This is a genomic window from Bacteroides caecigallinarum (assembly GCF_021531075.1).
Classification (GTDB): Bacteria; Bacteroidota; Bacteroidia; order Bacteroidales; family Bacteroidaceae; genus Phocaeicola; species Phocaeicola caecigallinarum_B.
Genome location: NZ_JADYTJ010000008.1, coordinates 1 through 93142, shown reverse-complemented (window position 1 = coordinate 93142; position 93142 = coordinate 1). Strand labels below are relative to the sequence as shown.

78 protein-coding genes, 5 tRNA genes, 1 other RNA gene and 1 pseudogene are annotated in these 93142 nt (G+C 40.2%); 33 read left to right on the top strand and 52 right to left on the bottom strand.

Translation table 11 applies throughout. The annotated features are described in order from the left end of the window. The 3 genes from I6E11_RS04100 to I6E11_RS04090 all read right to left on the bottom strand — a co-directional run. A partial coding sequence (locus tag I6E11_RS04100) for a hypothetical protein (RefSeq protein ID WP_235336545.1) occupies window positions 1-687 on the bottom strand: 687 nt, incomplete at its 3' end. Window positions 688-709: 22 nt separating this feature from the next. Then, a complete protein-coding gene (locus tag I6E11_RS04095) occupies window positions 710-1666 on the bottom strand; it encodes a hypothetical protein (protein ID WP_235336543.1) in 957 nt (318 codons plus the stop codon). A gap of 6 nt (window positions 1667-1672) precedes the next feature. Continuing rightward, window positions 1673-2617 (bottom strand): DUF6175 family protein, encoded by a 945-nt coding sequence (locus I6E11_RS04090; RefSeq protein ID WP_235336541.1) that lies wholly within the window; start codon window positions 2615-2617, stop codon window positions 1673-1675. 521 nt (window positions 2618-3138) lie between these two features. Here I6E11_RS04090 and corA point away from each other — a divergent pair. Genes corA through I6E11_RS04075 form a run of 3 tightly spaced genes read left to right on the top strand, consistent with a single transcriptional unit; the run spans window position 3139 to window position 6053 of the window. Then, window positions 3139-4176 carry a magnesium/cobalt transporter CorA gene (gene corA / locus I6E11_RS04085; protein WP_235336540.1) on the top strand — a complete coding sequence of 346 codons (1038 nt, stop codon included), beginning with the start codon at window positions 3139-3141 and terminating at the stop codon, window positions 4174-4176. Between the two features lie 6 nt (window positions 4177-4182). After that, on the top strand, window positions 4183-4830 hold the full coding sequence (gene nth / locus I6E11_RS04080; RefSeq protein ID WP_204507673.1) for an endonuclease III: 648 nt from the start codon (window positions 4183-4185) through the stop codon (window positions 4828-4830). 29 nt (window positions 4831-4859) lie between these two features. Then, on the top strand, window positions 4860-6053 hold the full coding sequence (locus I6E11_RS04075; protein ID WP_235336539.1) for an esterase: 1194 nt from the start codon (window positions 4860-4862) through the stop codon (window positions 6051-6053). A gap of 83 nt (window positions 6054-6136) precedes the next feature. Here I6E11_RS04075 and I6E11_RS04070 read toward each other — a convergent pair whose 3' ends face one another. The 6 genes and pseudogenes from I6E11_RS04070 to I6E11_RS04045 form a co-directional block, all read right to left on the bottom strand. After that, on the bottom strand, window positions 6137-7066 hold the full coding sequence (locus tag I6E11_RS04070; protein WP_235336538.1) for a 5-methylcytosine restriction system specificity protein McrC: 930 nt from the start codon (window positions 7064-7066) through the stop codon (window positions 6137-6139). 366 nt (window positions 7067-7432) lie between these two features. Next, on the bottom strand, window positions 7433-9646 hold the full coding sequence (locus tag I6E11_RS04065) for a DUF8426 domain-containing protein (RefSeq protein ID WP_235336537.1): 2214 nt from the start codon (window positions 9644-9646) through the stop codon (window positions 7433-7435). A gap of 21 nt (window positions 9647-9667) precedes the next feature. Next, on the bottom strand, window positions 9668-10123 hold the full coding sequence (locus I6E11_RS04060) for a hypothetical protein (RefSeq protein ID WP_235336536.1): 456 nt from the start codon (window positions 10121-10123) through the stop codon (window positions 9668-9670). A gap of 168 nt (window positions 10124-10291) precedes the next feature. Then, entirely contained in the window at window positions 10292-10666 is a 375-nt protein-coding gene (locus I6E11_RS04055) for a NifB/NifX family molybdenum-iron cluster-binding protein (protein WP_235336535.1), read from the bottom strand. 24 nt (window positions 10667-10690) lie between these two features. After that, window positions 10691-11068, bottom strand: a pseudogene (locus I6E11_RS04050) (MarR family winged helix-turn-helix transcriptional regulator). 3 nt (window positions 11069-11071) lie between these two features. Continuing rightward, the gene (locus I6E11_RS04045) at window positions 11072-13531 is read right to left on the bottom strand and encodes a DsrE/DsrF/DrsH-like family protein (RefSeq protein ID WP_235336534.1); all 2460 of its coding nucleotides are present in this window, start codon (window positions 13529-13531) and stop codon (window positions 11072-11074) included. A gap of 414 nt (window positions 13532-13945) precedes the next feature. On the opposite strand from I6E11_RS04045, the gene I6E11_RS04040 reads away from it, so the two are divergent. Beyond that, window positions 13946-15316, top strand: a complete 1371-nt coding sequence (locus I6E11_RS04040) for an ATP-binding protein (RefSeq protein ID WP_235336533.1) — start codon at window positions 13946-13948, stop codon at window positions 15314-15316. Between the two features lie 97 nt (window positions 15317-15413). Here the strand turns inward: I6E11_RS04040 and ettA are convergent, their stop codons facing one another. The 8 genes from ettA to I6E11_RS04000 form a co-directional block, all read right to left on the bottom strand. Then, on the bottom strand, window positions 15414-17102 hold the full coding sequence (ettA, locus tag I6E11_RS04035; protein WP_204404804.1) for an energy-dependent translational throttle protein EttA: 1689 nt from the start codon (window positions 17100-17102) through the stop codon (window positions 15414-15416). Between the two features lie 12 nt (window positions 17103-17114). Then, a complete protein-coding gene (locus I6E11_RS04030; protein ID WP_235336532.1) occupies window positions 17115-18287 on the bottom strand; it encodes an MFS transporter in 1173 nt (390 codons plus the stop codon). A gap of 112 nt (window positions 18288-18399) precedes the next feature. Next, window positions 18400-19221 carry a 3-methyl-2-oxobutanoate hydroxymethyltransferase gene (gene panB, locus I6E11_RS04025; protein ID WP_235336530.1) on the bottom strand — a complete coding sequence of 274 codons (822 nt, stop codon included), beginning with the start codon at window positions 19219-19221 and terminating at the stop codon, window positions 18400-18402. A 92-nt stretch (window positions 19222-19313) separates the two neighbouring features. Then, window positions 19314-19967, bottom strand: coding sequence for an HAD family hydrolase (locus tag I6E11_RS04020; RefSeq protein WP_235336528.1), 654 nt, complete (start codon window positions 19965-19967; stop codon window positions 19314-19316). 19 nt (window positions 19968-19986) lie between these two features. Further along, a complete protein-coding gene (locus I6E11_RS04015; RefSeq protein ID WP_235336527.1) occupies window positions 19987-21237 on the bottom strand; it encodes a clostripain-related cysteine peptidase in 1251 nt (416 codons plus the stop codon). A 77-nt stretch (window positions 21238-21314) separates the two neighbouring features. Then, the gene (locus I6E11_RS04010) at window positions 21315-21722 is read right to left on the bottom strand and encodes a hypothetical protein (protein ID WP_235336526.1); all 408 of its coding nucleotides are present in this window, start codon (window positions 21720-21722) and stop codon (window positions 21315-21317) included. 146 nt (window positions 21723-21868) lie between these two features. Continuing rightward, window positions 21869-22729 (bottom strand): sigma-70 family RNA polymerase sigma factor, encoded by an 861-nt coding sequence (locus tag I6E11_RS04005; protein ID WP_235336524.1) that lies wholly within the window; start codon window positions 22727-22729, stop codon window positions 21869-21871. A 185-nt stretch (window positions 22730-22914) separates the two neighbouring features. Beyond that, window positions 22915-24423 (bottom strand): Do family serine endopeptidase, encoded by a 1509-nt coding sequence (locus I6E11_RS04000; protein ID WP_235336523.1) that lies wholly within the window; start codon window positions 24421-24423, stop codon window positions 22915-22917. A 260-nt stretch (window positions 24424-24683) separates the two neighbouring features. Here I6E11_RS04000 and rnpB point away from each other — a divergent pair. Both rnpB and I6E11_RS03990 read left to right on the top strand, forming a co-directional pair. Next, window positions 24684-25037: RNase P RNA component class A (gene rnpB, locus I6E11_RS03995), an RNA gene on the top strand. Between the two features lie 32 nt (window positions 25038-25069). Continuing rightward, window positions 25070-26386, top strand: coding sequence for a YihY/virulence factor BrkB family protein (locus I6E11_RS03990; RefSeq protein ID WP_235336522.1), 1317 nt, complete (start codon window positions 25070-25072; stop codon window positions 26384-26386). A gap of 73 nt (window positions 26387-26459) precedes the next feature. Here the strand turns inward: I6E11_RS03990 and I6E11_RS03985 are convergent, their stop codons facing one another. From I6E11_RS03985 to I6E11_RS03920, 14 genes are all read right to left on the bottom strand, one after another. After that, on the bottom strand, window positions 26460-27068 hold the full coding sequence (locus I6E11_RS03985; protein WP_235336521.1) for a riboflavin synthase: 609 nt from the start codon (window positions 27066-27068) through the stop codon (window positions 26460-26462). Between the two features lie 44 nt (window positions 27069-27112). Then, window positions 27113-27316, bottom strand: a complete 204-nt coding sequence (locus I6E11_RS03980) for a hypothetical protein (RefSeq protein ID WP_154044557.1) — start codon at window positions 27314-27316, stop codon at window positions 27113-27115. A 162-nt stretch (window positions 27317-27478) separates the two neighbouring features. Continuing rightward, window positions 27479-27551 (bottom strand) — tRNA-Gly (locus tag I6E11_RS03975). Between the two features lie 7 nt (window positions 27552-27558). Next, a tRNA-Leu gene (locus tag I6E11_RS03970) sits at window positions 27559-27642 on the bottom strand. Between the two features lie 18 nt (window positions 27643-27660). Further along, window positions 27661-27741, bottom strand: a tRNA-Leu gene (locus I6E11_RS03965). Between the two features lie 30 nt (window positions 27742-27771). Further along, a tRNA-Gly gene (locus I6E11_RS03960) sits at window positions 27772-27844 on the bottom strand. Window positions 27845-27877: 33 nt separating this feature from the next. Next, window positions 27878-27950, bottom strand: a tRNA-Gly gene (locus I6E11_RS03955). A 190-nt stretch (window positions 27951-28140) separates the two neighbouring features. Beyond that, window positions 28141-29301: a carboxynorspermidine decarboxylase gene (gene nspC, locus I6E11_RS03950; RefSeq protein WP_262911653.1), complete on the bottom strand. Its 1161-nt coding sequence runs from the start codon at window positions 29299-29301 to the stop codon at window positions 28141-28143. A gap of 8 nt (window positions 29302-29309) precedes the next feature. Further along, entirely contained in the window at window positions 29310-31703 is a 2394-nt protein-coding gene (locus I6E11_RS03945) for an ATP-dependent helicase (RefSeq protein WP_235336520.1), read from the bottom strand. Between the two features lie 271 nt (window positions 31704-31974). Further along, the gene (locus I6E11_RS03940) at window positions 31975-33339 is read right to left on the bottom strand and encodes a PFL family protein (RefSeq protein WP_235336519.1); all 1365 of its coding nucleotides are present in this window, start codon (window positions 33337-33339) and stop codon (window positions 31975-31977) included. 133 nt (window positions 33340-33472) lie between these two features. Next, complete coding sequence (locus I6E11_RS03935) at window positions 33473-33745, bottom strand: ACT domain-containing protein (protein ID WP_235336518.1); 273 nt, start codon at window positions 33743-33745, stop codon at window positions 33473-33475. A gap of 90 nt (window positions 33746-33835) precedes the next feature. Next, entirely contained in the window at window positions 33836-34624 is a 789-nt protein-coding gene (gene mazG / locus I6E11_RS03930; protein WP_235336549.1) for a nucleoside triphosphate pyrophosphohydrolase, read from the bottom strand. Window positions 34625-34713: 89 nt separating this feature from the next. Further along, window positions 34714-35619 (bottom strand): LysR substrate-binding domain-containing protein, encoded by a 906-nt coding sequence (locus I6E11_RS03925; protein ID WP_235336547.1) that lies wholly within the window; start codon window positions 35617-35619, stop codon window positions 34714-34716. Between the two features lie 171 nt (window positions 35620-35790). Beyond that, window positions 35791-36372, bottom strand: a complete 582-nt coding sequence (locus I6E11_RS03920; protein ID WP_235336517.1) for a DUF6621 family protein — start codon at window positions 36370-36372, stop codon at window positions 35791-35793. 257 nt (window positions 36373-36629) lie between these two features. On the opposite strand from I6E11_RS03920, the gene clpB reads away from it, so the two are divergent. Next, entirely contained in the window at window positions 36630-39218 is a 2589-nt protein-coding gene (clpB, locus tag I6E11_RS03915; RefSeq protein WP_235336516.1) for an ATP-dependent chaperone ClpB, read from the top strand. Window positions 39219-39250: 32 nt separating this feature from the next. Here the strand turns inward: clpB and I6E11_RS03910 are convergent, their stop codons facing one another. The 5 genes from I6E11_RS03910 to I6E11_RS03890 are packed head-to-tail and all read right to left on the bottom strand — an operon-like array spanning window position 39251 to window position 44113. Then, a complete protein-coding gene (locus tag I6E11_RS03910; RefSeq protein ID WP_235336515.1) occupies window positions 39251-40897 on the bottom strand; it encodes a C69 family dipeptidase in 1647 nt (548 codons plus the stop codon). A gap of 24 nt (window positions 40898-40921) precedes the next feature. After that, a complete protein-coding gene (locus I6E11_RS03905) occupies window positions 40922-42586 on the bottom strand; it encodes a M23 family metallopeptidase (RefSeq protein ID WP_235336513.1) in 1665 nt (554 codons plus the stop codon). Next, complete coding sequence (gene tatC / locus I6E11_RS03900; RefSeq protein ID WP_235336512.1) at window positions 42579-43358, bottom strand: twin-arginine translocase subunit TatC; 780 nt, start codon at window positions 43356-43358, stop codon at window positions 42579-42581. Before tatC ends, I6E11_RS03905 begins: the two co-directional genes overlap by 8 nt. 23 nt (window positions 43359-43381) lie before the next feature. Beyond that, entirely contained in the window at window positions 43382-43588 is a 207-nt protein-coding gene (tatA, locus tag I6E11_RS03895) for a twin-arginine translocase TatA/TatE family subunit (protein ID WP_235336511.1), read from the bottom strand. A 15-nt stretch (window positions 43589-43603) separates the two neighbouring features. Then, window positions 43604-44113 (bottom strand): ECF transporter S component, encoded by a 510-nt coding sequence (locus tag I6E11_RS03890; protein ID WP_235336510.1) that lies wholly within the window; start codon window positions 44111-44113, stop codon window positions 43604-43606. 378 nt (window positions 44114-44491) lie between these two features. On the opposite strand from I6E11_RS03890, the gene I6E11_RS03885 reads away from it, so the two are divergent. The 7 genes from I6E11_RS03885 to I6E11_RS03855 all read left to right on the top strand — a co-directional run bounded on the left by I6E11_RS03885 (window position 44492) and on the right by I6E11_RS03855 (window position 50033). Then, on the top strand, window positions 44492-44776 hold the full coding sequence (locus I6E11_RS03885; protein ID WP_235336509.1) for a LysO family transporter: 285 nt from the start codon (window positions 44492-44494) through the stop codon (window positions 44774-44776). Further along, window positions 44766-45392, top strand: a complete 627-nt coding sequence (locus tag I6E11_RS03880; RefSeq protein WP_235336508.1) for a LysO family transporter — start codon at window positions 44766-44768, stop codon at window positions 45390-45392. Before I6E11_RS03885 ends, I6E11_RS03880 begins: the two co-directional genes overlap by 11 nt. A 103-nt stretch (window positions 45393-45495) precedes the next feature. Beyond that, window positions 45496-46518: a PhoH family protein gene (locus tag I6E11_RS03875; protein ID WP_235336507.1), complete on the top strand. Its 1023-nt coding sequence runs from the start codon at window positions 45496-45498 to the stop codon at window positions 46516-46518. Between the two features lie 39 nt (window positions 46519-46557). Beyond that, window positions 46558-47502: a phosphoribosylaminoimidazolesuccinocarboxamide synthase gene (locus I6E11_RS03870; RefSeq protein WP_154043013.1), complete on the top strand. Its 945-nt coding sequence runs from the start codon at window positions 46558-46560 to the stop codon at window positions 47500-47502. A gap of 68 nt (window positions 47503-47570) precedes the next feature. Further along, complete coding sequence (gene ubiE / locus I6E11_RS03865) at window positions 47571-48311, top strand: bifunctional demethylmenaquinone methyltransferase/2-methoxy-6-polyprenyl-1,4-benzoquinol methylase UbiE (RefSeq protein WP_235325251.1); 741 nt, start codon at window positions 47571-47573, stop codon at window positions 48309-48311. An 18-nt stretch (window positions 48312-48329) separates the two neighbouring features. After that, on the top strand, window positions 48330-49073 hold the full coding sequence (locus tag I6E11_RS03860) for a shikimate dehydrogenase family protein (RefSeq protein ID WP_235336506.1): 744 nt from the start codon (window positions 48330-48332) through the stop codon (window positions 49071-49073). 9 nt (window positions 49074-49082) lie between these two features. Further along, window positions 49083-50033 (top strand): alpha/beta hydrolase, encoded by a 951-nt coding sequence (locus I6E11_RS03855; RefSeq protein ID WP_235336505.1) that lies wholly within the window; start codon window positions 49083-49085, stop codon window positions 50031-50033. A 143-nt stretch (window positions 50034-50176) separates the two neighbouring features. Here the strand turns inward: I6E11_RS03855 and I6E11_RS03850 are convergent, their stop codons facing one another. Next, on the bottom strand, window positions 50177-52114 hold the full coding sequence (locus I6E11_RS03850) for an NAD(+) synthase (protein WP_235336504.1): 1938 nt from the start codon (window positions 52112-52114) through the stop codon (window positions 50177-50179). Between the two features lie 174 nt (window positions 52115-52288). Here I6E11_RS03850 and I6E11_RS03845 point away from each other — a divergent pair, with 174 nt between their 5' ends. Next, complete coding sequence (locus tag I6E11_RS03845) at window positions 52289-52711, top strand: Fur family transcriptional regulator (protein WP_235336503.1); 423 nt, start codon at window positions 52289-52291, stop codon at window positions 52709-52711. A gap of 49 nt (window positions 52712-52760) precedes the next feature. Continuing rightward, window positions 52761-53312: an NADH peroxidase gene (locus I6E11_RS03840; RefSeq protein WP_154043018.1), complete on the top strand. Its 552-nt coding sequence runs from the start codon at window positions 52761-52763 to the stop codon at window positions 53310-53312. Window positions 53313-53453: 141 nt separating this feature from the next. Here I6E11_RS03840 and lepA read toward each other — a convergent pair whose 3' ends face one another. Then, complete coding sequence (gene lepA / locus I6E11_RS03835) at window positions 53454-55235, bottom strand: translation elongation factor 4 (protein ID WP_235336502.1); 1782 nt, start codon at window positions 55233-55235, stop codon at window positions 53454-53456. A gap of 214 nt (window positions 55236-55449) precedes the next feature. On the opposite strand from lepA, the gene rhuM reads away from it, so the two are divergent. The 3 genes from rhuM to I6E11_RS03820 are packed head-to-tail and all read left to right on the top strand — an operon-like array spanning window position 55450 to window position 57959. Then, the gene (rhuM, locus tag I6E11_RS03830) at window positions 55450-56508 is read left to right on the top strand and encodes a virulence RhuM family protein/type II toxin-antitoxin system death-on-curing family toxin (protein WP_235336501.1); all 1059 of its coding nucleotides are present in this window, start codon (window positions 55450-55452) and stop codon (window positions 56506-56508) included. Window positions 56509-56512: 4 nt separating this feature from the next. After that, window positions 56513-56971, top strand: a complete 459-nt coding sequence (locus I6E11_RS03825) for an alanyl-tRNA editing protein (RefSeq protein WP_235325268.1) — start codon at window positions 56513-56515, stop codon at window positions 56969-56971. 1 nt (window position 56972) lies between these two features. Then, window positions 56973-57959 carry a DNA/RNA non-specific endonuclease gene (locus tag I6E11_RS03820; RefSeq protein WP_235336500.1) on the top strand — a complete coding sequence of 329 codons (987 nt, stop codon included), beginning with the start codon at window positions 56973-56975 and terminating at the stop codon, window positions 57957-57959. A 68-nt stretch (window positions 57960-58027) separates the two neighbouring features. Here I6E11_RS03820 and I6E11_RS03815 read toward each other — a convergent pair whose 3' ends face one another. Continuing rightward, window positions 58028-60079 carry a hypothetical protein gene (locus I6E11_RS03815; protein WP_235336499.1) on the bottom strand — a complete coding sequence of 684 codons (2052 nt, stop codon included), beginning with the start codon at window positions 60077-60079 and terminating at the stop codon, window positions 58028-58030. Between the two features lie 433 nt (window positions 60080-60512). Here I6E11_RS03815 and hisH point away from each other — a divergent pair, with 433 nt between their 5' ends. From hisH to I6E11_RS03775, 8 genes are all read left to right on the top strand, one after another. Then, window positions 60513-61103, top strand: coding sequence for an imidazole glycerol phosphate synthase subunit HisH (hisH, locus tag I6E11_RS03810; protein WP_235336497.1), 591 nt, complete (start codon window positions 60513-60515; stop codon window positions 61101-61103). Window positions 61104-61123: 20 nt separating this feature from the next. Continuing rightward, window positions 61124-61861 (top strand): 1-(5-phosphoribosyl)-5-[(5-phosphoribosylamino)methylideneamino]imidazole-4-carboxamide isomerase, encoded by a 738-nt coding sequence (gene hisA, locus I6E11_RS03805; RefSeq protein WP_235336496.1) that lies wholly within the window; start codon window positions 61124-61126, stop codon window positions 61859-61861. 2 nt (window positions 61862-61863) lie between these two features. Then, complete coding sequence (hisF, locus tag I6E11_RS03800) at window positions 61864-62619, top strand: imidazole glycerol phosphate synthase subunit HisF (protein WP_235336495.1); 756 nt, start codon at window positions 61864-61866, stop codon at window positions 62617-62619. Between the two features lie 39 nt (window positions 62620-62658). Further along, window positions 62659-63270 (top strand): bifunctional phosphoribosyl-AMP cyclohydrolase/phosphoribosyl-ATP diphosphatase HisIE, encoded by a 612-nt coding sequence (gene hisIE, locus I6E11_RS03795; protein ID WP_235336494.1) that lies wholly within the window; start codon window positions 62659-62661, stop codon window positions 63268-63270. A 3-nt stretch (window positions 63271-63273) separates the two neighbouring features. Continuing rightward, window positions 63274-63954: a cell division ATP-binding protein FtsE gene (locus I6E11_RS03790; RefSeq protein WP_235336493.1), complete on the top strand. Its 681-nt coding sequence runs from the start codon at window positions 63274-63276 to the stop codon at window positions 63952-63954. Between the two features lie 115 nt (window positions 63955-64069). Continuing rightward, window positions 64070-65389, top strand: coding sequence for an aspartate kinase (locus I6E11_RS03785; RefSeq protein ID WP_235336492.1), 1320 nt, complete (start codon window positions 64070-64072; stop codon window positions 65387-65389). Between the two features lie 106 nt (window positions 65390-65495). Continuing rightward, window positions 65496-66656, top strand: coding sequence for a diaminopimelate decarboxylase (gene lysA / locus I6E11_RS03780; protein WP_235336491.1), 1161 nt, complete (start codon window positions 65496-65498; stop codon window positions 66654-66656). A gap of 115 nt (window positions 66657-66771) precedes the next feature. Further along, window positions 66772-67932 carry a glycosyltransferase gene (locus I6E11_RS03775; RefSeq protein WP_235336490.1) on the top strand — a complete coding sequence of 387 codons (1161 nt, stop codon included), beginning with the start codon at window positions 66772-66774 and terminating at the stop codon, window positions 67930-67932. A gap of 12 nt (window positions 67933-67944) precedes the next feature. On the opposite strand, the gene I6E11_RS03770 is transcribed toward I6E11_RS03775, so the two are convergent. Next, a complete protein-coding gene (locus tag I6E11_RS03770; protein ID WP_235336489.1) occupies window positions 67945-70080 on the bottom strand; it encodes a DUF5686 family protein in 2136 nt (711 codons plus the stop codon). A gap of 178 nt (window positions 70081-70258) precedes the next feature. Between I6E11_RS03770 and I6E11_RS03765 the strand changes: the two genes are divergently transcribed. Next, window positions 70259-70960 (top strand): Crp/Fnr family transcriptional regulator, encoded by a 702-nt coding sequence (locus I6E11_RS03765; protein WP_235336488.1) that lies wholly within the window; start codon window positions 70259-70261, stop codon window positions 70958-70960. 200 nt (window positions 70961-71160) lie between these two features. Here I6E11_RS03765 and I6E11_RS03760 read toward each other — a convergent pair whose 3' ends face one another. Beyond that, the gene (locus I6E11_RS03760) at window positions 71161-72405 is read right to left on the bottom strand and encodes an ABC transporter permease (RefSeq protein ID WP_235336487.1); all 1245 of its coding nucleotides are present in this window, start codon (window positions 72403-72405) and stop codon (window positions 71161-71163) included. 6 nt (window positions 72406-72411) lie between these two features. Further along, the gene (locus tag I6E11_RS03755) at window positions 72412-73614 is read right to left on the bottom strand and encodes a pyridoxal phosphate-dependent aminotransferase (RefSeq protein WP_235336486.1); all 1203 of its coding nucleotides are present in this window, start codon (window positions 73612-73614) and stop codon (window positions 72412-72414) included. Between the two features lie 168 nt (window positions 73615-73782). On the opposite strand from I6E11_RS03755, the gene I6E11_RS03750 reads away from it, so the two are divergent. The 5 genes from I6E11_RS03750 (at window position 73783) to I6E11_RS03730 (ending at window position 79034) form a co-directional block, all read left to right on the top strand. Further along, entirely contained in the window at window positions 73783-74262 is a 480-nt protein-coding gene (locus I6E11_RS03750; RefSeq protein ID WP_235336485.1) for a DUF4494 domain-containing protein, read from the top strand. Window positions 74263-74274: 12 nt separating this feature from the next. Next, a complete protein-coding gene (locus I6E11_RS03745) occupies window positions 74275-74943 on the top strand; it encodes a YggS family pyridoxal phosphate-dependent enzyme (protein ID WP_235336484.1) in 669 nt (222 codons plus the stop codon). A gap of 13 nt (window positions 74944-74956) precedes the next feature. Beyond that, window positions 74957-75931 (top strand): dihydroorotate dehydrogenase-like protein, encoded by a 975-nt coding sequence (locus I6E11_RS03740; RefSeq protein ID WP_235336482.1) that lies wholly within the window; start codon window positions 74957-74959, stop codon window positions 75929-75931. A gap of 190 nt (window positions 75932-76121) precedes the next feature. Continuing rightward, complete coding sequence (locus tag I6E11_RS03735) at window positions 76122-77780, top strand: long-chain fatty acid--CoA ligase (RefSeq protein ID WP_235336481.1); 1659 nt, start codon at window positions 76122-76124, stop codon at window positions 77778-77780. Window positions 77781-77783: 3 nt separating this feature from the next. Beyond that, window positions 77784-79034 (top strand): hypothetical protein, encoded by a 1251-nt coding sequence (locus I6E11_RS03730; RefSeq protein WP_235336480.1) that lies wholly within the window; start codon window positions 77784-77786, stop codon window positions 79032-79034. A gap of 98 nt (window positions 79035-79132) precedes the next feature. On the opposite strand, the gene bglX is transcribed toward I6E11_RS03730, so the two are convergent. The 10 genes from bglX to I6E11_RS03680 form a co-directional block, all read right to left on the bottom strand. Then, complete coding sequence (gene bglX / locus I6E11_RS03725) at window positions 79133-81376, bottom strand: beta-glucosidase BglX (protein WP_235336479.1); 2244 nt, start codon at window positions 81374-81376, stop codon at window positions 79133-79135. A 15-nt stretch (window positions 81377-81391) separates the two neighbouring features. Further along, window positions 81392-82843, bottom strand: a complete 1452-nt coding sequence (locus tag I6E11_RS03720) for a fimbrillin family protein (protein ID WP_235336478.1) — start codon at window positions 82841-82843, stop codon at window positions 81392-81394. Between the two features lie 10 nt (window positions 82844-82853). Further along, window positions 82854-84599, bottom strand: coding sequence for a fimbrillin family protein (locus I6E11_RS03715; protein ID WP_235336477.1), 1746 nt, complete (start codon window positions 84597-84599; stop codon window positions 82854-82856). 30 nt (window positions 84600-84629) lie between these two features. Further along, window positions 84630-85646 (bottom strand): fimbrillin family protein, encoded by a 1017-nt coding sequence (locus I6E11_RS03710; RefSeq protein WP_235336476.1) that lies wholly within the window; start codon window positions 85644-85646, stop codon window positions 84630-84632. Between the two features lie 43 nt (window positions 85647-85689). Further along, entirely contained in the window at window positions 85690-85860 is a 171-nt protein-coding gene (locus I6E11_RS03705) for a hypothetical protein (RefSeq protein WP_235336475.1), read from the bottom strand. Between the two features lie 147 nt (window positions 85861-86007). Then, the gene (locus I6E11_RS03700; protein ID WP_235336474.1) at window positions 86008-87510 is read right to left on the bottom strand and encodes a fimbrillin family protein; all 1503 of its coding nucleotides are present in this window, start codon (window positions 87508-87510) and stop codon (window positions 86008-86010) included. A 19-nt stretch (window positions 87511-87529) separates the two neighbouring features. Continuing rightward, window positions 87530-89263, bottom strand: a complete 1734-nt coding sequence (locus tag I6E11_RS03695) for a fimbrillin family protein (RefSeq protein ID WP_235336473.1) — start codon at window positions 89261-89263, stop codon at window positions 87530-87532. A gap of 29 nt (window positions 89264-89292) precedes the next feature. Beyond that, a complete protein-coding gene (locus I6E11_RS03690; protein WP_235336472.1) occupies window positions 89293-90243 on the bottom strand; it encodes a glycoside hydrolase family 16 protein in 951 nt (316 codons plus the stop codon). A gap of 12 nt (window positions 90244-90255) precedes the next feature. Beyond that, window positions 90256-91569: a CIA30 family protein gene (locus tag I6E11_RS03685; protein WP_235336471.1), complete on the bottom strand. Its 1314-nt coding sequence runs from the start codon at window positions 91567-91569 to the stop codon at window positions 90256-90258. Between the two features lie 29 nt (window positions 91570-91598). Continuing rightward, window positions 91599-92981: a hypothetical protein gene (locus tag I6E11_RS03680; RefSeq protein WP_235336470.1), complete on the bottom strand. Its 1383-nt coding sequence runs from the start codon at window positions 92979-92981 to the stop codon at window positions 91599-91601. Window positions 92982-93142 lie beyond the last annotated feature (161 nt).

Below are 93142 nucleotides of genomic sequence, written 5' to 3'. Positions count from 1 at the left end.
CGGTAATTGGAACTCATAATAATCAATATTCATTTGTTCGTATTCTTCACGTTCATTTTGAGATAGGGTAAGTGAATATAGTGTTTTAAATAATATATCATTATAAAGTTGTGTATTTTCATTATATAACAACCATATCATCCCTTCAACTATACATTCATTACCATGTGCCTTAGGATTAAATAGTTCTATCTTATAATCGAACAAATTAGACAAAGATTCAAGCTGAGTAATCATATTATCAATTACTTTCTTCTCATTTTGCTTGTTCAATTCTTTCATCTTCATATTCATTCCGAACGTAGCCCCGGCAAATTCTGTCTCAGCCCCTTTGCTCTGTGCATAGCTTACAAGTTTTGAGATACTTACAGTAGCTTTTAATGTTACGAAGAACTTACCATCTGGCATAGCATTAGATGATACCTCGGAATAGTTTTTGATATTTCCACTTGAAATGGTTACAATTTCATCCTTTACCAACTCATCGTTCAGAATAGTTGTATTTGCAGAAACAAATGTACCATACGCCTGTTCTATAGCACTACGAAGGGCTGTCTTTGTTGCTTCATCTTTTGTTGGTCCATCGGCTGAAACCACTAATGTCACTTCATCTGTTTGTTGTGCATACACTACGTTGCAAATAATACATGCAACAAATACTAATAAAAATAATTTTAAATGTTTCATATTATTCCAATGATTTAAATTATTACCATCTGCTTACAATGTTCCTTGTTACATTTTTCGGTTGTCCGTTACCGAAAGCTACTCCAATAGCTTTGCAGGCATCTACAATACTGCGTTTGAAAGCCTGATTGTCTTCATACTGTTTCATCTGAAAATCCCATTCCTTTTTGGCGTCCGCCTCCAGCTTAGAAGAGACTTCTTGACGAAAAGCCACTACCTCATCATAGTTCTTTGCCTGATGGCTTATTTGCCCGATAATACTTGCAACTGCCTGTACTCCGTCTGCATTGGGATGGCTCATCCACTCAGTTTTAGCCTGATTCAGCAATGCGACAGCCTCGCTGTCTATTTTACGGGAATAAATAGCAGAAGCAACGCTTTGACATTTTTGGAAACATTCAGCACAGACGTTTGGCACAGACATCAGACGAAAGATAGCTTCATCGTACTTTTGCATATCTGCTAATGTTTGAGCATTACGCACTATTTCATCGCAATGGTCAGTATAAAATGTAACAATTTTATGACGTGCTTCCACCAGCATGGCCTGCAGCTCCTTATGATTGGGATTAACTTTCGAGAAAGCGGAAATGAACGCCTTGGTTTCATTTGTACCGATACCCGCTAATGATACGGTGCAGGTAGAATATACCTTATTCTCTATAATATCGCCAACCATAAAAGTAACGTCCAGCTTTTGGGAAATACGGGCTGGTGTAGACGGCACCACGTCTTTTGACAGAATATCCACTTTGGCTGTCAGCACAAAGCGGTCGCTGTAACCGTTGTCGGCATAGCCATTGGCGGCAATGGCACGTGTGAGCTTGTTTTCCAGGTTTTTGCACGCCTCTGCTGTTATATCTTCATCGGCAACTACAGCATTCAGCGAAATGCGGCTTTCATCAGATAAGGTTTGCGAGAATAGAGCAACGGAACAGCAGAATGCCATTATCCACAATAATAATATGCGTGCTTTCATAACTTTCTATTTTTCTCCTAATACAATAATGGCTTCTCCTAATCCTCGCATCATTACTTTAGATGTAATGTTATATGGTGGTTTCTGTAGATATTTTCTCAGTTCTGTAGCAAAAGCACGGGCATCCATTGCCCTGCCACGTTCATCAAGTAACGGAATACGTACCTGTTCGAATTGAGCAAAAGTTTCCGTTCCATCGCTATAATTATAAGAAGAATTTACCGTATGTTCAGCCAACCAATCCTGTATGCAATCTGTCAACTCATTACCATCATATTCCGTTTCCAAATCATTTTCCCAATTATCCCAACAACGCACGGTCAAGACTATCTCACGACCTTTCTTCTTTTGTTCGTCATACCAACGCGACATTTGTTCGTCAAATGGCTTGATATTTTCTTTCACAGCTTGTTCCAAAAGTACTGGAATGCCCTCTTTAGATGACTTGGTTGTCCCAGTAGATGTAGCAATACGCTTATTGGTATAAGTATCAAAGGCCTCGAGAGTAAAGGATGCAGAATGCCCTTTAGAATCTCTATTCAGTTTCCACCATATTTGAATTATAATGTCAGACTTTACACGACGTTTGAGTACATCCAATGGAGTTTCATTGAGTGTGGCACCACTTGTCTTACTGAAAGTCACATTGTCCTCTGCTGTTTTTGTAGCTATGCTCTTTATTTCCTGTTCAGCATCCTTCAAGCTATAACCCAACCCCGTAAGTACACCTCCTACTTTACTGATAACTTGTGGCAACTCCGTATCTTCCATAAAGGCTTGTTGGTAATTTGGAACTTTAACCGTACTTCCCTGATTGGAAAATGATGACATGAAATAACGCTGATTACACCAGTTGTCGCTGGGAAGAATCATAATGGTAGGCTTTTTCTGGGCAAACGCACAAAACGAAAATAATAATACAAAGCCAATGAGCCAGGATTTCGCTCTCATAGTATGATATTATGATGCCCCACGGCTCCAATGAAGCGTGTTGATAACAGTGTTTTCATAGACATAAAAAACGTGGAGCCAGTCTGTTACCCGTTCCACGTGTTAAGGCCTTCGCATTGCCCGGTAAGTCGAAACGAGCAACGCTGAAAGCCCCACGTCAGTGTATGTATATAACATTCCCTCTCGTCCCCACGCTACAGGCATGGATACAATGAGGGTATATATAGTACACCCCATAAGGCGTTCCCGTTGCTTTGTTCTTGACTTACCGTTGAAGTTGCGAAGTTCTAACACGTCAAAACCAAAGCGTACAGATACGCATTTTATGTATATGTGTCATACCCACCTATGCCCTTAAGGGGCTTTCAGCAAATATAGACTTTGCAAATATATACATTTTTATCAATTAGATATCAGAAAATGTTTAAATTTTAACAGGAATAGTCAATTTGTAAACCGTAAATATCAATAATCTCACATATTATTTTTACTTTTGAACGTATATTTAAATGAATTTCATAATGACCAAAAACAACCTACTTACAGAACAACTTAGGTACACGGGCGAAAACAAGTATCCCACCAAAATAAACCTGTGTTCATATAAGAAAGAATCCATAACGTTTCACAAAGACATAGAATTCGAGCACCTGCGGGAGCTGATGAACGATGACGAAATAAACTGGATACAGGTTACAGGTATGCAGGACATAGAAAAGGTAAAGAACGTATGCCAGATGTTTGAAATAGATTTCCTCACCACACAGGATATACTGAACCCCAACCATCTGACCAAAATAGAAGAGCATGACGATTACAATGTCCTTATCATCAAACTCCTGACTATGAGTAAAGACAAAGACTACGAACCAATGCAACTTTGTATCATTCAAGGGAAATCGTATGTACTCACCTTTGCGGAAAAAGAAACAGATTTCTTCAACGATATAATCTCCGCCCTGAACAAAAACACGCTGAAGATTCGTCACCGCCAGTCGGACTATCTGCTAAGTGTGATACTGAACAGCTCCATGGCAAACTTCATGTCAGTGCTGACAACCATGGAAGACGAGCTGGAGGATATGGAAGAAGCCCTAATAGTTCCCCACAATCCGGACGCGCCGGGAATAGAAAACATACAGAAATACAGGAAAAACTACCGTATAATAAAGAAATGCATCTTCCCGATGAAGGAACACATCAACAAGCTGTTTCATGCAGACAACGAACTGCTGAACGAACAGCAACGTCCGTTCTTCAACGATGTGAACGACCACCTGCAATTCGTACTTCAGACAATGGAAAGCTGTCGTGACCTTATAACAGCCATCGTTGACCTATACATTTCAAGAAACGACCAACGTCTGAACGACATAATGAAACAGCTCACCATAGTTTCCACTATCTTCATCCCTCTGACATTCCTTGCCGGAATATGGGGAATGAACTTCGAATGGATGCCCGAATTGCACTGGGAATACGGATACCTTTTCGCATGGGCACTGATGCTGACTATGGGTATCTCACTTTTCTTCTTTTTCAGACACAAAAAATGGTAACAGACTATGCGTAAACAGGAATTATACAATAAGGTTATAGAATATTTTGAGAAGGCAATGCCGGTGGCAGAGACCGAGCTACATTACTCAAACCCTTTTGAACTGCTCATTGCAGTGATACTTAGCGCGCAATGTACGGACAAGCGTGTGAACATGATTACTCCCCCGTTGTTTCATGACTTCCCTACTCCAGAAGCCCTTGCCGCAAGCACTCCCGAAGTGATATTCGAATATATCCGCAGTGTGAGCTACCCCAACAATAAGGCCAAGCACCTCGTTGGAATGGCAAAGATGCTCGTAAGCGAATATAACAGCACAGTGCCGGATACACTGGAAAAACTTGTGAAACTACCTGGTGTGGGCCGCAAGACAGCCAATGTAATACAAAGCGTGGTTTTCAATAAAGCCGCAATGGCGGTAGATACACACGTGTTCCGCGTAAGCCACAGAATCGGGCTGGTACCAAAATCATGCACAACTCCGCTTGCCACAGAAAACTACCTGATGAAATATATTCCAAAGGATATTGTCCCGAAAGCACATCACTGGCTGATACTGCACGGAAGGTATGTTTGTATCGCACGTTCGCCCAAATGCGCGGAATGCGGATTGAACGGTATATGCAAGGAATCTTTGAAAGTCAAACCTGAATAACTTATTTAAACAATAACATTTACAGCACCATGAGAAAATTCAATCTTTTATTATCAGCCTTATTTATAAGTCTGACTTGTTTTGCCCAAGAATCATTATGGGGTGGACAAAATATAATTTCACCGGAAATACATCCGGACAACACTGTAACCTTCCGTTTTCATGCACCTAAAGCGGTTCAGGTAAAGGTGACAGGCGACTTCCTGCCTACTGTAAAAATGGATACTAAGTTCGGCAAGGTAGATGTACCGGGAGATGCAGAACTGAAAGAAGGCAAGAATGGTGTTTGGGAATATACCACCCCAAAACCTCTGGCTTCAGAGCTTTACAATTATTCGTTTATAGTTGACGGTCTGAAAGTGACAGATCCGAACAATGTATATGTGAGCCGCGATGTAGCATCCGTTTTCAATATTTTCATTGTGAAAGGAGAGCCTGGCGATTTATACGGCGTGAATAAAGTCCCTCACGGAACAGTGACAAAACGCTGGTACCATAGCGACAAGCTTGGATATGACCGCCGACTGACTGTCTATACTCCGGCAGGCTACGAAAACAGCAACAAGCGTTATCCCGTGCTTTATCTGCTTCACGGAATGGGTGGCGACGAGGATGCCTGGACTACTCTTGGAAGGACAGCACAGATAATGGATAATCTGATAGCCCAGGGAAAGGCAGAACCGATGATAGTGGTGATGCCCAACGGAAATGTAGATCAGGAAGCCGCTCCGGGAGAATCTTCTTTAGGACTATATAAACCTACAATGAATCTTCCCCGAACAATGGAAGGCACTATGGAAAGTACATTCCCTGAAATAATGAAATTCATCGAAAAAAATTACAGGGTTGAGAAGAAAAAATCAAGCCGTGCCATAGCAGGCCTTTCAATGGGAGGATATCATTCACTCCATATCTCCAAAGAATATCCGGACAAATTCGATTATGTCGGTCTTTTCTCTGCAGCAATACTCCCTGACAAGGAAAAAGATTCTGACATCTACAAAAACATGGAAGAGAAACTGGCAAGACAGTTTGGCGACGCTCCAAAACTTTACTGGATTGCGATAGGAAAGACAGACTTCCTGTACGATGCCAACGCGGAATACAGAAAGCTGCTTGACAAGCACAACTACAAATATGTGTATAGGGAAAGCGACGGCGGACACATCTGGCGTAACTGGAGAATATATCTGTCTGAATTTGCTACAATGATTTTCAAATAGAACTATTAATTCATATTACATCAAGATGAGCAACCAAAGTTTTATAGTTTTGGTTGCTCATCTTATTATATGCTTATTTTTACTCAAAAATATAGCGATACTATTAAATCCAACTGTCTGGATATTTCATCAAATCTTTGATTCAAATCAAGGGTTTTAACTATAAATCGGTTTTTACCTATAACAACATCAAGTTCAGGAACTGTTTCCTCTTCCGTTTTTGCGTACAGCAACATGCCTGAAACATTACCGGAATTATCACAATCCTTATTCTTAACATAAGTAAAAATCTGATACATATTTCCAGAATGTATAGTAGCCTTGCCAAACTGAGTTTGAGTCATACTACCATAATACTTGGTGTCAATTATAAGTGTCTTATCTCCATTATGTAATGATATATCTGTTTTCATTGAAGGCAAAAAATCAACAACAGCGCTTTCTGTATCATAAATATCCCATTCAACCATATCCGAATTTGCCTTCAAATATTTGTGATGCTTACGGTAATACTCCAACACAAAACGTTCAAAAAGCTTGTTCATGTGTTCATCAGTAAATGTAGCCATCTTAAACTCGCCTTTCTGAGTTGTCATCAAAACTCCATCAACAATAAAATAGCATATATTCATCAGCATCCTGTAATTCTGATTATTACGCTGAAATTTCAGTAATTTCCATTTTACTGTCATCAGATTTAACTCATGAACATTTCCAAAAAATGGCAAAATAGAACGCAAGCCTTTTTTATATTTATGACGTAAACTGTTATTCCTAATCAATAAAAGTATTGTACTTTTTATTATCTGATTGAAGATATTATCCTCTGACAACTCATCATAATCACATCCCAACAGACTTTTATGTTGTATCATACAGTTGATAGTATCTTCAATATCCAAACGTCCTTTCAACACAGGTAATATTTCATGACAATTTACATATTCTTTATATAGTCCTTGTTTCAGCTGCAACGAAACACCTTTATACAGAATTTCAGCAAATAATTCCAATATCTACTCGAAATCCTCCTTTGCAATATCATCATAGTTGTTCTTACGTAATTCCTGAAAAGCATAAGTCAACATATAATAAATATTGCGAATCAATATGCCTTTGTCTCTAGTCATTCAATGCTGATTTTAATTTTTCAGACCATTCATTAACTTTATTCTTATTATCGAACCAATATTCTTCAAGCATTGGGATGATATCATACTCTACCACTCCCCTTAAAAAATCATCAGTAACATCCACAGGATTTTTAAAACATAAATAGCTGTGACCTATTTCAAATCCGCTTCCTAAAGAATCATCCTCTATTATCTTTTTATTAAGTTCTATTATCTTCCTGACAAGTTTGTCAAGTTTTGGATTTGTTACCGATGAACATTTTTCTTAAAACCTTCTGTTTCAAATCCTGGTTTGATATTAAAGAAACTGAATCTTCGGCGAAGAGCATAATCTATCATAGCTAGACTTCTGTCGGCTGTGTTCATCATTCCTATTATATATAGATTTTCCGGAACATAGAACTTTTCGCCTGTATAAGCCAGTGTCATCTTATTCTTTTCGCCACGATAATCTTTTTCAATAAGCATAAGCAGTTCACCGAAAATCTTTGACAGATTACCTCTATTTATTTCATCAATTATAAAGAAGTAGTCCTTATCCCTATTATTCTTTGCAAGGGTGCAGAAATCATAGAAGATTCCTTTTCGAAGAATAAACTTATCTTCTACAGGTCTGTATCCCATTATAAAATCTTCATACGAATAATTTTGGTGAAACTGTATGAAGCATATACGACTGTCATCTTTAACTCCCATAACAGAATAGGCCAATCTTTTAGCGCTGAACGTCTTTCCCACACCTGGCGCCCCTTGTAGAATTACATTCTTCTTTACTTTCAACTGGTGAGATAGTCTATCGTAATCCTTTTCATCCATGAATACTTCATTAAGGAAATCCGATTTACTGTATTTCTCCAAAGGCACAACATCCGGCAACTTATTGCTTTCTCTGATAAGATCAATGATAATCTCATATTCAGCACAAGTCAATTTAAAGAAACTACCATTAGGATTAACAAGGAATTCCATATTTCTCAGTTCCGCTATTTCCTTAATAGTAGAAAAGTCTATAGGTGAAGATAATGTCTCTGTTTTCCTGAACATTATCTTTTCTCCATCATTGGCTTTTGCCACTTCGGCAAGTCCTAAAATCTGTTTTGTAGGATTTGATTCATAACATACTACAATATCACCTTCCTTGGCATCAATAAAATTCTGATAAATACGTCGCTTGTTGCCGTTATCATTAAATAAAGTATAGTCCTGAATCTCTCCAACTACCCATTCAGACATACTCCAGACCTTAGGGTTGGCATTAAGCCACCAATAGTTCCTTTGCGAATGTTCCTCCGTTTCATCCATTGGGGTTTCTACAAGTTCATTAAGTCGTTTTACATAATCCTTATACTTTGTTATATCAGTAAGGGTTTTCATTACTATCTGTTCATCAATATACCAATCACCAACCTTTTCCCACTTTACTGAACGTATATGCTTGTATTCCTCCCGTTCATCATCATAATCATAACTGCCATTTACTACTCCACGACCTATTATATTATGAAGTCCCTTTTTAGCAAACACTATATCACCTACATTCATAACCTGTGCAAATTCCCATGTAGCCAGGCTATCATTCATATACGATTTATTAGCACCGTATATTTCCTTCATACGATTAACCATATCTTCGCGAGATGAGTATTGGCTAAGATCATTCATATCATCCCAGCCCAAATACATTTCTGAATTTTCCAAACATTCATCCCATTTTCTTGCACCTTCTCCGGGAGCATACATCCACGTCTTAACCTCTTCTTGATTTTCCTGCGCATCTGAAGACATTCTATTCATATAATTATTTACATAATATGCCAAGTCAACAGTAGCTGTTTTCATATCCAAATCCTGATAACAGTCTGCTGTCATTGATTTTTCAAACATTTCACGCAATTCTGCATCTTTTACCAGAACATCAGAAATCTCATCATATAGCTTATATGTTTTCACTACAGCTTCAGCACCAAGAGAACGTAGTTTTATCTTCCCTACAAGTCTCTCAAACATTTCCTGAGCTATTGATGGTTTATATATATAATATTTATCTGGAAAACGAAGCCATAGATATGTACTGATAACGTTATATGTCTGATAATGATTCTTATTCCCTTCGGAATCCCATTTTGCATGAACAGACTCTATTCCTTTCCTAAAAGACTCAATACGCATTACCAAATCTTGACTTTCATCATAAAGATTTTTAAATAACACACGCACTTCTTCAGGAAATGAATCGGCATAACTATTTATCATCCTACGAGGGAAATTATTCCTTGATAATAAAAGATTATCAGTTTTTGAAAGAGATAATTTCAACATTGTCGGAAAATCTTCTGAATCAATATTCCAATTATCCTGAAAGCACTTAACTGCCTTCCATTTATAAATCTCTTTTAGTATTATATCATTAAAGTCTTTCTTGTATTCCCTAATCAGTTCTTCTAACTTCAAATTATCCATAGCATTGATATTTAAATTTATTTATAAGGCCTTCCCCGCCAATAACGATTCATACTGATAACTTGTATTCTCATAATACATAGAACTATTATAGTCATCAATTTTTGTAATAATCCATGAATTATAGACTTTTATAAGGGCACTAATTATGTCTCCATCCGAATTATCAGCAAATTTAAGGATAATACGTTGTAGTACTTTACCAATATCCCAATGCGTAGGAATAACGTCTTCAGCCTTTGATACATTATCATAGTGTCCTGGAACTATACCATACATATTAATGATTTCGTCTGTTACCTTATCAATATTCTCGCAATGATATACCTCAGCCAATTCATAATAATGTTCCAGTCCTTTCCGACCTAAAGCATTGACAATGACACTACGTTCATTTTTTGTTTGCCTTCCGATATATTCTATTAAACTGCATAAAAAGAACAAATCATTCTGTTTACTGTCTTCTCTTCCATTCATTTTTATTTCCTCATTATAAATGACTAAAATGCAATGTATCTCCAAAATTAGTAAAAGAACTCTTTCCGTGCAAACCGAGAATCATTTTTTATCCCCTACCTACGCAAAATGAGCAACCCAAGCCCCAGCCCCGGTTACTCATTTTTTCATATTAATGCAATATTAAAATCAATGATTATGACACTCATGCCCGTCGTCGCCATGATGGCTGCATGCCTCGCCTGAGTCTTTCAACTCACCTTTGAGATAAGCCTCAACTACATCCATCACAGGACCGCTGCAACCTCTCACTACCTCGATTCCACAAGACGACAGTTTGTTGAGGGCACCCATACCCATATTGCCGGCAAGCATAAGTGTCACACCATCTTCCTGAAGCTGGTATGCAATGTTCGACTTACATCCGCATCCTTCGGGTGAAGGCATAATTTCTGTTTTTGCAACTTCATTATTGTCATTGACAGTTATAATCGTGTAGAACGCACAATGTCCGAAATGGTCGTCAATATTGCCATTTCTTGTCGGTAATGCTATTTTCTTCATATATCTATAAAAATAAAATAATACTTACATTTTTTCTCCATGACCGCACGCAAAGAAGTCTGTCAGGAGTTCCGGAACCGGCAGACCTTCGCATTTCAGTTTCTCCATACAGTGCATGGCCTACGTTGTGAGAGAGAAATAAATCTGGCGTTTGTCCTTGTCGCCGAAATCCCTTATCAAAAATCCCTTGTCCTCTATCGAGCGAAGGACTTTTGAGAGGTGCGACGACTTAAATCCCGTGATTTGTGAAATCTCTCCTGCGGCAACCTTCCTGCTGCCAATGCTGCACATCACCATAGCCTCGTTGAGTGATATGCCGTAAATCTCCATAAGGCTATCCTCCAGTTCGGTGATAGCCTTATAAAGTTCACGCATCTTGCATATACATGATATTTTCTCCATGCGTCAGATAAACAGATTTACGTTAGACTCCTGTGCCCGATCCATGTATGTGGCTACTCCGCCTATCGTTACATTGTCGAGCAACTCTTCTTTCTTCACTCCCATTACGTCCATCGACATCTGGCAGGCAATAAACTCTACGCCATTGTCGATAGCCTGTTGTCTGAGGGATTCCAGCGATTCGATACCCTTGTTCTTCATGATGTATCTCATCATCTTCGAGCCGATACCGCCCATATTCATCTTCGAGAGTTTGAGTTTCTTAGAACTTGAAGGAAGCATCATGCCGAACATCTTGCCGAAGATGTCTTTCTGTACACTCGGCTTGCGTTCCTTCTTGATGGCATTCAGTCCCCAGAATGTGAAGAAGATAGTAACTTTCTTCCCTGTGGCTGCTGCTCCGTTTGCCAGTACAAATGTGGCAAGAGCCTTGTCGAGGTCATCACTGAAGAGGATGAATGACTTTCCGTCTGCCGAAGGCTGCTGCTTTACTGCCTCTGCGGCACATGCTGTAGCCTTCTCGATTACGACCTTATATATACCTGCAGATGGTGAAGAAGATATGAACTTATTACCGGTTGCACGGCACCATGATTCTGCATCTCTCGGGAAACCGGCATCTGTAGCTGATATTTCAAGTCTTTCACCCGGTTTGAGTCCTTCCATTGTCTTTTTCAGTTTCAATATCGGACCGGGGCACTGCATTCCGCAGGCATCAACCTTTATGGTTTTTGCTTCGCTCTGTTCCACTACACACGAACATGCCTCTTTTGCCTCGGCTGCACACTTCATGGCATCATCGCTGGGAGTGCAGACTTTTGTCACGGCAGCCTTGTATGTCTTTACACCACCTATCAGATTACGCACATCCTTGAACCCGTTTTCCTTCAAAATGTTCGATGCAAGATAACCTCTCAACCCAACTCCACAATAGAGGAATACAGGTTTGTCAGTCGGTATCTCGCCCATTCTGTCGCGCATATCGTCAAGAGGGATATTTATCGAGCCGTGTATATTGCCCAAAGAATATTCGTCAGGAGTTCTCACATCTATAAGAGTGACTTTAGAAAGATCCGCATCGCGAAGCTCACGCCAGTAAAGCGGAGTCATCTTGCCTGAAAGGATGTTTCCTGCCACATAACCTGAAACAGCCACAGGGTCTTTTGCTGACGAGAACGGTGGAGCGTACGCATGTTCCAGTCTTGTAAGGTCATACACTGTACCTGCGTTTTTCACAACTAAAGCATACTCGTCTATACGCTTATCTACACCGTCATAACCCACTATCTGCGCCCCATACAGACGACCGTCCTCCGGAGAGAAAGTAATCTTTATATCCATCTGCAACGCTCCCGGATAATAACCGGCATGTGAACCTGAATGTATAGTAGCAGAAAGGTAAGGTATTTCCATCTGTTTCAGACGCTTTGCAGGAAGACCTGTAGAAGCTACCGTAAGGTCGAACACCTTGGCGATGGCTGTTCCTATCGAACCTTCGTATTTCACCTTGTTGCCGAACACCATATTGTCGGCCACAATTCTTGCCTGACGGTTTGCCGGCCCAGCAAGGAAGTTTAGCCATGGCTTGCCTGTTACGGGATGAGGGAACTCTATAGCATCGCCCACCGCATATACGTCGGCATCCGATGTCTGAAGATATTCATTCACATATATACCCTTCATCTCTCCCAGTTTCAATCCAGCCTCTGCCGCAAGTCTTGTTTCTGCACGCACACCGATAGAGAGTATCACCAGCTCGGCAGTAAGCGAGATTCCGGACTTGAAGTTTACATCAAGCGAAGTGCCGTTATCTTTGAAAGACTCAACCGCCTGTTCAAGATACAGCTTCACGCCCTGCTGCTGCAGATGTTCGTGTACGAGTGCCGCCATGGAATAGTCGATAGGTCCCATCACCTGATTTGCCATTTCCACTACAGCCACTTCCATTCCGGCATGTTTAAGGTTTTCAGCCATCTCAAGACCGATAAAACCACCACCCACAATCACAGCACGCTTTACAGTGTTCTTGCCGATATATTCCTTGATTTTGTCAGTATCGTTTACGTTTCTCAGTGTGAATATCCCTTTGCTGTCTATTCCCTGCAACGGCGGAACCACAGGCGATGCTCCCGGCGACAACAGAAGTTTGTCGTACTGCTCGGTATATTCCCTGCCGTCCTTGGTACGCACAGCAACTGTCTTCTTCCTCACGTCAACCGAAACAACTTCCGAATTCGTCCTTACGTCGATGTTGAATCTCTTTCCGAAAGCCTCCGGAGTCTGAACAAAGAGTTTATTCCTGTCGTCTATCACTCCGCCGATATAATATGGCAATCCACAGTTAGCATACGAGATGTACTGTCCTTTCTCGAACATAATAATCTCAGCCTTCTCCGTGTTTCTGCGAATCCTTGCCGCTGCAGTGGCTCCTCCTGCCACACCTCCTACTATAAGATACTTCATAATGTATTATTGTTTTTATTATTTCATTCACCGCTTAAAACATTTTCCATTGGAAACTTTTGTAAAGAAATAACTATTTTCCCAATAAACAAAATGATTAACATTTATTACGGGTAATATGGAAGGGATTAAACATCCTAATAAAACCTATCATGAAACGGAAACAAAACCCTTTCGATTCGACATTTTCTATAAATATATAAGTTGTATTTATAGATTATGTAAGGTTATTTGCAGGTTTGTGACTTGAATATTCATTTTATATATGGTATAAAGGATTTCAAACATTTTCCATTTTACGACAAAAACAACTAAAAACATTTTCCATTTTACGACAAAAACAATCTAAAACATTTTGCCATATCATGAATTTACAGTATTTTAGTACACGTAACAATGTAATTATCAGTTATAATGGCAGCAGATAGAATATTCAAAAGAAAGATATATGATAGGATGCTCAAATGGAAAGCAGAAAGCAACGGTAATACCGCTCTATTAATAAAAGGAGCACGACGTGTCGGCAAATCAACTATAGCTGAAGAATTTGCACGCAAAGAATATGAATCATATATTCTGATTGATTTCTCAATAGCAGACAAAAGCGTAAAAGAATTGTTTAATCAATTATCCGATCTTAACTTCTTTTTTTTACGTTTACAATCACTATTCAACACCTCATTGCATCAAAGAAAATCCGTTATAATTTTTGATGAAGTACAACTTTACCCTCCGGCAAGACAGGCAATAAAACACTTGGTAAAAGACCATAGATACGATTATATAGAAACCGGTTCCCTACTTTCAATCAAAAAGAATGTAAAAGGCATTCTGATACCAAGCGAAGAAACCAGGATATCAATGTATCCAATGGACTACGAAGAATTTCTTTGGGCAGTAAATAAGGCTCCAACATTCGAACTTATACAATATTCATTCAACAATCTAAAATCAATGGGGGATGCTGTAAACAGGGAATTAATGAAAGATTTCCGTTTATACATGCTCATTGGAGGAATGCCACAAGCTGTGAATGAATATTTAAACTCAAATGATTTCTCTACTGTAGATGCAATTAAACGAAATATTCTGGAATTATATATGGATGATTTCCGAAAAATAGACCCTACAGGTAAAGCCTCACGACTTTTTCTCTCTATCCCTTCTGAATTATCACGCAACACAATGCGTTATAAGATCGGGAGCATAATAGAAAATGCCACAGCTTCACGCCTTGGAGAATTATTGATGGATATGGCGGATTCGATGACTGTGAATTTTGCATATCATGCTAACGATCCAAGTGTAGGCTTACCACTTCATGCAGACTATGATTGTTTCAAGATGTTCCTGAATGATACAGGATTGTTTGTAACTTTAGCATTTATGGATAAAGACTACACCGACAATGACATATATCGTAAATTACTTTCCGATAAATTAAGTACAGATTTGGGATATGTTTATGAAAATGTTATTGCACAAATCCTAAAAAGTTCAGGAAACGAATTATTCTATTATACTTTTAAGGAAAAAGTTGAAAAAGTCAATGCAGAGGACAACCCTGTTGTACGCAATTATGAAGTAGATTTCTTATTATCCCGAAAAGATAAAATCTGCCCAATTGAAGTCAAGTCATCGGGTTACAATTCCCATAAATCATTAGATAAGTTTCAGGAAAAATATTCGTCAAGAATAAAGAACCGTTATCTTTTATATACAAAAGATGTACGCAAAGACAAAGATATATTATGTCTTCCTGTTTATATGGCAGGACTCTTGTAAAGTATTAGCTTTTATTGAACTTAAAACCAAAATAAAAAAATTAAAGCCGCTGAAGAACTATCTCCAACGGCTTTAATCATATTTATCATTATATCTATCAATCTTCCATCAGCTTGCGGTAACGTACCCTCTTAGGCTCCACATTACCCATACGCTTCATCTTGTTTTCTTCGTATTCGGTATATGATCCTTCGAAGTAGAACACTTCGCTATTTCCTTCGAAAGCAAGGATGTGAGTACAGATACGGTCGAGGAACCAACGGTCGTGACTGATTACTACGGCACATCCTGCAAAATCCTCAAGACCTTCTTCAAGGGCACGAAGAGTGTTTACGTCGATATCGTTGGTAGGCTCGTCGAGAAGTAATACGTTGCCTTCTTCTTTCAGTGCCATTGCAAGGTGAAGACGGTTTCTCTCACCACCAGAAAGCATTCCGCATAGTTTTTCCTGGTCGGCACCTGAGAAATTGAAGCGGCTCAGATATGCGCGGGCATTGACATCGCGGTTACCCATACGGATAAGGTCGTTTCCGCCGCTTATCACCTGATATACACTCTTGTTAGGGTCGATATCCTTGTGCTGCTGATCGACGTATGCCACTTTTACAGTCTCTCCTACTTCAAATTCGCCCTTATCAGCCTTTTCAAGTCCCATAATCAGACGGAAGAGGGTTGTCTTACCGGCACCGTTAGGACCGATGACACCTACTATACCGTTAGGTGGAAGCATGAAGTTGAGGTCGTCGAACAGAAGCTTGTCACCGTATGCCTTAGCCACGTGCTTGGCTTCAATAACCTTGTTACCGAGACGTGGTCCGTTAGGAATGAAGATTTCAAGTTTTTCTTCCTTAGCCTTAACGTCTTCGTTGAGGAGTTTGTCGTATGAGTTAAGACGTGCCTTACCTTTAGCCTGACGTGCCTTAGGAGCCATGCGCACCCATTCAAGCTCGCGTTCGAGAGTCTTGCGACGCTTGCTGGCAGTTTTTTCTTCCATCTCCATACGTTTTGTCTTCTGTTCAAGCCAGCTTGAATAGTTACCCTTCCATGGAATACCTTCACCACGGTCAAGTTCAAGTATCCATCCCGCAACGTGGTCGAGGAAGTAACGGTCGTGGGTAACGGCAATTACCGTACCTTCATATTGCTGCAAATGCTGTTCCAGCCAGTCGATACTTTCTGCATCAAGGTGGTTGGTAGGCTCGTCAAGAAGGAGGATATCAGGTTTCTGAAGGAGGAGACGGCACAATGCCACACGACGGCGTTCACCTCCCGAAAGGTTCTTCACCAACTGGTCTTCAGGCGGACAGCGCAGTGCGTCCATAGCACGTTCCAGCTTACTGTCGAGGTTCCATGCATCGGTAGCATCGATTATATCCTGCAGTTCTGCCTGGCGTGCAAAGAGTGCATCCATCTTCTCCGGGTCTTCGTAATATTCCGGCAGACCGAATTTATTGTTGATTTCTTCATACTCTGCCAGTGTATCTACGACTTGCTGAACACCTTCCATTACTACTTCCTTCACTGTCTTTGTATCGTCCAGCTGTGGTTCCTGAGCAAGATATCCCACTGAATATCCCGGCGAGAACACAACTTCGCCTTGGTAGCTTTTCTCGATACCGGCAATGATTTTCATCAAAGTTGACTTACCGGAACCGTTCAAACCTATGATACCGATTTTAGCTCCATAGAAAAAGGATAGGTAGATGTCTTTCAATACCTGCTTGTTGTTCTGGAATGATTTGCTCACTCCGACCATCGAAAAGATAATTTTTTTGTCGTCTGCCATATTCTTTATTATTTATTTAATTGTTGATTTATTATCCATTCTTTTCTGAAAATATCTGCGCGTAAACAGGAGATAGCATATCAGACCTGCCATACATATTCCACCTGCCAGAGTCAATGGCTGGGATTCGTAATACCGGCATACGTAAAATCCTAAGGCAACTCCCATCATTATACCTATTTCCCACATCAACTGATAGGTGTGGTATCCCGTGCCGCGCTCGCAATGTTTAGGCAACTTTATCATTATCTTCAGAAACTGACACATTGCAGAAGCTACACCAAGCCCCATCATAACCCCTGCTGCACACAGAACAAGATGATGCTGATATGCCGAAATGAGATAAAGCGAAAGAGTCATGAATACATATCCTGTCACAACACGCACTATATCATCGGCCTCCTTCTTTATCGCTCTTGGAATAAACCAGAAGATGACAAATCCAAGTGCAATACAAAGATAGAAAAAAGAATCGGGATTATATGCCAATACCGTTCCCAAAACGAAAGGTACTGTCATCATATTTATCCCCGGAGGAATGTTTCTGAAAAGTATGAACCTGTCGAAAGAGAACAAAGGCGGTTCGAGAGGTGCACGAAAACATACATTAACCATCGACACAAGAAACAATGCCACACCGGCAAAGCCTGCAGATATATACATCATATTGTTCAAGGAGAAAACAGAAGATAAATACAATCCGCCGGATACACCCAAAAGCATACCCAAACCTCCAGAGAAAGCAAACACCCAATTGGCCTTGCTTCTGAAAGTGCTTGGTGTAACGTCGATGACAAGCGTACTTCCGGTAACCATGAGAGCAATGGCAAATAATGCTCCCTGAAGAGCACGCAGAGCGTATATCATCCACATCTGATCGGCATACGGATAAAGTAATCCGAGAAGAGCAAACAGCAGGATGCTGCGCGTACACACATTTTTTCGCTTAAATGCATCTACAAGATAATTATTGACTGCTCCAGGCAAGAACAGTGCTATTCCGAACAAAGACGACACTAAAGAGGCCCCTGTTGGTGAATATCCCCATTTGCCTGTAATCCAGGCCTGCAACACCGGAAAAAGCATGTAGACGCTTATGTATAACAATACATTGGACAGAATAAGAAGTATGAAGTTCTTATTCCAGAATACCTGCTCCGGAGTATTGTAAGAAGTACTAAACATACATTACACTTAAATAGAAAAAACACAGGACTAACAAATGAAGATACTCAAACCTTTATTAATGCAAGGCTTTACGTTCTTCATTTATTAGTCCTTTTCTTATATTTTTGAATTAGTATTGTTCTGATTCATTAGGGAAATCGCTAGATTTCACATCACTTACATATTGACCTATAGCATCTGCCATAACAGTGTGAAGGTCGGCATAACGGCGAAGGAACTTAGGGCTGAAGCCTTTTGTCATTCCTAGCATATCTGTTACCACCAGTACCTGTCCGTCAACTCCACCTCCGGCACCGATACCGATTACAGGGATTGTAAGCTCTGAAGCAACTCTCGTAGCCAATGCTGCCGGTATCTTTTCAAGTACAAGTGCAAAGCATCCTGCCTCTTCCAAAAGGTGTGCGTCGCGGATAAGCTTTTCAGCCTCAGCATCCTCCTTGGCACGCACTGTATATGTTCCGTATTTATTGATAGACTGAGGCATAAGTCCCAAATGTCCCATTACAGGCATTCCTGCACCTATTATCTTCTTTACAGTGTCAATGATTTCTTCGCCACCTTCCAGTTTCAAGGCATCAGCGTGAGTTTCCTTCATGATGCGGATAGCATTGCGTACACCGTCGTACGCATCTGCCTGATATGTTCCGAAAGGCATATCTACTACTACAAGAGCACGTTTCACGCCTCGCATAACAGATTTTCCGTGATAAATCATCTGTTCTATTGTGATAGGAAGTGTTGTTACGTTTCCTGCCATTACGTTTGATGCTGAGTCTCCCACAAGGATAACGTCAACTCCGGCTCCGTCGACAATCTGTGCCATTGTGTAATCGTATGAGGTAAGCATAGAAATCTTCTCGCCTCTCTGTTTCATTTCTGTCAAACGGTGTGTGGTAACCTTACGCACATCACCAGATAAATATCCTGCCATACTTTCTTTTTTATTTAAGTCAGTTTAAAAACTCGGCAAAATTAGATGTTTTATATCATTTAAACAAATTAAGTGTGATTTTACTTGCCGAATCACTTTTCAAGCAACGCAATCATATCCTGATAAGTGAAGTTTGTAAAATCAGGAATAACTACATTACATTTGTCCTTTATCGCCTCTTCAGGATTAGTAGTGCTCAATCCCACAACGGCCATTTGTGCAGCTGTCCCTGCCTGCAAGCCATGAAACGAATCTTCGAAAACCACACAGTTGGCAGGTACTGTATCGAAAACCTCTGCTCCAAGAAGGAAACAGTCCGGAGCAGGCTTAGAGCGGGTAAACATTTCTGCTGTAAGAATCCTGTCCACCAAATCTTTAAGCTCGGGATGTGATGCATAGACATTTGCCATTTTCTTTTCGTTGGAACTTGTCACGATAGCTATCTTCACACCATTATTGCGAAGTTCTTTCATAAAACCAGCCACTCCAGGTACATATTCGTATTTCATTTCACTTTCGAATTTGTTCAGCCCGGCAGTAATTTCCGCCTGGGCATTATCCATACCCTTGAAAAAGCGGTCGTATATCTGAGTTAATGTCTGTCCTTTAATAAGCAATCCGAAATTCTCCATTTCGGGATGATATTTACGTCCTACTTCGTTCCAATATATTGTATACTGCGATTCTGTATCCATCACCACGCCGTCAAAATCGAAAAGAGCGGCTATATTTTTAGTTTTATCCATTGTTTAGTTTCTTCTGTTATTACTTGTCGGTCAATAATGTTTTATAACGTTCCCATCCAACCGCTTTATACCATGAGAGTGTTTCGTAATAAGAATTCCATGAACTCTTTTCCACTTTGTATGGAAGATACATTCCTATACCACAAAAGTGACCTTCTTCGATTGTATACAACGAATTTCCTACCGTAGGATATTGTATTCCATATAGTGCCTCTTTTGCTACTACTACTTTATTTATAACATCATCTAGTGCTACTGTATTTCCATCATTCAGGACTCTAAAACAGTCTACAATATCAAATGAGAAATATTTAAATGAACCAACCCCATATTGCTGAATATCATCAATATCCAAAGTGAGTAGCTTTTCCGAATTTTCACCCAAACTGTTTGCAACTGCCTCTGCCAAATCATCCATCTTACTGCAATCTACAGCAGCACAAGTTCCCCATGCTTCCAATTCTCTACTATAATCAATATAGTCTTTACATATTTCATCATATGGAACAGTAGTTCTAAACAGTTTTGGCAAAATTACATCGTAAGGATGCCCATAAACATGTGTCTCCACAACAGCCCCTATCAAGTAATCTGTTACATCCTTAAACTCATAACAAACTTCCGCTGTAGCCATCATACATGCATCAAAAAGAATGAAATCCAACTGTTTACCACTGAACACTTCCTCCAGCACGTCAGCCATTTCAGGAATATTGATGTTATATCCTGCATCATCACCAAACGACCTGCCTACAACTTCATTCCCCTGCATCCAGCTAGTGCCATGAGATCCGAAAATAATACCATAATTTGTAGATGGAGAAAGTTTTAACATTTGCTCCAAAACGCGGGACATCGTTTTCTTGTCTAAAGCATTATGTGTTTCATCAGGAAAAACACTTATGGAAGCAGCTTTTATAACATTAGCAGCTGTCAAATCTTGTCCGACGAGAGATTGCTTATTGTTTATGTTTCCTTTACCATCCGAATTGTACTGCAACAGACTAGGACCTTCCAAACCGTCGGCATCACTGCTGTATGGACGGTAATACACCAAAAGAGTACATGAATCTTTAGCTTGCGCCAATCCGGAATACATGTCAACAAGATTCTGTTTCAAATACTTATCTAAGTTTGTAGAGTTATTATTAGAAATCAAATACGCCAACACTGTTCTTCCAGATTTCAGAGTTGCTTTTTCTTCAGGAATCTCATCCGAACAAGAAACAAATACTATGACAGACAAGATTAAAAATAATAATTTCTTCATTCCTTTATAAAATACATAAAAACAAAAACGCATCGTAATGCCATATAAAAAGCATAACGATACGCAAAACATGAAGACTAATACATTTCAGCCTTCTCAAACTTAAATTCAGGGTTTACACTTTTCAACACCAGGCTACCACCCTTTTTATACTTTTCCTTCAGTTGTGACAATTCCTTTTGAAGTTTATTCTTCTTTACATTGAAAAACATAAAGCATGTACGGTTCTTGCCATTCTCCTTAGTTTCCAAATAATCTTTTAGCTGGAGACTATACTGTGAACGTCCAACTAAAAAGCCTTTGCTATCGACTACAGCACTATCTAGAAACTGAATATCTGTGATATAGACAAGAGAATCAGTAAAAGATGCTGATACCCCCACCATATAAACTCCGTATTTATTCTTATCTTTTGATTTCTTTGCTGCAGCACCGACCACTATCGATATTGCAAACAAAAAACATAACAACTTTATATATTGCATAATCAATTATTTATAATGTGACAAAAGTAATCATTTATGATTAAAACAGAAAACGTATGCTCATAATTTAACATACAGAAACAAAAAACAGAACCAAGCTAATGAAAACCTGATTCTGTATTTCTTTTCGGAAATCAATCTCTATCTTATCCTAAATAAGATTTGAGCAGCTTGCTACGCGAATTATTTCTTAATCTTCTGATAGCTTTTTCTTTAATCTGACGTACGCGCTCACGTGTTAGCCCGAATTTGTCGCCGATTTCTTCCAACGTCATTTCCTGCGTGTTTATACCGAAAAACATCTGGATTATCTCCTTCTCTCTGTCGGTCAGCGTAGATAGTGCTCTGTCGATTTCCTTCGAAAGTGACTCATTAACCAAAGAACGGTCCGCCATAGGCGAATCATCATTCACCAACACATCGAGCAAGCTATTATCTTCGCCTTCCACAAAAGGCGCATCCACAGAGATATGTCTTCCTGACACTTTTAAAGTATCTGAAATCTTGTCTACAGGAATTTCAAGCTCATCTGCCAATTCTTCAGGTGAAGGACGACGTTCGTTTTCTTGTTCGAACTTAGAGAATGCCTTACTTATCTTGTTCAATGAACCAACCTGATTCAAAGGCAAACGCACGATTCTTGACTGTTCTGCCAATGCTTGAAGTATTGACTGACGAATCCACCACACGGCATAACTGATAAATTTAAAACCACGTGTTTCATCAAACTTCTCAGCAGCTTTAATCAAACCCAAGTTTCCTTCATTAATCAAGTCAGGCAAACTCAATCCCTGATTTTGATACTGCTTTGCAACAGAAACGACAAATCGCAAGTTGGCTCTAGTAAGTTTCTCTAACGCAATTCTGTCCCCTTTACGAATGCGCTGGGCAAGTTCTACTTCCTCTTCTACTGTGATCAAGTCTTCACGACCTATCTCCTGCAAATACTTATCCAGAGAAGCGCTCTCTCGGTTAGTGATACTTTTGGTAATCTTTAATTGTCTCATTCTTTAAAATCGATTTGGGTGCAAAGTTATAAAATTATGTAGAAACCAGCAATTATTCTATCCAATATTATAACTTTTTTATTTATAGGCAAATGATAAAAAGAGGCGTATATGCAAATCTTACATAAAACGCCTCTTAAAATCTCTTACCTTAATTAATCAATCTATATACCTATTTGTTTATATTATTCTGTTTGAGATAAATCTACTGCATAATTTGCGCGCTTGCCAGAAGGATAAACTCCTGTCATAAACAATACCTGATCTGGTGATTGTGATGCTGCCTTCATAACGTCTTCAAGATCCTGAACTGTCTTAAGCTGTTTGCCGTTGGCTTTCAGGATAATGAATCCCTTACGGATACCACTGTCGGCCATTCTACCTTCAGTAACACCTGTCACCTGAACACCGTATCCTAAATTCAACTGACGTTTCAATTCATCTGGCACAGCACGGAATGCAGCTCCAAGAATTTCCATATCAGCTTTCTTGACTACTTTAGTATTACCCTGTGCATTCTTAAGAGTGATAGTGAATTCTTTCTCTTTCTTGTCACGGAATACAGTTATCTTGACCTTATCACCAGGACGATATTGAGCAAGCAATCCCTGAAGATCCGCCATTGTCTTGACTTTCTTACCGTTCAATTCAAGTATAACATCATTTACCTTAAGAATACCATCAGCCGAACCACCTTCAGTAACTTCTGCCACCTGTACACCTTCATTTATTCCAAGTTCCTTTTGTTCTTTCTTGATTTCATCAGGATAGTTCATATTTTCATCACCCATATTTCTACCACCGATTCCAAGCAACGCACGCTGTACAGTTCCATACTGTTTCAGGTCTGTCACTACTTTAGTCATAATGCTTGTAGGAATTGCAAATCCGTATCCTGAATAAGCACCTGTTGGAGAGAACAACATCGCATTGATACCTACAAGTTCTCCACGCGCATTAACCAATGCACCACCACTGTTTCCCTGGTTGATTGCGGCATCAGTCTGAATAAACGATTCTACCTGATTTGCACCAAGACCTCTAGATTTAGCACTAACCACACCAGCAGTAACGGTAGAACCCAAGTTGAACGGATTACCAACAGCCAATACCCATTCACCTACTTTCAATTTATCAGAGTCTCCCACCGGTATTGCAGGAAAATCATCACCCTCAATCTTAACCAAAGCAAGGTCGGTAGTCGGGTCGGTACCTATCACCCTACCCTTGAGTTCTCTACTATCCTGAAGTTTTACACTGATTTCATCCGCTCCATCAATCACGTGATTATTGGTTACGATATATCCATCTTTAGAGATAATCACACCTGAGCCAAAGCCTTTCTGTTCCGGAGTTTCAATCTGACGCTGACGTCCGCGACCGTCTCCAAAGAAATAATCGAAAATATCAGGCATTTGCTGTATTGTCTGTACTTTGCTTCTCTGTGTAGCAACAATATGTACTACAGAATTCAATGAACTTTCTGCCGCCTTTGTCAAATCCACTGGCTGCATGCTGTTTGAATCCATTGCAACAGCGCGAGTCAAAGGCATTGTATTGAATGACTCAAAAAAAGTCTGACTTTCTTTCGGTTGATTATTCTGAGATACGACATAAGCCGTAACACCTGCAACTCCTGCACTTACTGCAACCATTGAAGCTGCTCCTATCGCAAATTTAGTTACTGTTTTCATAATCTTATCTATATTAAATTGTTAATTTCACTACTTGTTTAACATTTCATCCGCTAAAGTATAACAAATTCCATACGGTTGTACTCCTAAGTATCAGTTTTTTCCCTCTTTTAACATTGGAATTATCCCGATTAACCCGTGTTAACGAGGTAAACTGACAAATTTACATTCATTACAAGTAACTGACAACACAAAAATAAAAGTATTTCTGCCAAGTCTACCGTTTTTTCAGTTTATTTCCATACCTTTGCAGTAAGAAAGCAGCAGACCGGTCTGTCGCTGGTATTCCATACAAGAGGAAAGTCCGGGCAACACAGAGCATCCTACTTCCTAACAGAAAGCTGTCCGCAAGGGTAGAGTAATGTAGAAGAAAATAACCGCTCCCTCGGGAGTAAGGGTGAGAAGGTGGGGTAAGAGCTCACCAGCCGTATAGCGATATGCGGGCTGTACATCTTAGGAGTTGTAAGGTCATGTAAACCGGCATTAACGAGGGTTGCTCGCCCCACGTCGGAGGGTAGACCGCTAGAGCCTGTCGGCGACGACGGGAGTAGATAAATGACAGACATCCCTGCCCGTCAGGGAAACAGAACCCGGCTTATAGGTTTGCTGCCTTCTTTTTTATAGTTATTCACCATCAACCCATACTATGCCAAAACTTCCTATCAACAAATGGAAAAAGTTTCTTCAGAAAGATTTATGGATAGCCGATGAAGAAAAATACCCTCCAATTATCAGGACTGTAATAAAAACCATAAGGATAATAATCCTTTCAACAGAACAATTCAACAATAACAGAATAGCAGTACGTGCTTCAGCACTTACATACAGCACACTTTTGTCCATTATCCCTATACTGGCAATCCTATTTGCAATAGCACGAGGATTCGGTTTCGACTCCATAATAGAAAGTCTTTTCAGAAAGAACATGAATGCAAGCCAGGCAGAACTTGTATTCACCTGGATAAACTCCTATCTGCAACATGCCAAGAGTGGAGTTTTCATCGGGGTAGGTATCGTTATGTTGCTTTGGACAATACTTATCCTGACTGACAATATAGAACGCAGTTTCAACACCATCTGGCAGGTAAAACGTCCCCGCACGGTTTTCAGGAAGATAACCGACTATTTTTCAATGATACTTCTACTGCCACTGCTCATAGTGGTTTCAAGCGGTATATCAATATTCATGACTACTTTCCTGAAAGAGATGGAGACATTTACCCTTCTCGCTCCCATCATGAAATTTTTCATCCAGCTTTTACCATATGCAATTATCTGGATAATGTTTATCGGGCTGTTTGTTTTCATTCCAAACACCAAGGTAAAGCTAACGCATGCCATCATACCCGGAATACTTGCCGGAAGCGCTTTCCAGATTTTCCAGTACATATATATAAACAGCCAGATATGGGTATCAAACTACAATGCCATATACGGAAGTTTCGCTGCCATACCGATGTTTTTGCTATGGACACAAATTTCATGGAGCATATGCCTCTTCGGCGCGGAGATGAATTATGTCAGCCAGAACCTTGAATCATTCAAATACGGTAAAGAATCAAAAAAGATAAGTCGCCGATACCACGATTTCTTCTGCACTGTGATACTATCCAGAATCTGCAAACGCTTTGAAAGTGGTGAAGATCCATATACGGCCGAAGAAATAAGCAAAGAAAACAAGATACCGATAAGACTCACCAAGGATATACTATACGAACTGCAGGATTTGCAGTTGATATACGAAGGAGTAAAAGAAAAGGGAAACACCGAAGAAGTGTGCTACCTGCCAGGCATGGCAATCCACAAACTCACTTTAGGTGTTATGCTCAACAAGCTGGATTCAAAAGGATTTGAAGAATTCAATATAGACAAAAGCCAATACACCGCATCATGGAACGCTATGATCAAGGCACGCGAAGAATACACCTCGCAGAACAACCAGATATTACTAAAGGATTTATAATAAAACGGCAAACGGCTCTCAAACAATCTTTAATGTTCGGGAGCCGTTTTCATTATTTATCAAAAAAGAAATATCATTCAGACGTAAGCTTCATCATCCTACTTAAATATTTGCCTATTATATCAAATTCTATATTAACCACACTTCCAGGCTTTATAGTGTGGAAATTAGTATGTTCGAAAGTATAAGGAATAATTGCAACCTGGAATGAATCTTCAGTGGGATTACATACAGTAAGACTTACTCCATTAACCGTTACAGAACCTTTATCTACAGTAAAATAACCTCGCTTTGCCATCTCCTTGTCAAATTTATATTTGAAAGTGAAATACCAGCTACCTTCTGCATCATCCACAGCAACACAAGTTGCAGTCTGGTCCACATGTCCCTGTACGATATGACCATCCAGACGTCCGTTCATCATCATACTTCTTTCCACATTGACCTTATCCCCTATTTTCAGCAAACCGATATTAGAACGTTCTATTGTTTCTTTCATGGCTGTAACCGTGTAAGTTCCATTCTGAATGCTTACCACAGTAAGACACACTCCGTTATGAGCTACACTCTGGTCTATCTTCAGTTCGTCAACAAAAGAACATTTCAGTGTAAGATGAAGATTCTCCTGTTCTTTTACTATATTAACCACCTCTGCAAATTCTTCTACAATACCTGAGAACATAAGTATATATTTAAAAAGTTAATCAATAAAACAAATTCCTTCCATTATTCCGGAATAGGCTTGCTCCATACAGTCTCACCGTCCGAATCGACCACGGATATAGTACCACCGGCATACTGTTCAGTAAAAGCATTTCCTTTTTCCAGCATATCTTCAGCCATATGTATGGCTTTTTCCATAGTTTTCAAAGAGAACCCTTTATTATCATAAGAGTCATCATCAGAAAAATAAATGTCGTAAGTTTTCATGTAAGTCAATATTTAATCTTTTGCGCGGCAAATATAATGAAAGTAGAACGCAAAATAAACAAGAGTCAGATTATTTTTTATCGAAAAATGACAATATCCTGATGATACAAATTTTATAAAAACAAAAAAGAGAAATCGGCATATAACCGATTTCTCTCTGTGAGCGGAAAACGAGACTCGAACTCGCGACCCTAACCTTGGCAAGGTTATGCTCTACCAACTGAGCTATTTCCGCAATTCTGTGAAGGAAATGAGACTCGAACTCACACGACATAACTGTCACTACCCCCTCAAAGTAGCGCGTCTACCAATTCCGCCATTCCTCCATAACTGTATAAGATTTGTGCCCAGAACAGGACTCGAACCTGCATGCCTCTCGACACACGCACCTGAAACGTGCGCGTCTACCATTCCGCCACCTGGGCAAGTGCAAAATCTAAACAGATTTCTTCTTGAGCGGAAAACGAGACTCGAACTCGCGACCCTAACCTTGGCAAGGTTATGCTCTACCAACTGAGCTATTTCCGCATCTTGTTCAAAATGTCAATTTTTCTTTCTGTGAGCGGAAAACGAGACTCGAACTCGCGACCCTAACCTTGGCAAGGTTATGCTCTACCAACTGAGCTATTTCCGCATTGTTTATTCAATCGTTAGTTGTTTTCCCGATTGCGAGTGCAAAGGTATAGCTTTTTCCGAAACTACCAAAACATTTGAGCACTTTTTTACAAGTTTTTTCTCAAATAGTTGCAAGTATCTGATTATCAATATATGTAAAAAAACATGGTTTGCAACAAAAATTTTAGCTTCGTTGCAAACCATTTATATCAGCACATTCTGTCTCTGTAATCTTCGTATCTGAATGTCTTGTAGACCTCCAATTCTCCATCAGTATGAAGTATTGCAATCGAAGGATGATGAATACCATTGAACATATTTGTCTTCACCATAGTATAGTGAATCATATCCTCAAACACTATTCTTTCACCCACCGACAGTTCATGATCGAACTTCCAACTTCCCATATAGTCACCACTCAGACAGCTGTTACCTCCCAGCCTGTAGATATGCTCATCCGGAGCGGCTGTTTTCACGGCATCTATAGGAAGCGATTCTGCCCCACGTACTGCAGGCTGATACGGCATTTCCAGACAGTCAGGCATATGACAAGTGAAACTTACATCAAGTATTGCCGTACGTATTCCTTTACTCTCCACCACATCTACTACAGAAGCAACCAGCGGACCAGTCTGCCATGTAAAGGCAGAACCCGGCTCAAGGATAATCTGCAAATTAGGATAACGCTGTCTCAGCCCCTTCAGCAGACCAATCAGATGATTAACATCGTAATCCTTTCTTGTCATCAGGTGACCTCCACCAAGATTCAACCATTTCAACTGAGGGAACCATTTTGAGAATTTCTTCTCTATATGCTCAAGAGTTCTTTCCAGTTCATACGAACTTGATTCGCAATGACAGTGGCAGTGGAATCCTTCTATACCTTCAGGGAGTTCATCAGGCAATAAATCGGCAGTCACACCAAAACGTGTTCCCGGCGCACATGGGTTATAAAGTTCCACTTCCACTTCTGAATATTCCGGATTTACACGTATTCCCAACGACACATTCTCGCCAGATTCTTTCGCCATAGGATAAAAACGATTGAACTGCGAAAGAGAATTGAACGTGATATGGCTGCTATACTTCAGAAAAGCAGGAAAATTTTCTTCTGTATACGCCGGCGAATAAGTATGCGCGCGACTTCCGAATTCCTCATAAGCCAAGCGAGCCTCATATTCTGAACTTGCAGTAGTATAATTGATATACTCTCTGAAAATAGGAAACGATTTCCACATGGCAAAAGCCTTGAAAGCCAAAATGATTTCCACTCCTGCCGATTCGGCTACATTCTTTATCAGACTCAGGTTCTTTCTGAGCAATTCCTCTTCCATGACATAGCATGGAGAAGGCACTTTAGTCAAATCCATAATTCTAATTATCCAATAATTTTAAAACGTGCAAATTTCAATAACAGCTGCTTGTCTCCAGCATTTTCAAACCTTACAGTGGCCTTGCAATTATCACCACTACCTTCCAGGCGTACTACCTCTCCCCTACCAAAACGCTCGTGCTCTATAAGTCGGCCAACTTCTACTCCGTGTGTATCGGCTTTGCCGGACGATATACCCTGCATGGCCGAAGTAGATGCAGTAGGAATAATTCTTTTCAGATTCCTTGGCGGCACAGGTTTAACAAATCTGATCGGTTCCTGAGGTATTTCTCCACCATCGAACATAGAAGGTCCGTTGCTCCTGTACGAATCAGTCCTCTCATAGTTCCTTCTATAACCGCTTTCGTAGTTTCTTTCATAATTGCGTTTGGCATATCCTTCGTTGCTTCGAACTGCCGCAAATCCACTATCGGCAGGCATCTTCATGAATGCCGGATTAATATCTTTCAGGAAACGACTGGGATTACAGAATTCAGGCTTCCCGTATTTATATCTGTTTTTGGCATAAGAAATGAAACAATTCTCCTCGGCACGGGTTATAGCCACATAAAACAGCCTCCTTTCCTCCTCCAGAGCCCTTGGCGAATCGGAAGACATAGGTCCCGGGAACAGATTTTCCTCCATACCCACGATAAACACATTTCTGAACTCAAGTCCCTTGGCAGAATGAATAGTCATCAGAGTGACCTTGGGCACACTGTCATCTTTTTCTCCATCCTGGTCTGTAAGCAACGAAACCTCAGAAAGATAATCAGTCAGGAACATTCTTTCATTTCCCTCCTGACGGCGTATATCGCAAAAGTCGTACATACCGTTCACCAGTTCGTCGATATTCTCACGCCTGCTCAAGCCTTCGGGCGAAGTATCCTGCATGATATCCGCCATAATACCGGATGCTCCTACAATCTCCTTACCCAAATCGTAAGCGTTAGTATTTTCTACCTTGCTTACAAATCCGGCAATTATATCCTTGAATCCCTGCAATTTGGCATGAGTTCCTTTATTTATATTCAGTCCATAATCAAGAGGCGAAGAAATGACCGTCCATAGGCTTACTCCCTCCTGTGCTGCCGTTGCTATAATCTTATTCAGTGTAGTATCGCCTATCCCTCTGGCAGGATAGTTTATTACCCTTTTCAAAGCCTCACCGTCATGAGGATTTACCGCCAGACGGAAATATGCTATAACGTCCTTTATCTCCTTTCGCTGATAGAACGACAGACCTCCATATATCCTGTATGCCACAGCTCGCTTACGAAGAGCCTCTTCGAATATTCTACTCTGAGCATTGGTTCTGTACAGAATGGCAAAGTCACTATACGGCTGTCCGTTCTTTACGTGCATGGAAGTAATCTTGTTCGCCACAATCTCACCTTCCTCCACATCGCTATATGCACTTGTCACTGTTATAGGCTCCCCTACTGAGTTTTCCGAGAATACCTCCTTCTTTATCTGTTCGCGGTTTTTTTCTATAAGGCTGTTTGCTGCCTTTACAATCAACTGTGTGGAACGGTAGTTCTGTTCCAGTTTGAACAGACGGGCATTGGGATAATCTTTGGTAAAATTTAAAATATTATTAATTGTAGCCCCACGAAAAGAATAAATACTTTGGGCATCATCACCAACAACACAAATTCTATACGGTTCTTTTACCAATAACGATAATATTTTAGATTGAACTGTATTAGTATCCTGGAATTCATCAACAAGAATATATTTAAAATTATTCGCATATCTATCACATATTTCTGGATGATTCTTTAAAAGAATATAAATATAAACAAGTATATCATCAAAATCCATGACATTTCCCTGTTTACATCTTTCAAAATACATCCTGTATATATCTCGTAAGTATGGAATTTTTGCATCATTATCATTTTTATATAATTCTGAATTTACTGCATATGCATCAGGCAAAACCAAATGATTTTTAGCATTACTTATACGTGATAATACCAAACCTGGTTTATAAACCTTTTCATCCAATCTTAATTCTTTTAGTAATGATTTTATAAAGCTTTTAGAGTCAGCAGAATCATATATAGTAAAATTATGTTGAAAACCTATATATTTTGCTTCATATCTTAATATACGCAAAAAAACAGAATGGAAAGTCCCCATCCAAATATAATCCGACCAAGGTAATCCTATTTCAGCATTAACCCTATCTACAATCTCTTTTGCAGCTTTATTCGTAAAAGTCAATGCTAAAATATTACGAGCATCACAGATCTTTTCTTGTATCAGATATCTTATCTTATAAGTAAGCACCCTCGTTTTTCCTGAACCTGCTCCGGCTATCACCAGCGAAGGTCCCTCATTATAAAGCACGGCAGCACGCTGGCTTTCGTTGAGTTCATCCAAATAATCAGTCATCTTTTATATAAATGTATAGATAAATCAATAGAATATTTCAGCTGCAAATTTACACAAAAGATACGACATTCATAGTTATATATTTATACATTCCTCTATTAAGCATATCTCAAATAAAATATCGCACCTACCTTATGCTATTATTTATCCGGTTCAGTGTAATAATATAAAAAAACGCCCCGTCATTTTAACTAAAACGACAAGACGTTTCAAGTAAAATGACAAGACGTTTTTCTTACAATCTATAAATTATTGAAATTAAAGCCTATTATCAGTTTTTGAAACTATGTATAGGAGCAGGAATACGTCCTCCTCTGTTTACGAAAGCATCGCAGCTGAAACGGTTGATAGGCATAACAGGCGCATATCCCAAAAGACCTCCGAACTCTACAGTTTCGCCCACTGTCTTTCCCACTACAGGGATTACACGTACTGCTGTTGTCTTCTGGTTTATCATTCCTATGGCAGCCTCATCGGCTATCATACCTGCGATAGACGTAGCAGGTGTATCACCAGGAATAGCTATCATGTCAAGTCCTACTGAACAGACACAGGTCATGGCTTCAAGTTTTTCTATCGTAAGGGCTCCTGCCACTACTGCATCTATCATTCCCTGATCCTCGCTTACAGGAATAAATGCTCCGCTAAGACCACCTACGTATGATGATGCCATAACGCCACCTTTCTTAACCTGGTCGTTAAGCAAAGCAAGAGCTGCCGTAGTACCCGGTGCACCCGGATATTCAAGACCAATTTCCTGAAGTATTTCGGCTACACTATCGCCTACTGCAGGTGTAGGTGCCAGTGAAAGGTCGATTATACCGAAAGGAATACCCAGACGATGAGATGCCTCTTGTGCCACGAGCTGTCCTACACGTGTTATCTTGAATGCTGTACGTTTGATTGTCTCGCAAAGAACTTCAAAGCTTGCTCCTCTGATTTGTTCGAGTGCATATTTCACTACTCCCGGACCACTTACTCCTACGTTTATAACGGCATCGTCTTCCGATACTCCGTGGAATGCACCTGCCATGAACGGATTGTCGTCAGGAGCATTACATAGAACTACCAACTTGGCGCAACCAAGTGAGTCGCGGTCTTTTGTCAACTCTGCAGTTTCCTTGATTATATCTCCCATAAGACGTACAGCATCCATATTGAGACCTGTCTTTGTAGAACCTACATTGACAGAGCTGCATATTCTCTCTGTACATGCCAATGCCTTGGGGATGGAACGTATGAACAGTTCGTCGCTATGACTCATACCTTTAGAAACGATAGCAGAGTAACCTCCTATAAAGTTTACTCCCAACTCGGCTGCCACGCGATCCAGTGTCTGGGCAATTTTTACATAATCGTCGGAAGTCTTGCAAGCCGAACCGCCTACAAGTGCTATCGGTGTTATGGAAATTCGCTTATTCACGATAGGAATACCAAATTCCTTTGATATTTCCTCGCCTGTACTTACCAGCTTTCCTGCAAGACGTGTTATCTTATTATATATATTCTGACAAAGGACATCCAGATTTCCGTCGGCACAATCCAGAAGATTGATACCCATAGTGATGGTGCGGACATCAAGATTTTCCTTTTCTATCATTTTGTTGGTTTCAATAACCTCGGATATATTTATCATGAGTTTTTGAGTTTTTGAATTTATAAGTTAGGTAACGAGTTGACGAGTTGACGAGTTTTTAGCTTCGCCAGATGTTAATTCCATTCGGATGGCAATCCTTGTCACCTTGTAACTGAAACCTTGTCTCCTTTTCTTAGATACGGTGCATCTTGTCGAAGATTTCTTCTCTCTGACATTTTACCTGAACACCCATTGTTTCTCCCAGACTTGACATTTCTGTAGCTATCTGTTCAAAAGGTTTATCAATGGCTGACATATCGACAATCATCATCATGTTGAAATATTCCTGAACGATAGTCTGCGATATATCAAGTATGTTTACTTTGTTATCTGCCAGATATGTACATACTTTTGCTATGATACCTATAGTATCTTTTCCCACTACGGTGATAATTGATTTATTCATCTTTAATTGAATTTTAATTACTAATTTGCCGACAAAGATAGTTAATTGATTTCAAAATGAAAGAGTTATACATCAAAATATCGCAAAAATCTATAATCCTTTGGATTTTGCCTCATTCCACAGTTCATCCATCTCGCTGAGAGTCATATCGTTCAGGTTTTTTCCTGCCTTAATGGTGTGCTCCTCCAGATAGTTGAAACGGCGGATAAATTTCTGGTTTGTGTGTTCCAGTGCATTATCCGGATTAATCTTATACAGTCTTGCCGCATTGATAAGGCTGAACATCACATCGCCAAACTCGGCTTCTGCCTTTTCCTTATCCATATTGCCGACCTCTGACTCAAACTCGGTGATTTCTTCCTTCACTTTTTTCCATACATCTTCCCTGTCTTCCCAGTCGAAACCTACGTTACGCGCTTTGTCCTGGATACGGTATGCCTTTATCAGTGAAGGAAGTGCGGCAGGTACTCCGCTCAAAACAGATTTGTTGCCGTCTTTTTCCTTCAGCTTTATCTGCTCCCAGTTTTCAGATACCTTCTCAGCTGTATCGGCTTTTACTTCGCCAAATACGTGCGGATGGCGGAAAATGAGTTTGTCGCATAATTTATCGCACACATCCTTTATATCGAAATCGCCAGTCTCACTACCAATCTTGGCATAGAATACTACGTGAAGAAGTACATCGCCCAGTTCTTTGCAGATGTTCTTCTTATCATTCTGTATCAAAGCATCACAAAGTTCGTAAACTTCCTCTATAGTGTTGGGACGAAGACTTTCGTTTGTCTGCTTTCTGTCCCACGGACATTTTTCACGCAATTCGTCCAGCACATCAAGCAGACGGCCAAATGATTGCATTTGTTCTTCTCTTGTACTCATTATTATATGTTTATTAGTTGACGAGTTGACAAGTTGACGAGACTCTACATAAGGATATAAACCTTGTCAACTTGTAACTGAAGCCTTGTATCTCATTTATCTTTAGTTCTTTCCAAACTGCTACGCACGAAACGCATGAACAATTGTGCAGCCTCTATCTCCTGCCCTTGAGCGGACACAAAACAGAAATGGCGTGTAAACTGAAGCCCGGACACATCTATCACCCTGAACTGTCCTTCGCCCAATTCCTTCACCAAAGCGGCAATGGAGATAATCCCCATACAGTCGCTACATGCCAGAAAAGACTTGATACTTTCCGTACTGCCCAAATGCATTCTTACATTAAGCGATGAAAGTTTCAATCCTTCCTCTGCCAGAACTGTTTCTATAGCATCCAGTGTACCCGATCCTCTTTCTCTCAGGACAAGTGGAATCTTGCAGAATTCTTCAAGGGTTATTTCCTCTACATCGGCGGGAAGAGCAGACGAGCGTACCACCGGCACCAGTTCATCGCAAAGAAATGCCTCGTATTTAAGGTTTGGAGTACGGAACACTCCTTCCACCATACCCATGTCTATAGTATGTTCCGACACGGCATTCTCCACATTACGGGAATTTGTATCAATAAGTGATACTTTAATCTGGGGATATTTATCCGTAAACTTTGCAAGTATCGGTGGAAGAATGTACTGTGCTATGGTAGTGCTTGCTCCCAGACGCAGTTCGCCGGCATATTCGTTATTGAGCAGATGCATATCGTATTCCATCTTGCGATATTCTGTAAGAATGCGTTCACAATGCTCCATCATCACCTTTCCGGCTTCTGTAAGGGAAATCTTGTTGTTCATACGGTCAAACAGACGTACATGATACATGCTTTCCAATTCATGCACATGTTTTGTCACTGCCGGCTGACTGACAAACAGTTCCTGCGAGGCCTTTGTGAAACTTAGATTCTTTGCAACACTGTAAAATACTTTAAGACGGAAATCGGACATGACTGTTTTATTTTTAAATGGCATTTAAATAGTGTTTAAACACTGTTTAAAAGGTAGCTAAATGCTGTTTAAATATCAATATCTATTCTGCTGCCGACGATAGTGGGCAGAGCTGCCGACGATAGTGAGCAGTGGTGCTGACTATAGTCGGCACCAAGAAATATATGGACATTACAACTCATCAGCTCTAACTCCCAAAGACTGAAGGACTGCAAAACCCAGCATCTCAAAAGAATATGCAGCCTCATCCTTAGGAGGATTCATTCCGAAGAGTGTTATGCTGTCTTTACCTTTGATCTTATTGAGTGTGGAATGAGTTTTCTGCTGATAAGCGTCTTCATCGGCAACAGCAACAACACGTTTCACATCCTTGGATTCACCGGCAAGCATAAGAGCCTCGTTAAAAAGGTCCTCGCATGTAGCCATATCAGAAGGCTGGAAAGAATAGAGCGAAAATTCGCCAAGCTGACTCTTGAATGCTACATTATTGAGTTCCTTATCCAAATCGGACGGAGTACAGAACGATATGCGTGTCTCTTCCGGACTGTATATGAAAATTACCTGAACGGCATTGTCGCCCAACACTACTCCTGCATCAAGCGCAAGACATTCAAGCAACAAAGCAAGGTCAGCCTTAGGCAACTCTCTGTTTAATATAGGTGAAAAATGATTGGCCATATCGCGGACCACTCTATCAAGATATGATGCATCAATAAGCATCACGTTTGGTGCAAATTCTATTTTCTTTTCCATAAAAATTCAATTACCGTGTAAAGATACTAAAAACTTTACAGACAAACTGTCCTGAAAAAGGACAAAATTGCAGTATTAAGTGCTAAGTATCTGACATTTAGACATATAATCATTCACAAAACAGGTTTGGCAAGGTGTTTGGAGTGATATAAGCGTGGTTTAAGACAAAAGAACATAAGGACCCAAAAATATAATCTTTTGTTCTTATGTCAAAATAAATAAACATCAGTAAGAATAAAAAAGAAAGGAGAATATATATGAATTTCAACAACTTTACAATCAAATCGCAAGAGGCCGTACAGGAAGCTGTGAACTTGACACAAAGCCGGGGACAGCAGGCCATAGAGCCGGAACACATACTTGCAGGTGTATTGAAGGTAGGCGAAAACGTGACCAACTTCATATTCCAGAAACTTGGAATAAACGGCCAGCAGGTAGCTACAGTTCTTGACCGTCAGATTGCATCTCTGCCTAAAGTTTCCGGTGGTGAGGCTTATCTGAGTCGCGATACTAACAATGTATTGCAAAAGGCAGTTGAGTACTCAAAAGAGCTTGGCGACGAGTTCGTTTCACTTGAAGCTATAATTCTGGCTTTGCTCAATGTAAAAAGTACAGTGGCAACTATTCTGAAGGATGCCGGAATGACCGACAAGGAATTGCGTGCCGCAATCAGCGAACTCAGACAGGGACAGAAAGTAACTTCACAATCAAGTGAGGACACTTATCAATCTCTTTCAAAATATGCAATTAACTTGATTGAGGCTGCACGTACCGGTAAGTTGGACCCGGTAATAGGTCGTGATGAAGAAATCAGACGTGTACTTCAGATTTTGAGCCGCCGTACAAAGAACAACCCTATCCTGATAGGTGAACCGGGTACAGGTAAGACAGCTATCGTGGAAGGCTTGGCACAGCGTATCCTGCGTGGTGACGTGCCTGAAAACCTGAAGAACAAACAGCTGTTCTCACTCGATATGGGTGCACTTGTAGCAGGTGCAAAATATAAAGGTGAATTTGAGGAAAGACTTAAATCTGTAATCAACGAGGTAACAAAATCGGACGGTAACATAATATTGTTCATCGATGAGATACATACCTTGGTTGGCGCAGGTAAAGGCGAAGGCGCGATGGACGCCGCAAATATCCTGAAACCGGCATTGGCTCGTGGTGAACTGAGAAGTATCGGTGCTACTACCCTGGACGAATATCAGAAATATTTCGAAAAAGACAAGGCTCTTGAACGTCGTTTCCAGACTGTAATGGTGGACGAACCTGACACCCAGAGTTCTATATCAATCCTTCGTGGTCTGAAGGAAAGATACGAGAACCATCATCAGGTACGTATCAAAGACGAGGCTATCATAGCTGCCGTTGAATTGAGTAACAGGTATATAACTGAACGTTTCTTGCCGGATAAAGCTATCGACCTTATGGACGAGGCTGCAGCCAAATTGCGTATGGAACGTGACTCATTGCCTGAAGAACTTGACGAGATTGAACGCCGATTGAAACAGTTGGAAATTGAACGTGAGGCTATCAAGCGTGAGAAGGATGAAGCCAAACTTGCACAGCTGAACAAGGAGATTGCCGAACTGAAAGAACAGGAAACTTCCTACAAGGCTAAATGGCAAAGTGAGAAGGAACTTGTAAATAAAATTCAACAGAACAAGAAGGAAATAGAGCAACTCAAGTTCGAAGCTGACAAAGCTGAACGTGAGGGTGACTATGGACGTGTGGCTGAAATACGTTACGGCAAATTGCAGGCTCTGGAAGCTGAAATAAAGAATATTCAGGAAGACCTGAAACACAAGCAGGGCGACAGTGCCATGATTAAGGAAGAGGTAACCGCCGAAGACATAGCAGACGTGGTATCACGCTGGACAGGCATACCGGTAAGCAAGATGCTGCAAAGCGAACGTGAGAAACTTCTTCATCTGGAAGACGAATTGCACAAACGTGTCATAGGTCAAGACGAGGCTATCCAGGCTGTATCCGATGCTGTGAGACGTAGCCGCGCAGGACTGCAGGACCCTAAACGTCCGATAGGTTCGTTCATTTTCCTAGGTACAACCGGTGTAGGTAAGACTGAATTAGCAAAGGCACTGGCAGAATATCTGTTCGATGATGAATCGCTGATGACGCGTATAGATATGAGTGAGTATCAGGAGAAACACTCAGTGTCAAGACTTATAGGAGCGCCTCCGGGATACGTCGGTTATGATGAAGGCGGACAGCTGACTGAGGCAGTAAGACGTAAACCTTACTCTGTTGTATTGTTCGACGAAATCGAAAAGGCTCATCCGGACGTATTCAACATCTTGTTGCAAGTATTGGACGACGGCCGTCTGACAGACAACAAGGGACGTACGGTGAACTTCAAGAATACTATCATCATCATGACTTCAAACTTGGGAAGCTCATACATACAAAGCCAGTTTGAGAAAATCACTCCGATGAATCATGACACGATAGTAGAGGAAACCAAGAACGAGGTGATGAATATGCTGAAAAAGACCATCCGTCCTGAGTTCCTGAACCGTATAGATGAGACTATCATGTTCTTGCCATTGAACAAGAATGAAATAGAACAGATTGTACGTCTGCAGATAAACGGCATAAGAAAGATGCTTGAAGAGAACGGTGTACAACTCCAGATGACTGACCAGGCTGTTGACTTCATAGCTACAGCAGGCTACGACCCTGAATTCGGTGCCCGTCCGGTAAAGCGTGCGATACAGCGCTATCTGCTTAACGATTTGTCAAAGAAACTTCTTTCACAGGAAGTGGACAGAACAAAACCAATCATAGTGGAACGTGGTGGAGACGGATTGAGTTTCCGCAACTGATAATAAAAAAAGAGGTCCGAGGACCTCTTTTTTTATTTCAAAACTTTTGATTTATATCTGTCGCCTGTAGCCTTTACTAACTCTTTAAGGAATTCTTCAGGATATCCTGGGCGTTCCAATGGAGCACAATTTCCGGTTTCAGGAGCAACCATCTTTCCGTTCTTGACTTTCTTTCTTGCCCCGTCGTTATAACGAACGATAAGGAACTCGGCAAGTTTCTTCCAACGGTCAATAGTAGTACGGGCAGTCATATCAGTATAGTTTGTAAGGAAATCCTTAGCCTTTGCCGGATTTTCCTGATACAACTTCAGTGCAGCGGATTCTATTCCTGACTGAGCAGACTCGAAAGTATCTTCCAACTCTTTCTGTACAGCACGCATATCGTCTATCATCAGGCTGTAGCGAGGACGGATCATGTCTGCCACCCAATTGTAAATCCAAAAAGCAGAATCCCATGAGAATGTGATGCAGTCGCCGTTTCCTTCAGCGTATGGAACAGGAATTCTGTCTGTGCAGCAGTAGACCGGAGTAAATACAGTCATGTTTGCATCATCAAGTCCGAACCACAAAACACCACCAACAGGGTCTGGCAAATTGGCACGCATCTGAGCTACGAAAGAAAATGCGCTCTGCTGTGTAGAGATAGGACGTTCGTTGAAGTATTCCACTCCGTCAACCTTGAATGTAAGAGGAGAAAGACGGTAAGGAGTTTCGAAAGGACCTGCACCCATATCCTTAGTAATATCGAGCGGTGTACCTTCGTAATGGTCGCGCATTGCTCTCTGAACATCGCGTACAGAAAGTTTTGAATCAGCCTTTATATAGAGAGGCATAGGCTCTTTGCTCTCGCCAAGGATGTATGGAAGATAAGCATCGCCTGTCGTCTTGCTGAACATATTGTAGAAACTCCACACACGTGCCTCGCAGAAACGAAGACCACCGAAATCAAGTGGACAATATGCATCGGCAAAACTGAATTCAGAGTTCTTGCCGCTGAAATAACCTTTCTCGCGTGCAAATGAGATTACATCCGGAGAATAAAGACAATTATCCTTGTCGTTAAGATTGAATTTATGAATACGACTTTGGTTGGCATGAGCTGCAATACAATCGTCAGGAATACGGACTGCTACCCATACTGCACCTTTGATGCCTGGTCCCTTACCAATCATTTCCATAATCCATGCTTCATTAGGGTCGGCAATAGAAAAAGATTCACCGCTACTATAATAACCATATTCCTTTACAAGATCTGTCATAACCTTAATGGCTTCCTTGGCAGTACGCGAACGCTGGAGGGCTACATAAATCAAACTTCCGTAGTCCATGATACCTGTAGTATCAACCAGTTCAGGACGACCGCCGAATGTAGTCTCACCGATAGTAACCTGATATTCGTTCATATTACCCACTACATTATATGTTTGTCTGGCTTCCTCAATCTGTCCAAGATACTTACCAGTATCCCAGTCGTGTATATCACGCATGGCACCTTCCGGATGTGTAGCAGCAGGATAGTGATACAGCCATCCGAACATTCCGTAAGAGTCGGCAGAATAGGAAACTATTACAGAACCATCGGCAGACGCTTTCTTGCCGACAATAAAGTTGGTACAAGCCCAACCGTTTACTACAAAGGCTGCAAGCAATACTACAGCCATTAACACTCTGTTCATCATAAGCGTTTGTTATTGAATTGTTATTTAGAAATTTAATTGTTTACGAGTTTCGTTTCCGCAGTTGTCTGTCACTATGACTTCTAATTTGTGAGGAACCCCTCTCTTTACTTTGTCTTTATCCTGTATGACAAGAATTCCCTTTTTCAGACCGAAGAGTACGAACTTTCCGTCTATATATACTTTATAAGAAGCGATTCCTGTAGCCTTATCGGACACCTTGAAACGGATATTCGAAGTGGAACGCCACTTAGCCTTGTCCAACGGAATAACAGAAGGAGGAACTGTATCAACGGCCACAGAATACTTTCCAAAACTACGTACCCTTGCTTTCATCCAGCCATTGTCGTATTTACCTCCTACGTAATATGTCCTCCTACCGTCAATCTTCCTGATATAGTATTTATCGGGAGATACTGTATTAAGTTTCCTTACCCCTATCGACAGAGGGCAATAACCGTGAAGCGGAGTATTTCCGGCATCAATATCATATTCAAGCGAAACGGCTGTTGTATCTTCGGCTGTTATGCCTACACTTACCTTTGTATCATCGTAAAGCATTCCTTTGGGTATAATGAATTCCATGCCCGGACGCTGGATTATCGCTGTACGTGATGACAGAAGCAATTCTTCTCCTTTCATACAGTATTCCGGAATATCCTGTTTTTTCCCTCTCACGGTAAAACGGTATTTACTCTTATTTCCGAAATTATCTTCAAGGACATAAACAAACTTATAGTCTCTTTCGCTGTCTATATTCACAACACCCCTATCCTTGCCCACATGATGCAGACGCAATTTATTTCCAGGCGATTTGTACGAACGCATCATCAATCGGCGCGAACGCACAAGTTCGTCATAATCGGTAAAGGTATTTATCATTCTGTTTTCATCTGGAAGCACCCTGTCTGTCTTACTGTTGAACACTTCTACAGAATCCACATACAGAGTTACGGAATGCACCCCGTAAAAATTGGATGTGCCGTCCATATAATCCTTGGCACTTATAGCTGCATATATCTGACCCCAGGCAGTAATCGGGGACTTTACAGATGCTACGGGATAAATCTTTTTATTGGTTGAGCCTTCCACCAATCCTTTACCCTTTACGGGATAAAGCCCTATAAAGCTTGCCTTCGGCGCCTTGGTATCCTTAATCTTACTCCTGAAATATGGCATAGGGTCAAGATATTCATCTGTTCCGGTTTTTCTGATTTCAAGATGAAGATGAGGACCGGCAGATGAACCTTCATTACCGCTCAATGCTATGATATCGCCCTTCTTAAACTTGAAACGTCCCGGTTCGGGATAGAGATAGCAGACGAAAGTCTCGTTGGCATACTGATATTCCCTTACGTATTTCTCTACTTCGGGAGCAAACGAAAGAACGTGACCATAGACCGAAGTATGTCCGTCGGGATGAGTGATATATATAGCCTGACCGTACCCACCATGCTGGACAGCCACACGCGACACATACCCGTCGGCAATACATCGCACAGGATGCCCAACTGTTCCTTTTGTCTTGAAATCAAGACCGTTATGAAAATGATTTGGTCTCAGCTCGCCGAAATTGGCACTGAGTAATAACGGAAAATCCAATGGCGCACAATACTTTATAGTATCCCCGGCATTGACCACCGAAGAAACACAACAAAGTATGGCTAACAAAGCTTTTCTTAAATCAATCATCAACATTCTTATCAACCTTTCTAACTATAAAAATACTTGCTTCGTACAATACAAATATTGGAACAGAAACAAGCAATAATGTAAATACATCTGATGTAGGGGTAATAACTGCTGCCACAATGAGTGCAACTACGTATGCATGCTTTCTATATTTCTGCATGAACGAAGAATGAAGTACCCCTATCTTGGCAAGGAACCAACAAACTACAGGAATCTCGAAAACAATTCCCATAAGCAGACTCAGAAGCATCAGCGTATCAATGTACGACGAAAGCATTATTGTGTTCTGAACATCAAGACTAACCTGATACGATGCCAAAAAACGAAATGTAAGCGGGAATATGATAAAATAGTTTACCAAGACACCTATAATAAACAGCAGATACCCGCTTGTAACTACACGAACAGAGTATTTTCGTTCGTTCTCATATAATGCGGGTGAAATAAAATGAAACAGTTTATATATGACATATGGCGATGCCACTATCAGACCTGCATATATCGATACCATTGCATGCATCATGAACTGACCTGCCAACTGGGTATTGATAAGTGTGGAACAGAATTCACCAGGGCATAAACCAGGCATACCGAGCAATTCGGCCAAACGGCACAGGAAGCGGTAAAAAATGAAATCGGATTCCTTTGGTGCAAGAACAACAGCAAAAAGCTGGTCCTTGAAACAAAATCCAAGAATAGTGAATAATGCTATCACACCCACTATACGGAAAAGAACCCCTCGTAACTCTTCCAAGTGATCCCAGAATGTCATTACTTTATCGTCCTGCTCCACTTTTACTGCGCTTTCTTATCTTTATTTTCTTTATCTGACATCTCTATATCGTCCTCAAGACCTTTCACACCGTCCTTGAAACTTTTTACTCCTTTACCCAATCCCTTCATCAATTCAGGAATCTTTTTTCCACCAAATAAAAGCAAAATAATTAGTCCAATAAGCAGGACTTCCTGCATTCCTATCCCCAATAGTAATAATGTTGTCATAAGTCTTTTATGAATTTAAATTTTTGAAATCGATTTTAAAAGCCAATATCCTCCGAAAACCTGAAGTAACATTCCCGGAACACCTATTCTGAAATCCTGAAGAGCCGCATCCAGACTGCCGCTGATAGCCCATTCTGCCATTCCGCCTACTATCTGATAAAACAGCACGACACCTATCAGAGAAAAGATAGAAAGCTTTCCGGTACGACCTGCCAGAAATCCTGCTGCCACCGCAAGCAGTACAGACTTACATATTATAGCCGGAAGCAAAGCCGGTACAGGCATTCCAAAGAAAAATGAATTTACAAGAGGAGAAAGGATTGCAACAAGCAAACCTAACTTCATACCATATTTATATGCTCCCACCAGAGTGAAAAAATAAATAGGTAACATTGTAGGACCACCTAGATGAACCAGATGGCATAACTGAGGCAAAAGAATATTCCCCAGAATGAAGAGTACAGAAAACACGTATGTCCTTCTCTGTCTGTAGGATAAAGAAACAAAGTTAAATGCTGTATTCATATCAAATATAAATGTTTACATTATTAATAGTTGCAAAGTTATTACTTTCACTCAATTATCTACCATATTATGAATGAAATAATTTCCCCGACGAAGGAAAAACTTATAAATATTTGGAAAATATGCAATTTCATCATACCTTTGCATCGCAAAACTAAACAAACTGACCGATGAACAAACTTCTGACATACATACAACCACACACTCCGCTCCGAATATATCTTACATTCGGACATCGCAGTGCGTCCGTTCATTGGTTCAGCGGATTCCAATAAACATAACCTGTACATATCTATTTTTCTCAATTTAAATTCAGAGGTATATCCATGTATATATCTCAAGGTAATCACATTCTCTCATTCTTAATAAAGTACAGTTATGTTTACAATCATAGGAACAATGTTCACAGGAATTATCCTGGGTTATATCTTCAGAAACATGGACTTTCTGAAAAAGACTGAAAAAACCATATCATACACCATCATATTGCTTTTGTTCATAATGGGACTGTCCGTAGGCTCGAACGACAGAATAATCGAAAATCTCGGAAGTTTCGGATGGCAGGCAGCCATAATTGCATTCTCGGCTACATGTGGCAGTATAATCGCTGCATGGCTGGTACTGACACTGTTTTTCAAGAAAGGAGAAAGCCATGAAGGGTAGTCTGATAGTTCTTCTGTTTTTTATGGCAGGGTGCATATTGGGAGTAATGGACATCATACCTCTCGACTTGCAGAAGAGCAACCTGTCAATGTATATACTGTATGCACTTATGCTGCAGGTGGGACTGAGCATAGGTTCGAGCAAGGATCTGAAATCTATAGTAAAGGATATACGTCCCAAGTATCTGCTCATACCTCTTGCCACAATTATCGGCACATTGCTGTTTTCGGCATTTGCCAGTCTGCTTCTTTCGCAATGGAGCATCTTCGACTGTCTGGCTGTAGGTAGCGGATTTGCCTATTACTCGCTGTCATCAATACTTATCACACAGTTCAAGGAGGCATCTCTCGGCATTCAGCTTGCTACTGAGCTGGGAACAATAGCACTTCTGTCGAATATCTTCCGCGAAATGATGGCTTTGCTGGGAACACCGCTGCTGGTGAAATATTTCGGCAAGCTGGCACCTATATCAGCCGCCGGAGTAAACTCTATGGATGTGGTACTGCCTATAATAACAAGGTATTCAGGAAAAGACATGATTCCAGTGGCTATTTTCCACGGAATATTGATAGACCTTACGGTACCGTTCTTCGTGTCCTTTTTTTGCCGGCTTTAGTCCTAAGTCGGCATTTTTTATACCTATTTCTACATAACAATCAAAAGGATTCATTAAATTTGCAGAAAAATATACAAAACTAAAGCATATTGAATTTGACTGAATGATAGAAAAACATATTGTACTTGAAGATATCGATCCGGTTATCTTCTATGGCGTGAACAACGTCAACATGCAAATGATAAAGGCTCTGTTTCCCAAACTGAGGATAGTGGCTAGAGGAAATGTCATAAAGATAATGGGAGACGAGGAAGAAATGTGTGCCTTCGAAGAAGCTGTGACAGCACTGGAAAAACACTGCTCGATATACAATTCGCTCAACGAGGAGGTTATTCTGGATATAGTAAAAGGCAAGAACACAAAAATAGAAAAGAACAGCGAAGCAATAGTGTTCAGCGTTACCGGAAAACCTATCATTCCCAGAAGTCCTAATCAGTTGAAGCTGGTAAAGGACTTTGAAAAAAACGATATGATATTCGCCATAGGACCGGCCGGTTCGGGCAAAACTTATACCGCAATAGCTCTGGCTGTGAGAGCTCTCAAGAATAAGGAAATAAAAAAAATAATATTAAGCCGTCCGGCTGTAGAGGCAGGCGAGAAACTGGGATTCCTTCCGGGAGACATGAAGGACAAGATAGACCCGTATCTGCAACCACTGTACGACGCACTGCAAGACATGATTCCTGCCGTCAAGCTGAAGGAATACATGGAACTGAACATCATACAGATAGCCCCACTGGCTTTCATGCGCGGACGTACGCTGAACGATGCGGTAGTAATTCTTGATGAGGCTCAGAATACAACTACACAGCAGATAAAGATGTTCCTCACCCGTATGGGTATGAACACCAAGATGATTATCACCGGCGATATGACTCAGATTGACCTTCCTTCGTCTCAGACATCCGGATTGGTACAGGCCATGAAAATCCTGAAAGGCGTGAAAGGCATCAGTTTCATAGAGCTTAACAAGAAGGATATCGTAAGACATAAACTGGTGACAAGAATTGTGGAAGCTTACGAGAAATTCGAAGAAAAAGTAAAATCTCAGAAAGCGGAGAAAGCAAAGACAGAAAAAGACGAAAAGGCTGAGAAAACAGAAAAGAAAGCCGCATCAAAACAATAATAAAACAAACATATTTACTTCCTAAAATATATAGAAAAGATGAGTAAAGCATTAACAAAAACAGACTTCAACTTTCCTGGTCAGAAGAGTGTTTACCACGGAAAAGTTCGCGATGTTTACAACATCAACGGTGAAAAATTAGTCATGGTTGCAACAGACCGTATCTCGGCATTCGACGTTGTTTTGCCTGAAGGTATTCCTTACAAAGGCCAGATGTTGAACCAGATTGCAGCCAAATTCCTTGATGCTACAACTGACATCTGTCCAAACTGGAAACTCGCTACTCCGGACCCAATGGTCACTGTGGGTGTAATGTGCGAAGGTTTCCCTGTAGAAATGATTGTTCGCGGTTACTTGTGCGGTAGCGCATGGCGTGCTTACAAGAGCGGTGTTCGCGAAATCTGCGGTGTGAAACTTCCAGAAGGTATGCGCGAGAACCAGAAATTCCCTACACCAATCATCACTCCTACCACTAAGGCTGAAATGGGTATGCACGACGAAGATATCTCTAAAGAAGAAATCCTCGCTAAAGGTCTTGCTACTCCTGAAGAATATGCTACACTGGAGAAATATACTCTGGCTTTGTTCGAACGTGGTACACAGATGGCTGCCGAACGTGGTCTTATCCTCGTAGACACTAAATACGAGTTCGGTAAGCACAACGGTCAGATTTATCTGATGGACGAAATCCACACTCCTGACTCAAGCCGTTACTTCTATTCAGAAGGTTACGAAGAACGTTTCGAAAAAGGCGAACCTCAGAAACAGCTTTCTAAGGAATTCGTACGCGAATGGCTGATGGCTAATGGCTTCCAGGGCAAGGAAGGACAGACTGTTCCTGAAATGACTCCGGAAATAGTAAACTCTATCAGCGAACGTTACATCGAACTTTACGAACACATCACTGGTGAAACATTCGTAAAGGCTGATACAGCAGAGCTTGCATCACGCATCGAAAAGAACGTTACTGAATACTTGAAATAATTATGACCGGGCGGGGCTTTTCCCGCCCATCATATATTCTATCCACAAATCCTACACTAACTCACAACATGTCAAACTATCCTCAAGAAAACATAAAACCCTATAATCAGGACGAAAGCAAAGCTGTACAGGTAGAAAAAATGTTCGACAACATTGCCCCCACCTACGACAATCTGAACCATGTTCTTTCGCTTGGTATTGACAAGAGCTGGCGACGCAAGGCCATCAATATGCTCAAGCCATACCGCCCTATGCACATGATGGACGTAGCTACAGGAACAGGCGATTTTGCCATACAGGCATGCCGTGTGCTTCAGCCGGAAGAGCTTATAGGTACCGACATCTCGGAGGGTATGATGAATGTGGGACGTGAAAAGGTAAAACAGTGTGGACTGGAAAGACAGATTTCCTTTGCCAAGGAAGACTGTACTTCACTCTCCTTCCCCGACAACAGATTCGATGCCATAACAGTGGCATTCGGGGTACGCAACTTCGAGAACCTTGACAAAGGTCTGACAGAAATGCACCGCGTTCTGAAAACAGACGGACATCTGGTCATATTGGAACTGTCCGAGCCGGAAACATTTCCGATGAAACAGCTTTATGCCATTTACTCGAAAGTCGTAATTCCTACAATCGGGAAATTACTATCGAAAGACAACAGTGCATACACATACCTGCCACAATCCATAAAGGCTTTTCCACAGGGAGAAGTAATGCAACAAATTCTATATAAGGCAGGTTTCAGCAAAGTGACATTCAAAAGACTTACATTAGGTATCTGTACACTCTACTTTGCGACAAAATAACTTAAAATTTTTACTACAATGAAGAAATTCGGCTTAATCGGTTACCCTTTGGGGCATTCTTTCTCAAAAAACTTTTTCAACGAGAAATTTCATTCGGAAAATATTGATGCAGAGTATGTAAATTTTGAGATTCCGACTATTGATGATTTTAACAAAATAATAAAGTCGAACCCTACCCTCTGCGGACTGAATGTTACTATTCCTTACAAGGAACAGGTGATAGGATATCTGGACGAACTTGACAAAGATGCTGCGGCAATAGGAGCTGTAAACGTAATCAAGATAGAAAAGAACAAAGGTAAACTGAAACTTACAGGCTATAACTCAGATGTTATGGGGTTCACACAATCAATAGAGTCTCTGCTTGAACCACACCACAAGAAGGCTCTTATCTTAGGTACCGGGGGAGCATCTAAAGCCATCAACTACGGACTTCACAAACTGGGGCTTGAAACGAAATTCGTGTCAAGATCGAAAAGAAATGAAAATACCATAACATACGACGATATAACACCGGAAGTGATGAAAGAATATAAGGTGATAGTGAACTGTACACCTACAGGCATGTATCCAAAGGCGGACGAATGCCCTAACATTCCATACGATTGCCTCACTCCGGAACACTTGCTATACGATTTGCTTTATAATCCGGACACTACCCTATTCATGAAAAACGGTTCGGAAAGAGGAGCAATAGTTAAAAACGGACTTGAAATGCTTCTGCTGCAGGCTTTCGGCGCATGGGAAATATGGAACAAATAATATTATAATATGAAACATAAGAAATTAATCATCAGCCTTGCTGTCATTATCATTCTGATAGCGGGCGGACTGGTGGGAGGAAGTCTGTACATGATAGACTATTCTCTTCGCCCGGAAAACAGGGGTAAAGACCTTGCAGGTTCGGAAGCTTATATGCGCGACACTTATCCCCAGATAAACGGATGGCTGGACAGCCTTCAGGGAAATCAACTGCTGAAAGATACATTCATTACTGCACCGGATGGAATCAGACTGCATGCTTATTATGCATATGCATCACACCCGACAAAAAAGACAGCGGTAATAGTACATGGATATACGGACAGCGCAATAAGGATGTTCCACATAGGATATATGTACAATCAGTCTTTGGGTTACAACATCATAATCCCTGATCTGAGATATACCGGACTGAGCGGAGGCGATGCCATACAGATGGGATGGCTGGACCGTCTTGACGTGAAGGAATGGATAAACCTGACTCCGGGAATTTTCGGCGACTCTATCCAGGCTGTTGTCCACGGAATATCAATGGGTGCAGCAACTACCATGATGACTTCGGGCGAAGTTTTACCTGATTATATCAGATGTTTTGTAGAGGACTGCGGATACACCAGTGTTTGGGAACAGTTCAAGAAAGAGCTTAAAGAGCAGTTCAATCTGCCGGCATTCCCACTGCTGTACACAGCAAGCTGGATTTGCCAACTTCAGAACGGATGGAATTTCCACGAAGCTTCTGCCATAGAGCAAGTGAAAAAATGCAACAAACCGATGTTCTTCATACATGGCGACAAGGATGATTTCGTTCCTACATACATGGTAAACGAAGTGTATGCAGCAAAATCAGAGCCAAAAGAAATATGGCTTGTACCTGAAACAGACCATGCTACATCGTATAAAAACTATCCGGAAGAATACACCAAGAAGGTAAAAGCGTTTACCGATAAATATATCAATTGACAGAATTCACAAAACTCCTATATAAAATTAGCGTCACACGTACGTGTAACGATTGGAACACGTTCGTGTGACGAAAGTGACACGTACGTGCAACGCGTGTAACACGAACGTGTCACGGTAATTATGCCATGACATTTATAAAATCATCCTACAAGTTCTTCACATTCCTTAAGCCACATTGCCGCACTGGCATCGCTTGGCATACGCCAGTCACCTCTTGGACTGAGTGAAACAGAACCCACCTTAGGTCCGTCAGGAAGACAGGAACGTTTGAACTGCTGATTGAAGAAACGACGGCAGAAATTAGTCAGCCATTTTTTTATGGTAGTGCTGTCGTACATTCCTCTGAAAGCTATCTCTGCCAGATAGAAAATCTTTGCCGGACGCATTCCGAATCTTAGGAAATAATACAGGAAGAAGTCGTGAAGTTCATACGGACCTACAAGGTCTTCAGTCTTCTGTTTGATATTTCCATTTTCATCGGCAGGAATAAGTTCCGGACTGATAGGAGTATCTATAATATCAAGCAATGTGTTGCGCGAAATCACGTCTACACCCGTCTGTGCCACCCAGTTTACAAGATAGCGCACCAGTGTCTTAGGTATGCTGGCATTTACACCATACATCGACATATGGTCGCCATTATAAGTTGCCCAACCAAGAGCAAGTTCAGACAAGTCGCCGGTACCAATCACCAGACCGCCAATCTTATTGGCATAATCCATGAGGATTTGAGTACGCTCGCGGGCCTGACCGTTTTCGTATGTAACATCATGAACAGACATGTCGTGCTCTATATCCTTGAAGTGCTGTATGCATGCATCCTTGATGCTGATTTCCTTGGTAGTGACCTGGAGCGAACTCATCAGTGTAAGAGCATTGTTGTATGTGCGGTCCGTTGTACCGAATCCAGGCATAGTGATACCTACTATACCCTTGCGTGGCAATCCCAACTTATCGAAAGTCTTAACGCACACAAGTAAAGCAAGAGTAGAATCAAGTCCACCTGATATACCTACCACTACTGTTTTGCAGTTGGTGTGTACAAGTCGTTTTGCAAGTCCTGCCACCTGAATAGAGAATATCTCCTCACATCTTTCGTCAAGAAGTTTTCCACCTGCAGGAACAAAAGGATGAGGGTCTACATATCTAGTAAGCGATAGGTCGCGACTATTTACAAGCTCAGCCTGAATATGCTGCACATCCCCTGCTCCATATGCTCTTATGCTGGCAGTAAAAGTAGTATTGACAAGACGCTCGCCACGCAAACGCTCCACATCTATTTCGCTGACCACCAACTGCTCATTGAATGAAAAACGCTCAGCTTCGGCAAGCAAGGTTCCGTTTTCATAGATAAGGGCATTTCCGGCAAATACCACATCTGTTGTAGATTCACCAAAACCGCTTGATGCGAAAACATATCCTGCCAGACAGCGTGCCGACTGCTGTGCAAGCAACGAGCGCAGATACTGATGCTTAGCTATATTCTCTGTATCGGCAGACATATTGAATATTATCTCTGCTCCCTTCAGCACCAGTTCTGAGCTTGGAGGTACAGGAGCCCATACATCCTCGCATATTTCTATTCCGAAGCACGTATCCGATGTGTCGAAAAGCAGATTCTTACCAAATGGCACTATCTGTCCGCATAGCCTCACTGACGAAACTCCAGCATATGTTAACGACGATGCAAACCATCTCTGTTCATAAAATTCCTTATAATTTGGAAGATAGGTTTTAGGCACCACTCCAAGAATCTTTCCTTTCTGGAATACAACCGCACAATTGGCCAAAGTAGAGTTGACCATAACGGGCATGCCCACTATAGATATAATATCCAACTGACGGGTATTGTTCATTACCTGTATCAAAGCCATCTCTGCCTGATCAATCAGAAGCTGATGGGAAAACAGGTCGCCACATGAATATCCCGTAAGATTCAGTTCGGGAAAAATCACAATCTGCACTCCTTTGCCATCGGCAACCATAATCTGTGCCTCAGTCTGCTGTGCATTGAATTTACAGTCGGCCACCCTTACCGCAGGAATGGCAGCCGCCACTTTTACAAAACCAAATTTCATATAATTTGTTATATAATGTATAGTCAGTGCAAAAATACAAATTATTCCTTTGCACGGCAGATAAGTTAAAAGTAAAAAAAACAAAAAAGTAAGTTTGGAACTTGTAGTTTAGAAAAAAGTTTGTATCTTTGCCATTGAAATAAAATTGTAATAATTACAGAATTGAAAGAGAGTATGAACGTTTACGAATATTTGCTTAGTTACGACATCAAGCCATCCGTACAACGCATCGCAATTATGGACTATCTCCTGAAGCATCATACCCATCCTTGTATTGATGAGATTTATATGGCACTTCACGATAATATTCCTACCCTTTCAAAAACAACTGTATATAACACACTGAAGTTGTTTGTTGAACATGGAGCCGCAAAGATGCTAACGATAGACGAGCGCAATGCTTGTTTTGATGGTGATACATCGGCACATGCACATTTCCAGTGCAAATGTTGCGGTAAGATTTTCGATGTGCCTATGCATATCAACGAAAAAACCATGAATAACATGGCAGACAAAGGATTCTGTGTTGAAGAGGTACACAACTATTACAAAGGTGTTTGCCCTGACTGCAAAAGGAATAATTCCGACAAAAACTAGAATCGGATTACAAAATATTAATTTAACAACTAACTAACTTATTACTATTATGAAGAAATTTATCTGTACAGTATGTGGTTATATCCACGAAGGTGACTCAGCTCCTGAAAAGTGTCCATTGTGTAAGGCTCCAGCTTCTAAATTCAAAGAAATGGAAGAGACAGAAGGTGGTCTTCAGTTTGCAGACGAACACGTAATCGGTGTAGCTAAAGGTTGCGACGAAGAAATGATTAAAGACCTTAACAACCACTTCATGGGCGAATGTACAGAAGTAGGTATGTACTTGGCTATGAGCCGTCAGGCTGACCGCGAAGGCTATCCAGAAGTAGCTGAAGCTTTCAAACGTTACGCTTGGGAAGAAGCAGAACACGCTGCTAAGTTCGCTGAACTTCTTGGCGACTGCGTATGGGATACTAAGACAAACCTTGAAAAGCGTATGAACGCTGAAAGCGGTGCTTGCGCTGACAAGAAGCGTATCGCTACTCGTGCTAAAGCTCTTAACCTTGACGCTATCCACGATACAGTTCACGAAATGGCTAAGGACGAAGCTCGTCACGGAAAAGGTTTCGAAGGTTTGTACAACAGATACTTCAAGAAATAATTTACTATTACAGAATAGGTTTATGCCAGACATATCAAAAGATATGTCTGGTATTTTTTTATCCCTATATCAATAAAAAAAGAATCCATGACAGAATAAAAACACACCGTCATGGATTCGTTCATTATACAGTTATAGTCATTAGTCGAGTTTCAATACTGCAAGGAATGCTTTCTGAGGCACTTCCACTGTACCAATCTGCTTCATACGTTTCTTACCTTTCTTCTGTTTTTCCAGAAGTTTACGCTTACGGCTCACGTCACCACCGTAACATTTCGCAGTTACATCCTTACGCACAGCCTTGATAGTTTCGCGAGCGATAATCTTCGCACCGATTGCAGCCTGGATTGCGATTTCAAACTGCTGACGTGGAATAAGTTCTTTCAGTTTCTCACACATACGTCGTCCCAGGTCGTACGCATTGTCGAAGTGTGTAAGAGTGGAAAGCGCATCCACAGACTCACCGTTCAGAAGAATATCAAGTTTGACTAGTTTTGAAGGACGGAAACCAGACTGATGATAGTCGAACGAAGCATATCCCTTGGAAATACTCTTCAACTTATCATAGAAGTCTATCACTATTTCTCCAAGAGGCATCCTGTAATGCAATTCCACACGGTTACCCGAGATATAGTCCTGACGAACCAACTCACCACGCTTGCCAAGACACAATGTCATAATCGGACCGATATAATCTGTAGAAGTGATTATGGAAGCATCGATAAACGGTTCTTCTATATGGTCTATCAATGTAGGATCTGGCATACCACCAGGGTTATGTACCTCCTGCACTCCACCCTGCTTGTCGTATATCATATACGATACGTTAGGCACAGTGGTAATAACATTCATATCAAACTCACGGTCCAGACGTTCCTGAACAATTTCCATATGGAGCAATCCGAGGAATCCGCAACGGAAACCGAATCCCAATGCTAATGAAGATTCAGGCTGGAATGTCAACGAAGCATCGTTAAGCTGAAGCTTTTCCAATGATGCTCTAAGGTTTTCGTAGTCTTCTGCCTCAATAGGATAAACACCGGCAAACACCATCGGTTTAACTTCCTCAAAACCGTCGATGGCCTTGTCGCAAGGTTTTGCAATATGTGTAATCGTATCACCTACTTTAACTTCTTTTGATGTTTTGATACCTGAAATAATATACCCTACGTCTCCTGTACGCAGTTCCTTACGAGGTACCATATCCATCTTCAGTACACCAATCTCGTCGGCATCATATTCCTTTCCTGTATTAAAGAATTTTACCTTATCACCTGTTCTCAACACTCCGTTCTCAATCTTGAAATAAGCAATAATTCCACGGAAAGAGTTGAACACAGAGTCAAAGATAAGAGCCTGAAGAGGAGCTTCCTCGTCACCTACCGGATGAGGTATACGTTCTACAACAGCCTTAAGGATTTCCTCAACACCCATACCTGTTTTACCGGATGCACGGATAATCTCTTCGCGCTTGCATCCCAGAAGGTCTATTATTTCATCTTCCACTTCTTCCGGCATTGCGCTTGCCATATCACACTTATTCAGAACCGGAATAATCTCCAAGTCGTGTTCAAGTGCCATATAAAGATTCGAGATAGTCTGAGCCTGCACTCCCTGCGAAGCATCAACTATGAGCAAAGCTCCCTCGCATGCAGCAATAGAGCGCGAAACCTCGTATGAGAAGTCCACGTGTCCCGGAGTGTCAATAAGATTAAGTATGTATTTTTCACCGTTGTAGGTATATTCCATCTGGATGGCATGGCTCTTGATTGTTATACCACGTTCGCGCTCCAGATCCATGTCGTCAAGCATCTGTCCTTCAGTGACCTTGATAGTCTGCGTATATTCCAGAAGTCGGTCCGCCAAAGTAGATTTTCCGTGGTCGATATGTGCGATGATACAGAAATTTCGTATATTCTTCATTCGTTTTTATTGCGTAAAATTAATTTGAGTGCAAAGATAATTAAAAATCGCCTATTTTCAATGTCTTATAAAAGACATTTAAGCACTTTGCAAACTATATTTCTCTAAAATTTCTGTCACTATGGTAATGAAAAATAGAATGAATAATGACTATTATATCATAGTAATGAATATTTTTAGTTAATTTGCAAAACGAACAATAATGTAGTTAATTATGAATCAATCTACTCAGCTTAATGTACACAACAAGCAGGAATATCCAACGATAAATGCATCCGAGCTTTCAGATAATATAATTATTTACCAGGCTGAGGACGGTGAAATCAAACTGGATGTAAAAATAAATAATGACACAGTTTGGCTGACACAGGCGCAAATGAGCGAATTGTTCGGCAGAGAAAGAACTGTTATCGGTAAACACATTAAAAATATTTTTTCAGAAGGTGAATTAAACGAAAAAGTGGTATGTGCAAATTTTGCACATACCACTTCACATGGCGCTATAAAAGGGAAATTACAAACCAGAGAACTGGTTTATTACAATCTAGACGTTATCATATCAGTTGGTTATCGTGTAAAATCCAAACGTGGAACCCAATTTCGCATCTGGGCCAATAAAATTCTGAAAGAATATATCATAAAAGGGTATGCCATCAATCAGAAAATAAAATTGGAAAGATATGAGGAACTTAAAGATATTGTTCGCATTCTTGGAAACACAATAAAAAATCAGAAACAGCTAACCTCAGAGCAATCCAAAGGACTTTTAGCCGTAGTGACTGATTATGTATATGCATTAGACACTCTTGACAAATATGACTATCAGCAACTTACTATAGAGCATACAACTAAAGGTGATAAATTCCAAGCTACTTACGAGAATGCAATGGAAGCAATCAATAGCCTGAAAGGAAAATTCGGTGAAAGCGAATTGTTTGCACATGAGAAAGATCAGTCATTCAAAAGTTCAATCGCTACTATATACCAGACTTTCGGTGGAATTGAGCTTTATCCAAGTATTGAAGAGAAAGCAGCAATGCTACTATATTTAGTGACTAAGAATCATTCTTTCAGTGATGGGAACAAACGAATTGCCGCAATGCTGTTTCTCTGGTTTATGGAAAACAATGGGATACTTTACAGACAGAATGGAGAAAAGCGAATAGCCGACAATACTTTAGTAGCCATTACATTAATGATTGCAGAAAGCAGAACAGAAGAAAAAGATATTATTGTAAAAGTAATTGTAAATCTAATTAATCAGAACAACTAAATTTATGGAAACCCAACTTAACGCACACAACAAACAGGAATTTCCTCCCATGCACACCTGCGAACACATAATCAACAGAACAATGATAAACCTCTTCGGATGCGGAAGAGCTGTTTCGGCACATATCGAAAGGAAGAAAAGCAAACTGGACTATGCCATACCACAGCCTCTGAACGATGAAGATATTACAAGAATAGAAGATACCGTAAACAGTGTTATTGCACGGCATCTTGATGTGACAACAGAATTCATAACACAGAAGGAAGCTGCAGACAGATTTGACTTGAAACGCTTGCCAGAAAACGCCTCGGATACTGTAAGAATAGTAAAGGTTGGCGATTACGACGAATGCCTCTGCATAGGGCTTCATGTTAATAACACATCAGAAATTGGAACATTCAAGATTATAAGCCACGACTATAACGATGGCATTCTGAGGATAAGATTCAAACTTATTAAGTAATATGGCAAAAAAGAAAAAAGCGAAAAGCGGTATTAAGTGGAAACCGTTGCTGCTAATCATACTTATCGGATTATGCGCCGGAGGTTACTATGTTTATTCTGAGAATAAAAACATAAATCTACCGGAACTCCCGGACAATAAGAAAATACAGAAAACTTTAAAGAAGACTGTTCAGGAAGCCGACAAGATTAAGGATGAAATAGTAGCACAGGCAGAAAACCTGAAACCGGTAATTGAAAAGATAAGATCAGGAAACAAGGAAGAGACAACCTCATCTGCCGAAACACCTAAACTTAATCTGGAAATACCTGTTTATACATATCCGGGAAGATACGAGAAGGAAATCATCATAAACAGAACAGGCTATACCCTATCATACAACCAGTATTATAAGAACCCCAATTGGGTGGCATGGGAACTGACCAGGGAAGAAACTAAAGGAGAAACAGAAAGATATGACAGGTTCATGCCCGATCCGGACCTGCCTGAGCTGAGAGTTGTTCATAAGGACTATACCAAAAGCGGATACGACAGAGGTCACATGGCTCCGGCAGCGGATATGAAATGGAACAGACAGGCTATGATAGAATCGTTCTATATGAGCAATATATGCCCTCAAGTTGGCAATCTGAATCGTGGTGATTGGAACGACCTGGAAGAACTTTGCAGAGACTGGGCAGACAAATATGGAAGAATTTACATTGCATGCGGACCAATTTTCGATTCCAAATCACCTAAAAGGATTGGCGGACATAAGGTTGCCGTACCTGACAGATTCTTCAAGGTTATACTTATATATAACAGAAAGAATCCTATAGCCTTGGGATTTATATTCAAAAACATCGCCCGTTCACAAGATTTAGAGAAATACATGGTGACTGTGGATAGTGTGGAAAATGTTACTGGAATGGATTTCTTCTCAAAACTACCTGACGAAGTGGAAAACAGAATAGAAAGTATTATTCCACAATTGCCTGGCAAGAAATAAGACTAAAAAAATGGGACACGTATCAAATGTGAAATCGTGTCCCATTAATATATAGCAATTGAATTAAATTAATTAGTGCCGGCTTCTCCTATATAATTTACATTTATCGTAGGAGTAGCACCAGAAGCTGTTATTTCCCAAATTTCTGCAGCTTTCCACACGGTACCATCTGTAACTGTAAGATCACTGGCATTTTCAAGTTCTGTATAATTATTTCCACCTACTTCTACGCAATGGTCTATCCCACTCGTTGCAATATTATTGCCTACCAAGTTAATATCTGATACATTTTCAGGCAAAACTGCATAACATGAAGTTACATGTCCGTTATTATATCCCGCAATAGCACCTATATTATTACCAGCATTACCAAGCAATGATACATGTGTTGAATAGCATCCATAAACATAAGCAGACAAGCTGTAATTGTAACCAACGATTCCACCCATAGCCTCCGAGTTTAAATCTTGTGCACCAACTGTAGTATATGCAGAATAACTTGCAACGACTTCTCCACGAGCATTGTAACCTACTACACCACCAAGTCGAGTACTGTTTTGACCTGATTCATGAATAATTACACTTCTATCAACTACACACTGTGCAACTGTTCCAAAAGCATTTTCTCCTGCTATTCCTCCAGCCCAAACACCAGAAATATTAGCTTTTTCAACTGCACATTTCAGCAAACGTCCACTTGTCGATACATTATTTTCTTCTGAATTTGAAGCTACTATTCCTCCGGCACGAGAACTTGAACCTGTCGCTTTTATTTGGGTATTATCACCAGACACTGTACAATATTCTATTTTACCATAATTATAAGCAGAAATACCACCAGCCAAATAGTTGCCATTTATTGTAACATCCTGTACATTACAGTTATTAACCTGCACACTGTTATTACCTGTTATGGCACCGGCATTATTTCCCGAAACAATAGAATTATTTACATTACAGTTATCAATGATACCCAAACTGACACCTGCAACCACACCGGATGATGATCCGTCGCCAGTTATTTTAGCATTGGAAAATATAACATCATGCACCTTCGCACCCTGGGCAAGTCCACCAAAGAAACCTACATTACCTGTTCCACTCACTGTCAGATTCGTTATAGTTTTTCCATTACCATCAAAATTACCGGAATATCCTTCACCGGCAGTCATGCTACTTCCTACAGGAGTCCATGCCTGATCGTTCATATCAATATCCGCATCCAAAACAACATCTGTAGTCAATTTATCTGTTCTTGCAGCCCAACTAATCAATTCATCTGCATTACTAATATGAACAACTTCTTTAAATTCACCAGTGGTAACAGTTCCCAAATCCAATATATGTCCCGCTGTCAATGTCACTGGATTACTACCCAAACGTTTCCATTCTTTATTGCTATTATCATAAAAAACAAGTGATAATCCATTTTTCAATTCAGCAGGAGCAGTTACAAAATAATAAGTTTTCCCAGATGTAAATTCACCACTGAGTGTAACTTCTGTTTCAGCAAATTCTGCTTCCACTGTCGCAGAAGGAGTAGCAGATAAAGCATCAATATGTATTGTCCCAGCCAATGCTTCTCCGCCATTTCCACGAAACATCACTTTCTTAATAGCGTTGTTTCCGGTATATTGTAAAGTAAACTTCACCAAAGCACAAGCATTTTTGAAAGCTAAAGTTTTATCACTGCCGGACTTTGCTACCGATGGATTTAGCATATTGGCAAAACTACCTTCAAATGAAACTTGTTCGGCAGGCAACGTAGTAGTAATCACACTACCGGAAATAGCAGCATTCGCATTATACGGATATAATGCATAATATATCTCCAAATTATTTTGCGCTGACCCAGTAAATGTAACTGAAGATCCACCAGTCGAGGTTGTAAATTTATTATTACCATTGGAATCAAATAAAGATATGGCATCATCTTCCTCCCATTCGACAACATTGTTTGTAGTTAAAACAGTACGAGACAAAGCATCAATACCTGCCTTGAACTCCATTTTAACTTTTTCAGCACTTGAAGAATTTATATCCGAAATAATTTCTTCTTTAGTACATGAATACAACATTGATGTTCCTAGAATAAGGAACGGTATAAAATATTTTTTCATACATAAAATCTTAATTCACCAAATATATTCATCTTCTTCAAATCCTTCATGCGTTGACGAAACGCTACCACTAAGGATAGTTGATTCACTTTCCAAGCTTATCACTTGACATTTCGGAGATTCATAAACCTCCACTTCAATAATAGCATTGTTCGTTTTCATATTTTCCACTAGTTTAATATTGTTTCAACATTGTAAAGGTATATATAATTTTTGTAATTGTATTAATTCCCCCAATTAAATTACAGAAAATTCATTTATTTATCACAACATATAATCATAAAAAACTTTATTCAGAAATATATTATAATAAGATCATATCATGTAATAAAATATGCTATAAAGCAAACTTTTTGACATAAAAGCTAGGAATTAAATATTATTTAGTTACTTTTGCAAAAACGACTGAACAAACAGTAAATAAAGAAAAACAATGAATGTAGCAATCATAAAATACAATGCAGGCAACATTTTCTCAGTGGATTATGCTTTAAAGCGTATCGGAGTGACACCTGTCATAACATCCGACAAGGAGATACTTCTTAAAGCAGACAAAGTGATATTTCCAGGTGTAGGCGAAGCGGAAACCACAATGAAATACCTGAAGGAGCAGAATCTGGATATATTAATAAAGGATTTAAGGCAGCCGGTTCTGGGAATATGCCTTGGGATGCAGCTTATGTGCAGATATTCGGAAGAAGGAAATACTGAATGCCTCGGGATTTTCGATACAGATGTAAAGAGGTTCTGTCCGCAAAGACACATTGACAAAGTGCCACACATGGGATGGAATACTATCGAGAATGCCGTAAGTCCTCTGTTTAAAGGATTCGAGAAGGATGAGTATGTTTATTTCGTCCACAGCTATTATGTTCCGCTGAATGATTTCACTGCCGCACGTACCAACTACATTCTGCCTTACAGTTCGGCACTGCATAAAGACAATTTTTATGCTACACAGTTCCACCCTGAAAAGAGCGGAAAGACGGGAGAAAGAATCTTGAGAAATTTCTTAGAACTATAAACACATAATTATATCTTGTTATGATAGAAATAATTCCCGCCATAGATATAATAGACGGAAAATGCGTCCGTCTCTCAAAAGGAGACTATGACTCTAAAAAGATATACAATGAAAATCCTGTTGAAGTAGCAAAAGAATTTGAGGCATACGGAATCAGGCGACTGCATGTAGTTGACCTGGACGGAGCCAAATCAAAACATATTGTCAACTACAGGATCTTGGAACAACTGGCCGGAAGAACCTCTCTTATTATCGACTTCGGAGGAGGAATAAAATCGGATGAGGATCTTATTATAGCTTTCGATAACGGGGCACAGATGGTCACCGTGGGAAGCATAGCGGTCCAGAATCCACAACTGTTCGAAAAATGGCTGAACAAATACGGTCACGAACAGATAATTCTGGGAGCCGACGTAAAAGACAATAAAATAGCTATCAACGGATGGAAAGAGGAAAGCGACATAATGCTTGAAGATTTCCTGAAAGAATATACTTCAAAAGGAGTATCAAAAGTTCTTTGTACCGATATCAGTAAGGATGGAATGCTGGAAGGACCGTCAATAGAACTTTATAAAAGCATAATGGCAAACCATCCGGATATGCATCTGATAGCCAGTGGTGGAGTAAGCTGCCTGGATGATATATACAGACTGGACGAAGCCGGTATTCCTGCCGTAGTTTTCGGGAAAGCAATATATGAAGGTAAAATTAAACTAAAGGACTTGTCCGATTTATCAAACTCTGACAAACAAGACTGATTATGCTTGCAAAAAGAATTATACCATGCCTTGACATAAAAGACGGACAGACTGTCAAAGGTACAAACTTCGTAAATCTGCGTCAGGCGGGCGACCCAGTGGAACTGGGAAAAGCTTATAGCGAACAAGGAGCAGACGAACTTGTTTACCTCGACATCACAGCAAGCCACGAAGGAAGAAAAACATTTACAGATCTCGTAAAGAGAATAGCTGCACAAATCAATATTCCTTTCACTGTTGGTGGTGGGATAAACGAACTTAAAGATGTCGACAGACTGCTTAATGCCGGTGCTGACAAAGTGTCTGTAAACTCGGCTGCAATAAGAAATCCGATGCTTGTGGATGAAATAGCAAAACATTTCGGTTCACAAGTATGTGTGGTTGCTATTGACGCCAGACAGACAGCCTGTGGATGGAAATGCTATCTTAACGGTGGAAGAGTGGAAACAGAAAGATATCTGTACGAATGGGCAAAAGAGGTAAACGACCGCGGAGCAGGCGAAATCCTCTTCACAAGTATGGACCACGACGGCGTAAAAACCGGATATGCAAACGAAGCTTTGGCGTATTTGAGTGAAACGCTTGACATACCTGTAATAGCTTCAGGAGGTGCAGGAAAGATGGAACATTTCAGAGATGCATTCACACTTGGTAAGGCAGATGCCGCACTCGCTGCAAGTGTATTCCACTTTGGAGAGATACCTATTATGAAACTTAAAGAGTATCTTCAGAATGAAGGTATTTCCGTAAGATTTTAAAATACACATACATATTAACCCAAAATTGATTACGACATTATGGAATTGAATTTTGACAAAATGAATGGACTTATTCCAGCCATCATACAAGATAATTACACTCAGAAAGTACTTATGCTGGGGTTCATGAACGAAGAAGCATATCAGAAAACAGTAGAAACAGGCAAGGTTACATTCTTCAGCCGCACAAAAAACAGACTTTGGACTAAGGGTGAAGAAAGTGGTAACTTCCTGAATGTAGTATCAATAAAGGCCGACTGTGATAACGACACACTTCTTATAATGGTTAATCCTGTAGGACCTGTCTGCCACCTAGGTACTGACACTTGCTGGGGCGATAAGAACGAACAGGATATCATGTTCCTTAAAGAGCTTCAGGACTTCATCTGCAAACGCCACGAAGAAATGCCGGAAAAATCTTACACAACAAGCCTCTTCCAATCGGGAGTGAACAAAATGGCACAGAAAGTGGGCGAAGAAGCTGTTGAAACCATAATCGAAGCATGCAACGGTACTGACGAAAGACTGATTTACGAAGGAGCCGACCTCATCTATCACCTTATAGTATTACTGACATCGAAAGGCTACCGTATAGAAGACTTGGCCAGAGAACTTAAGGAACGCCACAGTGAAACCTGGAAAAAACATTAATCAATGAGCGAAGGAGCACTTATATCATATAGTAATGTAAGCATCTGGCAACAGGAACAGGAGATTCTTGAAAATATCAGTTTCAGCATCTGTCCTGGAGAATTTGTATATCTTATAGGTAAAGTTGGAAGTGGAAAATCCACTTTCCTGAAATCCATTTACGGAGAGCTCGACATAAAAGACGGCAATGCAACTGTGCTGGGATATGACATGAAAACCATAAAAAGAAAGCATATACCTGCATTAAGAAGAAGAATAGGCATTGTTTTTCAAGACTTCCAGTTGCTTACAGACCGTACTGTAAAAGAAAATCTGGAATTTGTATTGAAAGCTACAGGGTGGAAAAACAATAACGACATCCAGAACAGAATAGCCGAAGTACTCACACAAGTTGGCATGGAAACAAAAGGATATAAAATGCCAAACGAGTTGTCAGGAGGCGAACAACAGCGAATTGTAATAGCAAGGGCTATACTAAACAAGCCGGAGCTCATTCTTGCTGATGAGCCAACAGGTAATCTTGATGTAGAAACAGGTCACAAAATTGTTGAGCTCCTCAGAGAAATATGTTCGCAAGGCTCGGCCATAATAATGACAACTCATAATATAAACCTACTTTCCGAATATCCAGGCAAAGTATATAAATGTGAGTCGCACAAGCTTGAAGAGCAACAAAATTCATAAAAAAATCAAACATAGAAGTAAATTTGGCATAAAAACAAAAAGAAATTGATTATTATTGCTAAATTTGCATTCTGATATTTAATTATTAACAATCCATTAAAATTCGAAACGTAAAATGAAGGTTTTAAAGTTTGGAGGAACATCGGTAGGCTCTGCACAGAGAATGAAAGATGTTGCCAAATTGATTTCTGACGGCGAGCAGAAAATAGTAGTACTCTCCGCAATGTCGGGTACAACTAACACATTAGTTGAAATTTCGGATTATCTGTACAAGAAAAATCCTGAAGGTGCGAATGAAATCATCAATAAGCTGGAAGCAAAGTATAAACAGCATATAGATGAACTTTATTCTACCGAAGAATATAAACAGAAGACATTGGAATTCGTAAAGTCAGTATTTGACTATATCCGTTCATATACAAAAGACATTTTCACTTTATTCGAAGAAAAGGTTATCCTTGCACAGGGAGAAATCATTTCTACAAACATGGTGACAAACTACCTTTGTGAACAGGGTATCAAAGCTGTTCTTCTTCCAGCATTAGAATATATGCGTACAGACAAGAACAGTGAACCAGACCTGACTTATATCCGTGAGAAATTGGCCCTTCAGCTTGAAGCTAATCCTGGATATGAAATCTATATCACTCAGGGATATATCTGCCGCAATGCTTACGGAGAGATAGACAATCTGCAAAGAGGTGGTAGCGACTACACAGCATCTCTTATTGGTGCTGCCGTAAATGCTTCTGAAATCCAGATATGGACTGATATCGACGGTATGCACGACAATGACCCTCGTATCGTAGAAAAGACTTCTCCTGTACGTCAGTTACACTTCGAAGAAGCTGCCGAACTGGCATATTTTGGTGCAAAAATTCTTCACCCAACATGCGTACAGCCTGCCAAATATGCAAATATCCCGGTAAGACTGCTTAACACAATGGAGCCAAGTGCGCCAGGTACTCTGATCTCTAACGAAACTGAAAAAGGTAAGATTAAAGCAGTAGCAGCAAAAGACAATATCACAGCTATCAAAATCAAATCAAGCCGTATGCTGCTTACTCACGGATTCCTTCGCAAGGTATTCGAAATCTTCGAAAGCTATCAGACAGCCATCGACATGGTTTGTACTTCTGAGGTTGGTGTATCGATGTCTATCGACAATACTAAGCACCTCAACGAGATAGTAGACGATTTGAAAAAATACGGTACCGTAACTGTAGACCAGAATATGTGTATTGTATGTGTCGTTGGTGATTTAGAATGGGAAAACGTAGGTTTCGAATCTAAAGCACTTCAGGCTATGAAAGAAGTTCCTGTACGTATGATTTCATATGGAGGAAGTAACTACAACATTTCTTTCCTTATCCGTGAAGAAGACAAGAAACGTGCACTGCAGTCTCTGAGCGATGTTTTATTCAACAATAAATAAACATCTTTAATATAAAGGCGAATGGCTGTGGATTAAAACATCCTAACCATTCGCTTTTTTCATAAATAATAATAGCTACAAACGAAAACCCAAAAACATAACATTTATGAAAGGTACATTCCCTATAGGAAAATTCCGCGAAATGGAAACACCATTCTACTATTATGATGCAAATCTGCTTCGCGAAACTCTTCAGACTATAAAGAATGAAAGTGGCAAATACAATAAATTCTGTGTACACTATGCAGTAAAAGCCAATGCTAATCACAAAGTGCTTAGTATCATACGCGAAAGCGGACTCGGAGCCGATTGCGTTAGCGGTGGAGAAATAAAAGCCGCCATCAAAGCAGGATTCCCTGCAAGCAAGATAGTATATGCAGGTGTAGGTAAAACAGACTGGGAAATCAACTTAGGACTGGATTACGACATTTTTTGCTTCAATGTTGAATCAGTTCCTGAACTAGAAGTAATAAACGAACTGGCCGCAGCAAAAGGGAAAATTGCAAGAGTGGCTTTCCGCATCAATCCTGATGTTGGAGCACATACTCATGCCAATATCACAACAGGTCTGGCAGAAAACAAGTTCGGCATCAGCATGAACGATATGGATTATGTTATCGACCGTGCACTGGAGATGAACAATGTAAAGTTTGTTGGACTTCATTTCCACATAGGATCACAGATTCTTGACATGGGCGACTTTGTTGCTCTCTGCAACAGAGTGAACGAGCTTCAGGAAAAACTGTTCGCACGTCAGATTATCGTAGAGCATATCAACGTAGGTGGCGGACTCGGTATAGACTATGCCCACCCTAACCGTCAGCCGATACCTGATTTCGCTGAATATTTCAAGACATACCACAAACACCTGCGCCTGCGTCCACAGCAGACACTGCATTTTGAATTGGGACGCGCAGTTGTGGGACAGTGTGGTAGCCTCATTACAAAGGTCACTTACGTAAAACAAGGAACAAACAAACAGTTTGCAATAGTTGACGCAGGTATGACAGACCTTATCCGCCCGGCTTTGTATCAGGCTTATCACAAGATAGAAAATATCACTTCTGACGAAGCCGTAGAAACATACGATGTAGTAGGTCCTATATGCGAATCATCCGATGTTTTCGGAAAAGCTATCGACTTGAACAAAACTAAAAGAGGTGATTTGATAGCACTCCGCTCGGCAGGTGCTTACGGAGAGATTATGGCTTCAGGTTACAACTGCAGAACTCTCCCACAAGGATATACATCCGACGAACTTATTTAACGAAACAAAAACACACATCCAAAGGCTCTTTCATGGCTAAATAAAACCATCGAAGGAGCCTTTTTTCTGAAAATTTGAACTACTTTTGCATGACTTTTCAGAAAACAAACAAGATATGATAAACATAGACTACAATTCGGCTATTCTATTCTTGCAGATATTCTGCGGACTGATGTTTTTAATTCAGATATATTACTTTCTGTTTCCGTACAGCAGATTATTCAAAAGCAACAAACAGCAGAACAAGCTTCCGGAAAACACAAACTGTCCTCCTCTATCCGTAATTTTGGTAACTAAGGACTCGGCAAGCATGCTTAAGGAAAATCTGCCATCAATACTTGAACAGGACTATCCGGAGTTCGAAGTTATAGTGGTAAACGACGAATCGGCTGGTGAAGATGAAGATATTCTGAAAATACTGGGAAACCGCTACCACCATCTATATCGCACATTCATTCCAAAATCTGCCAGATACGTCAGCAGGAAGAAATTAGGTGTGGCAATGGGTATAAAGGCCAGCAAGTACGACTGGATTGTAGTGACGGAGCCATATTGCAAACCTGAAAGTAAAAACTGGCTAAAAAGCATGTCAAGAAACTTTGTTCCAGGAATAGATATAGTTTTAGGTTATTGCAATTACGACAATGGAAATGGCATATTCACAAAAAGAATAATATCGGATATGCTGATGCTTTCCATGCGGTATCTGGGAAAGGCTATCGGCAGAAAGCCTTATATGGGTATAGGAAGAAACATGGCATATCGCAAGGAGATATACCAACAACACAAAGGTTTCTATAATCAACTTACACTCTCCAGAGGTGACGACGACTTGTTTATCAATGAAATAGCAAACAAGAATAACACAAAAGTTTGCGTCGATTCAAACAGCATAATGCGTATGCCATTACCGGAGTACAAAAAGATATGGAAAGACGACAAAATAGGCTATGAAGTGACAGGAAATCATTACAGAGGAAAAGCCAGAATTTCAAACAGTATTGAAACCTGGTCGGCACTATTGTTCAATCTTTCAGCAATAGCCGTTTTGTGTATGGCTATATTGAACAATGAATGGATTTTCACTGCATGTACACTTGCAGCATGGACTATAAGAACAATAATCGTAATGACCGTGTTCTGCAAAACTGCAAAAGCTATGGGAGAAAATGTTTCCGGCTATCTGTTCATATACGATATAATGCGTCCTCTGTATAGCCTTAGTCTGAAAATTGGCTACATAACACGCCACAAGAGTGACTACATGAGAAAATAGTAACACACTACCCTATTTGTTGAACAATTCGAACGTAAACTTACATCCTATGGATGTAAACTTGCCACGCTCGTTTCCCACGAACACGCCTGCATCAAAAATATGTGTTCCTATCCCATATCCAATTTCTATATAAGGGTTTAAATGTGGCATAAACAATATACCTGCATATATTCTTTCCTTCTGGATGAAGGAAAGAAGTTTGCTCACTGGATAAAGCAATATGAAAGGCGATTCATATGTCATATTTCCACGGACATAATGGCTTGACGCATTATACCATCTTCCATCCAGCATCTGGAATGTTCCACCAATGTCGTCATTCCATCCCTGCGGCAGATTTCTATTGGCAAAATTCACGTAGTCCACAAAATACATATCCTCCTGATTAAGAAAGAAGCCACAACCCACGTGATAAGCTATATTGTGAATATTCCTTACCTTTATAATCTGCTCTGCCGACAACTCCAGTCGTTCATATTCACCCGAACTCTTGAAAACCTTAATACCACGTTCGTAATCGGCTATAAAAGTAGGATAATACGAACCGACATTTATTTTTCGGTTGCCATTCATATAATAGTACATCCCGGGGGTCCATTCTATTCTTAATCTAGGGGCAAAACTATTATATCTTGAGCGTACTCGTGCGTCAAGCTCAGGAGTGCTTTTCGTATATCGCCAGTGCATCGAAAGGCCGGTCCAAAGAGTCAATCCATTAATTATTTCAATATTATGCGACAGATTTACATAAATATCCTTGAAATAATCCAAATCCAAACCGTCGAAAGAGAACGTACTGTCCGGCATTGCCTCAAGCTGGTCCAGCACAACACTACTGTAAATTCTGTTACCGTTTCCCACATGAAGTTCCACAGCGCCATGCTTTCGCGGATTATACACATACTCCACATCTGCCTTGGCATATAATTCCTTTTTAGTGAAGTTATAACCTATCTGTGGGGCTATTCTGAGAAGGCGCCCATCGTAAAACAGTTTGTTATACTTGTATACCTGTCTGTACGAAATACCATTACGATGACTGTAACTGAGCAACAGCGGATTGATGAGCGGCGAACAGTTTATACTACCAACCTTAGGCAAGTCTATATCATACGAATTTATCAGAGCATCTCCCAACTGTCCCAGGAACACCTGGCTTTTGGGCATATCCAGACTTTCTATGGAATCTTTCACCTGCTTCTTCCGGTCCATAATCCTGCGCTCCATTTTATCCTTGTACATCTGCTCCTCCTCGTATGTAAGAGGGAAAGGTCTTATCCTTGAAAAAGCCTTATAATCGGTAATAAGCCTGCTGGTATCGCATGTCAATGTATACGAATTCGACAGATTATACTTGCTTTTATCCTTTTTTATATAGATAATCTCTCCCAATTCCTTAAACTTGACCTCTGAATAGTCCAGCCACCCGGAATACCGCATCTGCAGATGATTTTTCAGGAACCTGAAATGCATATCAATATCCATATAGCACGGAAGGTACTTAGTCTGCGGAGTATTACCCATATAAGCTTTGATTCTGAAATCTATCAAGCCATAAGCCCCCTCAAAATCAAAACTATGTACCGACCAGTCGTCGACATATATCCACATATACCCGTCTACCAGTTTTGTACTCTTGTATCGTGGATGGACAAGTATTTTATAACAAACCTTATTATTGATAACGGACAAGCTATCAAGCACATATCTATAATGAACCCTAGACTGCCTGTTCAATGGAGACAAGACTTTATCTCCCATCAACGAACTGGAATATACATTAAACTTCATATAGTCCATGATATCAAACACCTCGCTCCTCTGGTTTTTGAAAGTAGATACCATTGCCTTGATCTTCCTGTCGTAAATGGAAGGAGCTGTATATTGGAGTTCGCTTATTGATTCATGCATATAATTGCTTATACTGTCCTCCAACTTGAACATAGAAGGGATGTACTTTATTATCCTGTTTTTTTTATGCACAGTTACCATCCCCTTCAGATACATATTTGCCTTATAGCTCTTTACTTCATTTGAATAGATAGAAGCAGAAGAATACACCTTGTCCATTATGGAGTCCGGAACAAAACGGTTCTTGGGAAACAGTGAAATAATGTTCTCTGCCTTCCCTATCAATGACATCATTCCCAAAAACATCAAGAAAAGATGCACCAATCTCAATTTCCCATTTTTGAGCGTATACGACATATCAATAGCAAAAATACACAAAACCCGTCGAAACGTATATTTTTAATGGTAAAAAAACATATTATTAATTTTTTATTAGTATCTTTGTGCTATATAACACGTTTTTATAACATCTATGGTAAAAAAAGAATTATCTGAGACTGAGATTGCCGAAAGCATTCCCGATTTGTGGCAACCATTAACCGACGCCCAAAAAGATTATCTAGCGCAGAATTTTACGATTCAGAAGTATAAGAAAAACGAAACCATCTATTGCGAAGGAGAAACACCTAAGCACCTGATGTGCCTGCTGAAAGGAAAGGTGAAAATCTATAAAGACGGGGTCGGCGGAAGAAGCCAGATAATAAGAGTGATAAAAGACAAAGAGTACTTCGCCTACAGAGCATATTTTGCAAACGAAAACTTCGTTACAGCAGCTGCGGCATTCGAGCCATGCACAATATGCCTTATCCCTATGACATGTATAGTTAAACTTTTGGAGGAAAATGCCCAATTGGGACTTTTCTTCATCAGACAGCTTTCCATCGACTTGGGTATATCCGACGAAAGGACTGTAAGCCTTACACAGAAACATATCCGCGGACGATTGGCTGAATCGCTTCTGTTCCTGAAAGATACATACGGAGTGGAAGAAGACCAGTGCACGCTTAGCATATATCTATCGCGCGAAGACCTGGCAAACCTTTCGAACATGACAACATCGAATGCCATACGTACACTTTCGAACTTTGCAGCTGAAAAACTGATAATAATAGACGGAAGAAAGATAAAACTTATAGACGAGGAGAAACTTAAGAAAATAAGCAAGATAGGTTGACACAGCCAAAGATGATGTATAAATACGAAATGTCCGATATCGGGTTTTATTCCAGTATCGGACATTTCGTTTTATATGAAATTGACTGAATAAATTAGCGTTACACGTTCGTGTGACGACAGTAACACGAACGTGTAACTATAGTGACACCCGGGTGTAACGATAGTGACACGAACGTGTGACTCTAATTATGTTTAGATTTATTCATATCTGATGGAACGTGCCGGATGAATACGGCTTATGAGATAAGACGGTCCCACAAGCATCAATACAGAAACAACCAATGTAAATATATTGAGCAGGATATATATAAGGAAATTCAGTTCTATAGGAACAGAACTTACGTAATAAACTGAAGGATCAAGTTTTACCGGTTCGAAGAAATACTGTATCATGCAGAGCGAAAGTCCTATCACATTACCCCACAGCATGCCACGCCCTATAAGGAATACCGAAAACGAAAGGAAGATTTTCCTTATCGAATTATTGTCCGCACCCATAGCTTTCAGTACACCAATCATATTAGTGCGTTCCAGTATTATTATCAACAGACCGGAAATCATGGTAAATCCGGCCACACCTGTCATAAGTATCAGTATTACCCAAACGTTCAGATCAAGCAAATCCAGCCACGCAAAAATCTGAGGATTAGCCTCTACTATGGTACGCGAGAAATAGCTCTGCCCGTATCTGTCGGACGCATCGAACAGACTTGTACGGATATCATCGTTCACGGCATCAATGCGCGAGTAATCGTCCACGTCTATCTCTATTCCGCTCACCTGATCGGACTCCCATTTATTGAGTCGGTTTACAGTATAAATGTCTGTCAGAAGAAAATAATCATCGAAAGCCGAGAAATTTGTCTGGTATATGGCAGCCACAGTCAGTCTTCGGGCACGCACATTATCATCCACATAGTAGGTATAGATTTTGTCGCCGGTTTTAAGTTTCAGTTTGTCGGCCATATTCTTTGATACGAGTACACTGTTGGTAGCTGCTGTATCGGTAAACTCCGGTATCTCGCCTTCCACAATGTGCTCACGGATATAGCTCAGGTCATACTCCTGCCCCACTCCTTTCACTACCATTCCCTGAAAACTATCATCCGTCATAATCATCCCAGGCTTGACGGAATATCGCTGCACATGACTAATGTCCGGTTTCTTCGAAAGAACCTCCATCAGACTGTCATCGGCTGCTATCGGAGCTGTCATATACAGCTGTGCATCGTCCAGACTGGTCACTATAACTTCGGATGCGAGACCCACAACTTTATCGCGCACCTGGTTCTTGAAACCTATAACCACTGCCACCGACACTATCATCACTGCCAGGCCAATAGAAATGCCGGCCATAGCAATGCGCACAGCCGGCTTCGATACTTCCTTGTTTCCGTCATTATTCCTGTAGATACGACGGGCGATAAACAGTTTCCAGTTCATACATTATTATTCGTCAACTCTTCCAGGATATGCTTCAAGCGCCTTTCTCAGAACGAAAAGCGAACGAACCAAATCTTCTTTCTTCAATACGTATGCCAGTCGGACCTCATTCTTTCCGGCACCCGGTGTGGTGTAGAAACCACTGGCAGGAGCAAGCATCACAGTCTCACCTTCGTACTCGAACTCAGACAAGCACCATGCACAGAACTTCTCGCTGTCATCAACAGGCAGTTTTGCCACGGTATAGAAAGCTCCCATAGGAATAGGCGAATACACTCCGGGAATTCTGTTCAGTCCGTCAATCAGACATTTTCTGCGTTCCACATACTCGTCGTAAGTCTCGCGTGAATATTCATCCGGTTCGTCAAGCGATGCCTCGGCAGCTATCTGTCCTATCAGTGGAGGACTTAGTCTTGCCTGACAGAACTTCATCACGGCTTTACGTACTTCCGGATTCTTGGTGATAAGCGCACCTATACGGATTCCGCACTCTGAATATCTCTTCGATACAGAGTCTATAAGAACTACATTCTGCTCTATACCCTCAAGATGACATGCAGAAATATAAGGTGAACCAGTATATATAAACTCCCTGTACACCTCGTCCGAGAAAAGGAAAAGGTCATACTTCTTTACCAGGTCGCGTATCTGGTTCATCTCTCTGCGAGTATAAAGATAGCCTGTAGGATTATTAGGATTACAAATAAGGATACCCTTGGTACGTTCGTTGATAAGCTCCTCGAACTTCTCTACCTTAGGCAATGAGAATCCTTCTTCGATGGTAGTAGTAACTGTTCTGATTACAGCACCGGCAGAAATGGCAAAAGCCATATAGTTGGCATATGCCGGTTCGGGCACAATGATTTCGTCGCCCGGATTAAGGCAACTCATGAAAGCGAACAGCACTGCCTCTGATCCACCAGTAGTGATTATAATATCGTCTGCAGTAAGATTAATATCATATTTCTTGTAATAACCAACCAGCTTCTCACGATAGCTTCTATATCCCTGGCTAGGACTGTACTCCAACACAGTACGGTCTATATTACGAATTGCGTCCAATGCCGCTCGTGGAGTTGGCAGGTCAGGCTGACCTATATTCAGGTGATACACATGAATACCTCTTTCTTTCGCAGCTTCGGCCAATGGAGCCAATTTTCTGATTGGCGATTCCGGCATTTCGTTTCCTCTTATGGATATTTGTGGCATAATTTATTATGTTATATAAAATTTTGACTGCAAATATAAACTGATTAGCCAAATAAAACAACTAACCGCTTAGAAAGTTTTGTCCGTTTTCGTACACTGTTTACAAATAAATACTATCTTTGTCGAAATAAATTACATATAGTATTTAATATAAAAAAGAGAAATAACATGATGCATAATTGGTTTGAATGCAAAATCAGATACGAAAAAGTCGCTGAAAACGGCATGAACAAAAAGGTTACAGAACCATACCTGGTAGATGCTCTGAGCTTTACTGAAGCCGAATCAAGAATAATAGAAGAAATAACACCATTCATAAGCGGTGAATTCACAGTATCGGACATAAAGAGGGCAAACTACAGCGAACTCTTCTTCTGCGAAGACGACGAAGCCGACAAATGGTTTAAATGCAAGCTTTATTTCATAACTCTTGACGAAAAGAGCGGTGCAGAAAAGAAAACAGCCACAAATGTACTGGTTCAGGCTGCCGACCTGAAAGATTCCATCAAAAAGTTGGACGAAGGCATGAAGGGTACAATGGCCGACTACGTGATAGCCTCTGTAGCCGAAACTGCCATAATGGATGTTTATCCATACTCAGCAGAACCGGATGTGAAACCGGAATTTGCAGATGCAGCAAACAGATAAGGAAAATCAATCATGGATATAAAAGCAATATTAAGTGAAATAAAAGCAGAGTTGCCACAAACCACACAACTCGTTGCCGTATCGAAATTTCATCCTGCCGAAGCCATAAAGGAAGCATACGATGCAGGGCAGAGAATTTTCGGAGAAAGCAAGGTACAGGAACTGGAAGAAAAACATAATATCCTTCCGCAAGACATTGAATGGCATTTCATAGGTCACTTACAGACTAATAAAGTGAAGTACATTGCTCCATATATATCTATGATTCATGCCGTAGATTCATACAAGCTGCTGGCTGAAATAAACAAACAGGCAGCCAAATCGGACAGAGTCATTCCATGTCTGCTTGAAATACACATAGCACAGGAAGAAACAAAATTCGGATTCACTCCCGAAGAATGTACAAACATGCTCGAAGAAGGAAACTGGAAAGATTTGAAAAACATATGCATCTGCGGAATAATGGGTATGGCTACAAATACCGATGACGACTCAATGATAGAAGCAGAGTTTACAAAACTTGCAGCATACTTCAACGAGCTGAAATCAACTGTATTCAAGGATACTGAAACATTCAAAGAATTGTCAATGGGAATGTCGGACGACTATCATCTGGCAATAAGACATGGCAGTACCCTTGTAAGAATCGGAAGTAAAATATTCGGAATAAGAAACTATTAAAATCATATTTATTATGACACAACTAACAACCACATTCGCAGGGTTAAAACTTAAGAACCCTGTAATAGTAAGCAGTTCTGGTCTTACAAACAGTGTAGAGAAAATCAAAAAACTGGAAGCAGCAGGCGCAGGTGCCGTTGTTCTGAAATCAGTTTTCGAGGAACAGATAAACATACAGGCAGGACAAATGAGCGGCTACGGTGCTCCGGAAGCCGACGACTATCTTAATGCATATGTGCGTTCGAATGCACTCAATGAACATATCGAACTTATAAAAGAAGCAAAGAAGGCTTGCAGTATACCTGTAATAGCAAGCATAAACTGCTATTCTACAAGCGAATGGACAGACTTTGCAAAACACATGGAAGAAGCCGGTGCAGATGCTCTGGAAATTAATATACTTTCATTACAGTCGGACAAAGACTATGCATACGGAAGTTTCGAACAACTACATATCGATGTTCTTAAAAATATCAAGAAAGCGGTAAATATTCCTGTAATAATGAAACTGGGAAACAATCTGACAAACCCTGTGGCACTAATCAACCAGCTTTATGCCAATGGAGCCGGTGCAGTAGTGCTGTTCAACCGTTTTTATCAGCCTGATATCAACATCGACACAATGACATTCACAAGCACAAACGTAATGAGCGAATCGAACGAACTTGCTGAAAAAATCAGATGGACAGCTATTGCTTCTGCAGCAGTTCCACAGATAGACTACGCTATATCAGGTGGCGTTCATTGTGGCAAAGGAGTAATAAAATCTATCCTGGCAGGAGCATGTGCAGTAGAAGTGTGCAGCGCAATCTACAAATACGGTGAAAAGGAAATAGCCGAAATGACTAAAGAACTTGCTGCTTGGATGGAATCAAAAGGCTACGAAAGCATTGAAAGCATAAAAGGAATAATGAATGCCAAAGCTGCAGGAAGCGTAAATCCATTCGAAAGAACACAGTTTATGAAATATTACAGCAACCACGATTGATATAAACATATAGGTTATAATACAAGTAGGAAAAGATGTTCCCGACAATAGTTAAAAAATATTATAAAAACTATTTATCGAGAACACCTTTCATTTTATTACGTTTTATTGACAAATAATTTGAATACTTATAACTAAATCGTATATTTGCACAACACACTGAATTTTGTGCATATTCAAAACATCAATTATGGGAAAAAGTTTCATAGCTTTCATAGAAGAAAGTATCAAGAAAAACTGGGACCTTGACGCCTTGACAGACTATAAAGGTGCAACACTTCAGTACAAGGACGTAGCCAGAAAGATAGAAAAACTTCATATTCTTTTAGAGGAAAGCGGTGTAAAGCCCGGAGACAAAGTAGCTCTGTGTGGCCGAAACAGTTCGCACTGGGGAGTAGCTTTTCTGGCAATCCTTACATATGGTGCAGTAGCAGTGCCTATCCTACATGAATTCAAACCGGACAATGTTCATAACATAGTAAACCACTCGGATGCACGCATCCTGTTCGTGGGCGACATGGCATGGGAAAACCTCAACGAAGCAGAAATGCCCGCACTTGAAGGTATCATACTCATGACAGATTTCACACTATTGGTTTGTCGAAGCGAAAAACTTCTTTATGCCAGAGAACACCTTAATGAAATGTTCGGAAAGAAATTCCCTAAAAACTTCAGACGCGAACATGTGTCATACCGTCGCGACAATCCTGAGGAACTGGCCATCATAAACTACACTTCAGGAACTACAAGTTTCTCTAAAGGTGTAATGCTTCCATACAGATCATTATGGTCGAACACCCAGTTTGCTTTCGAAGTATTGTCACTCAAACCGGGCGATAAGGTTATTTCCATCCTTCCTATGGCACACATGTATGGTCTGGCATTCGAATTCATATACGAAATGTGTTCGGGATGTCATATATACTTCCTTACACGTATGCCTAGTCCGAAAATCATTTTCCAGGCATTTGCAGATGTAAAACCTAATATCGTAATTTCTGTTCCTCTTATAATAGAAAAAATCATCAAAAAGAATGTTCTCCCTAAACTTGAGACACTCAAGATGAAAATTCTTCTGAAAGTACCTATAATCAACGACAAAATAAAAGCCACTGTAAAAGAACATATGGTACAGGCATTCGGAGGAAACTTCTACGAAGTAATCATCGGTGGTGCGGCATTCAATCAGGACGTAGAAAAGCTGTTGAGGAGTATAGAATTCCCATACACAGTAGGTTACGGTATGACTGAGTGTGGTCCTATTATCTGTTATGAAGACTGGAAACGTTTCAAGCCAGGTTCTTGCGGCAAAGCAGCTCCTCGAATGGAAGTAAAGATAGACAGTCCTGACCCTGCAAACATAGTAGGCGAAATCATGACCAGAGGTGATAATGTAATGCTAGGTTACTATAAGAACCCAGAAGCTACAGCACAGGCCATAGATAAAGACGGATGGCTCCATACTGGCGACTTGGGTATAATGGATGAAAATGGTAACATCACTATAAAAGGCCGTAGCAAGAACATGCTTCTAGGACCTTCAGGACAAAACATCTATCCGGAAGAGATAGAAGACAAGCTCAATAATCTTCCATTCGTATGCGAAAGTATCGTAATCCAGCAGGAAGACCACAAACTGGCTGCACTTATTTATCCTGACTTCGACGAAGCATATGCTCACGGAATGAGTACAGCCGACATAGAAAAGGTTATGGAAGAAAACCGTGTAGCACTGAATTCAGAACTTCCTGCATACTCACAGATATCACGTGTGAAGATATATCCGGAAGAATTTGAGAAAACTCCTAAAAAGAGTATTAAACGTTTCTTGTATCAGAACGTAAAATAATCAATGAAAAAAATTTCTAAAAACATCAGTATGTTCCTGTCAGTCATGGCACTGGCAGGAACTATATTTTCCCCCACACATGCTCAGGTATATGGCTTGAAAAAAGGGAAAAACATTTCTTTGAGTATAAGCAGCCAGAAAACCAACAACCGTAGAACCTATTTCAACCTTGGTCTGCTTAGTAACTACCAGAACCTGAACGGAGCAAGTATTAATATTATATCCGACGTAGTACATCAAAAAACAGCAGGATTCCAGGCTTCCGGTTTTGTAAATATCGTAGGCAACAGAAGTTCAGGTATGCAAGTGGCAGGTCTGGCCAACATTTCCGGAATAAGGTCACATGGTCTAAGAATTGGCGGTTTGTTCAATATCAGCGGCAAATCGACTTATGGAGTTCAGTTTTCCGGAATAGGGAACCTTGCAGGCAACAACCAGAAAGGACTCATGGTAACAGGGCTTATGAATATGGGATCAGTAAACATGAGCGGAATGATGATTTCAGGTTTGGCAAATATAGCTGGCAATGAACAAAGAGGAGTAGCCATAAGCGGTCTGACAAACGTTACCGGCAAAGACATGAAAGGAATACAGCTCTCATCATTAATGAATATTGCAGGAAACAAAAACAAAGGACTACAATTTGCAGGCTTGAGCAATGTTAGTGTTATAAATGAAGGTGCACAAATAGGTGGAGTGGTAAATTATTCGGGTGATAATAAAGGACTACAGCTGGGATTTGCAAACGTAAGTAACCAATGCAGCAAAGGGTTACAGATAGGAGTATTGAATATAAGCGGGGACAGCTGTACACGCCAGGTAGGTCTTATAAACCTCAAACCGCAGACACGCACCCAAGTAATTATATCAGGAGGAAATCTTTCGAAAACCAATGTAGCAGTAAGGTTTAAGAATAATCTGATTTACACACAACTGGGAGCAGGAATGATACTTGGCGAACTCACAGAAAAAGCATCTGTAGCCGGTATATACAGAACAGGACTGGCATTTCCACTCATTAAAAACAAACTATATCTTAATACTGATATAGGATATTGCCACATAGAAACATTGAGCAACACGGATATCCCAGACAGATTATACGCCATTCAGCCCAGAATGGGACTGGAATATAACCCGTTCAAAAAAATAGGACTATTTATAGCCGGAGGTTATTCATGGGAAAGAACATATAAAAACAATCAGGCCTACTCCAAGCACCCTATAGTAGAAGCTGGACTGGTATTCTTCTAAATCAAAATCATTTGTCATTTTTACAAAAAAAATTAAATGGCATTTAAACAGTGTTTGAACGCTGTTTAAATGCCATTTAATATATTATGTTATCAGTATTAATTCATAACAGAGAATTCTGCTGACAGTCCTTCTGCACTGTTAGTTCCTACCCACAGTTTGAAGTCACCTGCTTCAACACCATAACTCATGTCGTAACGCCAGAAGGCAAGGTCTGATACAGGAAGCGAGAACGTTACTGTCTTGCTTTCTCCAGCCTTAAGTTCCACTCTCTGGAAAGCCTTGAGCTCTTTCACCGGACGAGTGACAGAACCAACCTTATCCTGTACATACAACTGTACAACTTCAGTTCCATCATACTTACCTGCATTCTTCAGGTTTACACTTACGTTAACCTCTCCGTCAACAGTAAGCTTGTCTGAAGCCAGTTTCAAGTCGCTGTATTCAAAGTTTGTATATGAAAGACCGTATCCGAACGGGAACAAAGGAGAATTTCCCGCATCAAGATAGAACGAACGGCATCCCACTGAAGTCTGTCCTGCCTCAACAGGGATTTCATCAATAAGCATCTCTGTAGGATTTGCAGGGCGTCCTGTATTGTTGTGGGCATAATAGATTGGAGCCTGACCTGTCATACGTGGGAATGTAACAGGAGTCTTACCGCTAGGATTAACCTTTCCAAAAAGAATGTCCGCAATGGCAGGACCACCCATTGTTCCCGGATGGAACGAGTAAAGTACAGCATCCGAAGCCTCAACCTCATCAGAGATAGTTAGCTGGCGACCGGCCATTACTACTGTTACCACAGGTTTACCGGTAGCAGCAAGCGATTTAATCAACTGACTCTGTGCTCCCTGCAAATCAAGGTTTGCCAACGAATGAGCCTCACCGGAAAGGATTGATTCCTCGCCTACGAAACATACCACTACATCAGCACGGCGTGCAGCATTCACAGCCTTTGCGATACCGGATGTATTCTTGTCGCGGCTATATGCCAATCCTTGTTCGAAGATTACGTTCACCTTGTCGCCATACATTTCCCTGATAGCTTTCAGAGGAGTCTGTGTGTGTTCCTTTTCACCGTCGAACACCCATGTACCCATCTGTTCGTATGGAGCATCCGCCATAGGACCGACAACGGCCACTGTCTTGACTTTATCGGTAAGTGGCAATGTCTGTGCATCATTCTTCAGAAGAATTACTGACTGTTCAGCAGCAGTTTTCGCAGCCAAAAGATGTTCTTCTGCATATTTAACAGACTGAGGAGTTACGATATAAGGATTTTCAAACAGTCCCAGACGGAATTTCAGACGGAGAATGTTTCTTACGGCATTGTCTATAGTTTCCATAGAAACCTTTCCTTCAGCCACCGACTGCTTCAGATTCTTTATGAAAGTTTCGCTCACCATCTCCATATCCACTCCAGCATTTACAGATTTCTCTGCTGCGTCCTTGCCGTCTGTACAGAAACCATGATTAATCATTTCTGCAGTAGAAGTCCAGTCTGTAACCACCATACCATCAAATTTCCATTCGTCACGGAGAATATCTTTCAGAACAAATTTATTGGCTGTTCCGGGAATACCGTCATTATCATTGAAAGAAGTCATAAAAGTGGCACATCCTGCATCTACAGCTGCCTTGAAAGGAGGAAGATAAACATTACGTAGTACACGTTCCGGAATGAAAGTCGAGTTATAGTCTTTACCACCCTCAGAAGCACCATATGCAACAAAGTGTTTTGCACAGGCAGCTATTGCAGTAGGATCATTCAAAGAGTCACCCTGAAATCCCTTAATCATGGCTGTTCCCATAACAGCATTCAGATAAGGGTCTTCTCCGCAACTTTCGGCAATACGCCCCCAGCGAGGGTCACGGGAAACATCAATCATAGGCGCAAATGTCCAGCGTATGCCATCGGCCGATGCTTCAACAGCCGCAACTCGCGCGCCTTTCTCTACAACTTCGGGATTGAATGTAGCGGCCTGTCCCAGCGGTATAGGGAAAATAGTCTTATATCCATGAATAACATCGCGCGAAACAAGAATAGGAATACCAAGGCGTGATTCTTCCACGGCAATATTCTGTATCTTATTGATCTCTTCCGAATTCACGACATTAAGGATGGACCCCACCTCACCTTTACGTACCCGATCTGCCAACTCTTCAAAATTCCATGGACTGAGCTGGTTCATCTGACCGAGCTTTTCTTCTAAGGTCATTTTATGGAGCAAGGTTTCTACCTTGTTTTCTATCTCTGTTCTTTTGTCCTGTGGTCGGCTGCAACCAACAAAGGATACAGCCAAAGCTATTGCATATAAAATGTTCTTTTTCATTTTCATTATTCTACTTTAAAATTAAAAAGCACAAATTGGTCGTACGCTCTCATCTGGTACACCATGCCATCCCATCTCATCACCATTTTGCATTATACAAAAACCTTTATCGAATGTAATTGATGAAACATTTCCCACAATTTGATTAGAATTTTCCACTTTTTCCAATTGTCCGTTGATATATTCCATACCTGAAACAGAAATATTTGCGATGTCCTCACCTCGAATCAAATATTTTAATTCATTAAAAGAAGGAACATACCAAGATGTACAGTTGTATAGTTCTTCTGTATGATTACTTAATGCCGTGAACGAAATGTTTCCATCCGTAGTTGATGCGTCTGCTAATATACCGGTCAATTTATAACCATTAGACAAATCCTTATTTGATGAAGTATCATCATCAGTAAAAACATTTTGTAATTGTTCTACAGTCATTGTACCGAAAGGATTACCATTAGCTATAGAAACAACCAACCCGTGATTTCCATTATAACCGGATAAATTCTCTGCGGTCAAATCATTAGTAGATGTAAAAGTACCCCATTCATCTGTGTCCATAACGTGGAATACTATTCCTTTACAAGTCAATCCTTCAGGAATGTTAGAAGCCACACCAGGAAGTATTACATTATTTCCGGAATTTGACACGCAATAAAAATCACCTGCAGACAATTCCTTCGTTCCTTGCCCGCCAACAATGCATGGAAATGTATATCTTGTACCGGCTTCCAGATTAATTTCCTCATTTACAGTCTTTACATGAGACTTTCCTCCAACAGAGTAAAAATAACGGAAATCGTTTTGCTTGAGGTTCTGATCATCCTTAACCAGACATACATAAGAACCATTCAAACCACAAGGGTTGTACATTGTACCGCCAATAGAGAATGCGGGATTTGACAATTCCACATTAAAACTGAACGTTTCACCATCTACTGTCACACTGGATATTGCAGAAAGGTCAATTAATGAAAAAGCATGTTTAAATAGCAAATCCAAGGCTGGAGAAGGATCTGATATTTCGCATACCAACAAGTCCATTGACTTGAAATTTTCCAAATCACTTTGGTCATTACTGATTTCTATACTATTCTTTAGACCATCCAGGGTTGTAATTTCTGTAGATAAATTTTTATTGTATGGGAAATATGCAATAATCTTATCTATGTCTGAAGAATAATATTGCATATTATCATTCTTCCAACCTTCTGCAGAATAAGTAAAAGGTACATTACCTGTCTGATTACCTGAATTATCAATCAGGATAAGACCTAATTGGTCAGTATTTTCAAACGAAGTAGCATATCCGGAATATGTGGAACGAGACAACTGACCATTACAAAATCCATCCAATCTAACACTATTCAATTTGATAATATTATTCACCTCATCGCCAAATACTTCTTCTCTGTTACAAGATGAAAAGAAGATTGGAACAATCATTAAAGCCAAAATATATTTTAAGTTCATAATTGTATCTTTAGAAAGTTAATACTAAAACAAGTTTTCTATCATCGGATGCCCAACAACTTCCTTCATTTCTTTCAGATGTATTATAATCCAATGCCCATACTCTACTAATTCCACTGTCGCTTCTTTCTGCATAAACATTTGAAGACCAATATTCGCCTGAGAATCCTTCATAAACATTTGCAGAATTAATATCCTGAAGCTGTGCAACTGACGGGATATACCATCCTGACGTGCCATCCGGAGCATTCAACGAATCTTGATTATTGAAAAAATAATACAATGGAAATTCTGTTTCCAAGGTCTGTCCTTCTTCTTTACTCTCAAATTTATCAAGAGCGGCGGTAATTCCTTTGGTGAGTTTATAGCCCAAATAGTCACTGACATTGTTTCTGTCAGTATCAGCAAGACCATCCAACGTATCTAAAAGGTCTTTGTAAGCGCCATCAGATGTTTTTATCCATTGATAGCTTGACGTTATATATGCAGGGTCACAAACAACATAGCCTCTGATTTCAGACATCTTTCCATCATAATACGACACATCATCAGTGTCATCTATGCCAACTTTAAACACTCTTCCAAGAGTTGTTACACCATTCTTAGTAGAACTGGTACCCCATGTTCCATCCGAGTAATAATAATCTCCTACAGCTACATACTCATCTGTATAAGTCAGGATAATATCGGATGCTATATTAGTGAACGTATATGTATGAGTATTCCCTGAAATAGTTCTCTGAGCATCGCATACACCTTCACACAAAAGTCCTCCTTGGGCATTTTCTGTATATGAGACTGAAAAAGTATTACTATTAATATAAGAATCTGTAACACCTGTTATATTAATATCTGTAAGCTGATGTTCATTTAATGAAAGTTTGAATTTGGCATCTACAACGGAACCATTACTTACAATCTGATTATTCCAATCAATACTTTCCGCATTCATATCTACTGACAAACCTTCACGGCTCACAGATATATAATATCTCTGTATTGTATTTTCAAGAAGAATACCTTTATTTTTAGCTAAATCATCACTATTAGACTTACGTGGAGTATATACAAAATTATCACCACCGATTTCAACTCTTATCAAAGGTTTGTTCCACATCGCGCATGGCACCATCATAGCTTCTCCTGTTCTTGAATTTCCCTCACCAGTATTAAATGTAGAAATAAGCTGGTTTGGTTCGCCTACACCAGATAACTCACCTTTATCAAAGTTTACCGACAAATAACCATAAAAATACACTTTTGCTGCATTTACCTGTTCTGTGGTATATCCTCTGGTAGTTTGCAATTGCCACCACATTCTTGTCATTTTATGCTTAAACTCAAGATTTACATTCTTAGACTCACCGGATGTATTACAAATCAGGAAATCACAGTCGTAAAACTTATCCTCCGTTGACTGGTCGGTCAAAATGAAGTTACTAACAATTGCAGGACTCCAGGCCTTTACTTGAAATTGACTGCCGTCCCAAACAAAATTACCGTCAGTAGCCGTTAATTGACCATTACTATCTACATTATAGGTCTTAGATTTTTCATCATTACCATTCAGGCTTATACCTACAGTCTCATCACCGTCCCATGTGTTTCCGGTGATTCTGCTTGGCACATTACCCAGTGCGGCAGTAAAATTGATACAATTATCAGACAAATCATTTATCACATTTCCATCCTTACATGAATACAAGCATAGTGATATTATAAAAACAGTACTTATTTTTCCTATATGACTTTTCATAAAATTTCCATATTAATAACAACATTCTATTTAATTAATATCAGGAGTGACCGCCCCCTTATCTGAATTAGAATCATCAGTCCAAGCTGTAATGGAACATGTAACTCCACTAAAATCAAGTGTATTCTCTTTTAAGTCAAGATAAAAAGAGTAATAATAACCAGGCAGCCAATAATTACCATTAGCCTTATCAAATCCGGTAGCATTATTTATTTCAGAACCTTTAAATGTCTGGGAGATTACAGTCGTACCATCACTCAGTTCAGCTTCAATATGAAAATCAGCATCATCTGTGATATTATCACCTCTCATGGCAAGAGTGTATGATTTCAAATTATAATCAGGCTGTATTTCCACGCCGCTATTAAAGCTGATGTTAATACTATTACCACCGGCATTATAACTTTCTTCAGCACTGCCGGCATAGGAATATCCGCTTCCAAAACAGCTAACAGTAGAAACCAATTTAATAGAATTAATTACTACATTGACATCTCTGCGGTTTGTCACTCCAAAACGTATCAGCGATGCTTTATGTTTAAATTCAATTGTATAAACCCCGTCATTATAATTTCCATTTGCCACCATTACAAGCCCTGACCTTAAATGTTCAGTGCTGTTATTTCCTGTTTGGGTATAGACATCATCTGGCATTTCAAAAGTATATTTGCCTGAACCGTAAACAAACTTTCCTGCAGGGTAAAATGCTGTATAATTTACAAAATTTTCCGACACCTGGAAATTCCCGCATGAAAAGTCTGCACTGTTGACATCATTACTGATGGTATTGTCTATTATGGCAAATTCATTTGTTGTGGATGGTGCATCATTTAGATACATATCAAACTTATCTCCTGTTTGCCACATAAAACTTTTACCATCAACGTTACTTACCGTAGCACGCGACACAGGTTCTTTCTCACCAATATAAGCCTTCAAAATATAACAATTATCTGTTTCCTGATTATTATTTGAGATTTCCTCTCCTGTACATGAGACTCCCAATATAATGGAACAAACCAAACATACATTACTTAATATTTTCATAGATTGAAATCAATTAAAAGTTTATTATTGAATTTTACCTAAACTAATCCCATACAGAAGTACCACCGCCATGAGAAGTTCCTTCAATAAAATCATCTCCGGAGCCTGATATTTCATTTGGACTGCTACAAATTATTGATTCATAATCAATCTCGATTGAAACACTATTAGGTGTCTCGTATTTTTCTTTTTTTATTTCTTTACCTATTTCCATATTTTAAATACATTAATTAATATGCCAAAGCGTCTTATAACAGGATTAAACAGTGTTTAAGAAGTGTTCAGTAGTCGTTCAGCAACTGTTCACTGAATAGTTACTGAACAACTAATAAAAACTGTATTACTTATTTCAATTTATTTATCAGAATGCGCAGATAGGGCGATATGTTTCACCAGGTACGGCATCGGCAAAAGGGTAAGAATATTCGTCACCACTACTTCCTGTCACGAACCAAACCACGTTTTGTTGTTGTGGCGAGGTCTGCGACTCAAAGGTAATAGAAGGTATATTTCCTTCGGCAACATCTGTTCCGCCAACTTTTTGTAATTGTCTGTTTATGCGTGTCCGTCCATTTGAAGATACCGTATTTCCGTCATCTCCTCTGACAAGGATTGCCAGTTCCATAAATGAAGGGGCAAACCATGAAGTGGCAGATGAAGATACCGATTCGTCATGATTGTTTAAAGCCGTGAATGATTGTATCGTATTATTGGTAACGGCTTCTTGCATTGCCTTTGTCATCTTGTATCCGTTCAGGACTGTTTTGCTGTCCCAATCTGTTACGGAAGTTAGCAGGAATTTTTCAAAAGATTCGGCAGTGCCTAATGCTCCTCCGTCACTGAGTGAAACAACCAATCCATGATTGCCATTATAACCGGGATAATCATCTGCCGTCAACTCATTAGTTGAAGCATAGGTGCTGAAAGCACTACTATCCATTGTATAGAACACGATACCCTTGCAAGTCCATCCATCCGGAATCACTGCTGCCGTTCCCGGAAGTATCACCACATCATCGTCTGCCGATGATATGCAATAAAAGTCACCTGACGCTATTCCCGATGTTTCTTGTGTTACGGGACAAGGGAAAGAATAACTCTTGTTGGCTTCGAGTATTATGTTTTCCGTGGCTATTGTCTTGGCATATGATTCATCATTGACCGTATAGAAATAGCGGAAGTCATTCTGAGACAGTGATTCTTCATCCACGAGACAGACATATCTGTTGTTCATCAATTCGGGTGTATATGATATATCTCCTATGGAAAAAGATACATTTGAAAGTCCAAGCAGATATGTCACATCATTGTTGTTGGCGGACTTGACCGTGTTTTCAGCGGAAAAGGATATCATTGAAAACGCATGTGTGAAATCTATCCTCATCAATCCGTCATCGAATTCTGATATTTCTGAGACAAGCAGATCCTTTTCTGCAAACGTTTCTTTATGTATAAATATTTTTTTGAGTTCGTCTATGGATGACGGAAGTGTGTTTCCTATGTCTGCCGTATAGGGGAAGTAAGCGATGGCACTTGCTATATTTCCGCTATAGAATACGCTGTTTTCATTGTTCCATTGGTTTCCATCGTAACGGAAAGGTGCATTGGTAAATGCTTCTCCGGTTTCGTCTATCAACAATACGCCAAGTCTGTCATCGTTGGCGAATGTGACCGTTATTCCATCGTTTGTGGCACGGCTCCCATTTTCTGATACAAAATCTGTTACGCTTACGCTCCCGATTCTTAAAAAATCCTCGGTTACGGCATCACTTGTCTTATCCTTCATTACGTCATCCTGCGAGCAAGCGGAGAAAAGCAGCAAGGATAAGGTTGTCAGTTTAATATGTGAAAATAATCGTTTCATAGCTTCTTTTTATAAGTTGTTAGAAAGTAAGGATCAGGCGGACTTTGGATTCTGTATTTGAAGCCTGCCAAAAAGTCGCATTTGTATCCATTCCATTATTGAATATTACATGATAGGCATTTGTTCCGGCATTATCAAATGAACTGTCCCAATAATTTCCATCCAGAACGGTATATCCCGTAATAGTTTTCCCGGCAAGTCCCGCCAAGTCTTTCAGTTGGGTATGCGAAGGCAAATACCAGCCCGATGTACCAATAATGGAATTATTTTGATTTTTTGCGGTAGCGGTTTCTGCGGCGGGCATTGTTCCACTATTACCGGCACTTTCTGATTGCTTCAAAAGATATTGTGTTTGAGGATAACCAATGTATAAGGTTGCATTTCCATCTGTCACATTCTCTGGAGATTCGCTTCCGGTTACTGATACTGTACCATCCATCCACTTGAATGTATTACCATCTCCTTCTTTTTCATCGTTTAGTGCCACGGCATATCCATGAATCGTAGCCAATTTACCGTCATAGTTACTTACATTGTCCGTACTATGCATTCCTACTCTGAAAATAATGCCTGCCGTACCGTTTTCTTTGTAACCAGAACCATAAGTACCATCGTTATAGAGGTAATAACCGACTTCCATATATTCTGTCGTGTATGCCAATCTGATATCTGAACGAATATTTGTAAATTTGAAAGTAACCTTTCCGTCATCTCCTACGGAGCGTTCCCTATCGCATTCACCTTCAAAATCAATTCCTCCGCTCGCGTTGTTTTCTGTATAAGTAATAGAGAAACCATCTGTAGCGTTAGTGATGAAAGTACTTTCGCTTTCAAAACCTGAAGCACTATAATCGCTCAAATTCAATATTTCATCAGGTATAACCGCTTTAAACGAAGTATCGGTGACATCGCTGATTTCTGTATTATCCCATCCGATACCCGAATACTCCATATCAACCGTAAGCCCGGTTTTGCTTACAGACAGATAATACCTCTGCCATGTATCAGGCAACAAATCGCCTGTTCTCTTTGATACGTCATTCTGATTGCTCTTACTTGGCGTATATACATAAGTATCATTTCCTATTTCGACCTTGATCAAAGGTTTTTCCCACATCTCACAAGGAACCATCATAGCCTGCCCATTCCTGTAGTATTCTCCCCAAGTATTATAAGTAGAAATAGACTGGTCTGTATCACCTATAGGAGAAAGTTCACCATTAGTAAACGTTGTTGAACCATATCCTAAAAAAGTGATTTTAGCATTATTTACTTCTTCGGTAGAGTACCCTTCATACTTCTGAAGTTCCCACCACATACGTGTCATCTTGTGACTAAAAGCAAGTGTAACATTTTTATATTCCACTTTTGCCGAACTTGCCAGCAAATCACAATCAAAGAACTTTTCTTCAGTAGTCTGATCTGTCAGATTTATCTGTTCTGATGTCAGAGGAGACCAAGCCTGTATATCAAACGACTCACCTTCCCAACGGAAAGGAGTGTCATCTGTTGACATTGTCCCATCTACAGCAACTTTATAAGTTTTAACAGTCTCTCCGGACTTCACTCCTATAAGTTCGTCTCCATCCCAAGAACTTTCAGTTACTCTGCTCTTTGGTTTATCCACTGATGCAAAGAAATGTACATTGCCATCAGCAGTGTTCACATCGACATCATTAGTGCATGAGAATAAACCTATACATGCCGCAAATACAAAGAACAAGCGACTATTCTGTTTATTTATTATATTCATAGTTCTCATTTCTATTGTTTTATTTTAAATCATTTCATTTCAGGTTCCAAAAGCCCCTTGTCAGAGTCCTCTCCGTTAAAATCCCATTCGTCCACTAAACCGCCTGATGGTACATCACCATAATTAGCGCTTGGATCTATGTCAGATTGTTTCTGATAAACTCTAACATAATCCACATACATGCTCTGAGGGAAATACGTATTATCTGTAGGATTCCCACCAAATGTTCCTCCTACTGCAACATTCAAAATGATGAAGAAAGGATGGTCAAAAGTCCATTCACCATCTGATACAGAAGATTTATCAACACGATGATAAAGTGTTCCGTCAACTATGAAATCAATTTTTGATTTGTCCCATTCCACAGCAAATATATGGAAATCTGTATCAAAACGTTGATCCTGATATCCAAACGTACTCGTAACAGGATTTCCTCCCGAACGTCCTGGCATATGCAATGCACTTGAAACAATATTAGGCTGATATCCCTTATTTTCCATTATGTCAATCTCACCACAAGCAGGCCATTCATTAGTTGCATAATCAGCGCCAAGCATCCAAAATGCAGGCCATAGCCCAACACCATATGGAAGAACAAGTCTTGCTTCGGCACGTCCGTACTTAAATTCGAACAATCCTTCTGTTTTTATTCTTGCTGAAGAATATGTCGCTCCATCGCCATCCTTAAGCGCTGTTATTTTCAAACACCCTTCACCTTTATAAGTTGCATACGAAGCATTCTTTTCCTTATCGGTATAATTCTGTAACTCACCGTTACCAAATCCAGATGCTCCCAATTCATATGTCCACTTTGACGGATTTGGGCGATTATCTTCTGTTGGTGTATCAAACTCATCAGACCAAACCAACACCCATCCTTTATCTTCCGGGTTATAATTGTTTTCAATTGCATTTTCTTTTTCACAGCTTCCCAATAATACAAAGAGGAAACCGAGTAAAATCGTTTTATAAAGTTTCATGATTCATATCTTTTAATAGAAATAAATATTATCTACAAGTATGTTCTGATAAGCTACTGAATTTGCTGTAACAGCCAATTGTAATTGATGAATAACTGTATTACCATTCAGTGGAACATCAACAGATACCCATTCTCCAGTAACAAGACTCGCTGTCACCTGCCCAGCATGCTCACCATTTGCATTTATGTCAGCCGAAACATCTATTTGAGGATTTCCTTCTACATAATCCTGTAACAGAATGTCCATATGTACATTAGTCTTTCCTGTGGTATCAGCATCTTGATCAAGCACAATTCCAACAAAATTAAAACTTCCATAATGCATGATATGGTGACTTTCGCTTAACGTTATTTCATCATTAGTAGTAGTCTGATATGGAGCCCAATATCCATTAAAAGGTGATGTAAGTGTATTAGTATAATTGTCACAGTACAAAGAAATTACATCAGCTTCATTTTTGTCAGGAATAGGAGCAAAATCGTAAACTCCTGTTATTGTTATGCTTCCTTCTGCCTCTCTTGGAGTAAGCACTGCTCTATCCTTTGCTCCATGAAAAGATATAATATTCTCTTCTACAGTAGCTACATCTGGATTAGAAGAATCAAAAGTGAAATATTTTGAGGATACTGTCATTTCTTGATTTATACCATTAGGAAGATTAACGTATGCTATTAACTCGTCAATTTCTATATTACCGGTTGGGAAACCAGCCATATTAGCATCTTTTATTCTTGTATGAGCCAATGTTCCGAGCTTCTCATATTTAACTTCATCAATCCATAATGTATATGCTTCACCTCCTGTATCGTTTGTACCAGCAGAAAAATTAAACAAACCTTTTTCTGCAATAAGTTTAGCCGGATTTGGAATAGGAACGATAATTTTCCTCCAACCAGCATCTGCCGTTACTCCAGCAATTGTTGCAGTATACTCTGCATCACCATAACTTCCTAATCCAACTTCTATCTTAGTAGAAGCGGTAGATTTTACATAAAAAGTCAATGCATCGTAACCTGACAAATCTCTTCCTCCATCTGTATAAAAGACTCCACCAGTCCAGTTACCCTGTAAATCATCAGGTGCAGGAACATCAACTCTCAATGATGCCGTTCCACTATATTTAGTTTCATTATCCTGACTAAGAGCCGTAGGCTTTCCCCAAGCCTGAAAATTGACACCTGATGCAAAACCGTCAATAAAAATTTCAGCCATCTTTGGACTAGTTGCCAATACGTCTGTACTTATATTTCTTTCACATCCCACATTAACAAAAGCAACGAAGGAAAAAAGACATTTAAATGTATTAAATATATATTTGTTCATAATAAACTTATTAAATTGTTTAAGGATAATTAGAATAGACTAAAAGAAATATATGTTCTAATTTCCCATTCATTTCCTTTGGAAGCACCAATAATATCTGTACTTTCTATAAAGCCTCCATTTCCATCCGATACATATCCAGCGACATAGCGGTTGGAATATTTGTCCAGAGTACGGTAAGTTCCCCTTATACCTACACGCGTTGACAACGGACCGAGCCATTTCGGTTTGAATAGATTTGTTGACAAATCAACCATACATTGGAATGGGAATGTCAAGTTAAAATCTCTGTGATAGTCATATGGTCCCCAATCATTAAACTTCAATGCTGCATTCAGTCTAATTTTCTTATAAATCATCTGCAAATCACCACCACCACGTTTAATTAGACGCTCGTCATCACCATTTGCTTGGGCAGTACCTAAATATGCATTGGCTATAAATCCGAAATCTTTTGTTAACCTTGATGTTATTTTAAGATTAGTTTCCCACAAATCATGCGCAGGAGCAGAAGCTGCAAATGCAAAAGTAGAACGTCCATCAGCCAAAATACCAATGGCAGCATCTTGTGCGGTAGGAAGATGACGGTAAATAAAACCAAGAGAAGCAGCAAATGGGGCATCTTCAGTTTCATCATTATCCCAATCATACATCCATGTTCCAGGAGTCGGATCATACGTTAATAATAATTCACCAGCCGTTGTTTCACGGTTACTCCTTACAGCAAATGGATCGTCAAGTATATTCCTTAGTCTTCCAGGAGCCTCTATACCATTAGGCATAGGACCAACCAAAGGCTTCTGCCATAAGAAATTCGGAGCAATTTGAAAATTTCCCATCTGGTAAGTAAATCCAGCAAGAACATTCGACTGGTTACCACTTCCGCTATCTTTCAGTGTCCATCCGGTAAGAGTTCTTGTATTGTCAGCACCACCATTTGCCACAAGCCCCATAATGGCACCCTGAGCGTATGCATTAAAATTGCCACCACTATAAATCATTTTTAATTTACCTCCAAATGTATCTGATTTTTTTACTACATCCTGATAAACGGTAGCTGTAGGACTATATTCTGTAGTTGCTTGAAATTCCCTTCCTACCAATGTAGTTCCTGACCAAAGCCCTCCCAATGTAATATCAAAACGACCAAATTTTCTTTGCAGCATTAATGAAGCACGTGTATTCTTCGGTAATGGAATAGCAAAGGATGTAACGGTTTCTTCACGTTGATTGATATCATAATGGAAAACACCTCCAAAATTCCAATTACCGAAAGTACGATAATATTTTAGCAACAATGCAGGATTTGCTCCCCACCACAATTCAGGTCCAAAAGCCAATTTTAGCCCAGAAAATAATTTCTTTCCTTGTATTTCACATCCAAGAGGTGCTGCACCACCATATATATCCATATTATCACCATAACTAGCTTCTTGATATAATCCGAAATATTACTGTCCGCTAAAGACGTGAATTCCCTCCCAACTTGCTGAAATAGATAAGTTGGGAGTTATTTTCATATCAGACAAGCCCCTCTTATGAGCTTATTACCTCCTTAGGTGGTGGTTCTGCT

Excerpts from the sequence above, each read along its gene's own strand:
- I6E11_RS03980 (WP_154044557.1), bottom strand. The coding sequence starts at position 27,316 with ATGAAAACTTACGACATTTATTTTTCTGATGATGACTCTTATGATAAT.
- corA (WP_235336540.1), top strand. The coding sequence starts at position 3,139 with ATGACCAAAAACAACCTACTTACAGAACAACTTAGGTACACGGGCGAA.
- I6E11_RS03825 (WP_235325268.1), top strand. The coding sequence starts at position 56,513 with ATGGAAACCCAACTTAACGCACACAACAAACAGGAATTTCCTCCCATG.
- I6E11_RS03875 (WP_235336507.1), top strand. The coding sequence starts at position 45,496 with ATGATAGAAAAACATATTGTACTTGAAGATATCGATCCGGTTATCTTC.
- ettA (WP_204404804.1), bottom strand. The coding sequence starts at position 17,102 with ATGGCAGACGACAAAAAAATTATCTTTTCGATGGTCGGAGTGAGCAAA.
- I6E11_RS04040 (WP_235336533.1), top strand. The coding sequence starts at position 13,946 with ATGGCAGCAGATAGAATATTCAAAAGAAAGATATATGATAGGATGCTC.
- I6E11_RS03925 (WP_235336547.1), bottom strand. The coding sequence starts at position 35,619 with ATGTCCGATTTCCGTCTTAAAGTATTTTACAGTGTTGCAAAGAATCTA.
- I6E11_RS04095 (WP_235336543.1), bottom strand. The coding sequence starts at position 1,666 with ATGAAAGCACGCATATTATTATTGTGGATAATGGCATTCTGCTGTTCC.
- I6E11_RS04000 (WP_235336523.1), bottom strand. The coding sequence starts at position 24,423 with ATGAAAACAGTAACTAAATTTGCGATAGGAGCAGCTTCAATGGTTGCA.
- I6E11_RS03690 (WP_235336472.1), bottom strand. The coding sequence starts at position 90,243 with ATGAAACTTTATAAAACGATTTTACTCGGTTTCCTCTTTGTATTATTG.
- I6E11_RS03750 (WP_235336485.1), top strand. The coding sequence starts at position 73,783 with ATGATGCATAATTGGTTTGAATGCAAAATCAGATACGAAAAAGTCGCT.
- I6E11_RS03840 (WP_154043018.1), top strand. The coding sequence starts at position 52,761 with ATGAAGAAATTTATCTGTACAGTATGTGGTTATATCCACGAAGGTGAC.
- I6E11_RS04030 (WP_235336532.1), bottom strand. The coding sequence starts at position 18,287 with ATGTTTAGTACTTCTTACAATACTCCGGAGCAGGTATTCTGGAATAAG.
- I6E11_RS04090 (WP_235336541.1), bottom strand. The coding sequence starts at position 2,617 with ATGAGAGCGAAATCCTGGCTCATTGGCTTTGTATTATTATTTTCGTTT.
- I6E11_RS04005 (WP_235336524.1), bottom strand. The coding sequence starts at position 22,729 with ATGAGACAATTAAAGATTACCAAAAGTATCACTAACCGAGAGAGCGCT.
- I6E11_RS03880 (WP_235336508.1), top strand. The coding sequence starts at position 44,766 with ATGAAGGGTAGTCTGATAGTTCTTCTGTTTTTTATGGCAGGGTGCATA.
- I6E11_RS03985 (WP_235336521.1), bottom strand. The coding sequence starts at position 27,068 with ATGTTCTCAGGTATTGTAGAAGAATTTGCAGAGGTGGTTAATATAGTA.
- I6E11_RS04075 (WP_235336539.1), top strand. The coding sequence starts at position 4,860 with ATGAGAAAATTCAATCTTTTATTATCAGCCTTATTTATAAGTCTGACT.
- I6E11_RS03820 (WP_235336500.1), top strand. The coding sequence starts at position 56,973 with ATGGCAAAAAAGAAAAAAGCGAAAAGCGGTATTAAGTGGAAACCGTTG.
- clpB (WP_235336516.1), top strand. The coding sequence starts at position 36,630 with ATGAATTTCAACAACTTTACAATCAAATCGCAAGAGGCCGTACAGGAA.
- I6E11_RS03790 (WP_235336493.1), top strand. The coding sequence starts at position 63,274 with ATGAGCGAAGGAGCACTTATATCATATAGTAATGTAAGCATCTGGCAA.
- I6E11_RS04020 (WP_235336528.1), bottom strand. The coding sequence starts at position 19,967 with ATGGATAAAACTAAAAATATAGCCGCTCTTTTCGATTTTGACGGCGTG.
- I6E11_RS03730 (WP_235336480.1), top strand. The coding sequence starts at position 77,784 with ATGAAAAAAATTTCTAAAAACATCAGTATGTTCCTGTCAGTCATGGCA.
- I6E11_RS03705 (WP_235336475.1), bottom strand. The coding sequence starts at position 85,860 with ATGGAAATAGGTAAAGAAATAAAAAAAGAAAAATACGAGACACCTAAT.
- I6E11_RS04055 (WP_235336535.1), bottom strand. The coding sequence starts at position 10,666 with ATGAAGAAAATAGCATTACCGACAAGAAATGGCAATATTGACGACCAT.
- panB (WP_235336530.1), bottom strand. The coding sequence starts at position 19,221 with ATGGCAGGATATTTATCTGGTGATGTGCGTAAGGTTACCACACACCGT.
- hisA (WP_235336496.1), top strand. The coding sequence starts at position 61,124 with ATGATAGAAATAATTCCCGCCATAGATATAATAGACGGAAAATGCGTC.
- I6E11_RS04010 (WP_235336526.1), bottom strand. The coding sequence starts at position 21,722 with ATGCAATATATAAAGTTGTTATGTTTTTTGTTTGCAATATCGATAGTG.
- I6E11_RS03855 (WP_235336505.1), top strand. The coding sequence starts at position 49,083 with ATGAAACATAAGAAATTAATCATCAGCCTTGCTGTCATTATCATTCTG.
- I6E11_RS03720 (WP_235336478.1), bottom strand. The coding sequence starts at position 82,843 with ATGAACTTAAAATATATTTTGGCTTTAATGATTGTTCCAATCTTCTTT.
- I6E11_RS03920 (WP_235336517.1), bottom strand. The coding sequence starts at position 36,372 with ATGGAAAAGAAAATAGAATTTGCACCAAACGTGATGCTTATTGATGCA.
- I6E11_RS03715 (WP_235336477.1), bottom strand. The coding sequence starts at position 84,599 with ATGAAAAGTCATATAGGAAAAATAAGTACTGTTTTTATAATATCACTA.
- I6E11_RS03755 (WP_235336486.1), bottom strand. The coding sequence starts at position 73,614 with ATGCCACAAATATCCATAAGAGGAAACGAAATGCCGGAATCGCCAATC.
- I6E11_RS03850 (WP_235336504.1), bottom strand. The coding sequence starts at position 52,114 with ATGAAATTTGGTTTTGTAAAAGTGGCGGCTGCCATTCCTGCGGTAAGG.
- I6E11_RS03760 (WP_235336487.1), bottom strand. The coding sequence starts at position 72,405 with ATGAACTGGAAACTGTTTATCGCCCGTCGTATCTACAGGAATAATGAC.
- I6E11_RS03935 (WP_235336518.1), bottom strand. The coding sequence starts at position 33,745 with ATGAATAAATCAATTATCACCGTAGTGGGAAAAGATACTATAGGTATC.
- hisIE (WP_235336494.1), top strand. The coding sequence starts at position 62,659 with ATGGAATTGAATTTTGACAAAATGAATGGACTTATTCCAGCCATCATA.
- I6E11_RS03685 (WP_235336471.1), bottom strand. The coding sequence starts at position 91,569 with ATGAACAAATATATATTTAATACATTTAAATGTCTTTTTTCCTTCGTT.
- bglX (WP_235336479.1), bottom strand. The coding sequence starts at position 81,376 with ATGAAAATGAAAAAGAACATTTTATATGCAATAGCTTTGGCTGTATCC.
- I6E11_RS03815 (WP_235336499.1), bottom strand. The coding sequence starts at position 60,079 with ATGAAAAAATATTTTATACCGTTCCTTATTCTAGGAACATCAATGTTG.
- I6E11_RS03870 (WP_154043013.1), top strand. The coding sequence starts at position 46,558 with ATGAGTAAAGCATTAACAAAAACAGACTTCAACTTTCCTGGTCAGAAG.
- tatA (WP_235336511.1), bottom strand. The coding sequence starts at position 43,588 with ATGACAACATTATTACTATTGGGGATAGGAATGCAGGAAGTCCTGCTT.
- I6E11_RS03680 (WP_235336470.1), bottom strand. The coding sequence starts at position 92,981 with ATGGATATATATGGTGGTGCAGCACCTCTTGGATGTGAAATACAAGGA.
- I6E11_RS03735 (WP_235336481.1), top strand. The coding sequence starts at position 76,122 with ATGGGAAAAAGTTTCATAGCTTTCATAGAAGAAAGTATCAAGAAAAAC.
- I6E11_RS03785 (WP_235336492.1), top strand. The coding sequence starts at position 64,070 with ATGAAGGTTTTAAAGTTTGGAGGAACATCGGTAGGCTCTGCACAGAGA.
- I6E11_RS03885 (WP_235336509.1), top strand. The coding sequence starts at position 44,492 with ATGTTTACAATCATAGGAACAATGTTCACAGGAATTATCCTGGGTTAT.
- hisF (WP_235336495.1), top strand. The coding sequence starts at position 61,864 with ATGCTTGCAAAAAGAATTATACCATGCCTTGACATAAAAGACGGACAG.
- I6E11_RS03945 (WP_235336520.1), bottom strand. The coding sequence starts at position 31,703 with ATGACTGATTATTTGGATGAACTCAACGAAAGCCAGCGTGCTGCCGTG.
- I6E11_RS04015 (WP_235336527.1), bottom strand. The coding sequence starts at position 21,237 with ATGAAGAAATTATTATTTTTAATCTTGTCTGTCATAGTATTTGTTTCT.
- I6E11_RS03700 (WP_235336474.1), bottom strand. The coding sequence starts at position 87,510 with ATGAAACGATTATTTTCACATATTAAACTGACAACCTTATCCTTGCTG.
- I6E11_RS03860 (WP_235336506.1), top strand. The coding sequence starts at position 48,330 with ATGAAGAAATTCGGCTTAATCGGTTACCCTTTGGGGCATTCTTTCTCA.
- I6E11_RS03745 (WP_235336484.1), top strand. The coding sequence starts at position 74,275 with ATGGATATAAAAGCAATATTAAGTGAAATAAAAGCAGAGTTGCCACAA.
- hisH (WP_235336497.1), top strand. The coding sequence starts at position 60,513 with ATGAATGTAGCAATCATAAAATACAATGCAGGCAACATTTTCTCAGTG.
- lepA (WP_235336502.1), bottom strand. The coding sequence starts at position 55,235 with ATGAAGAATATACGAAATTTCTGTATCATCGCACATATCGACCACGGA.
- I6E11_RS03910 (WP_235336515.1), bottom strand. The coding sequence starts at position 40,897 with ATGATGAACAGAGTGTTAATGGCTGTAGTATTGCTTGCAGCCTTTGTA.
- I6E11_RS03890 (WP_235336510.1), bottom strand. The coding sequence starts at position 44,113 with ATGAATACAGCATTTAACTTTGTTTCTTTATCCTACAGACAGAGAAGG.
- I6E11_RS03740 (WP_235336482.1), top strand. The coding sequence starts at position 74,957 with ATGACACAACTAACAACCACATTCGCAGGGTTAAAACTTAAGAACCCT.
- I6E11_RS03845 (WP_235336503.1), top strand. The coding sequence starts at position 52,289 with ATGAACGTTTACGAATATTTGCTTAGTTACGACATCAAGCCATCCGTA.
- I6E11_RS04065 (WP_235336537.1), bottom strand. The coding sequence starts at position 9,646 with ATGGATAATTTGAAGTTAGAAGAACTGATTAGGGAATACAAGAAAGAC.
- I6E11_RS03710 (WP_235336476.1), bottom strand. The coding sequence starts at position 85,646 with ATGAAAATATTAAGTAATGTATGTTTGGTTTGTTCCATTATATTGGGA.
- I6E11_RS04045 (WP_235336534.1), bottom strand. The coding sequence starts at position 13,531 with ATGAAGTATCTTATAGTAGGAGGTGTGGCAGGAGGAGCCACTGCAGCG.
- ubiE (WP_235325251.1), top strand. The coding sequence starts at position 47,571 with ATGTCAAACTATCCTCAAGAAAACATAAAACCCTATAATCAGGACGAA.
- tatC (WP_235336512.1), bottom strand. The coding sequence starts at position 43,358 with ATGACATTCTGGGATCACTTGGAAGAGTTACGAGGGGTTCTTTTCCGT.
- I6E11_RS03765 (WP_235336488.1), top strand. The coding sequence starts at position 70,259 with ATGGTAAAAAAAGAATTATCTGAGACTGAGATTGCCGAAAGCATTCCC.
- I6E11_RS03775 (WP_235336490.1), top strand. The coding sequence starts at position 66,772 with ATGATAAACATAGACTACAATTCGGCTATTCTATTCTTGCAGATATTC.
- lysA (WP_235336491.1), top strand. The coding sequence starts at position 65,496 with ATGAAAGGTACATTCCCTATAGGAAAATTCCGCGAAATGGAAACACCA.
- I6E11_RS03905 (WP_235336513.1), bottom strand. The coding sequence starts at position 42,586 with ATGATTGATTTAAGAAAAGCTTTGTTAGCCATACTTTGTTGTGTTTCT.
- I6E11_RS03770 (WP_235336489.1), bottom strand. The coding sequence starts at position 70,080 with ATGATGTCATTGATAGGGAAGGCAGAGAACATTATTTCACTGTTTCCC.
- I6E11_RS03990 (WP_235336522.1), top strand. The coding sequence starts at position 25,070 with ATGCCAAAACTTCCTATCAACAAATGGAAAAAGTTTCTTCAGAAAGAT.
- I6E11_RS04060 (WP_235336536.1), bottom strand. The coding sequence starts at position 10,123 with ATGAATGGAAGAGAAGACAGTAAACAGAATGATTTGTTCTTTTTATGC.
- I6E11_RS03695 (WP_235336473.1), bottom strand. The coding sequence starts at position 89,263 with ATGAATATAATAAATAAACAGAATAGTCGCTTGTTCTTTGTATTTGCG.
- nspC (WP_262911653.1), bottom strand. The coding sequence starts at position 29,301 with ATGGATTTGACTAAAGTGCCTTCTCCATGCTATGTCATGGAAGAGGAA.
- rhuM (WP_235336501.1), top strand. The coding sequence starts at position 55,450 with ATGAATCAATCTACTCAGCTTAATGTACACAACAAGCAGGAATATCCA.
- I6E11_RS03940 (WP_235336519.1), bottom strand. The coding sequence starts at position 33,339 with ATGATAAATATATCCGAGGTTATTGAAACCAACAAAATGATAGAAAAG.
- nth (WP_204507673.1), top strand. The coding sequence starts at position 4,183 with ATGCGTAAACAGGAATTATACAATAAGGTTATAGAATATTTTGAGAAG.